This window comes from Myroides albus (genome assembly GCF_024722315.1).
Lineage (GTDB): Bacteria > Bacteroidota > Bacteroidia > Flavobacteriales > Flavobacteriaceae > Flavobacterium > Flavobacterium album_A.
In genome coordinates this window covers 1,208,939-1,324,281 of record NZ_CP102754.1, presented here as the reverse complement: position 1 = coordinate 1,324,281, position 115,343 = coordinate 1,208,939, and the positions used below count along the sequence as shown (strand labels likewise).

Below are 115,343 nucleotides of genomic sequence, written 5' to 3'. Positions count from 1 at the left end.
ATTTTGTTGTATTCCTGGGAAAACTTTCAAGATCATGACATCTCTCGACATTTTCTTATATACTGTAAAAGGCAAGTCTTGTGAGGTATAAGTCAAGAGAGATTTGTTTACTCTTAAATTGACCCCTGACTCTGCCAAGTGAGGTATATTTGGAGATGTGAAGGCGTTAAATAATTCAGCACTTACCTTTGATGTTCTATTTCCTCTATAGAGTTTGTACTCAAAGTATAAACAAACCTCCTGAATTACAGGTAAATTGTTATTCTGCAAAGCAGCTACTTGTATGGCTGTAATTAAGTTTTCTTTCGCATCAGTACGCAGATCGCCAATTGGTAATTGTGACCCTGTTAGGATAACGGGTTTGTGTAAGTTTTCCAACATAAAGCTCAGCGCAGATGCTGAATATGACATAGTATCAGAGCCATGTAAAATTACAAAACCATCGAATTTCTCATAGTATTCTTCAATAACAGAGGCCATTTGTACCCACATTTCAGGGCGCATATCCGATGAATCAATTGGAACGTCAAAAGAATAAGTTTCAATAGAACAATCCAAAAGGTGTAATTCTGGGATGCGCTCTACAAGCTGGTCAAAATTAAATGCCTTTAAAGCACCTGTTTTAAAGTCTTTGACCATGCCTATTGTCCCTCCTGTATAAATCAAAAGGATTGAAGGCTTATTCATTTTCTATTAGTTTTAATTTATTAACTACTGGGTTTGCATACATCGCTAAGAAATTATCAACAATAATTTGGTTTTCCTTATTGACGCGCAATTCCAATCTTCTTTCAAACAATTGTTTTTCTTGATCAGTATATTTGTCTTTAAACTTATTTGTTTTGTTTAAAATGTCGTATGCAATATAATTTGTAGGCCACAATCTATAGTTCTTGATGATGGAGTTATCAATCACAGAAGTGAGGGCTTGCATTTGTTTATTGGTTTTATCAAAGTTTGCTTTGATATTGTCTAATTCTGCATCAAGTACATCTCCTACGTGAATGTGAATTCCCCTTTTCTGACCTATGATACCGCTATAAAGGTTAATGAAGTCTTCGTTGCGATCTTTTACATAATCTTCATTATTCGCTTTAGCTAATATTTGAGGCATTTTCAAGGCATCCGTAGGGTCGTATTCATAAGAAATAGAAACGGGAACAATCTTTATCTTTTTAAAATAATCCATTAGGCATTCCTCATCAGATGCCATTCCCAGCATTTTTAGTACTCCTTGATGTGTGGCGTCATTTCCATCTTTGGTACGACCTTCTCTCTGAGCAATCCACACAGATCTATTCTCTTCGGTCAATAGATGTCTGATGTATTCAGACATTAACTTAGAGCTTTCCAATAGTTCACGCGGTGGTAATCCCCTTCTAACAAGGAAGTTTCTATTGACTTTTGCAAGTGCTAATAAAAATGACTTTTGTACTAAATTATCTCCAATTGCAGAAGCAGTCATAATCATTCCATGATCTTTTAGAGATACATTCAATAGTGATGTATCCATAATAATGTCACGGTGATTAGAGATATATAGATAAGAAGTGTTTTTATCAAGTTTTTCGAAACCTGATGAGCTTAGTCCATTCGAACTTTTCTCAAGGATTCTCTGTATTGAATGGTAAGCAAAATCATTTTGAAATTGCTGTATAGATTTTACTTCTCTTAAAGATTCCAACCATTGATCTTCCGTTTTATTAGGAAAAGTAAAACCCATTAAAGCTTTGATCATTGGGTGTTTTGAAATTTGTTTTAGAACTTCATTTACTTCATGATCATGGTAATGGCGTATTTCGTCAAATTTAGACATTATCGTGCTTTATTATTATAACTATAATTTAATATATGTTCCGTTTAAATACCAAAAACATCAACAGAATTAGCTGTTGTTTGTTTGGCAATTTCTTCAAGTGATAAATCGTATATCGCAGCTAATTTTTCAGCTACATTTACAATATATGCACTTTCGTTTCTCTTTCCTCTATAAGGGACAGGTGCAAGATACGGAGAATCAGTTTCTAATACGATGTGTTTTAAATCTATTTTATGAAGAAATTGATCAATTTTTCCGTTCTTGAATGTTGCTACACCACCTATTCCCAATTTTAAGTTATAAGAGATTGCTCTTCTCGCATCTTCCTCAGTACCAGAGAAACAGTGGAAAATCCCTCTTAATTCTTCCCCTTTTTCCCTTTCTAATACTTCGAAAACTTCTTCAAATGCATCTCGGCAATGAATGTTTATTGGCAATTTGTACTTTTTGGCTAATTGAATTTGGCGTTGAAATGCCTCTTGTTGTAAAGCTAAAGTAGACTTGTCCCAATATAAGTCAATGCCTATTTCTCCTACTGCATAAAACTGTCTTCTTTCTAATTCTCTCTCTACAAATGCTAATTCTTGTTGATAAGTTTCAGGTTTTACATCTGTAGGATGCAATCCCATCATGAGAAAGATGTTGTTAGGAAATTCCTTTTCTAATTCATACATTTTATCAGCATAACTTGAATCGATTGCTGGTATAAAAAAACGCGTAACACCCTTTAATATTGCTCGATTTATTGTTTCTTTGCGATCTTCTGCAAATGCATCAGAATATAAATGTGTATGTGTGTCTGTAAAAATCATTCCTATTGGTGTATTTTATTTGCTATTTTGCGAGTACAAAAGTACCTTATTAAAATGAATTAAAACTATATTTTGCTCATGGAAAACTTAAAAGAGATTTTAAAAAAAGAAAAGTACAAGCGTATTAAGTTTAAGATTTCGCGTACGCAGCATCTTTTCGTAAGAGCCAAAATTAATGGAGTATGGGGTGATTTTATCTTAGATACAGGTGCGTCAAACAGTTGTATTGACTTTTCGCATATCGATATGTTTAATATTGTAGCTTCTGAATCGACTACAAAAGCCACAGGAGCTGGAGCAAATGGATTATTTACACAAGTATCTTATAAGAACCATCTTCAGCTTGGAAGATGGCATCAAAAAGACTTCAATTTTGTATTATTAGATTTAACGCATGTCAATAATGCCTTGACAGAGTATAAAACGAAAAATGTTCACGGCATTATTGGTTCAGACGTATTGTTAATAGGCGAAGCGATTATAGATTACAAGGAGTGTACCTTATATATAAAGTAATTTTACTTGTTTTGTTTAGCCCATTCTGTGGCAACCTCTTCAAGTTCTTTGTACCAATCTTCTCCGTATTTTCTTATTAATGGGTCTTTTAAGAACTTGTAAACGGGTACTTCTAATTCTTGTCCTAAAGCACAAGCATCACTGCAAATGTGCCATTTGTGATAATTTACCGCAGCAAATGATGAAAATTCTTTTATTCGAATAGGATATAGATGACATGATATTGGTTTTTTCCAATCGATTAATCCTTCGCGATGTGCTTTCTCTATACCGCAAAGCGCCATATTATTCTCATAAATAACATACGCACATTCACCACCTTCAATTAATGGTGTTTCGATTTCCCCATCTTCTCCTTTTACCGTTTTTCCTTGTCTTTCAATTGCTTCAATTCCTTCAGGTCTAAGGAAAGGTTTTACTGTTTCGTAAATATCTTCCATTATAGCAACTTCTCCTTCTTCTACAGGAGCTCCTGCATCGCCATCAATGCAACATTGTCCTTTGCACGCTGATAGATTGCATACAAACTCTTTTTCTAATACATCTTCCGATACGATTGTTTTTCCGATTTGAAACATAATAATTTAGATAATATAAAAGGTTTGCAAAAATACGAATCTTATATCTATTTTAATCTCTTAGTGTTTTGACTTTGATACTTTATAATCAAACTAAATAGTTAATTAGACGTAAAGGGTTACTATTTGCGGTTTGTAAAGTTTATTGAAGATAGGCGTATTTTCTTTGAGTGTAGTTCTGTTGTATATAAGGTTTGGTAGGGAGGTCTATCTCTTTAGGACCTCTAATGGAGGGAGCTTAGATTAAGTAAGAAGTACGAAAGTCCTAAGTAGAAATAAAGAACTCTTTGCTATAAAGTACTTGAGGAATGTAGAGGAGAATCTCTCTTTTGCATGATATCTGTTTCTATTTGCAGTAAACTTGACTATTTGCTGCTTATTTTCAACTTGTTATTGCCTCTTTTTATATTGAATGTTTTTCGTTAGTTGAGGTAGATTTCACATCCCAATGTAATTTTTGTTTCAGTAATAATAGCCCTTACTTAAATTTACTTGTTAGTTATCATAAAGTTTTTGTGTTGATGTTAAATTGCAAGCGTGCTTTGTTAAAGCTTAATATGAATAAATAATATTTTTGTACTTTCGGACAATAATCTCAAATTCTTTATAACAGAAAATGAAAATATTTACTTACGTTATGTTCGTTGTAATTGCAGCATTGATTATTTTTAATGTTACAATGCTTGATTTTAATAATCTATTTCAGGGAGATAGTTTGATTGCGTTAATAAGTATTGTTGCTTTACTATGTGGAGTTTGCATTCTATTGATTTACCGCACTTCTAAAATTATTCAGAATAAAACAAAGTAGAATGGTAGCTATCTATGATGTTTTGATTTTAGGTGGTGGTGTATCAGGTGTTTCGTGTGCTCAAATTCTCGGTAGTGCTTTTAAGAAGGATTTCGCAAAAGATAAGAGAGTGGGAATTATCACACACCAAAAAGCTTCAATGCTTCAAGATGCTGTTTTTAATAACGCTTATGGAATTAAACCAGGAACACTTGGAAGTACTTTACTGAAGGAGTCATTAGATTATTTGTCGTTTTATCCTCAAATCAGTCAAATTGAGGGAGAGAAGGTATTGTCTGTAATCAAGAGAGATCATAGTTACGAGGTTTTAACGAATAAGAATACTTATCATGCTCATATTGTTGTAGTAGCTGTTAATTCGAGTCCTTCTTTTGACATTGAAGGACTAAAAGAATTTGTAGAGCCTCATCAAAAGTCTTTAGCTTCTAAAAATCGCATACAGTTAAGAAATCAAGATCACTTAGTGGCTGAGGGCATATATGTTGCAGGAACTTTGGCTGGACATAGAAGCCAATTGACTATTGCGGCTGGGAGTGGAGCAGCGGTGGCAACAGATATTTTAACGCTATGGAATGGAGGCGTTGAGACGCATAGTCACGATAGTTTAAGAAAGAAATAAGATCATAATCAACTAATATTGAAAAGCAATTAAAATTTTTTAATTGCTTTTTTTGTTTTTATAATTTAATAAATTGTAAATTTGCTGTTAAAGTTTTAAAAAAAATTAGACCTATGGAATGGTATTTAAAAGTAATTAAAGAGCATTATGCTGATTTTAATGGTAGAGCAAGAAGACAAGAGTATTGGATGTTTACATTGATAAACATATTAGTGTCACTTGTATTAGCTGTAGTAGATTATGTTTTAGGAACTGGATTTATTGGAAGTATTTATAGCTTAGCTGTACTTCTTCCTGGTTTAGCAGTTTCTGTTCGTCGTTTACACGATTTAGGAAAAAGCGGATGGCTTCTTCTTCTTGCATTGATTCCTTTAGTAGGAGCAATTATCTTACTTGTATGGTTTGCAACAGAAGGTAATGCAGGATCAAATGAGTATGGTAAAGATCCAAAGAACCCACACGAAGATATCAATGAAATTGGGCAAACAAATTTCTAAGATAAAAAAAAGCATTTAAGTAATTAAATGCTTTTTTTTGTATTCAAAATGTTGAGGTGCAATTTGCATTATCTTATTTCACGTCATAGACTAAACCTACGTTATCTATCCAAAGTCTACTATCTGTATTTCCTATATATGCTCCCCCATTACTTGAAGAAAATTGAACAATAATATGGGTAACTTCATCGTCTTTATCTCCCCATTCTTCTTCTAAAATAGGAACCATTTTACCTTTACTATTTCTCGTGTAGTAAGCCATTTCTCCACTTCGCAACGACATATAATCTCCATAGTAACTTTCTTTGGATATGTTGCCATAATTTACAAGGATGCGGTGTTTGTTCTGCCATTCCTTTACCGATTTGCTAAAGCGTTGCCACCCAGTTCCGATTCTTTTAGCATGTACATTTCCGTCTTTATCCTCCCATCGTTTTTGCAATAGTATCTGTATTTCAGCCATATCATTTCTGTTGGCATCTGTACCTTTTCCCATACCATTTACTTTTTTAGAAGGACCACCTGTTGTCACTTTGTAATCAAATTGAAGGGCTTTTGGCTTTTTTGTAAATGGAATACCCGTCACTAATTTACTTTGTGGGTTCTTAGTGTCTGTTATGGGTTCTACCATTTCTCCTAAAAATATTGTTCCGCTTGCAAGTACATTTATATTGATCACACCTAATACTTTTACACGTTCTATTCGCGTTTCTAATCTCGCTGCAAAACCGCTATTTCTCTTTTCAGGAAAAACGGTTACACTTCCTTTCGTAATGCCGCTAACAGTTGCAAGTACTGAGGAAGTAGCCCAAGGAGATTTGGTACTTTTATATGGTGTATTGTCTTTTAATGTGTCTTTTTGATCAGTGATAGAGTACAAGTATTGTGTGTTTCCACCAATGAGGAAAGACTCTTTAATTTCTCTTACCATCCACTTATCCATATTGCCATAAGGCAGCAATTCGACTTTTTCCTTTTGGGCAAAGCAAAGAGCTGGTATGCTAAGTAAGGTGGCTGCTAATATATGTTTCAGTGTTGTCATTTTTTTGTTGTTTAATTAGTGAATGTTGTTTTTTTCTAACATCTCAAAGTCTTCTTTTTTGAGATTCATCTTTCGATAAGGGACTGCAATATCATGGTCGTTTAGATATTCCCGTTCTTTTGTTACAAAAATGGGGTTGACTAAAGACAGGTCTTGTTCTAAATAATTTGTTTTTATACTTGCTATATCTAACATGGTATGAAAGATTGCATTTGTAGAAATAGGTTTGTTGACATTAGTTGAAATAGCCTCTATTTTATTTTGATTCTCAGCGCTATACTCATTTGAAAACCATACGAATAAAGGTATTCTTAATTGATAATAAGTTGGTGTGGGTGAAGCATGTAAGAACTTCCCTCTCTTATCATCAAATAAATCTTCTCCGTGGTCAGAGGTGTATAGTAATGCTGTAGAGGCATTTGTTTTCTTCAAGGCGTCTATTGTGCTTGATAAGAAGTAGTCAGTGTACAAAATTGTGTTGTCATAGGCATTTAGTAAATGCTCCCTCTCTGATTTTTTTACACCTGCGATTTCGTCAGACATAAATTGTTTAAACTCCTTTGGATAGCGCTCCATATAATTAAAGTGTGAACCATAGGTGTGTAAAAGTATAAACAGGTTGTCTTCAGTACTATTGATGATTTCTTCCATGATGGGAATTAATTCTGCATCATAGTGATTTTGGGTCATTCTTGTCTTTGAATCAGTTGTGCGAATCGTCTTGTAAATATCAGCTTCTTTCGTAAAGTATTCAATAAATGATGAATTTTCAGCTTGATTAGAAATACAAACTGTTTTGAAATTGGCTTCTTTGAATGCTTGAGCAATTCCTTTTCTATTGTATATGATATTGTAATTACTCGCTTCGGCATCTGATAAAATGATAGATACACTTTTGTGTGTTGTATTAGATTGCGTTAGTGCATCTTTGAAGACAAACAGATTATCTTGTTTGCTGAGTAGGGGCGTGGTAGGTCTGTCGTAACCATAAAGTTGCCAATTGTCAGCTCTACTTGTCTCACCCACAATCAGAACATATATTTCTCTTTGCTGTGATTTCTTTTCTTTTACAGCGTGAAATTTGAATCCTTCTGAAGTTATTGGATATCGCTTTACTTTATCCCATTTATTGACTGCAAACCCCAAGTTGTGAATGGCATTAATAGGATACACATGTTGATTAAAGGCGAATGTATTTGAATTGGTGTTTTCACTCCAAAAAGACAAAATTAAACTTGCTGCTAAAATAGCGAAAGAAGGAAGGAATACTTTTTTTCGGAAAGCCCAATCCAGATAAATCCTCTTTCTCCATTGCATAATGGCCAGAATAGTAGCAGGTAAATATAGAAAACAAACAAGGGCTATTGATGGTAGCAAACTACCTAATAATTCATTAATTTCACTTGTGTTTGTAGTTGCTACATTGAGAAACATATCTGCGGCGATCACATCTTCTCCAAACAGATAGAATAATACAATTTGAAAAGCATGCAAGAAGAGTAGAGGGAAGTAAATAATTTGCCACTTTCCTGTGTTCTTAAATGCGGATAAAATAAATATATAAAACCCTAAAGGGAATAATAGGGTAACAATCTTCCCAAAGAGATTTACAGGTGCATTGAAAAAGAAATAGATGGAAGGAACCATGTTTACAGTTATATAAAACCAAAACAAAGCTTTCGGATTGTTTATTATTTTTGAAACAATCCCTTTTTTTTCAGTCGTAGTCATTTGTCTTATTTCTTAGAACGATTCGTTAATATTAAAGTAAAAGCCACTTTGTCCTTTTCCTATGCCGTAATCTAATCGGATATTGACGCGGTTTTTAAATTCCCATCTGTAACCTATACCATAAGCTGGAAGGGTGTGTTTCCAATCGTAATTCTTGATGTTTTCAAATACATTACCGGCTCCACCCCAAATAGCTATTCCATGTCTGTTATAGATTTTCTGTCTTAATTCAACTTGTGTGTTTAGCTGCTTTCGATCCCTATACTGGCCCATAAAGTACCCTCTCATTTGTCGAGCACTTCCCAATAGGGAGAGCATATTCCATTGAACATCTCCATTGTTGAAGCTACCGTTCAAATCAAATGCCAAAAGCCCGCCTTTCCATACTTGTTGATACGTTCTGGCAGTAAAGTCAATTCGCCCAAAGTGGTGATTACTCCCAAGTGTTTTAGGGAAAAAGACTTGCTCGTATTTAATAAACCATCCTTTTGAGGGATTGGGAATAAAGTCTCGGGAATCATATTGAAGAATAAAACCTCCTCCGATTGCTGTACTTAGCATATCTCCTTCGGGAATCATTTCTTCTTTTTCGAAGTTTTTAGCTCTGAAATTTTGAGCAGAAAAAGTTACTCCAACATATGTATTTGGCAATACTTTTCTCAATACATCTAACTTTAAAGCCAGGCGATATTCATCGTATTTGGAATACTCATTTGCCGATCCAGCCTGATAACCAACTCCGTAAAATTTACTTGGCATGAAAGCAAAGTTCATGTCGTAGTTTAGGCGGTAATCATCATTGGGAAAAATAGTTGTGTTTTCTAAGCCAATTGAGAAGAAACCACTTGTCGTAAAATTGGTATATATAGATACAGCTGAAGGAGGTAACTCCATGTTTTCTTTGTCAAGTCTATATAAACCAGAGGCAACTATTCCAAGGCCAAGTTTAGTATCTACTGAATAACTTGGGCCACCAATAAAAGATAAGTCAAATTTTTTATCTGATTTATCTTTTTTCGCCTCTTCGAAATAACTTACAATCCGCTCAGTGAATTTTTTTTTAGTAGTAACACTGTCTGGGGTAATATTGCTATTATCAGGTTCTTGGGTTTCTTGAGCCATAGATATCATCGAAACAAAGAACATAATAATGAGCAATTGTATATGTATATAGTTTTGCTTCATATTATCAAAAATCTTAATCCACAAAGGTACGAAATATGTATTCGAGTAAAATCTCAAAGCTCTGAAATAAGGAGCGTAAAGTAAGTTTCTTAACTGTTTTTAGTAATAATTAGTTTAATGTTAAGAAATACATAAGCCATTCGTATAATGTTTATACTTTTTTCATTACTATTAGTATTTGACCAATAATAATAATGAAGGACACGGATAAAGTTGTGTAAATTGCTATTTTGTTAAATAATGTAACTTTTTTCTGATGAAATTGCATTGCTCGAACAAAAATAATGACGGGTACCACCAAAGCGAGAATCACCCCTGCTATCGCTGCGAAACCCAATGCCTTCATAAAACCTTCAGGGTAGAATAGGGCAAAACCCAGAGGAGGAAGGAAAGTAAGTGCACCTGATAAAGAAGGGATTACTTTGGAAGATTTGTTTTTTAATAAATCCTTGTAATAATCATAAAGACCAACGCTAACACCTAAAAACGATGTTCCTAATGCTGCAGCTGAAAACAGACTAAATAGCGTTTCTATATAGGTTGATTTTGCTACTTGTCGAATACTCATGATCAAGCCATCAAGAGGCTCTCTTTGTCTAAGTATAGACATAAATGTTGTTTGATCTAAACTGCCAAGTACTACGATTTGCCAGATTAAATATATCGCTAATGGAAGCAAACTCCCTAAAATGAATGCTCTATTGAGTAACTTCTTGTTTCCCCCAAGATAATTGACTATCGTTGGAATACTGCCATGAAAGCCAAATGAAGTGAAGATAGGTGGGATCGCAGCAATAATAAGCCCTTGCTTCAATGGCATTGAAAGTAAATTAATGCCTTGAATTAAAGGTATCATTAATATTACTAATACGATTAGAAAGATAACTTTAGCTGTAAATAGCCCTCTGGTAATAAGGTCGACTGATTTGGTACCGATGATGACTATCGTGCTAAAGAGGATAGAGAATAAAATGATTGCAAACTTTCTGTTGATATCTAAGTTAAATACCAGGTCGATATTTGTTTTTAAAATCGTTCCCCCTCCTGTCATATAGGCTGCTGTCAAAGAGTAGATTAAAAACATCAAACTTAACCCAGCAATGCGATTGACAAATAGATTAGTATATTTTCTAGTCAAGGTGTCAAATCCATCAGTGCACGAGTTAAACTCATAGATCTTTACCATTAGCAAAGCAGTATAGCAAGTGACAAACCATAGTAAGAATAGTAATAACGAAGATCCAATAAATCCAACTCCAGCCGAAGAAATTGGCATGGCTAACATTCCTGCTCCTATTGAGGATCCCGCAATAATTAAAATACTACCTAAAAGTTTACTATTCATTTTTTCTATGCGTTAAGCTACAAAGGTATGAAAAAGCTAAACCTTTATATACTATAAGCAGTTTTACAATGATCAAATATGTTTATTTAGTCGTTAGATTGAAAGATAGAGGTATCAATTATCTTGCTCAAGGTCTTTATAATTTTTGAGTTCCATATTTCCTGTGAGGATTTTATTTTCCTTATTCGCATCTTTTGTCATTCCTGTATCTAATCCAAGATAGTACTTAGTGTGTTCATACAGATTTGTAGTCGATATAGTATCGTTTATTTGTCCTGTAATCTTAAAATTTTGATCAACTGAATTACTGTGCCAGATAAAGTAAGGAACATCAATTCCCTTTTTACTCCATCCGTGTTTGTAATTGTGATTTTTGAATACTTGACCGTGATCAGATAAGTAAATAAGAATAGAATTAGTATTCTCTATTTTTTGGATGATTTGTTCCATGACAAAATCAGTATACAATACACTATTGTTGTATTCATTGATAGCTTTTTCAGTATTCGATTTGAATACATCAAATTCTTTTGGATAACGTTGATTAGCATCTAAGTGACTGCCGTTGATATGAATGATAATAAATCTCTTTTTATTATTGTCTGCTAAAGCTTGATCTAATAGTTTAAGGACAGATTCATCATGACTTTTATCTTTCCACTCTTTGTTTTGAGCCATTTCTGCAAGGAGTGATATCGTACTTACGTACTTTCCATACTTTTCTTGAGAAGACAACCAATAGGTGGACCAAATATTACTTTGGTTTGCAAGGTTAATTACATTGTCTTTGATAAAGTGAAGATCATATTTACTTGCGTTTGGTACGCCACTACTTAACATGTAAGGAACGGAAAGTATTGTAGAGCCTGACGGTGCTATAGCATTGTTGTAGATTAGTAAATTATCTTTTCTTTTATCAATATAGGGTGTTGTTTTTTCTAAATTACCATATAGAGATAAGGCATCTCTACGTTGAGATTCTCCTAAAAGGATAATAACATTTTGTAAGTTATTGTTTGTTGTTGTTAGGTTGCCATACGTGTGTACATCATCTGACATTTCTTTTGTATTGCGGATAATAGCAAAAGCTTCTTCGTATATACGAAGTGTAAATAATGGTACTTTATTTAGATAACGTTCATAGCGAATACCGTTAATATGCTCTAAATCTAAGTTTTTCTTTTTGTTTCTAAGACCATCTATAGTTATTCCAATAAATAGCAAAAGTGTTATAATGACAATTGCTTTCACTGTTTTAGTTTTCTTTAGCGAATTTAAGTTATAGGCGCAATACGTTACAATTATGAAGTAGAGTATAGAAATAAGTATATAAGGCATAAGTGAAATAAATATTTCTCTTACTTCTTTTGTTGTAGTCATTAAGGTACTCATTGCCATGTTTGTATCAAAACTACTGTTGTAGCTAAATCGTGCAACAATCACTTGGAAGAAATTGATGGTAATTAGTAGATTAATCAAATATGCGAATGATAGTCCTATTTTATTCTTTATTATTGTTGAAGATAGAATGAAAAAGCCAAAAGTTAAAAGCCAACAATATATATTGTTAGAAAACTTAAAGAAAGCTTCGTCACTATTAATAAAAATAGGTAAAAAAGATGCAATCAAAAGGATGGCAAAGGAAATTGATTTTTGTTTAGTAAGTTGACTTTTCAAAGTTTTTTTTGCGAATTTAATTAAATTTTATCATTTTTTCGTACATATAATGTATTTGTTTAACTTTTGAATTGTCATTTGTTGTCTGTTTGTCTGTTTTATTGAGTTTATTAACTTCATTATTATACCTTTAACGTTTTCTTGTTAGTTTAAATAGTTTAAAAAAAATGAGTCTATTGGGTTAGTATCTGAGATACTTATTTATATTTGCACTATGCAAAGAAGAATAAACATAGCGAGGGTTTTACTGATAGTAGCAGTTTTGTTTACTACAGTATTTCAGTTCATACATAGCTATGAACACGTTACTTCGTTTATATCTTATGCAAATGAACACAGTACACACGCTCACTTTAATGAAAAGCGTGAGGATAGTGGCAATAGGTTAGAATACAAGGTTAATCACAATGAACTTGAAAAATGTTTCGCATGTGATATTATTATTCCTGCTGATACTACACCTATTTTAGAACTAGCCTTTAGTTCTTTTGAACATCATGAGAAAGTACAACAAGAAGTTGTACAAACTTTCATTCCTTTATCTCATGTGTATTATTCTCTCAGGGCACCTCCTGTATTCGTTTAATTGTTTTTTTCCTTCTCATCTTATGTGAGTAAGGATAAGTATTTTATTAAACGAAAATATTATCAAAGTATGAGATTATCACTTTTGGTGTTATCTCTAATGTTTTCCATCTGCGTTTCTGCACAGAATTATAATGTTCGCGGAGAAGTATCAGATAGTTATGGACAGGCATTAGTGGGTAGTACTATACAATTAGGAGAATACGTTACACTAACAGATCTTAATGGACAGTTTTTATTTCAAAGTGTTCCTGCAGGTCAACATAGTTTTAGAATAAGCTTTATTGGTTATACTTCCATTGAGCAGGAGTTAAATGTAGGTTCAGATTTAAATTTACACTTTCATCTGAAAGATGATAACACACTTTTAGATCAAGTAGTTATTTCTTCAAAAGGAGTACAAACGGTTAGAAATACGGAAAAGATTTCTAACAAAGAACTTGTTGAGAAGTTTTCTGGATCATTAGCTAAGACCCTTGAGAATATACCTGGGGTTAATGCTATGGAGATTGGAGCGGGTGCTTCCAAACCTATTATTCGCGGACTTGGATTTAACCGTGTTGCGGTGGCTGAGAACGGAGCGAAGCAAGAAGGACAACAATGGGGAGCTGATCACGGATTAGAAATCGATGCCTTTAGTACAGAAGAAGTAGAAGTAGTAAAAGGGGTTGGAGCTATTGAATATGGAAGTGATGCTATTGGTGGAGTAATTAAAATCAACAATGAAAAGGTTCCAGAAGTACACTCTTTTTCTGGGAATGCAACGATATTTGGCAAGACTGTCAACGATTCTTATGGTGCTTCAATTCAATTGAAAGCACGTGAAGACAAGTTCTTTTATAAATTGAAGGCAACTGCACAAGATTATGGAGATTATAGGGTGCCCACAAAGGAAATATATTACTTGAATACGGATATCCCAATTTACGGTGGGCGAATGAAAAATACAGCAGGGAAGAACTTAGCCTTGTATGCTCAAGTTGGCTATGTAGATGGAAAGGTTAAAAATGTATTGAGTTTGAGTAATGTGTACGACAAAAGTGGTTTTTTCCCTGGATCACATGGACTACCTGATATATCAAGTGTTGTAGATGATGGTAATCACCGCAATATTGGGCTGCCAAATCAAAGTGTGAATCACTTTAAAGTAACGAACAATTTTAGCTATGACCTTACTGATAATAGTAAGTTTAGTGTTTTGCTTTCTTTTCAGAATAATAAACGACAAGAAAGTAGCCTTTTTCACTCGCACTTTGATAATCAACAAGCACCTACAAAAGACCCTAATTTAGAGTTAGAGTTCAATTTGAATACTTTTGATGCTGCAGTGAAGTATGAGTATTTGTCTCCTAATAATCACAAAAGTACTATTGGGGTACAGTACACTTATCAGAATAATACAATTGCAGGTTATGGCTTTTTATTGCCAAAGTTTAATCGATTTGGCATTGGTGCATTTGCTACGCATGAGCATTTTGTGAATGAACGATTAACTTGGGAGGCAGGAGTGCGTGCTGATTATGCCGAAATTCATATTAAACCATTTTACGACGAAGTATTGTACGATTATTTGAGAGGGAATGGGCATTCTCATAATTTTGCAGCAGACTATGCACAGCGCAGCCATAAAACAGATAAGGATTTTACAAGTTTTAATGCAATGGTTGGAGCGAAGTACGATTATACTGATAAAGTTAAGTTTGCTGCTACTTTTGGGACGAACTTTAGGTTTCCTACAGCAATTGAAATGGCTTCAAATGGAGTTCACCACGGAGCTTTTAGACATGAGAAAGGAAATAGTAATCTGAAGCCTGAGCAAGGGGTTGCTGTTGATTTTAGAGCAAGTTATGACAGTGATAACTTCAATACAACTCTTAGTCCTTATGCTTACTTTTTTTCTAACTATATTTTCCTGAAGCCATCAGGTAAGTTCTCTGTTTTACCAGATAGTGGCCAGATTTATGAATATTCTCAATCACAGGCATTTATATCAGGTTTTGAATGGAAAGTACAGCAGCGTTTCTTACAGCATTTTGTTTTTGATGGAGTATTTGAGTATATCTACAATCGTCAAATTTCAAATGGCAAGAAAGGGAATTATCCTTTGCCATTTTCTCCACCAATGAATTTCTTTGGTGAGTTAAAGTATGAGCTTAACGATTGGAAGGTGTTTAAAAATACAGAAGCATTTGTCAATGGCAAGTGGTATGCTAAACAAGAGCGAATCGCCCAAGGAGAATCAATTACACCGAGCTCTTTTAGTTTTGGAGCAGGTATAACTTCTTCTATAAGAGTTGGAAATTTTGAAGCAAAAACAAGTTTAGTAGCTACGAATATCTTCGATAGAAAGATCCTTAATCACATGAGTTTTTATCGTCCATTAGAAATACCAGAATTAGGTAGATCAATTCAATTAATGATTCAAATTCCCTTTTAATGAACAAAAAGAACATTCGTGTTCTGTGGTTGACATTGATGTTATCGGTATTTATTATACCACACATCAGCAATGTTTTACACTTTGTTGTTATAAAGCATGATTTTGGAAGAAGAACTAAGGTATTAGAATATGTCAATAGCAATAGTATTCACTATTGTGATCAATATTTGTTTAAGATTTCTCCTTTACTTGAGTTTGATTCAATTCAATGGGAGGTAATTGTCGAGTTAGCTTATCACTGCGTTGATGATTTCTATCTATTAAGCAAATACAGTTTTGATACTTTTTATTATTATTTAAGAGGACCTCCTGAGGTGTTGTTTCTTACACATATATAGACAACACAACAGAAGTAATATCTTTTAAATTTAAAAATTAATAAAAATGAAAACAATTAAATATATAGCCTTTTCTTTCGTTCTTAGTTCTGCCTTTTTAACGTCGTGTACTGCTGGTGACGATAACGTTGACACAGAACCACCTGTAGTTATTCTAAATGCTCCTGCAGAAGGGGCAAAGTTAGAAGCAGGCAAGGATATCCACTTTGATATGGATTTGTCGGATAACGAAGCACTTGGATCATACAATGTCGATATACACAATAATTTTGATGGACATAATCACGGAGGTGGAAATCATACGCATAGTTTGACTGTTCTACACGATGACCATGATCACGACCACGATGAGGAAAATGAAGGAAGAACTCCTTTTAGATTTAATCGCACTTGGGATGATATATATGGAAAAAAGAATGATCATATTCACCATCACGAAATTGTGATTGATAAAGATGCTAAAAGAGGAAAGTACCATTTTGTCGTAAAGGTTGTTGACAAAGCTGGAAATCAATCGATGGTGTTTCGCAACATCGAGATTGTAGATCCAGGAAATGGAAGTGGGCACGATCATGATCACGACCACCATCACAATCACTAATAATCTTTTCTCAAGCTTTATTTCTAACAGGTCAAGTGAAAACTTGATCTGTTTTTTTACTTTATACCGATTTAGCGGTATTCTAATGCTTAATTGGAAAGATAATGTCGATAATTATTTATATTTGTTTCTTAACTAATAATTACCCTAATATTCTATGAGAAAAACATTTATGACACTTATTGTGGCAACAGTTATTATTTCTTGTAAACAAGGAAATACTGACTCAAATAAAGAGATTAAATACCCTGAAACACACAAAGGAGATGTGGTAGATACTTACTTTGGTGTTGAAGTGGCCGACCCATATAGATGGTTGGAAGACGATAGATCTGAAGAGACAGCTGCTTGGGTTAAGGCAGAGAATGAAGTAACCTTTGATTACCTTGGTCAGATTCCATTTAGAGATGAGTTAAAGAAGCAAATGGAAGAGGCTTGGAATTATGAAAAGATAGGAGCTCCATTTAAAGAAGGCAAGTACACTTATTTCTTTAAGAATGACGGATTGCAGAATCAATCGATTTTGTATCGCAAGAATGAGGAGGGGAAAGAAGAAGTATTCTTAGACCCTAATAAGTTCTCAAAAGACGGTACTACTTCTTTTGGTAGTATTGACTTCTCTGAAGATGGTAGCAAAGTGGCCTATGCTATTTCTGAAGGAGGTAGTGACTGGAGAAAAGTGATTGTATTAGATACAGAAACTAAAGACGTAATCGGGGATACCTTAGTAGATGTGAAATTTAGTGGTGTTTCTTGGTATAAAAACGAAGGATTCTACTATTCAAGCTATGATAAGCCTGAAGGAAGTGAATTATCTGCTAAGACAGATCAACATAAATTGTATTATCACAAATTGGGATCTGCACAGAAAGACGATACGCTTATTTTTGGTCAAGATCAGAAAAGACGTTACGTAGGTGGTTACGTTACAGGGGATAATAACTTCTTAGTGATTACTGCAGCTAATTCAACTTATGGTAATGAACTTTACCTAAAAGATTTAACGAAAGCGAATAGCCCTATTGTTACTGTGGTGAATAACTTTGATAGCAGTAATAATGTGTTGGACAGCAAAGATGGTAAACTGTATATCGCTACGGATTACAAAGCGCCAAATACAAGAGTGGTTACAGTAGATGCTACCAATGCAGGTCAAGCGAACTGGGTTGACTTCATTGCTGAAACTGAAAATGTACTTAACCCTACAAAAGGTGGAGGATATATCTTTGCAAGTTATTTAAAAGACGCCGTATCATTTGTTAAACAATACGACTATACAGGAAAGGAAATTCGCGTGGTTGAACTACCAGGAATTGGTACAGCTGGTGGTTTTGGTGGTAAAAAAGAGGATACAACGTTGTATTATTCTTTTACGAACTACATTACACCAGGAACTATATATGCTTTTGATCCTAAAGAAGGAGTTTCTAAAATATACGAACAACCAAAAGTTAAGTTTGATTCTTCTCAGTATGAATCTAAACAAGTATTCTATACTTCTAAGGACGGAACAAAAGTACCAATGATTATCACCTATAAGAAAGGTACTGAACTGAATGGCAAAAACCCTACAATGCTTTATGCGTATGGAGGTTTTAATATTAGTTTGACACCGTCATTTAGCATTGCAAATGCTATTTGGTTAGAGAATGGCGGTATCTATGCGGTACCTAACCTAAGAGGTGGAGGAGAATATGGTAAAGAATGGCATGTTGCTGGAACAAAGATGCAAAAACAAAATGTATTTGATGACTTTATCGCTGCAGCTCAGTATTTAATCGACAACAAGTATACATCATCAGATTACCTTGCAATTAAAGGTGGTTCAAATGGAGGATTGTTAGTTGGTGCTACAATGACTCAACGTCCAGACCTTATGAAAGTTGCTTTACCTGCAGTAGGAGTATTGGATATGTTGCGTTACCATACATTTACAGCAGGAGCTGGATGGGCGTATGATTATGGTACATCTGAAGATAGTAAAGAGATGTTCGAGTATATTAAAGGATACTCTCCTCTACACAATGTGAAAGCTGTTGCTTATCCTGCTACAATGGTAACAACTGGTGATCACGATGATAGAGTAGTACCTGCACATAGCTTTAAATTCGCTGCTGAATTACAAGCTAAGAATACAGGTAATAACCCAATGTTAATCCGCATTGAAACAAATGCTGGACATGGTGCTGGAAAATCGATTGCTCAACAAGTACAAGAGCATGTAGATTTACAGGCATTTACACTTTACAGCATGGGAATCAAGAAATTGAAATAATTCATACTTCGTATGAAATAGAAACAAGAAGGCGAGTCAACTATTTGACTCGCCTTTTTATTTTGTTTTGATTTTTGGAAAGCCTCCATCTACACTTAGCTCTGTACCTACGATGAATGAAGCAGCTTCAGAAGCTAAAAACATAACTGCCTCTGCTACTTCAGATGCAAGACCGAAGCGCTGTATAGGCACTTGTGGTGCGAAGGAAGTAGTAAATGAGTCTACTTGTTCTTTTGACAAGTTTGATCGATCAAAGTAATTCGTTTGGATAGGGCCTGGCGATACAGCATTAACGCGTATTCCTCTACTGATTAATTCTGATGCAAAGGTCTTAGTGAATGATTGCACAGCTGATTTAGCTGCAGAATAGACACTTGAGTTTGGCATACCTACCTCCGTGACGATAGAGGTGTTTAGTACGATAGCACTATTGTTAGTCATTAGAGGTAAGACTTGTTGTACAGTAAATAAAGTTCCTCTCACAATCGTATTGAACATTTCTTCATAATGCACTTCGTCAATAAGCTCTAAAGGCGCATATTTACCAAAACCTGCATTGACAAACACAATGTCCAAATGGGAGGTGTATTGACGTAGTTCTTCGTTGAGGTGCATTAGGTCCTTCATGGATCCAGCATCCGTTACAATACCAATGGTATGATGACCTAATTCTTGAACTGTATGGTCAAGGGTAATTTTATCTCTACCGGTTATTATGACTTGTGCTCCTTCTTGAATGAATAATTGGGCTGTAGCTTTTCCTATGCCACTTGAACCACCTGTAATAAGCGCTATTTTTCCTTTGAGTTTCATATCGAATTGATTTAAAACTCAAAAGTATATAGGCTGTGATTCTCTGACAATCCGATTCTTGCTATTGTTTTTTTATTAGTACTGATAGTCTTTTACTCCTGCATAAATATCCGCTTTAATGAAATTTTTGTCTGGAGGTATAGGGCAAGAGTATTTTGGATTATAGGTGCAATAGGGATTATAAGCCATGTTAAAGTTGATTGTTATTTCATCTCCTTCAGGTATTTCTAAGTCTAAATATCGACCGCCTCCATAGGTTGTTTCTCCCGAACTCAAATCTGTAAAGGGTAGAAAGAGGTGATTCGTGTATTCTTCTTTACCCTTTAGGCTTAGATCTTGAAATACATCAACGGTATGTGTTTTGTCGGCCAAGGTAAATGTGATTTCTCCAAATTTGATATAGGTTGGCTTTCTACTTGTGGTTGTTGGCATTTCAAACGGTTTTTCGCCTGGAGTTCTCAATAGCTTCCCCGTAACAATAAAATCTTCTTGAATAGGAAAAAAATCTAAGGATTCAAATGTTTTTAAAGCATCCTTTGGCAAAGGACTGGTTTTACTATCTGCAAATTCTTTGTTTAGTTTTTTCTGAAATTTAGCAGCTTTTTCGGTTTCTGTTAAATGGTCTGAATTGCAGCTAATACCTATTAGTGCAAGGGCTATCATTGCAAGTAATTTCTTCATGTTTGTGGGTTTGGAGTAAATATATAAAAAAAGGTTTGCCTAAAAAAAGACAAACCTTGTTTCTATATTGTTTTGAGAATTATCCCAAGTGAGAACGCAACATCCAAGCTGTTTTTTCATGTTCTTCCATTAATCCAATAAGGAAGTCAGCAGTACTCTTATCATTTGATTCTTCTATTGCATCTATATTTTGTCTGATAAACGATACAATGATTTCATAATCGATTAACAATTCACTTATCCATGATTTACTGTCAGTCTTATCAGTTGATCTTTCTTCTGTCAAATGCGTTAGTTTTAAGTAATCTTTTAACGAAGAAGGTGCATAGTGTCCTAAAGTTTTGATACGCTCAGCTACAGCATCTACATTTACTGCTAACTCAGTGTACAACTCTTCGAAATAAACGTGTTTTGAATGAAAATCTACACCTGTTACATTATAGTGCGCATTTCTTGCTTTAGTATAAAGTACAAATTCATCCGCTAATAATTTAGCTAATACGTCTGCATTAAATTGACGTGCTTTGTCTGTAAGTCCAATATTTGCTTTCATAGTTTCTTAATTTTTATTACTATGTAAAGGTAGTAATATATTGTCGGATTGTGTTGATATCTAATTGTTTGTATTTATTTGACTATTGATAAATCTGATACCAAAATGTCTCAAAAACAAAAGGAGGAACTTTTAAAAGTTCCTCCTCTTTCATATTATTTAAATAAGTCTTTTTTTGCGTCTTGAAGCTTTTTGTCTGCTTCATTTTTCGCATCTTCAGTTTTAGATTTAGCGTCTTTAATTAATTCGTCTGCTTTATCTTTCGCTTCGTCTGCTTTTTCGTTGATTTTGTCTGTAGCTTCATTTGCTGCCTCTTTTAGTTGGTCTGCTTTTTCTTTTGCATCACCTTTTAAATCATTTGCTACATCGTTAGCTTCTTTTTTTAGGTTTTCTGAAGCCTCAACAGTTTTAGCTTTTAATGCATCCCACTCTTTTTGAGCTTCCTCTAATGCTTTGTTAGCTTTTTCTTTTGCTTCTTCATTTCCTTCTTTCACTGCAACTTCTACAGCTTTCTTAGCCTCTTCTAACTTAGTTGATGCATTGTCTAATGCTCCTTTTAAGTCTTCTTTAGCTTCTTGTCCTGCTTCGATTACATCTTGTTTCATTTCTTCTACCTCTTTTTTGGTATCCTTACAAGAAACAAACATTAATCCAAATGCTGCTAATAATAAAATTGATTTTTTCATAGTTTTTATTCTTTTATTTATTGTTTCCCTCAAAAATAAAGATTTTTATTTTAATAAGACAATAAAAACCATTATAATCTCAAATTTTACTTCTTTTTTGGTTTTTTCTTCTCAATATTACCATCAAAATCTAAGGGGCCGAAGTTGTTTACGTACTTTGTAATCAACGATCTTCTTTTATTGATATAAGGGCCAGAACCTGTAGCTTTGTATTTTCGTGGATTTGGAAGAATAACTGCTATGCTCGCAGCTTCTGAAGGGCTTAGATGCTTTGCTTGCTTATTAAACCAATAGTAAGATGCTGCTTCGGCGCCATATATGCCTTTGCCCATTTCTATACTATTGAGATAAACTTCTAATATTCTTTCTTTAGGCCAAATAAGTTCAATCAACACTGTAAAATAGGCCTCAAACCCCTTGCGAATATAACTTCTCCCTGGCCACAAAAAAACGTTCTTAGCCGTTTGTTGAGAAATAGTACTTCCTCCCTTTATACGTGCATTTTTCTTTTCGTTATTTTTCATCGCCTTTTCGATTGCCTTCATATCAAATCCATTGTGACTGATGAAATTTCCATCCTCTGATGCGATTACAGCTTTTTGCAAGTTTACATTTATTTCGTTAAGAGGTACCCAATTGTGTTTTAGTGTGATGGATTCTCCTGCTTTCATTTGTTCATACATTCTTATAAACATCAATGGTGTATAAGGAACTGGAACAAATCGAAATAGAATAACAGAAGCAATACTAAAAATAAAGAAGTAAATTATTGCTTTCAACAAAAAGCGAAATAGCTTGCGTATCATAGGGATAAATCAAGGTAAAAATCGTAGCAAATGTATATAAAAAAGTCTTTCTTTTCACAGGGATTACTTGAAATATCAAAAAAAAACCTTTGTATATTTTAAATACAAAGGTTTGATTATAAGTGTTTTATTTTTCCTATACTGGATTTGTTGTCCAAAGTGACGCTGACTTCAACATTGCTCTTCTTGGTAATTTAAGAGTAGCTACTATTAGTTCAGCAAAATCTTCTGGTTGAAGGATGTGATCTGGGTTACCATCTGTCAGACCTAATTCTATCGACATATCTGATGCAATAGTACTTGGCGTTAACGTACAAACTCTAATATTGTTTTTGCGTACTTCCTTCATCAGTGACTCAGACATTCCGATAACAGCAAATTTAGATGCTGAGTATGCAGACGTAGTTGCATTTCCATTTAACCCAGCAGTGGATGCTACATTGAATATATCTCCTTCATTTTGATCAATTAAATGAGGCAATACTTCTCTTGTTACATTGTAAACTCCCATTACGTTTGTAAGTAGAATTTCTTCCCAACGCTCAGCTGGCATATCTGTGAATTTACCAAATTCTGAAATACCTGCATTGTTTACCAAGATATCTACTCCACCAAGGGTATTGATAACCTTCGCTATTTCGCTTTTAACTTTCGCTTTATCTGTTACATCAAATGCTGCATAAGTTGCTTTAACGCCTAAAGCCTCTAATTCTTTAACTGTTTCTTGTAGCTTTCCTTCATTTCGACCTGTAATAGCAACATTAATTCCCTCTTTTGCAAAGGCAATAGCTGTCGCTTTACCAAGTCCTCGTCCTCCACCAGTTATTATTGCATTCTTTCCTTTCATGTTTTCTTATATTTTTATTGTTTTAGGTAAAAATACTGAATTATTAATCAAAAGTATGTTTAGTTGTTGTTAATAAACAGTTACTTATCTAATGTTTTTTTCTATTGCATTCCAAAGACCGTATCTCTTTTTCAGCGCCTCCTTTGACACAGCGATGACATCCTGCCATTTTTGTTGATCCTCTCCACATAATTCTGTTATCATTTGCATGGCCATCGGGCCGTGTTCATCACCATCTAATTCGATGTGACGTTCAAAATAGTAAACTAATTTGCTCAAATCTGTTTCAGGGAAGTTTTGTTGAAACCCTCTGAGTATTTCTGTGAACATATCTGGAATTAAATCTTCTCTACCGAAAGTAAAGGCAGCTGCAATCTCATGTGGTTTTCCCGCTTCGATAGTCTTGAATGTGAAGTTTAAAAAATCTTTTACTCCTTCATCCAAATTCATTGTTGCTATCGCCTCAAATATGGGTGTACCTCCTTTAAGCTTATCGATCAATGTAGATATAGTTGTAGTATTCGCCTCAGCAGTTGTCATGGCATCTAAGTACATTTCAAAATGACTTAATCGCTGACCATCTATAGCAAGGTCTGATTCTTCAGCTAACACGATTTCATTGATTAAATACCTTGTTTGAGCATAGGGAGACGCAAACCACGGAGTAGTGGTACAAGTGAGCTTTTGTTGTAATGCTTTTAATAAAGACATAAAATCCCATACAGCATACACATGTCCTTCCATAAAGGCACGTAGATTGTCAATGGTTTTTATCTTATTGTAAAGTGGATGCTGTAATAGTGCATTTCTTTCTGGCGAAATGAGTGTGTTTACTTCTTGAATTGTCATGGCAAAAAAATATTTGTGCAAAAATAAAAAAGCTTCCCTGCAAAGAGAAGCCTTTTCTATAAAGTTTAGTGATTTGAATATTGTTTATTTGAATGCAGAGAACCCCGTCACATCCATACCTGTAATTAGCAAGTGAATATCATGAGTTCCTTCATATGTGACAACAGATTCTAAGTTCATCATGTGACGCATAATAGAGTATTCTCCTGTGATACCCATTCCTCCTAACATTTGTCGTGCTTCACGAGCGATATCTAATGCCATAGCTACGTTGTTGCGCTTTGCCATGGAGATTTGAGCGGAAGTAGCACGTCCCTCATTTCTCAATACGCCAAGTCTCCAAGTTAACAACTGAGCTTTGGTAATTTCGGTAATCATTTCTGCCAACTTCTTTTGTTGTAACTGAGTCGCACCGATTGGTTTATCAAATTGTATGCGCTCTTTCGAATAGCGAAGTGCCGTATCGTAGCAGTCCATAGCTGCTCCGATTGCTCCCCATGCAATCCCATATCTCGCAGAGTCAAGGCAACCAAGAGGTGCTCCTAATCCTGATTTGTTTGGTAGTAAGTTTTCTTTTGGAACTTTGACATTATCAAAAATAAGCTCTCCTGTAGCAGAAGCTCTCAAAGACCACTTATTGTGTGTCTCAGGAGTAGAGAAACCTTCCATACCGCGTTCTACAATCAGTCCATGGATACGACCTTCCTCATTTTTAGCCCATACTACTGCAAGGTGTGCAAATGGTGCATTAGATATCCACATCTTAGCTCCATTTAATAGATAATGATCTCCCATATCTTTGAAATTGGTAATCATTCCCCCTGGATTTGATCCGTGATCAGGTTCTGTTAGTCCAAAGCATCCAATGTATTCTCCTGTTGCTAATTTAGGTAAATACTTCATTCGCTGTTCTTCTGTTCCGTATTTCCATATTGGATACATCACAAGAGAAGATTGTACAGATGAGGTAGAGCGAACTCCCGAATCTCCTCTCTCTATCTCTTGCATGATTAATCCGTACGAAATTTGGTCTAATCCTGCTCCTCCATATTCTGTTGGTATATATGGACCAAAACCACCTATTTCAGCTAATCCTGGTATTATTTGTTTAGGAAATTCAGCGCGTTGTGCAAAATCTTCAATGATGGGTGATACTTCTTTTTTAACCCATGCTCTTGCCGTATCTCGTATTAACTTGTGTTCATCAGTGAGCAAGTCGTCTAAGTGGTAATAATCAGGTGCTTGAAATAAATCTGGTCTCATATAATTAAAATGTTTTTTTGGTTGTATAACAAAAATAGTTAATATTTAGTCTTTTGCAATTTTTACGCAGTTTAATTCTGATTCTTCTCCTTTTTTTCGTAAGCCTCCTTTGTTATTATCTGCTTTCGTGCTTAATAATTTGTGTTGTTGCAGTGTGTTCTGTTCTGCTATTTGCTACATACTTTATCGATATGATAGTATAGTGATCGTAGGGTCATGGCATAGTGGTCGCATGTATTTAGCTATAAACTATGCGACCACTATGCGATCATATGCCGACCACAAGCCGACCACCCCTAAAAAAGGGTGTCTCGTCCTAATATAGCTGTACAGTTATTGTTGTCTCGTTCTAATGTAGCAGAGTTCCGCAAAGTCGGGAGACTTTGCGGAGCCTGTATTGTCTTTGTGGAGGGAGATTGTAGTAAAGACTTCTGTTATGTCTATGTATCACAATATGATGACATCTAATTATCTGTTGTTTGATTCTACAGGGGAGTTGATTAAAGAATTCGAAGGAGTACAAGGAGCGGATTTTGAAGAGCAGTCGAGAGCGTTGATGAAATAGGAGCGTAGTTATATTTATTTGAATGTTGATATTTAGTTATTCTTTAATTATTTAAATTGCTGTTACTTAGCTTTAATTGATTTGTGAACTATGAAATATAAGATATTCTATATGCTTTTAATGCTGTGCTCTATGGGAGTATTAGGACAGGAAAAATTACATATTATAGGGAAACTGGAAGGAATAAGCGATGAGGTAAAGATGAAGTTATCTAGTGGTGGAAAAGAACAAGAATTTCGTCTAAAGAATGGTGAGGTAGATGTGTCTATGGTACTAGAAGATGTTCCTAATTATGTGAGATTAGATGCTTATGTAGGAAAAGAGACAAAGAGTACCTTCTTTTTTTTAGGAAATGAGTCTGTAACTATTAATGGTTCTATAAATGATTTTTCAGGTAATCTTAGAGCGATGAATTCTGTGAATGACAGTCTGAGATATGAAAATATGTTAGTTAATAAGCACTTAGTAGAAGAACGAAGTGTTTATATCAAAGAGTATTATCGTCTTTTAGAAGAAGGGAAAGCTAAGGATAGTGTAGCGAAGGTGTATCTAAGTGATGAAGAACCTCTAGGTGAGATTAAGAAGTTGTCAAATCTTATTAACAAACAAGATAACGCTTTTATAAAAAAGAATATTAATACAGCTTATGCTCGATACCTACTGCAATATCAGGCTATAGATTATTCATCAGATTATTTAAACGAACTATATGCTCTTATAGATCCTAAGTATTATGATACTAAAGAAGTACAGATGCTTAAGATATATATAGATCATAAGCTTCTGGAAATAGGAGATAAGTATTATGATTTTTATGCTGAAGATCTACAAACTAAGCAAGTAAAGCTTAGTGATTACTTTAGGGGGAAATATGTATTGTTAGATTTTTCGACTTACCACTGTGGCTATTGTGAAAAAGCAGCTCCTAAGACAACTCAGATAGCTGATAACTTGAAGGATAAGCTTGTACATATTACGTATTATGCAGGACATGATCAGAAAGATAAGTTTAAATATTACTCTGAATTTAAAGGGAATAAGGGTATTTTATTAGGTAATAAAGAGGGAAGACTAAGTCCTGTTCTAGCAATGTATAGAAATAATAGTACACCAGATTATTGGTTGTTTGATCAAGATGGAAAACTAGTGAGGAGATTCGAAGGAATGCAAGGAGAGGATTTTGAAGAACAATTAAGAGCGTTGATGAAATAGGCGTAAGCGATTTTACATATATAAGTATAGGACAAAAGTCTTATGCCCTCAAGAAGATTCCGTATATTTTCGCTGTTGATTACAAAACAACAATAACAACGATGAGAACTAAAATAGATTTATCTCAATGGAATAGAAAAGAGCAGTATGCGTTCTTTTCACAATTTACAGAACCTTTCTTTGGATTAACCGTACAAGTGGATTGTACCACTGCTTACCAAAAAGCAAAAGAGAAAGGGCATTCTTTTTTCTTAACTTATTTATACGACGCACTAAAGGCTGCTAATGAAGTAGAGGCATTTCGATATAGAATAGTAGATAACGAGGTATATTTGTATGATGAGGTACACGCTTCGCCTACTATCAATAGACCGAATGGTACGTTTGGGTTTGCGTATATGGATTACTATAGTGATAAAGAAGTTTTTTTGATTAAGGCAAAAGAAGAGATTGATCGAGTACAGCAATCAACAGACTTCTTCCCAGCATCAAAAGGGGAGAATGTATTGCATATATCTACTGTGCCTTGGCTTGATTTTACTTCTATGTCGCACGCACGTCACTATGATTTTCCTGATAGCTGCCCTAAGATTTCGTTTGGTAAAGTGATGGAAGAGAATGGTCGTAAGCGTATGGCGGTATCTATACATGGACATCATGCACTGATGGATGGAGTACATGTAGGGGAGTTCGTAGATCGTTTTCAACAACTTTTAAACGAGAAGTAAGATGAGTAAAGTAATCATCCCTGAGGGCATAAAGAAGATAGCTACACTATGTGTGCTTAGAAATGGTAGTAACTTAATGCTGCTAAAGCGTTTAAAAGAACCGAATAAGGATATGTACACTCCTGTAGGAGGTAAGATAGAACCTTTCGAAACTCCTGAGGAGGGTGTGATCCGTGAGACGTTTGAAGAGACGGGTATAAAAGTAGAGAAGGTGAAGTTCTGCGGAATACTGACAGAGACTTCTCCTGTGAAGTATAATTGGCTAAACTATGTGTATGCAGCTGATATCGATGCTGTAACTCCTCCTGAGTGTAACGAGGGAACTTTAGAGTGGATAGCGTATGAGGACTTGCTAAATGTACCTACTCCGAAGACAGATTGGTTTATTTATAAATACATCTTAGAGAATAAGCCTTTTGTGTTTCACGCATTATACGATGGAGAGTTGAATTTGTTAGAGATGAAGGAGGAGATAACAGGTTTACAGTTGTCAGTTAACGGTTAACAGTTTTTGCCTATGGCATTAAGTATAGGTTTACTGTAGAAACGCAATATTTTGCGTGTCACATAAAGCAGGTAGATACATAATTAAAGAAATATAAAAGAGGGTGTCCCAAAAGGTCACCCTCTTTTGTATTATATAAAACGTTACTTTTCTCTTAGATTAAAAGTTCTTGCAATTAAAACGAGTTTTAGACTTATAATTTGTCATTTTTCGTTTATCAGTCTCTTTTTTAGGATGAAAATTGTTGTTTAAAGTCGATTTTTCTCTATTCTTAGTAAGTTTTCTTAAATTATGTGCAAGAGCCATCAGTCCAAATTCAATTTCGACCATTTCTAATCCTCTTAGAGTAAACCTAGTAAATTTGTTGTTGCTTTTTAGTTGTCCAAAAACAGCTTCTACTTCTACAGGTCTTTTACTTCTATGATATTTACCGCGTTCAGAGTTGAGTAATTCTCTAATATGTTGTTTTATTTGAACCAATCTATGATTCATAGAGACTGTTCTGTTTTCTGCTGCTTTATTACATAGCTCTTTTAACGAGCATTTCAAGCAGTTAGAAGCTTGATACAGATGTATTTTTGACGCAAAACCAGTGGTGGTGTATTTAGTACTACTTCCAATATTAGGTAGCTTTTCTCCATTTGGACATAAGATGTAATCAAACAATTTATTGTAGTAAAGATTGTGTTGTAGAAAAGGGTTGTTCTTCCAAGCTCTTTTCTGTTCCATATGAAAATAATTAAATTTCACATAGGGCGTTATTTCTCTTTCAAGTAAATACAGATAATTCTCTTCGCTACCATACCCAGCATCTGCTACAACTTCTTTACTTTGTTGTGCATAGGTTTGTTCAAAAGTCTCTAGATGATTGATTAAGGTAGTGGTGTCAGTTGATTTTTGTGCAATAGTATAATGTGTAATAAATTGATTTTCAGTACTTATTTGAGTATTGTAGGCAGGTTTAAGTTGCCCGTTTTTCATGTGATCTTCTTTCATTCGCATAAAAGTAGCATCTGGATCTGTTTTACTATAACTATTTCGAGTACCTAAAGTTTCTAGTTGTTGTTCGTATTTTTGCAAGCGAGGTAAATGCTCGTCTTCTAACTGTTTGAGCTGTTTAGCTGTAGGTTTGGGTAGGTCTGCCCTATGTTTATTTAACTGAGTCACTTTTTCTTTAAGCTCTAAACTATCAATATTTTTGGAACAGTGTTCTTTTGCGAGTTCACTTTGATCCTGTTTGATTTGACCCTCTATTTCTGTGAGAACATCTTGAATTTTTGTTTCTAATTTAGCCTTGTTTTTCTCCACTGAACCACGCCATACAAAGGTGTATCGGTTAGAGCTAGATTCAATTTTTGTTCCATCAATATATTGAACTTGTAAACTAACATATTGTAATTCTTGTAACAGACGAACCACATCTGCAAAAAGCTGATGGATTTGACCTTTCAATCGCTTAGCGCGAAAATAATTAATCGTGCGATGATCAGGCAAGCTATTACCAGATAACCACATAAAATAAATGTTCTCCGTCAAAGCCCGTTCAATCTTACGCGATGAATAAATATTATTGAAATAGGCGTAGAATAAGACTTTTATCATCATACGGGGATGATAACTGGTGGTCCCTCCTCCTTTGTATTGACTTAAAATAGAACTAATATCTAACTCATCAACAACAGCATTGATAAGACGAACAGGATGGTCTAGAGGAATTTTAGAAAAAATATCTTCAGGAAATAGACTCGGCGATTTTAAACTTTCAGATTTGAACATTATATTTGTCTTTCTTATTGTTTGGTTGCACCTTGAAGATAATTATTTTTGAGGACAAACAATGAAAAAACCCCGCCTTTTTTAGACGGGGTTTTGTTTTTTAGGCTTTTTAGACAGCCTCTTTGCTTTATTAATATTTAGGTTTTGGTTTCCAGTAGATCTTTTGGATGTCGAATTGCTTTGTGTCTGGGTTGAATCGGTATTGTATAGTGTTGCCTTTAAGGCAGTATTGATATTCATCTTTAGTATGATACCAAGAACTCTCAAACTCGATAATCTGTTTATCATCTAAGTTAACATCATAAATAGATAGTTCTGCACCTTGAATTTTATCTAAACAGTCTGAATTGATATTAGGAAGAGTTACAAGATTTTCGAAATTCCCGAAGACTTCTTCTTGTGTGTAAGAATTAACTATCTCATTTTCTTTTACTTCTAATATATGTATGCTATTACTATCTCCAACTACATCATCTGTCACAATGTATATAGATTGATCAGTTGCTCTATAGATTGTTATAGTCCAATATCCATCTATGATAGAGAAACCTGCTGTGTGTGGCTCGAAGTAACTTTGATTAAAGTACAAAGGATCATCATCTATATAGTAGTTATTTTTCTTGATTTCATTATACCATGATTGACGTTCTGCTATATCCCATCCCCAGGTAGTAAAAACGGTATCAGGTAATAACAGTATCATATCTAAGATGTCTTTATGTTTATCAAAGTCTATATCTATTTGTTTAGGATAATCAGGGTGTTGATTATCAGTTGTCTGGTCAATTTCTTCTATAGCAGGTATTTCTTGAACAACTTCTTCTGTGGTTGAATTTTGAAACTCTTGAAAAGGTTGTTGTTTCTTGCCACAGGAGAATATCAATAAAGTTAGTGTTATTAGATATAAATATTTCATATTGAATAGTATAGAAAGTAATGTAATTTACAATAAATTATGGAGTTGTTGTGTTATTTTAATTGTAGCTTAGTTAATTAGGAAAAACATTAGATAATGATATTGTTTAAAAGCTATAGTAGAAGATAATAATTATAAACACTAATTATCAGCATATTATATTTGATTGCTTTAAATTTGATATATTTGTAATCAGAAAAAGATAATTGAATAGGATGATAATCTGGACAGTAGAAATACAGGATTTGACTCTGGACAATTCAATATAAAAAGCCCTACTGTCATAGTAGGGCTTTTGCTTTATATTAATTTATTTTATTCTGTTTTCTGCGTTTTCTGATACGTCTAATGATCAAGATTAATCCAATTGAGATTAGGATAAATGGCCAGATATAGAATAACCCTATCACAAATGATAATAGATTACTCCATCCAGAACCAAAGGCAGATGATATTTCGTACCCAAAGCCAGTTGTTGATTCTCCTTTTTCATAGAAAGTTACCGTAAGGGTACTTAGCGATATTCTACTCTTTAGATACTTTAATCGGCCTTCAAAAGATTCTATATTCGCACGTAGAGCCCCCAGTTCTCTTTCTATTCTTAGAATATCATCTATTGAATTGGCGCGTTTAAGTAATTCTTTATAGCGCACTTCTATTTCTTTCTTCGTCTTGATTCTCGCTTCTACATCGATGAACTCTTCGGTTACATCTAAGGCATTGATGTTTTTGCTGTCTACTTTAGTGGCAGTCTGTGTAACTCCTTCTAACAAGGTTTCGAAGTTCTTCGCAGGTACTCGAATCACAATGGTATGTTCAGTGCGATTGCTGTAGACATTTGATGTGTCTTGTGATAGATATCCGTTGAGTTTTTTGCTACTTGCTACGATATTAGCTCGAGTTTCTTGTGCATTCGAAGTTTCAAAGCGTATTTTCCCTTCTTTGACTATCATGCGTTCAGGTACAGTGATATCTTGAGTAGCATCTGTGGATTGTGGTGCTTCAGTAGTGGTTTCGGCAGCAATATCAGCCAACGATGCTACTGTTTCTTCTCTTAGCTCTCCTGTTTTAGAACACGATATAAGAGCTGTGAATAACAAAAGCGTTAATACTTTAAGTGTCTTTTTCATAGTTATTGTTTTACATTAACAAATGTAATAGATAGTTTGTTGTAAAACTTAAGAAAAGTTAAAATTTTGTTTTAAATCACTGATTATGGGGAAAGTGGAAGTGTCGTTGTATAAACATATTTTCTCAAAGTCTGGAGACTTTAAGGAGCAGTCATGGTCATGATTCGTATAAAAAACAAAAACCTCTTGCCTATAAACAAGAGGTTTTTTACAACAAAAAAATTATAATAAAGAATTATGGATTCTGTTAGTCGGTTCCCAGTTCCCTGTTTCCTAAATAGCCACTGGACACTTTCTTAACACTCGGTCCTCCCAGTTCCCAGTTTCCCGTTCCCCGTTCCCCGTTCTCTAAACCGTTGCAAGCTTAATGATCTTCTTGATATTATCAGATTTACCCATAGAGTAGTAGTGTACGATAGGGATACCTGCGTCTATCAATTCTCTTGACTGCTGTGCACACCATTCAATACCGATCTCGCGGATGGCAGCATTGTCTTTTGCTTTGAGTACTTCAGCAACCAAATCATCTGGTAAGTCAACTTTAAAACGTTGAGGTAGCAGATTCAATTGGCTTAGGGTAGCTAATGGTTTTAGCCCTGGGATAATCGGCACATCAATACCGATAGCTCTACATTTCTCTACAAAGGCAAAGAACTTACTGTTGTCAAAAAACATCTGTGTAACGATATATTCTGCTCCGTTGTCTATTTTCTGCTTTAGGTATTTAAGGTCTGTATCAAAGTTAGGTGCTTCCATGTGTTTCTCAGGATAACCAGCCACTCCAATGCAGAAGTCAGTCTTACTGGTATTCTCAAGCTCTGGGTCTAAATAGATACCTTGGTTAAGTTCACTGATTTGAGTTACCAATTCAGAGGCATATTTGTTTCCTTTCGGTTCGGGTTTAAAGTAAGTCTCGTTCTTCACAGCATCCCCTCTAAGGGCTACAACATTATCTATCCCTAAGAAATCAAGGTCTATGAGGAAGTTTTCGGTGTCTTCTTTGGTGAAGCCTCCACACAAGATGTGTGGTATAGCATCCAACTTGAATCTATGTTGGATAGCTGAACAAATGCCGACAGTTCCTGGTCTTTTTCTGACAACTCTTTTTTCCCACAGTCCGTTGCCTGCTTCTTTGTACTCATATTCTTCTCGATGATACGTTACGTCTATGAAAGGAGGGTCAAACTCCATTAGCGGTTCGATAGAGTCAAATATTCCTTGAATATTTTGTCCTTTTAAGGGAGGTAGTATCTCAAAAGAGAATTGTGTTTTCCCGTTTGCCTTTTGGATGTGTTCTGTTACTTTCATGATTCGTTCGTCGTTAATTTATTATTTTGTGCTAAGTTGGGTGACAGCCAACGTTCAGCTTCTTCTATTGTTATGTTTCTTCTCTTAGCATAGTCTGCTAATTGATCTTGTTCTATTTTACCTAATCCAAAGTATCTACTCTGTGGGTGGGCAAAATAATAACCCGATACTGCGGCGGCAGGGAACATGGCATAGCTCTCTGTCAGACTTACGCCTATGCGCTCTTCGACTTGTAGGAGTTTCCATATCGTTCCTTTTTCTAAGTGATCAGGACAAGCTGGATAACCTGGTGCTGGTCGAATTCCTTGATATGCTTCTTTTATTAGTTCTTCATTGCTAAGGCGTTCTGCAGAAGCATATCCCCAAATTTCTTTACGCACTGCGTGGTGAAGGTATTCTGCAAAGGCTTCTACTAAACGGTCTGCTAATGCTTTGACCATAATAGCGTTATAGTCATCAAGGTCATCTTCATATTGTTTGGCTATTTCATCTACTCCAAAACCTGTTGAGACTGCGAATAAACCAATGTAGTCCTCTAATCCACTTTCTTTTGGAGCAACGAAGTCGGCTAAGGCAATATTCGGAGCCTTGATGTTCTTCAGCGATTGTTGACGTAGCGTTAATAACTTGTCTAATGTTTCTCCTTGTTCATTGTACACTTCGATGTCGTCATCATTAACTTGATTTGCAGGAAAAATGCCCAATACACCTCGTGCTTCGAACCAACGTTCAGTGATGATTTTGTCTAACATTACTAAAGCATCGTCATATACTTGTGTTGCTGTCTGTCCTACTATCTCATCTGTCAAGATCTCAGGAAACTTGCCGAACAACTGCCAAGAACGAAAGAACGGTGCCCAATCTATAAATGGCAATAACTCGTCCAGCTCTACTGTTACAGTCTTCGTACCGATGAAGTTGGGTTTGACAATGTCTTTAGCATCCCATTCTATCTTGACTTTGTTTGCTCTTGCTTGTTCGATTGTGATATAGCTTTTGTCTCTTGCTCTACCTAAGTAATCGCGTCTAAGCTGATCGTATTCTGCTTTGATGTTTTCTTTAAAGCTTGCTTCAACTTCTTTTTGTAACAACTGATTGGCTATGGTCACTGAACGTGAGGCATCGTGTACATGTACAACGCAATTCTTGTATTCTGGTGCAATCTTCACAGCTGTATGAACACGAGAAGTAGTTGCTCCACCAATCATGATTGGAATATTGCTATTGGCCTTGTCAAGCTCTTTAGCCAAGTGTACCATCTCATCTAAGGATGGAGTGATTAATCCACTTAGTCCGATAATATCCACTTGCTCTTTTATCGCTGTTTCAATAATCTTCTCAGGAGGGACCATTACCCCAAGGTCAATGATCTCATAGTTATTGCAAGCCAATACCACTGCTACGATATTCTTACCGATGTCATGTACATCTCCTCTCACAGTAGCCATAAGTATCTTACCTGCATTACCTACAGAGGCTTCTGCGTTCTGTTTTTTACTTTCTTCTATAAAAGGAAGTAGATAGGCGACCGCTTTCTTCATCACACGTGCAGACTTTACTACCTGTGGTAAGAACATTTTGCCTGCTCCGAAAAGGTCTCCGACTACATTCATTCCATTCATTAGATATTGTTCAATCACTTGAATCGGTTGAGGTACACTAAGGCGAGCTTCTTCTGTATCTTGTTCTATATATGTTTCGATTCCTTTGACTAAGGCATGTGTTAGTCGGTCTTGGATACTACCTGAACGCCATTCTTCTACTTTAACTTCGGTTGATTGAATAGCACTTTCATTTTTAATACTTTCGGCAAAGTCGAGTAGGCGTTCAGTCGCATCAGCTCGTCTATTTAGCAACACGTCTTCTACGTGTTCCATTAAATCCTTGTCTACCTCATCGTAAACTTCTAACATCTCAGGATTCACTATACCCATGTTCATACCGTGCTGTATCGCATGGTATAAGAAGGCAGCATGCATTGCTTCTCTTACCTTGTTGTTTCCTCTGAAAGAGAAAGAAACATTACTTACACCACCACTTACGTTGGCATAAGGAAGGTTCTCTCTGATCCATTTGGTAGCATTAAAGAAGTCCAAAGCATTGTTGTTGTGCTCTTCCATTCCTGTCGCTACAGGAAATATGTTAGGGTCAAAGATGATGTCCTGAGGTGCGAAGTTCACTTGGTTGACTAATATATCATAAGAACGTTGGCAGATCTCTATACGTCTTTCTAAGGAGTCTGCCTGTCCTTTTTCGTCGAATGCCATTACTACAGAGGCAGCTCCGTAGCGTTTAATTAATTTAGCGTGTTCGATAAATAACTCTTCTCCCTCTTTTAGACTGATCGAGTTCACAATCGCTTTACCTTGTACTACGCGTAGTCCTGCTTCGATAATCTCCCATTTAGAACTATCAATCATGATAGGAACTTTCGCAATATCTGGTTCAGAAGCGATGAGGTTAAGGAAGTTAGTCATGCAATGCACACCGTCTAACAATCCTTCATCCATATTGATGTCAATAATCTGAGCACCTCCCTCTACTTGTTCTCTTGCTACAGCTAAGGCTTCGTCAAATTTCTCTTCTTTGATCAAGCGAAGAAACTTACGTGATCCTGTAACATTGGTGCGTTCTCCTACGTTGATGAAGTTCGCTTCTGCAGTCACATATAAAGGTTCTAATCCCGATAGGGCAAGTACTGGTTTTAGGTTGTTTTCTTTTGGTTTTCTGTCCTTACTGTGTTCTGCTACCGCCTGAGCAATTAGCTTAATATGTTCTGGAGTTGTACCACAGCACCCTCCGATGATTTGCACTAAGTTTTGACTTAAGAAACTGTCGATTAGTTCCTTCATCTCTGTTGGTGTTTGATCATATTCTCCAAAGGCATTTGGCAAACCAGCATTCGGGTGAGCTGAGATATTCACAGCAGCATGTTGACTTAATTGCTTTACATACGGTTCTAATTGCTCCGCTCCTAAAGCACAGTTAAACCCTATACTCAACAAAGGAATATGTGCTATAGAAATTAGAAAAGCTTCAACAGTCTGTCCTGATAAAGTACGTCCTGAAGCATCAGTTATCGTACCCGAAATCATGATTGGAATATCAATACCTCGTTCTGCCTGTATCTCGTCTATAGCAAATAAAGCTGCTTTAGCATTTAGCGTGTCAAATATGGTTTCTACTAATAGTAAGTCACATCCTCCATCTAATAGGGCTTCAGCCTGTTGCTTATAAGCTACTCTCAGCTCTTCAAAAGTAATGGCACGATATCCTGGGTTATTAACATCAGGAGATAAACTCGCTGTTTTATTCGTCGGTCCGATAGCACCTGCTACATAGCGAGGTCTGTCAGGATCTAAAGCTTCTACTTCGTCTGCTACTTCTCGGGCTATCTTAGCCGATTGGTAGTTTAGTTCGTATACTATATCTTCCAGGTGGTAATCTGCCATCGCAATAGTAGTCCCTGAAAAAGTGTTTGTAGATAAGATATCAGCTCCTGCCAAAAGATATTGTCTGTGTACTTCTTTAACAGCTTCAGGTTGAGTAATAGACAACAAGTCATTATTTCCCTTCAGGGGGTGAGCAAAATCAGCAAAGCGCTCCCCTCTGAAATCTTCTTCTGAGAATCGGTAAGCCTGAAGCATTGTACCCATTGCTCCATCGAGTACTAAGGTGCGTTCTTTTAATAGGCTTCTGATATCAGTATGTATTCGTGTTGTTGACATAATTTTCTCTTTTAATCAATGTTTTTTTGAAGTGTCTTGAAAGGCATTATTTAATTGCAGTAGATAATGCTTGTTCTAAGTCACGGATAATATCTTTTGTATTCTCTAAGCCAACAGATAGACGTATCAGGTTGTCTGTAATACCTGTGGCTATTTTTTCTTCTGCAGGAACTTTACTATGTGTGGTAGAAGCAGGGTGGGTAACGATCGTTCTACTATCTCCAAGATTAGCAGAGCGGCTACATAATTGTAAAGCATTTAAGAATGCTTTACCAGCATCCAGTCCTCCTTTAATCCCAAAGGCGATGATGTTCCCTCCTTGTTTCATTTGTTTTTTTGCTATTTCATATTGTGGATGACTTGGTAAGAACGGATACTTGATAAACTCCACTGCTGGATGTCTTTCTAAATACTCTGCTATAGTCAAGGCATTCTCACAATGTCTATCTACTCGTACAGCTAATGTTTCTAAACTTTTAGACAAGACCCATGCATTAAATGGTGAAATGCTTGAGCCAATGGTACGAGCGAAGACATATATTTTCTGAATATACTCTTGATAGCCAACAGTCACACCTCCACAAGCTCTTCCTTGTCCGTCTATTAACTTAGTTGCCGAGTGTATGACTATATGTGCACCTAATGGAATCGGGTTCTGCAAGTAAGGAGTGGCAAAAGTGTTGTCTACAATAAAGATCAAGTTGTGTTTCTTTGCAATCTCTCCTAAAAAAGCTAAGTCTAATACATCCACTCCTGGGTTAGTAGGGCTTTCTGCAAAGAGAATCTTCGTGTTAGGTCGAATCAATTGCTCTACATCGTAAACTTGGTTTAGGTCGAAGTAACTCGTCTCAACTCCCCATTCTGGAAACATATTACTGAATAAACTTCTCGTAGAACCAAAGATGTTAGAACAAGAAACAATGTGATCACCTGTTTTTAATAATGGGAACAAGCTGCAGTACACAGCCGCCATACCTGTGGCAAAGGCATAACCTGCTTCTGCTTTCTCGAATAGCCTGATCTTTTCTACCAACTCAGTTTGATTAGGGTTAGTAAAACGTGAGTAAGAATATTGTTCAACTTCTTCTGCGAATACGGCACGCATATTTTCAGCATCGTCAAAGACAAAGCTTGAGGTTAGGTATAGTGGTGTAGAGTGCTCATTGTATTGGGAGCGCTCTGTCTGTGTTCTTATGGCTTGTGTCTCAAAACAACAGCCTTCTTCATTGTTAATTGTACTCATCTTTTTTTTTAGTTTACGGTTAACGGTTTACAGTTAACAGTGGTTAGTTTTTGGTATTCACTTGTAAATCAAAAGTAGTTGCTTAATCAAAGCCTCTTTAAATACTTGACTATTATGGTCTCATATGATTATTTTAGTATTAAATGGTAGCATAAAGTGGGACACTATGTTGATTTACAGCTTATGGTTAACGGTTTACAGTTAACAGTGTTTGACACAAGATTCTGTGTCACTTTTACAGTTACGTTGGTTAGTTCGTTAACTGTAAACTGTCCACTGTTAACCAATTTATTTATCAGCTAATCTTAAAATATCTCCAAATACTCCTCTGGCAGTTACAGATGCTCCAGCTCCAGCTCCTTGGATAATGATAGGGTTGTCGCCATAGCTCTCAGTGTATATCTCGAATATACTGTCTGAACCTTTTAATTGTCCTAAAGCAGAACTTGTTGGTACTTCGATTAACTTCGTTTCTAATACTCCTTTGTCTTTTTGTAGATCGCCTGATAGCTCTCCTACATAGCGAAGTACTGTATCTGGTGCTAAGCCTTGTTTTATCTTGTCGAAATAAGGGTTTAACTTCTCTAAACTGTTTAAGAACGTTGGAGTATCCACAGCTTGTAAGTCTGTTGGAATTAAGTTCTGAATGTTTATCTCTTCGAACTCGTTTTGTAAGTCTAACTCTCTCGCTAAGATTAACAGCTTACGTCCTACATCATTACCTGATAAGTCTTCACGTGGATCTGGTTCTGTATATCCTTTGTCGATTGCTTCTTTCAGCACTTCACTAAATGGTCTGTCTTGGATAGAGTAGTTGTTGAAGATGTAACTTAAACTTCCTGAGAATACTCCTTTTATCTTCGTGATATTCTCTCCTGATAAGTGAAGTAGCTTGATTGTATCAATCAATGGTAATCCTGCACCTACGTTTGTCTCGTATAGATACTCTTTGTGGTTTGCCTTTAATGTCTGGCGTAACTCTCTGTAGAAACTATACGATATAGTGTTGGCAATCTTGTTTGATGAGATTAAATCAAAGCCATTCTCTACTAATGGGATATAATTTTTGATAAATTCTCCTGATGCTGTATTATCTATTGCGATTAAGTTTTCTAAGTGGTTAGCATTCGCATAGTCGATGACCTCTTGGATATTATAGGCAACACTTTTATCTTTTAAATCTTCTCTCCAGTTGCAGTTAATCCCCCCATCGTTTAGCAATACTTTTTTAGAGTTACCGATGGCGAAGATGTTAAGGGCAATATTCTTTTTGTCTTCGATAGATTGAGCAGAGTGTAAGATTTGATCAATTAAAGTACCTCCAACTAAACCATGACCGAATACAGCGATATTGATTTTCTTAGCGATACCAAATATTTGTCCGTGGATCACATTTAGCGCTTTCTTCGCTTCTTCTTTGCGTACTACTAAACTCACGTTCTTTCCTGTCACTGTATTGTTGAATAGGATAGGAACGATCTTATTCTTTACTAATGCAGCATAAGGCTTGTCAAATGTGCTTAGGTCTTGTCCGATGATTGAGATAACTGCTATATCACGGATAATAGAAATGCTATTCACATCACGTGTATAGAAGTCATTAGAGAATTCGCGGTTTAAGGCATCCTTTGCTTTATCTGCGTCTTTTTCTTCCACGATAAATCCTAAACCACGCTCTGAAGAACCTTGTGAAATTACCCCAACGCTTATTCCTTCGTTAGCCAATGCTGTAAATACACGTGCGTCAACTCCAACGATCCCTAATAGTCCACGTCCTTCGAATTGGATTAAGGCTGTGTTAGACTGTACAGATAAAGACTTGATTCCCTTTACTGTTTGTCTATTAGAGATTAATGTTCCTTTGCTATTAGGGTTCAATGTATTTAAGATACGCAGTGGAATGTTATTCTCTACCAAAGGCAATATTGTTTTGGCGTGTAGAATAGATGCTCCGAAGTTTGCCAACTCATTTGCTTCATCGAAGTGAAGTTCTTCTATCTTCTGTGCATTCTTAACCCAATCAGGGTTAGCAGTATAAATACCATCTACATGAGTATAATTTTGCAATTCATCTGCTTGGATAAAATTAGCCAATAGTGCTGCAGAGTAGTTACTACCATTGCGTCCAAGAGTAGTCGTTTCTCCTTTTTCGGTAGCTCCTATGAATCCTGTAACGATAGCGATAGTGTCTTTGTCTAATTGATCAAAGAAAGCTTTAGTCTTTTCTTTTGATAGCTCATCTATAGCTTGTGCACTACCGAAGTTGTTATCTGTGATAAAGAATTGACGGCTATCTACAGAAGTAGCTCTTATCCCTTTTGCATTTAATTGAGCAGCTAATATCTTACTTGATATTAATTCTCCTTGTGCTAATACTTGGTCTTTAATCTTTAGCCCGTAGTCTTCGATTAGAGATACTCCTTCGTATAATTTGCTCAATACTCCTATTTCTGTATCTATATCTGCTTCTTGGTGGTAAGGTCTGTTCTTAAAAGCTTCAAAGGCAGTTGTATAATCTTGTTTAGTCTTTGCTAAGTCTAATATATGTTCAAGGGTATCTGTAGTGTCTCCTATGGCAGAAACCACAATAGCGATAGGTCCTTCGTTTACTTTTGTTTTGATAATGTTTATAACGTTGTCAAAAGCTTGTCCTGATGCAAGGGATTTCCCTCCAAACTTTAATACTTTCATAATGTGCTGATTTTAATATAATGGTTTTAATAAATTGTTTAATTGTTCGTATTCAATCAAAAAGGCATCGTGGCCGTGTATGGATTGAATCTCTTGGTATGTAATGTGTTTGCAACAGTCTTTTAGTAATTCTACTGTTTGCTCTTGCTCTTCTTTGGTGAACATATAATCTGTATCTACTGCTATACAGTGTATGTGTGCACTGGTTTGTTGAGCAAAAGTTTTTAAACTGTCTTGTGTTTGCTCTTGGCCTATAGTTTTCAGAAGGTGATTCATCAATTTATAGGCTTGGAGTTTAAAGCGACTTTCTAAAGCCTGTCCGTGATATTTAAGCCAGCTCTCTATCGCATATTGGTTTTCGCTTTCTTTATATCCGTTAGCGAACTTCTGCTGGAGCGATGCAGGAGTGCGGTAGAGTAACATAGCATGCATACGGGCGTCTTCTATCGGTTGAGAAGAGTTGTTCAGAATACTGTCTTGTACTAAAGCATTTCCTATTAACCAATCAGATGCTTTACAGCTTGTCGCTATGGGGATTAAGTGGTCTATCGCTTTTGGTCTTAAAAATGCTAATTCCCATGCAATACTTCCTCCTAAACTTCCTCCGATAACAGCGTATAGTCTATTGATCTGTAATCGGTCTAACGCTTTCCAAAATACTTCTGCAATTACTTTAGTCGTTAGTGCTTTATAATCTTGGATGAGGTGAGCCTCCTGTTGGTTAAAACCATTACCAGGTATGTCAAAGGCAAGGACTGTGTATCGGTTGAGGTCGATTACTTTGTCATAACCCACTAAGCTATTCCACCATCCGTCATCGCCTGCTACTTGACTATTTCCTGTCAAAGCGTGGTTGACCAATACAATTGGAGCACTGTGTAAAGGCTGTCCCACCACCTGATAGGTGAAGTGAAAAGTATGTGTACTTCCGTTTGGTAGTGTATGATTAGTGATTGTTATTTCTTGTAAGCGACTCATGGTATTCAGTTGTTATTTATTGTGCTAATGCCTGTTTGATATCTTCTATTAAATCCTCTGTTTCTTCTAATCCTATGGATAATCGTATTAGACTTTCTGTTATCCCTGCTTGTACTTTAGTCTCTTTAGGTACTGAGCCATGAGACATCTCAAAAGGATAGTTGCTCAAGCTCTTTATTCCTCCTAATCCCTCAGTCAGTGTAAAGAGTTTTAGACTTTGTATAATCTTAAGAGCTGCCTCTTTGCTGTTGTTCTTTAGATCAAAGCTGATGACTCCTCCGAAATACTTTTGTTGCTTCTTAGCAAGTTCATGTCCTTCATGACTTTTTAATCCTGGATAGTATATCTTGTTTATCTTCGGATGTGTGCTGAGGTACTCTGCTATCTTTAGGGCATTCTCTGAATATCCTTTGTATCTGAGCAAGAGTGTTTCAATGCCTCTGATGGTTAAAAAGCTATCGAAAGGACTTAGTATAGCTCCTGTAGAGTTTTGGTGAAACTTAATGATCTTGCCTAACTCTTCTGTCTTCGTGATGACCAATCCCGCTACTACATCTGAGTGTCCTGCTATGTACTTAGTCGCACTGTGAACAACTATATCAGCTCCTAAGTCTAAAGGTTTTTGAGCTATTGGGGTAGCGAAAGTGTTATCTACGCATAACCAAACCTTGTGTTTCTTAGCAATGTCTGCTATAGCTTGTATATCTGATATACGCAGTGTAGGGTTAGTAGGACTTTCTATCCATATCAACTTGGTTTTGTCATTGATTGCTTTCTCTACATTAGCTGCTACTGTTGTATCTACATAATGAGTTTTGATCCCAAACTTTGCATATACCTCATTCAACAGTCTGTATGTACCACCGTAGATATTGGCTACTGCTATTACTTCATCTCCTTGACTCAGTGTTTTAAATACAGCATCTATAGCTGCCAGTCCACTCCCAAAGGCAAACCCCTTTGCACCGTTTTCTAAAGAGGCAACTAATTCTTCAAGGGCTTGACGAGTAGGATTGTTGGTACGTGTGTAGTCAAATCCTTTGTTTACTCCTGGTGCTTCTTGAGCGAATGTCGTTGTCTGATAGATCGGTACTGCGATGGCTCCTGTGTGTGGGTCTATCGGAATGTGTTTTAGTATATCTGTTTGGGTACTCATCTTATAATGTTTTAAATACGTTAGCTAAATCAGCTTTTAAATCTTCAATGTTTTCTATTCCTACTGATAGTCTGATTAAGTCAGGTGCTACTCCTGTTGCTTTTTGTTCAGCCACACTTAACTGTTGGTGTGTAGTAGAAGCAGGGTGGATGATTAATGACTTGGTATCTCCGATGTTGGCAAGTAGTGAGAATAGTTTTGTCTCGTTCGCTACTGTCTTCGCTGCTTCAAATCCTTTTTTCAATCCGAATGTTACCACTCCACTTTGTCCTTTAGGTAAGTACTCTTTTGCTAAGTCGTGGTAAGGGCTTGATTTCAGACCTGGATAGTTTACCCATGCTACAGCATCTTGTTTCTCTAACCACTCTGCTAATGCAAGAGCATTCTCACTGTGCTTTTGGATACGGATAGGCAATGTCTCTAATCCTTGGATGATTTGGAAAGCATTGAATGGGCTAAGTGCTGCACCTAAATCTCTTAATCCTTCTACTCTTATCTTAGCGATGAAAGCCGCATTACCTAATGCTTGATGATATATTAGTCCGTGGTATCCTGGTGATGGTTCTGTGAACTCAGGGAATCTACCACTTGACCAATCAAATGTCCCTGCATCGATAATCGCTCCACCTAATGAAGTACCGTTCCCGGTTATATATTTAGTCAGTGAGTGTACTACGATATTAGCTCCATATTCGATCGGGTTAAGTAGAGCAGGAGAGGCAACAGTGTTATCTACGATGAAAGGTATCTTAAACTCTTGTGCGATCTTAGCAACTGCTTTTAGGTTAATGATGTCTAACTTAGGATTACCTAAACTCTCTACGAATATTGCTTTTGTGTTCTCTTGAATATTTGTTCTGAAGTTCTCTACATTAGATGGATCTACGAAAGTGGTGTTGATACCAAATCTTGGAAGAGTAACATTAAATAAGTTATAAGTCCCTCCGTATAAGCTATTAGAGGATACGATGTGGTCTCCTGCTTTTAATAATGTTAAGAACGTTGTAGAGATAGCAGATGCTCCTGATGCTGTTACCACTGCTCCGATACCTCCCTCAAGTGCAGCTAAGCGTTGTTCTAAGATATCGTTAGTAGGGTTGTTTAATCTTGTATAGATGTACGCTGGGATAGACAGGTTAAAAGCTCCTGCTGCATGATCAGCATTTTCGAATACATACGATGATGTCTGATAGATAGGCACAGCTCTTGTTCCTGCTGTAGATTGTACATTGTGTCCTGCGTGTAATGCTTGTGTTGAAAAATTTAGATTGCTCATGGTTATATTTTTTAATGTTTTAGTTACTTGTTTTTTATTTTCTCAGTACTTAACCCTACTGAGTAAAGGGCATAAAAAAAGTCCTTTCGGCATTGCCAAAAGGACTTCAAGTATTTTAATCTCTTTGTTTAGATTATAACTAACTCGTTGACTTTAGGCAATAGGGCGTCGTGAACATCATCATGTTCATCATCATCATTGCCATCATCATTGTGTTAGTATTGAAAATCATGGTATTTATATTTATCTAATTATATACTGTTTGGTTTAGTGTAAAAAAAAAGCCCTCGCTATCGCAAGGGCTTTATATATGTTATTTAGAATTTAAGTTTATGCAAATAACAAGCCCTGCGGATTTCTCCACATCATCATTGTCATCATCATTGTATAAACTGTATTCATTTTTTCTTCTTTGTTTTCGTTGGTACAAATATCATTAAATTATTTCGGAATAAACAAAATAATTTTAACTTTTTTTATAATTTTAGATAAAAATCTTTCACAAGTGCCTCAAATGCTGGGGTGTATTGATGTCTCTCTACTTCGATAGTTAGCTCATCTAAGGGGATTTTCTCTACTAATTGACGTGAAAAAGCTATTAAGCTACGTTTGATTTCAGCTTGTTCGTTCCCTCGAACGCGAGTTACCTTGAATGGATAGATACCAAACTCGGCTGCTAATCGCATCAGTGTCTCTTCTTCTTTGGCTGGAATAATTACACTAAACACCCCTTTCTCAGACAAGAAATATTCTACTGCCTCAATTAATAAATCAAAAGGCATCGCATCCTGAAAACGAGCAGTATCTCTCTGCTTATCATTCGTGTGATAATCTTCACTATAGAAAGGAGGATTAGAGATAATTAGATCATATTCTTCTTCCATCTCATTAGCGAAGGTCTCTAAGTCGGCATGATAGCAGAATAGTCTATCACCCCAAGGGCTGTTCTCAAAGTTCTCTACAGCTTGCTCATGTGCGTTTTCATCTATTTCTACTCCATCTATCTGCTCTGCACCTGTGCGCTGTGCCATCATTAAGGCTAACAGTCCTGTGCCTGATCCTATGTCTAACACCTTATAAGGATTATTGTCTATCGGTGTCCATGCTCCTAATAGTACTCCATCCGTACCTACCTTCATCGCACATTTATCCTGCTGTATCGTAAACTGTTTAAATTGAAACATCTTGCTTAGTCTTTTTGCAAAAGTACAAAAAGGAGGTTTAGTGACCTAATAAGGAAAGTATATCTCTTTAAGTATGGTAGGCTTATCATAAACGTATGAAGTACCACATTTGTTATTGCGTATTTAGTATTTTATGGTTTGTTTTATTGTTAATATTTATGAAATTATTGTAAAATATTTTTAATTTTGTATTAAAATTAATTTAAGTAATTATGAAATTAAGAATTTTATTAGTGTTTATTTTGTCTCTATTCATGTTCTCTTGCTCTAGTAGCGATGATGGAGGTAATAATATTACTGATGGAGGTGAAGTACCAAAGCCAGTTGTGGAAGAAATTACGTTTGATGTGCTTACACATACCATTTTACCTAATGAAGAGTATGATATATTAAAAAATTTACGGGTTAAGAATATTTCTTTTGAAGAAATAAATTTTACTTCTGATAATCCTGAAGTAGCAAGCTTTGTAGATGGTACTAACCTTGTTGGACATAAAACAGGGGAAACTATTATAAGAGCACAATCTAAGAAATCTAAGGTAAATGCTACCATGAAGATTGTTGTAGCTGAACAAAAGATTGTTTTTGCACAAGATGAGATTGTATTAGGGACTCTAGAAGAGTTAGATTTAATGCCAATTGTCTCATTGATTAATGTTGAATGGGATCAGATAGAGTTGAAAGCTGATAATTCTGAAAATGTTAGAATAGAAGGAACAAAGCTTATAGCATTAAAAGAAGGAGAGGTATTGATTAATGCTACAATTAAAAACACGAATAATACTTCTATTTTAAAAGTAAAAGTCATAGAAAGAAAGATTACGTTTAAAGAAGAATCTATTGATATGGCAGTAGATGCTTCTGTTGATTTGAACGACCTTGTTGAACTAAAGAATATCGATGTCGAAACTATTAAGTGGAAGTACAATGATACTTATGTAAGTATTAGCAAAATGAAGATGACTGCTTTAAAAGTAGGTTCACTTATTGTAATTGCTCAAACAGCTGATGGGAAGATAGAGGGTAATTTAAAGGTTAATGTTGTAAAAAATAAACTTGAATTTACAAAAGAAGTAATAGATATAACAGGGGATGAAACTTATGATTTAAATGAAGTGTTGATAACAGAGAATCTCGATGTAAATAAATTAGTTTGGAAAAGTTCACCAACTGGTTTATCTGTTGTAAAAGGTATTGTATCAAAATTAGATAATATTAAAGTAGATACATCCTTTATAGTAACAGTAACAACAAGTGAAGATGCTAAATTAACTGCTTCAATACAAGTGAATGTAAAAATGAGAGAAATATCGAAATTCTCTTTAAAGCAGAATCCTGTACAATTATATAAAAGTGCTATAGAAAGATTTACTTATGATATAGAACCTAAGGATGCGGATCCTTCATCTTTAGAGTTTGTTTCACAGAAAAAATTATCATTTGCTCAGTTTGCTAATTACAAAAAAACAGAGATTAGTATAGAACATATTAGTTATGAGAGTGATATAATTGATGTATATACAAAAATTAGTAATGGTAGTCGAAAAAAAGTGGGTGAGATAAAGGTTGATTCTCCAAGTGATATTTCTTTCAAAGTTGTATCACAGTATGCTGTATTAGGCTTGCCTACAGATGAAGTAGCTAATACATATGAGTTTTCTAATAAAACTATTGTGGCACCATTAGGACCTAAAGGTGATTTTATTTGGACTTCAGATAATCCAAATATTAGAATTACTTCAAATGGTGTTATAACAAGGCCTACTGAAAAAGGTACAGCAGTACTTACAATTAGACACCCTTATTATACTAATTTTGAACAAAAAATAAATGTACAATCGGCACCTTTTGCAGAATTATTTAGAGTAACACAATCAAGTACAAGTAAAGTTAATAATAACAATGGACAGGTGGAGCTCAAATTAGTAATGGAGAATAACTCTCCTGATATATATTTTGTAAATGGATATCAGTTTTATGATTCTAAAGGTGATTTAATAAAGGATATTCATTGGTCAGGTGGAGGAAATGGTAATGCTATTGTAAATGCATACTCTTCTAATGTGAAACATCCATTACTTACGACAGATGAAAAAGATTATATTGTATTATTGTATTATGCAGATGCTGAGAAAACTATACTTAAGTCACTACAAATAGATTTTGATTAAGTTAGAATTTCTTTATAAAAAACCTCAAATCAACTGATTTGAGGTTTTTTTATGGGTTATGACTTTATGTACGCATCCATTAGTTTGTTAGGTATGTTAATTATAGCTCTTTATTTTTGTAGACAGTAATCAACTTAAAACGACTAAACATTGATTGTAGTTTAATAGATGAATACTGAATATTAGAGTTAGATTTAGAGAACATATAATGTTTTTCTTTAGTTGAATTGATGATAAGGCCTCTGAAAAAGATATAATTTGGAGTAAATGCAAAGGGCGAGGGGATTAGGATAATCCCCACACTTTATACCACTTCATTAGTTCTTTAAAACTTCTGATATGAATGAAGGTAGCAGTGCTATTATTAATTAGTTCTACATACTTAGGGCTTTTTTTAGGAGCTTCGAATAAGATATACTTAACCATCTTCATACTGAATTGGCTCTCGGCACCGTCTAAGTTGCCAGGGCGAGTATCTCTATGCGTGATACTGCGTTTTATGTATCTATACAATGCTCCGATAGGAGAGAAGTCTAGCCAGATAATGCACGTAGCCTCTTTAAACCGCTCAGGCATTAAGAAGCTATAGTTGCCTTCTATCACCCAGTCTGTATGATCGCTTAAGAATGTCTGATGATCAGCTGTCATAAGTGCTTTGTCACGAGGTATCCAGTCTGTATTAGGGATATGTGCTATCTGATCTAAATGCAGGATATTTAGATTCAGTTTATTGCCTAAGGCTTGTGCTAGAGTAGACTTGCCAGAGGAGCTAAGCCCAATGATGCAGATGCGATTACCCAAGTGATGTAGTGCTACCATAATCGACAAATATAAAAACAAAAAACCTCGAAACAAGTGCTGTGGGGTATACATTATATTTCTATATCCCCTATTGCTCTAAGAAGTGTTAATATTTTAGTCTTACAGTCTTCTACAAAAGTAGTAGATTCTATAATGTTTGTTTGCCAATTTTCTAGAGTAAGATTTTCGTTATAAGCATAAAAAGGCCACCATTCACTAGTTTTACGGTTTGTTACATTAGACTCTTCTAATTTTTTATGTATTATAGCTCTGTTTTCTATTGACATTAAATGTGTTTTTGGGTTATTAGCAATTCCATAATAATATTTTTTACTTTCAAATGTAAAACCAATCCAAAATTTGCCTTTCCATTCTGTATTTGTAAAATAGAATCGTATATACTCTTCTTTGCTTTCTTCATAAACATACTCCAATCCATTTTCTTTAGCAAATTCTTCCATTAATGGGTTTACGTATTTTTCAGCCAAATAATCAAAAGTTGCGGCATAGTTTTGAGCTATAGCTTGCGCAGCTTTAAGATTCTCTATTTTTGATAATACTGCTACTATTTCTTCTTTATTTTTGGAATCCATATCTTGTCCTGTTAGTTGTTTTAAGTGATTTATGTATTGAATAATAGTCTCTCTTACTATTGGGAAACGAGATGCAATAGTTACACACTGTTCTAACCAATCTATGATTTCTTTACCATGAGCGATAGGAAGATAGGTTACTCCTGCACTACTTTGTTCAGAAGCATCTTCACCATAGAGACTAAGGTAAAGTATTTGGTAATTTTGTTTAGTGTCTTTTGCATAAGTGTCATACCTGATTAATTGTCTATCTTGATCTTCTGCATGTATCTTATTCTCTATTATTATTGCATTATTATTGTTATCTTCAATAAATATATCAATACGTCCTTGGGGTGTAGAGTATTCTCTATGTACTTTAGCTGTCTCAGAATTGAAATTAGGAATACTAAAGTAAGGATCTAATGATTTAATGAAGGTATCTAATAGTTTGTGTTTTAGTCCATGACTTCCTTTTGGATTCAAAAGTTCTGCTATAATTGCAGAGTGCGTATTTTCGTAGTGATTGACACCGCAAATGGCAAACATATTAAACAGCCCACCTGTAGTGGCTAAAGTCTCTGTATTTTTCCTATCAATAATACTTATTTGACTAAGTAGATTCTTTATTTGTACCATTGTATTTAGTTTAAATGGATAGTAAAGCTACGAAATTCTGGAAGTATTATAAAAAACAAAAAACCTCGAAACAAGTGTCTCGAGGCTGTATGATGTGATGTATTATCTACCTAAGTAAATATCTAATAACCCAACAGGTACATTAAGATATAACTTCTTATTCTCACGATCTACTTTATGGATAAGTTCGTCTATCATCGGAACTAATATTTCGGTTCCGTTAAAGTCTATCTCGAATAGAGGTTGATAATTACTATCGTTTACTCTTTTTAGTTGACCTATTTCACCTTCGTTAGTATCTATTACGTCAAAACCAGTGATCTCGTGGTAGTAGAACTTGTTTCCTTCAAGTTTAGGAAGCATCGTTAGTGGTAGGTATATCTCTGATCCGACTAATCGGTCAGCATCTTCTTCAGAGTTAGACTCCTCGAATTTAACTCTTAAAAAATCGCTTTTGTGTAATGAAGCTTGTTCCATAAAAAAAGGAACCAGTTGTCCGTCGAAGTCGACGAACACTGATTCCAAGTTTTCGTATAACTCAGGTTCATCGGTGTCTAAATAAATAAGCACCTCCCCTTTAAAGCTAAATTTCTTTGCGATTTTGCCTAAATAGAAACAATCCTTTTTACGCATATCGCTTGAGAATTATGCTTGAGTTTCTTCGTTGCTTTCTTCAGTTGCTTCAGCAGCTTCAGCAGGAGCAGCCTCAGCAGCAGCTTTAGCTTCTTGAGCAGCAGCAGCACGTTTAGTACTTACTTCTTTCTCAGCAGCTAATCTTGCAGCTTTATCAGCAGCTTTGTTTGATGATAAACCATCTTTCTTAGCGTTGATTTTAGCAGCTTTTTCTTCTAACCAAGCAGCGAATTTCGCGTCAGCTTGCTCTTGAGTTAAAGCTCCTTTGTTAACTCCACCTTGTAAGTGGTGTTTTAACATTACTCCTTTGTAAGAAAGTAAAGTTCTAGCAGTATCTGTTGGTTGAGCACCATTGAATAACCATTTAACAGCAAGATCAACATTAATCTCTACAGTTGCAGGGTTAGTTGTTGGATTGTAAGTACCGATTTTTTCTAAGTATTTACCATCTCTTTTTGAGCGTGCATCAGCAGCTACTACCCAGTAAAAAGGTTTTCCTTTTTTACCGTGTCTTTGTAATCTAATTTTTACAGACATAATTAATTTATTTGTTTGAGGTACCCGACCTCGGTTAAAAATTGAGTGCAAAGATATGCTTTTTTGACTTTAATACATTTATTTTATTGAAAAAAATATTTATTATAAGCTATTGATTGATAACGAGATGTCTTATTAACCTTAGATAAAGGATAGATTCGCACTTTTTTAGCAACTTTTATCTTTGAGAAAGTTTTTTTCTGCTATTAAATACTATATTTTTGTATTTGAAGTTATTATAGAAGATAATTATTTACTATGAAAAAGATATTAGGTCTACTATTGGTTATTGCTGCTTGTATTGCTTGTGAAAATGACACTAAGAACAGTGATCCTGGGTTACAAGCTTATACAAATAATGAGGAGTATAAAGAGGCAGTAAAATATGAGAAGTGGAAGCCAGAGCGCATGACTGCTTATATAGCTAATGAGAATGTACTGTATATTATGGGCGAAACTGATAGTACCTCTTATGTAATGAAAGTACCTTATAGTCCAAGTTTGTTTGGTAAAACAATCAAACTTGAGGAATATCGCAAAGTTGAAAATGGCGGTAAACAAGCTAATATTCAATTTGACAATAGAGAAAGTACGAAAGATGATGCATATGCTTATTATCGAGTTAAAAGTAAAAGTTCATTAGATGAAACGTTCGCTTTATATGTTACAAGAGGTATTGATAAGAATAAGAATGAAGTAGAGATGGGGGAAGTGTATTTTGCTCCTGAAGCTGATCAAATACCAGGGACAATTAGTGGAACTTTCTTCGCTAATCTTATCAAAGAAGATCTTGACGAAACACAACAAAAGAACTTCACAGAAAAACAGAAAGAGGAGCATGCTGCTCTGCAAAATACTAAAATATTTCAAGAAGGAGTATTCTTTAGAATACCTTTAGAATTACCTCGATAGGTAATGATTACAATTCTTTTGAGACTGTGTTTTTCCGAAACGCAGTCTTTTTTTATACCTTTGTTTTTCTTGAGAAATCTAAGTAAAATAAGGTAAACTTCTTATAATCAGCTATGTATTTAATTTTTGATACTGAAACAACAGGACTCCCAAAGAGTTGGTCTGCCCCTATTACAGATACAGACAACTGGCCACGTTGTGTACAGATTGCTTGGCAATTACACGATGAAATGGGAAATTTAATTGAACATCAGGATTACCTTGTTAGACCTGAAGGATTTAATATTCCTTACGATTCAGAGCGCATCCATGGTATTTCTACCGAATTAGCAGAGGAGCAGGGTATTTCTCTTGCCGAAGTGTTAGCTAAATTTAATATTGCATTATCAAAAACAAAATTTATTGTAGGACAGAACTTAGCCTTTGACCTTAATATAATGGGGTGTGAGTTCTATCGTATGGGGGTGACATCTATTATGAGTGAGTTGCCTGTGCTTGATACTTGTACCGAAGTTACAGCTGAGTTACTTAAGATACCCGGAGGTAGAGGGGGTCGTTATAAATTGCCTACTTTAACTGAGCTACATACTTATTTGTTTGGTGTTCCATTTGGAGAAGCACATAATGCAACTGCTGATGTTGAAGCAACTACTCGTTGTTTTCTTGAGTTATTAAAAAAAGGAGTATTCTCTAAGGAGGAACTGCAATGTGATGATACATATATTCAGCGCTATATACAAGCAAACCCAGAGCCATTTCAACCAGCTGGTTTAAAGCACATCAATCTTAAAAAGGCTTCTGATGAAGTTCGTCAGAGGTTGTCAAAGTTGCAAGGTGAACCTACTGAGGTTATTAGCGATGAAGCAAAGGAGAAGTTTAAAGTAGCGAAGTTTGCTCATCTCCATGTACATACACAATTTTCCGTCTTGCAATCTACGATTTCAATTCCCTCTCTTGTAAAAAAAGCAGGTGAAATGGAACTGACTGCGGTGGCTATGACGGATCACGGAAATATGATGGGAGCCTTTCATTTTGTAATGGAGGTTAACAATCACAATAAGAAAATAGAGGCACAGAATAAAGAGCGTGCGGAGAAAGGAGAAACATTAGTACCTCTTTTAACTCCGATTGTAGGATGTGAGTTTTTTATTTGTGAAGATCATACGGATAAGTCTAAAAAAGACAATGGTTTTCAAGTAGTACTGTTAGCAAAGAATAAAAGAGGATATCACAATTTGGCTAAGATGGCTTCTATTGCCTATACAGATGGTTTCTATTATGTGCCGCGTATAGATAAAGAGGTTGTTAGGAAATATAAGGAAGATGTGATTGTCCTAACAGGTAACCTCTATGGAGAAGTGCCAGGTAAGATTCTAAATATTGGTGAAAAGCAGGCTGAAGAGGCTTTACTTTGGTGGAAGGAAGAATTTGGTGAAGACCTCTATATTGAGTTAATGCGCCATGGGCAAGAAGATGAAAATAGAGTTAATCAAGTGCTTATTGACTTTTCAAGAAAACACGATATCAAATTAATAGCAACGAATAATTCTTATTACTTAGATAAGAAGGATGCGAATGCCCACGATATTTTATTGTGTGTTAAAGATGGTGAGAAACAATCTACACCTATAGGTAGAGGAAGAGGCTATCGCTATGGGTTGCCAAATCAAGAATACTATTTCAAGTCAAGTGACGAGATGAAGGAACTATTTAAAGATGTTCCGGATGCTATTTATAATATTCAAGAAGTTGTAGATAAAGTTGAGCCATTTGTTTTACATAGAGATGTACTTCTTCCAAAATTTGATATTCCGGAAGAATTTCAAGATGAAAGAGACTTGGAGGGTGATGGGAGTGGGAAAAGAGGTGAAAACAACTATTTGCGTTATCTTACTTATGAAGGTGCAAAACGAAGATATAAAGAAATTACAGATGAAATTCGCGAGCGTTTAGACTTTGAGTTAGCTACTATTGAAAGAACGGGCTATCCTGGTTACTTCTTAATTGTACAAGACTTTATTGCTGCGGCAAGAGATATGGGAGTTTCGGTTGGGCCAGGTCGTGGTTCTGCTGCAGGTTCTGCTGTAGCTTATTGTTTGGGAATTACGAATCTTGATCCTATCGAGTATGATTTGCTTTTTGAGCGTTTCCTTAACCCAGATCGTGTATCCATGCCCGATATCGATATTGATTTTGACGATGAAGGTCGTGGTCGAGTAATGGAATATGTAATCAATAAGTATGGAGCTAATCAAGTGGCGCAGATTATCACTTATGGTAAGATGGCGACTAAGTCTGCAATTAGAGATACAGCACGTGTATTAGACCTGCCATTGTTTGAGGCAGATAGAATTGCGAAGTTGATTCCCGGTATGATGCCTTCTAAGTGGAACCTAAATCGATTTTTAACAGAGGATGAGAGTGCAATAAAGGGAGTACTTCGATCAGAAGAATTTGATAAAGTAAAAGAGCTCATAACATTAGCACAAGAAGACTCATTAGCTGCAGAAACTATACAACAAGCTAAAATATTAGAGGGTTCTATGCGAAATACAGGAATCCACGCTTGTGGTGTAATTATTACACCAGATGATATTACAAAGTTTGTTCCTGTTACTTTAGCTAAAGATTCAGATTTATACGTTACTCAGTTTGATAACTCAGTTGCAGAGAGTGCAGGGTTATTAAAAATGGACTTTTTAGGGTTGAAAACATTGACTCTTATCAAGGACACCGTTAAGTTGGTAAAACATAGAACAGGTATAGATATTAATCCTGACGAAATCCCTATTGACGATGTAAAAACTTATGAGTTATTCCAGCGTGGGGAAACGGTAGGTGTATTCCAGTACGAATCTCCTGGAATGCAAAAGTATATGCGTGAACTGAAGCCTACTGTATTTGCCGATTTAATTGCGATGAATGCTTTATATCGACCAGGACCATTAGAGTATATCCCTTCGTTTATTAGTCGTAAGAATGGTGAGGAACCAATTGTCTACGATTTAGATGCTTGTGAAGAATACCTAAAAGAAACTTATGGTATTACCGTATATCAAGAGCAGGTAATGCTTCTGTCACAAAAGCTTGCTGGATTTACGAAAGGTGAGGCGGACGTACTTCGTAAAGCAATGGGTAAGAAGCAAAAGGATGTCTTGGATAAGATGAAACCGAAGTTTGTGGAACAAGCTTCAGCGAAAGGGCATGATGCAACAATATTAGAAAAGATTTGGAAAGACTGGGAGGCATTTGCTTCGTACGCGTTTAACAAATCTCACTCTACTTGTTATGCTTGGATTGCCTATCAGACTGCTTATTTAAAGGCTCATTATCCTGCTGAGTACATGGCTGCTGTACTGTCTAATAATATGAATGATATTAAATCGGTTACTTTCTTTATGGAAGAGTGTAAGCGTATGGGACTTCATGTATTAGGACCTGATGTGAATGAATCTTATTACAAGTTTACAGTAAATGATGAGTATGCAGTTCGCTTTGGGATGGGAGCGATAAAAGGAGTAGGACAAGGAGCTGTGAATACCATTGTTGAGAATCGCGAAAAAGGGAATTACAAGTCAATATTTGATTTAGCGAAGCGCATTGATTTGCGTGCAGCTAATAAGAAAGCTTTTGAAAATCTTGCCTTAGCTGGTGGTTTTGATTGCTTCGAAAATACACATCGCGCGCAATACTTCTATATGGATGCGATGGATAATATTCCATTCTTAGAGAAGGCAATTCGCTATGGGGCTAAATCTCAAGAGAATGATAATTCTTCACAATTCAGTTTATTTGGTGAAAGTGCTGAAGTAGAAATACCAGAACCTGTCTTACCTGTATGTGAGGAGTGGACAACAATGGAGAAACTTGCAAAGGAGAAGGAAGTAGTAGGTATTTATATATCTGGACATCCACTTGATGATTTTAAGTTTGAGATGAAGTATTTTTGCTCTAGCAGAGTGGAAGAAATGCGCGATCTTACAGAATTAGCTGGTCGGACAATAACCTTTGGTGGAATGATTAGTAATGTTGAATTTCGAACATCTGCTAAAGGAAAGGATTGGGCGATGTTTACGATTGAAGGATACGATGAGGGATGTGAGTTTAGACTTTTTAATGAAGACTTTTTAAAGTTTAGACATTTCTTATTACAGAATACCTTTGTTCATGTAAAAGCTCAAGTTAAAGAAGGTTGGATAAGAAAGGATACAGGTGAAAGAGGAGAGCCGAGATTGCAGTTTTTGGAAATGAAATTGCTTTATGAGGTTATTCCGACATCAGCAAAGAAGTTGATAATATTATTGAACGTAAAAGAGATTGACGAGAAGCTAATCAATAATATGAAAGAGGTGTTTAGTTTTAATGAAGGGGACAAACCTGTTTACTTTGACTTAGTGGAGTTAGAAAAGGTTTTCTTAGATCCTGTTGATCAAGTAAAACCAATTATGCCCATTACATTTGATGAAGATATGGAATTTGGAGATGAAGAAATGGCCATGGAAGAAGTTGTAGTAGATGAAAAGAGAGAAGAAATAAGAATTGTCAATAGAGTAGAGCTATCCAGTCGAAATATGCGTGTCAATATTACAGCTGAACTCTTAGAGGAATTGGAGAGAATGCAGGTTAATTTTAAATTAAATTAGTTTTTGTAATTGCTCTATAGTTAAAATTAATACTTTATAAATAGTATTATATAATTAATTTATTAGATTTGTTGATATAACATAAAAGGTAGAATAATGGCATTAGAAATTACAGATGCTACTTTCGAAGAAGTAGTATTAAAATCAGATAAGCCAGTAGTTGTTGACTTCTGGGCAGTATGGTGTGGTCCTTGTAAAATGTTAGGCCCAATCGTTGAAGAATTAAGTGTAGAATACGACGGAAAAGCTGTAGTAGGTAAAGTTGATGTAGATACAAACCAAGAGTTTGCTGCAAAATACGGTATCCGAAACATTCCTACAGTATTGGTATTTAAAAATGGTGAAGTTGTAGCGAAACAAGTTGGTGTAGCTCCAAAGAAAACTTACCAAGACTTTATCGAGAGCAACTTGTAATAGATAGTATTACTTGTCTAAAATATAAACAATCCCCTTTTGATTTTTAATCGAAAGGGGATTGTTTTATTGTATAATCTAATGAGATTATTTTTTTCATGATAAAGATATTAGTTTTTGTACTATATAGTTTGTCTGTATTGGCTTGTCAGCTATAGGTATTATAGCTGTGTATCTTGAGTTTTTAATAAAATAAGGGTATAGTAAGGCTGGTCAGTATTTTCTACTAAAAGAGTATTCCATTACGGAAAAATCTATTTTAAAGTGAGTTCGATAGAAGGTACGAAGACAGCTTATAGTCTTCAGGGTGTTTATTTATATGTATTTATCTGCTTTAAAAGATCAACTCAACCTTGTCTAATAAGGAAATCATCGGAAATGATGATTAAGTGGGTAAATTTTTAGAAGCAGAATAGTATGTATTATAAGAGGGCTTCGCTTGCACTTTCTCCGGGATTTCTTGGGGTTTTGTAGGGGTTTTCTTGCCTAGAGAGCACTTTTGTCGAAGAAAGGTGCAAGAAAACCTTAAGCTATGTGCCAGCAAATTGGTATAAATCGATATGTAGATTGTCAACAGATATGATGAAGTTGTATACTGCTGCCTTAACTCGAGTTAGTCTTATTATGGGATATAGCTGTTTATTAATACAATCTTTTTGGGGGAGATTTCAATTGAAATATGACACAATAAGATAAAAGAAGGTAGTGTTGTCGATTTTTTAGGAAGTTGAATTGAATGGATTGAAAGTTTTTTGATTCTAAAATTACAGTAGCTGTCGTTCAGCAAGTATTTTTAGTAGGTGTTTTTTTCCTTAAAGGTGAAAAAGCAGGTGTATTTCTATAGTAAAACAAAAATTTGAATCGTCAAAAGTTGAATTAAAAGTGAGTAGTAGCGCTTGTTGAGATAAAGTACATAAAAAAAGTTTAATTTTATTTATTTATTATCTAATTGGAAATCAGTTTACTCTGTAAGTCGCGCTAAAAAACTTTTATTTTTTTTATACGAGGATTTGGTAGTCTTGAAAATGGTCGTATATTTGCACCGCATTACAGCAATAACGACGAAGGTTTGGTAGTTCAGTTGGTTAGAATACATGCCTGTCACGCATGGGGTCGCGGGTTCGAGTCCCGTCCAGACCGCAAGAGAGAGATTAACATCTCTGAATAAAAGAGATGTTATTCGATCTGCTCAAAGCGGAGAAAATAAAGGTTTATACATAAATCTTTGATTTTTGAAAAAAAGAGTTATCTTTGTCGCGAGTAATGAATTTGGTTAATACTGGTTTGGTAGTTCAGTTGGTTAGAATACATGCCTGTCACGCATGGGGTCGCGGGTTCGAGTCCCGTCCAGACCGCCAGTAAAAAAGAGCCTCTCACGTGGTTGAGAGGCTTTTTTTGCCCTGTAATAATTTTTCATTATTAAGGGTTAAAATTTAGTTGTGTTGTTAAGTGCGAAAGCACTACGGTTTAGTAGTTAGACCAATGAAAAGCTTTCCTAGTGCGGGAGAGCTTTTTTGTTCTTTGATTGAGAAATATATCTTTAATAGATATTTAGGAGTAATACTGGTTTGGTAGTTCAGTTGGTTAGAATACATGCCTGTCACGCATGGGGTCGCGGGTTCGAGTCCCGTCCAGACCGCAAGAGGGATTGATTTCTCTACTTAGTTTATTTTTTTACTCTTAGAATCAATAGATATATTATTATATACTGGTTTGGTAGTTCAGTTGGTTAGAATACATGCCTGTCACGCATGGGGTCGCGGGTTCGAGTCCCGTCCAGACCGCCAGTAAAAAAGGATTTGTTTGAAAGAACGATTCTTTTGGGCTCTAATAATTCCCCAAATTATGAAGGCCTTAAAATTTAGTTGTGTTGTTAAGTGCGCAAGCACTATGGTTTAGTAGTTAGACCAATGAGAAGCTTTCCTTGTGCGGGAGAGCTTTTTTGTTTTATATGAATCAGGATATCTTGTTTTTAGTAATAAATTTAGATTGAGCAGATCTCAATACTTCGTTTTCATATTAAACTTCCTTTTGCTGAGATAGTAAAGGCAGTTGAAGTTCAACGATAAATATGTCATTATTGACATAAGGTATAGAATAAAAAAGCAAACCTTAAAAGACACTCTTGCCTTTTAAGGTTTATTTTTTTCTATTTATTTTAGATGACTTAAGTCTGTGTCTGGTACAACTTCTACAGCAGCTTTTCCTTGTTCAAAAATGCGAGCTGTCAAGTTTCCTCTAAGTGTGATAGTATCTCCTTGTACTTCTAACCAGCTACCTTCTCTAAGCCCAACTACAGGTTGCGAGTTAAGTGAATGAAACTCGTTAATTCTGGTCTCTCTTGTCTCTCCCATATGTGTAGAGCCTTCGATAGGATCTAAATAATGTGGATTGATATTGAAAGGAACAAAACCTAAAGTTTTGAAAGAAGGAGGATAGGTGATAGGCATGTCATTGGTCGTTTCCATTGTTAAACCACAGATGTTGCTGCCTGCACTGCAACCCAAGTATGGTGTACCATTATTGATTGCTTTTTGGATAGCTGTAATGACATTGTTATTGTAAAGTTGTTTTACCAAAAGGAATGTATTTCCTCCACCAGTAAATATTCCTTCTGCTTGTGCTATGGCTTGTGTAGGGTTTTCATATTCATGAATACCTTTTACTGTGATATCCAACTTAGAGAAGGCAGTAGCTACTTTTTGTGTATATTCATCATGTGTGATGCCACTTGGTCGTGCATAGGGAATGAACAAAAGTGTTTTTACGTTGTTAAAGTGATTCTTTAGAACAGGCAATAAATATTCTAAGTATTGACTATTGTGAATTGTAGAAGTACTCGCAATTATAATTTTTTTCATAAGAATATAATTTTTACAAAGGTAAGTCGTTTTTTTATATAAGAAGTTACATTCGTTTTTAGGAGCCTTTAGGAATCATTTAGTACTCGATTATAATAGGTAATTCATTTTTTATATTAGATTTGATGTTTGTAGTTAACTGTTTCTATTCAAAAAACAGGTGTTTTTAATTACTAACGATATTATTGATTAATGAGATTTTTTTTAGCATTTCTATTGTGTTTAGGTTGTTTATACAGCTTTGGACAAGAAAGAAAATTTTTAAATGGAAAGATAGTTTCGCGTTCAAAGAACTTAGAAGGTGTGTATATCTCTAATTTGAACTCAGGCGTAGAAGTATTTAGTGAAAAAGGAGGCTATTTTAATTTAGCAGCTAAGGAGAATGACACTATTATGTTCTCAAGTCCTATTTTTATGGGTTATCAACATATTGTTGACAAGATTGATTTAGAACGGGATATTATGCTAATTCCCTTAGATAAGAATGATTTTTACACGCAGCTTGATGAGATTGTGATTTATAAAATATCAGCAGAATCCTTAGGGTTAGTTCCTAAGGGAACAAAGATTTTAACTCCAGCTCAAAGTAAGTTGTATACAGCGACTAGTGGTGGTGGGTTGATACCTGTTTCTGCTATAGTTAACTGGATTTCAGGTCGAACAAAGATGCTGAAGAAAGCGTATGAGTATGAAAAGTTGGATAGTCGAAAGAATAGATTGATTAATTATTTTTCAGAGGAAGCTTTGATGAGAGATTATAGTATTCCTAAGGACTATGTTGAAGGTTTTGCTTTGTACGCTGCAAATGATGATCAAGTTGAGAGTTTGTTAACAGGAGGAGGATTCGAAAAAGAGAAGGTACAAGCCAGATTAGGCGAGCTTGCCTTAGACTTTTTGGAGTTAATAGGAAAAAAAGATGAAGATAAATTGCAGTGAGTAAAGTGATTTAACAAATGGTTTGTATTTTTGTATACAATGCAAGCAATTAAGTTTGTAGATTTGTAACCTTGTTTAATTAATAAACTGTAACAATATGTTTGGTATTGGTGGAGGTGAATTTTTCTTTATTATTCTTGTTATATTAATGCTATTTGGATCTGATAAAGTTCCTGAAATGGCAAGGACGTTTGCAAAATTTATGACACAAGTAAAGAATGCAACGAATGATATAAAACACGAGATTAATAGAAGTGCAGAAGATAGCGGAATTAAGAAGGAGATAGAAGAAGTAATGGATATGAATCCATTAAAAGATGTGCAACAAAAATTGGAGGAGACAATAGAGAATCCATTACAAGACGTACAGCAAGAAATAGAGAAGCAAAAAGAAGATATCGAGAATTTAACAGGACCAATAAAAAGACAGCTTTAATGTTAGAAAATTTAGTACAATGGGATAAGGAATTAATGATTTTTTTGAACAATTTTGGTTCTGAAACATTTGATTCTTTTTGGCTTTTTATTACAAAACAGCTTAATTGGCTGCCGTTTTTTTTACTACTTCTTTATTTGACATATAAGAAAGTTTCGGTAAAGAAATTAGTCTTGATATTGCTTTTTTTAGCTGTATTAATTGCGTTTACAGATCAAATGACTAATTTGGTAAAAAGGGTAGTTGCTCGTCCAAGACCTTGTAATACGGAAGATATAGTTGCGATGTTACGTGTTGTAAAGTGTAGCTCTACGCTAAGTTTCTTTTCAGGGCATGCATCTAATTCCACAGCTAATATGGTGTTCTTGTTCTTGATCTTGAGAAGATATTATAAACATGCTTATTTGGTATTTATCTTTCCGTTGATTTTTGCCTATAGTCGAATATATCTGTCTTTACATTTTCCAGGAGATATTTTGGTAGGAATGTGTGTAGGGGTATTTTTTGGAACTGCATTTTATAGCTTATATGTATGGGTAGAGAATAAGTATTCGGATAAACTAATATAAAATAAACAATAAGGGCTACTAAATTTAGTAGCCCTTATTGTTTATTTTACTCTTGATACCGTTAGTCCGTCGCGGATGGGTAATAAGATTGTTTCAACTCTTGGATCTTCTTTTAAGAGTTTATTGTATTTGTCTATTTCGATAGTCTGTTTATCGTTAGACTTTATTTCTTCAAGAACTTTGCCTGACCACAATACGTTATCAGAAAGGATAATGCCGCCTTGGTTCATTTTGTCTATGATTAAATGGAAGTACTTAGTATAATTCTTTTTATCTGCGTCAATGAAGACGAGGTCAAATTTCTTATCAATTGTTGGTATGATGTCTAAAGCGCTACCAATATGTTGTTTGATTTGGTCGCCATATGGAGACATATCAAAGTACTTTCTCTGAAAATCATATAACTCCTCATTGACATCTATGGTGTCGATTGTCCCATTTTCTTTTAATCCCTCTGCTAAGGATAGGGTAGCATATCCTGTAAATGTTCCAATCTCTAATATATTCGTAGGGTTTACTAATTTAGAAATCATACTTAAGAAACGCCCTTGAAAATGACCGCTTAGCATTCTTGGTTGTAATACTTTTTGGTGTGTTTCTTTGTCAAGTTTCGCCAGTAATTCAGGTTCGTTTTCTGTATGTTGGGCTGCGTAATCTTCTAACTGATGAGAAATAAAATGCATATACTAAATTATTTGATAATAAAAGCGCAAAGATAATCTTAGAAATTCCGTTTGCCAAATATGCTTTGATTTTAATGTCTTATTTATACTTATTAGACTTGTAATTAGTATGGGTGAGTTTAGTACTTCACATTAGTTGATTGTAGAATAAAGAAAATCTACGTGATGATAATTCACAGAGTTTTGTGTCGGCTTATTCTTTTATGTTATTATTTTGGTTCGCGTCGTTGGTGTACAATAAAATTCTTATTTTTAGGTAATTAACCTATACATAGACTTATGAAAATATTAAAATGGTTCTTGGGAAGTATTTTAGTACTCGTTGCTTTGGCCTATTTATTCAAAGTAGATTACTTGTTCACAGCAGTCCGTACAATTTATTTTAATGGATATACAACTGCTTTTTTAGATGATTATAAGTATTTCCCAACCCGAACTATTGCTAATGATAGCAATAATATACAGCCTTGGCCTGTAGCTGTTGATTACAATCAAATCAAAGCAACTGAGGAGTTGGAAAAGGCTCACGTCGAACTACAATCGATAGCGTATCTCATTATCAAAAATGACAGTTTGTGGTATGAAAGCTATTATGATGGTTATGATAAAGGGGCGTACTCAAATTCGTTTTCTATGGCTAAAAGTATTGTGTCTGCTGCTTTTGGTAAGGCTCTGCAATTAGGGGAAATCAAAGAGGAAAATGACAAGGTGATCAATTATATTCCCGAGTTGACAGGTAAGTATAAGGATGACTTAACTGTGGCAGATTTATCTAAAATGTCTTCTGGACTAAAGTGGGATGAGGGTTATTATAGTCCTTTTTCTGTTATGACAGAGGTGTATTTTGTTAAGGACTTGAGAAAAGTTATGCAAAAGATTTCTATCGATGATGAGCCAGGTAAAGAATTTATCTATAAAAGTGGAGATACGGAGATGTTGACAATGGTTTTAGAAAAGGCTACAGGTATGTATTTAAGTGATTATGTATCTAAGCATTTTTGGAAACCTATGGGGGCAGAGAATCCCGCTTTGTGGCAGTTGGATCATGAAGGAACAGGAGTAGAGAAGTCATTTTGTTGTTTTACCAGTAATGCAAGGGATTTTGCTCGCTTTGGGAAATTATATAAGGATTTTGGGAAATGGAATGGGCAGCAAATATTAGATAGTGTTTACGTGGCAAAATCGATAAAGCAGCAGTATGCAAATGGGCCTGAATATGGATACGGTTGGTGGTTAGTCAAATATCGAGATCAGGAGTTCTTTTATATGAGAGGACATTTAGGTCAATTCGTTATAGTTTCTCCTAAAGATAATGTTATAATTGTTCGTTTAGGACATAAGAAAGGGGTGCAAACAGAAGAAGATCCCCATAGTAACGATTTGTATCTATACATAGATGAAGCTTATAAAATGTTAGATCAAAGAAAATAATGTCATGATGCTACCTTTAGAAAATATTCAATTAGAGCATATTCTTTTTTTAGATATTGAAACTGTTCCTGTGGAAGAGAGCTATGATGCTTTAGATGCAGAATTACAGGTTCTGTTTGAAGCCAAAACGAGTTACCAACGAAAGGAGGAAATCTCGGTCGAAGATTTTTATGAGCGGGCGGGTATCTGGGCCGAATTTGGAAAGATAGTGTGTATCTCTGTGGGGTATTTTCATTTTAAGCATGGCGTGCGTCAATTTCGAACAACTTCTTTTTGGGGAGAAGAAAAGGAATTGTTGGTTAAGTTTAGTGAATTGGTTAACCAACACTTTAGTCGCCCTTTTAATATCTTATGTGGGCACAATGCCAAGGAATTTGATTTTCCATATATCGCCAGGCGTATGTTGATTAATGGGGTAAAAATCCCCATAAAGTTGAATTTGTTTGGAAAGAAACCATGGGAAGTTCCACATTTAGATACAATGGAGTTGTGGAAGTTCGGTGATTTTAAACATTATACTTCACTGCAGTTACTCACCAAAATCTTAGGTATTTCATCGCCAAAGGACGACATAAGTGGATCTGAGGTTGCAGAGGTGTATTATAAAGAAAAGAATATTGATAAGATAATTACCTATTGTGAGAAAGATGTATTAGCTGTGGCACAAGTATTGTTGCGCTTTAGGAGAGAGGATTTATTAGAATCAAATGAAATATTATCTGTATGAGTTAATTAAAAGTTAATAATATTTGATTTTTTAAAAATGTTAAAAATATTTTTTCTATTTTTGTGAGAACGATTGAGAAAAATATGCAAACAAATTATACAAATAAAATTTCCTTTAAGAAGTATTCAATGTGTGAAGGCACATTAGGAGGTAAATAATTGTATATTGTTTGAAAATGATATTATAAAAGCCTCTATTGTTATAGGGGCTTTTTTTGTATAAAATTAGAAGTAAAAGAAATTAAAAAAAGAAATATGAACCAGTTCTACAATATTTGTTCAGTATCGATTATTACTAAGGCGACGTATCTAATGCGTAAGTCGTGCTTCGTCGTACTGCCAAAATTGGTTTTGTAAAATAGTTCATATATTCTTAAAGAAGTATAGAATAAATTTCAAAGGTCCTTTTGGTAGTAAATATCAAAAGGACCTTTTTTTTAGCCTAAATATTAATTATAAATTTTAAAAGTGATGAAAAACAATGTAGTAAAAGTTTTGGGTTTTTCTGTTCGTTCTACACAGTTCGCAGTTAAAACAGCAAATTTCTCTTTTACCGTAAATGACGGAAGAGATTTAGTAAGGGTGAATCAAATAGATTCTGCCGAATTGTTACTTGCTCGTTTAGCAGGAAGTATACACTATATCGGAAACTTGATTGGGTCAACCCTAAATTTAGATTTAAAATCTATTCAAGTGGAGGTAAGAGGAGAGGTTAAGAATAATGAAGATGATGAGAAAAGCATAGATATTACTAATTTTAAAAAGATTGATGTCATCGTTAAGCCAACTACACCTGCGTCAATTGTGCTTTTAAAAGAATGGATGGATGCAGTAAAATCTGCTTGCCCTGTCTTTACTGATTTTAAAACTCTTACGCCAACTGTGGTAACTTTGGTGAAAGAATATGACCAAATTAATGTTGCTTAATATGATTATTCTCGCATCCTGTTTTAAGAAAGCCATATAATATAACGAGGCAATTTCATTCAAATTATATTATATGGTTTTTTTAATGTTATTTTTGTTTAGATAAAATCACAGTTATGCAAAGTAAAACACCATTATTGCAAGTATTAGATTTAGAGATAACTACAATTAAGAACACTCAAGACAGTAAATCTTTAGTGCAAAATTGTTCTTTTGAGTTATATCAAAATGAAATTCTTGGAATAGTTGGAGAGTCAGGGTCGGGTAAATCAATTACCTCTCTTGCGATAATGGGACTATTGCCAAAGGGAGCTTTAACTATTGCAAATGGAAGTATTGTTTTTAATAAAGTAGAGCTTACTCAATTAAAAGAAGAAGAAATACGTTCCTATAGAGGAAAGGAATTTGCGATGATATTCCAAGAGCCAATGACAGCTTTGAACCCTACTATGACTTGTGGTAGACAAGTTTTAGAAATCTTACAACAGCATAGGGTGCATAATAGTGATTCAGCAATGAAACAAGAAGTGATTTCTCTATTCAAGAAAGTTAAGTTACCCAACCCTCAAGAGGTGTATCATAAGTATCCACATCAGTTGTCAGGAGGACAGAAGCAGCGCATAATGATAGCGATGGCGATAAGTTGTAAACCTGCTGTGTTGATTGCTGATGAGCCTACTACAGCACTTGATGTTACAGTGCAAAAGGATATTGTGGAGCTACTGAAGTCATTACAGAAAGAAACGGGAATGAGCATTGTATTTATTACGCATGATTTAGGTTTGATTTCATCTATCGCTGACCGCGTTATCGTGATGTACAAGGGTAAAATTGTTGAACAGGGGAATTGCTTAGCTATTTTTAATAATCCTAAAGAATTATATACTCAAGCTTTAATCGCATCAAGACCAAGTATAGATGTCCGATTAAAGAGGTTGCCTACTATTTCAGATTTTTTAAATCAAGTTGTTGTTGATGAGATTGTAACTGCAGAGGATAGAGCGAAAGCACATCAAAATCTCTATAATCGCCAACCATTATTAGAAATACGAAATGTGGTAAAGGATTATATAGTTAAAACAGGATTATTTCGATCAGGAAGCTTTAGAGCACTTGATCATGTAAGCTTTAATGTCTATGAAGGAGAAACTTTGGGATTGGTTGGTGAAAGTGGTTGTGGAAAGTCTACTTTAGGAAATGCTATACTGCAGTTGGATAAAGCAACGGAAGGACAGATCTTCTATCGCGGAATAGATATCACAAGATTAAATAAAGCTGAGATACGCAAATTGCGTAAAGAAATACAAATCATTTTTCAAGATCCTTATTCATCCTTGAATCCAAGGATAACAGTTGGTGAAGCTATATTGGAACCAATGAAGGTACATAAGGTTGGCAGTGATTATCGAGAGCGAAAGAGTATGGTTATAGATATTCTTTCTCGTGTCGGTCTTGATAAAGAGGCTTTTGATAGGTATCCTCATGAGTTCTCTGGTGGTCAACGACAGAGAATAGGTATAGCGAGAACAATCGCATTGAATCCGAAGTTGATTATTTGTGATGAATCTGTATCAGCATTGGATATATCTGTACAAGCACAAGTTTTAAACCTTTTAAATGAATTAAAAGATAAATTTGGATTTACATATATCTTTATATCTCATGATTTAGCTGTTGTAAAATATGTATCTGATCAGATTGTCGTTATGAATAAAGGTAAGGTAGAAGAGATAAATGAAGCGGATGAATTATACGATAACCCTCAAAAGGATTACACGCGTAAATTGATTAGTGCTATACCAAAATAAAGCCTCTATTATAAGAGGCTTTATAAGTTGCTATATTGTTATTTCTTGTTCAGTGAAAGTTATTCCATTCTTTTCCAATTCTTCCAAAATTGGAGTATAGATTTCTTGTTTTATCGGCAATTGTACTCCTGGTGATGTAATAGTTCCATTGAGTATTTTTAAAGTTGTAATTGCAACAGGTAAACCTACCGTTTTGGCCATCGCAGTATAAGTTTGATCTTCGCCTATACATACCATAGTAGAGTCTATTTGCTTGTCTTGATTGCCTATTTTATATCCAATTCTGTGGTACATGACTATCATATCCTTGTCTTGTGGGTCTAATGTCCATTTGTCTGATAGTATTTTTTCAAGAATTTGTGCAGGAGTAGCGTTTTTTAAGCCAATTTGCTTAACATCATTAAAGAGGTCCAGCTCCATAAGTTTAAGCCAAACTTGATCGTCTGGAGCGATGTTTAAAGCAAGTTTTAGTTTTGTCTCTATAGAGTCAGTTGGATGATATGGTAAGTATAAATCGATGAAATCTCTATATGTTAGAGTTTCAGAATTTTCAATTGTATAAGAATCGTCTGTTATTCCCAGATCAACAAATAGACTCCATGCTTTAGAATACCCCAATCTTCTGATTGTTCCTCTAAGTATTGTCCTTAGGTTGTTTAAGTTGTATATGTTTTGATATTTTAAAGAGTCTCTATTAGCATAAACTTCGAAATTGCCATATCCCTCAACTTTTAATATTTCGGTTCGACGAAAAACTTGATTATATGGGATGTATTTATACTTTCCTTCATGTAGAAATTTGGCTGCACCTCCTTGTGCAGCTAATACAACATTTCGAGGATTCCAGGTGAATTTATAATTCCAGAGGTTGTTATCAGATTCAGGTGCAATTAAACCACCGCAGTACGATTCAAATGAGGTTATTTCTCCGCCCTTATTTTGTATTTCATGAATAATTCTCATTGCGCTCATATGATCTATACCCGGATCAAGTCCAACTTCATTCATAAATATCAAGTTGTTTTCTACAGCTTGTTCATTCAACTCTGCCATTTGAGGGCTTATATAAGAGGCAGTAACTAAGTGTTTTTTTAGTCGAATACAGTCTTTGGCTAATTCTATATGGAGAGCTGCAGGTAGCATCGAGATTACGATATCGGCTTTTGACACGTATTCTATCCTTTGATCTGTATTAAAAAGATCAAAAGCAATTGGAGTTGCATTCGGATGGTTCATTGCTTTTTGTCTTGCAAGTTCTATAGATAAGTCACCAATTGTCAGGTGGATGTTTTCTTCATTTGATTTTTGAAGTAGATATCTGATCATAGAAGAAGAAGATCTTCCTGCTCCGACGATTAAAATTTGTTTTTTCATGTTATAGTTGTTGATTATAGTTATACGAAAATAAACAAATAGAGTAGCTTATAAAACTAACTACTTAAATATTACAAGTATAATATGTGAATTAATTGTATATTTGACTTAAAAACGAGATGACACGTAAAGTTTTAGGTATTGCTGCTCTTATTGGAGCATTAGGTGTAATCTTGGGTGCATTTGGTGCTCATGGATTAAAGAAGATTGTTACTGAAGCTCAAGTGATAACATTTGAGGTAGGTGTACGTTATCAAATGTATCATGCGTTTTTTCTATTATTTGTAGGAATCTGTACATTTTTTTCAGACAAGACTAAAAAAATATTACTTTTTTTGACTTTGTTCGGAATATTGTTTTTTTCAGGATCGATATATCTTTTGACATTTAAAGATTTGATTTCTATGAATTTAAGTGTTATCGGACCTGTTACTCCAGTAGGAGGGCTGCTATTTATAATAGCGTGGCTTTATGCTGGTATACAGGTTTTTAATTCGAAAAAGAGTGTTAAATAGGCAATTGACTATTTATATTTTAAATTTATTTCTAAGTTTGCAAACAAATTAATACACAACATAATAATGAAAATGGATATTTCAGAATCAATTTCACTTGATAAATATGGTATTAAAGATGTTGTAGAGATTATCTATAATCCTTCTTACGACGTTTTATATAAGGAAGAAACTAATCCTGCACTTACGGGATTTGACAAAGGTGTAGTAACAGAGCTTGGAGCTGTAAACGTGATGACTGGTGAATTCACTGGACGTTCTCCAAAAGACAAGTATATCGTTAAAGATGCTGTTACTGAAAACACTGTTTGGTGGAACACTCCAGAATCTCCAAATGATAATAAACCTATTGATGGTAAAACTTGGAATGCTTTAAAAGCAAATACAGTTGAGCAATTATCAGGAAAAAAACTTTATGTCGTTGATGCATTTTGTGGCGCTAACGAGAATACTCGTTTAAAAGTTAGATTTATTATGGAAGTGGCTTGGCAAGCTCATTTTGTAACGAATATGTTTATTCGTCCTACAGCAGAGGAGTTAGCTAATTTCGGAGAACCAGATTTCGTTGTGATGAATGGTTCTAAGACTACCTTCAAAGATTATAAATCATATGGTCTTAACTCTGAGGTTTATATTGCATTTAACTTAACAGAGAAGATTCAAGTTATCGGTGGTACTTGGTACGGTGGTGAGATGAAAAAAGGTATGTTCGCAATGATGAACTACTATTTGCCATTACAAGGTATGGCTGCAATGCACTGTTCAGCGAATAAAGGTAAAGATGGTGATGTAGCTGTATTCTTCGGATTGTCAGGTACTGGTAAAACGACATTGTCAACTGATCCAAAACGCGAGCTTATTGGTGATGATGAGCACGGGTGGGATGATGAAGGAGTATTTAACTTCGAAGGAGGTTGTTATGCTAAAACTATCAACTTGTGTCAAGAGAATGAACCAGATATTTATGGTGCTATTCGCCGTGATGCTTTGTTAGAGAACGTTACAGTTGATGCTAATGGTAAGATCGATTTTAACGATGGATCTGTTACTCAGAACACGCGTGTATCTTATCCAATTAACCATATTGATAATATTGTAAAACCAGTTTCAAAAGCAGGACCTGCTACTAAAGTAATCTTTTTAACTGCTGATGCTTTTGGAGTTATGCCTCCAGTGTCTAAGTTAACACCAGAACAAACGAAATACTATTTCTTGTCTGGATTTACTGCAAAATTAGCTGGAACTGAACGTGGAGTTACAAAACCTGAACCTACTTTCTCTGCATGTTTTGGAAAAGCATTCTTATCTTTACACCCAACGCAATATGCTGAGGAGTTAGTAAAGAAAATGGAAGCAAATAACGCAACTGCATATATGGTAAATACAGGATGGAATGGTACAGGAAAGCGTATTTCTATAAAGGATACACGTGCTATCATTGATCGTATTTTAGATGGATCTATTGAGAAAGCTGATACTATTGTAGTTCCTGTATATAACTTTGAGGTTCCTACTGCTTTAGAAGGAGTAGATACAGGAATCTTAGATCCAAGAAACACTTATGAGGACGCTCAAATATGGGATGATAAAGCAAGAGAATTAGCTGCTTTATTTATTGAGAATTTTAAATTATACTCTACAAATGAAGAAGGAAAAGCATTAATAAGTGCTGGACCACAACTGTAAGGTTATAATTTTTCACATAGAAAAAAGGGTAAGTGATCATTCACTTACCCTTTTTTGTGTTATATAAAGCCATAAAAAAAGCTTCTTATTAAGAAGCTTTTGGATATTATTTATTTACCTTTTGAATATATTTCTCAAGTGCCATAGTCATTGAAGGCGTTTCGGGAGCAGGAGCCATAATATCAACTCTTAAGTTGTTGTCTAATGCTTCTTTTTGAGTAGATGTTCCAAATACAGCTATTCTTGTATTGTCTTGTGAAAAATCCGGGAAATTCTTAAACAGAGACTTTATACCAGTAGGGCTAAAGAATGCAAGAACATCGTATTTTACGTCTGCTAAATCCGATAAATCACTCATCACAGTTTTATAAAATGTTCCAGGTACCCAATTGACTTTTAGTTGATCTAAAGTTGTTGGGATATCGTTATTTAACTGATCAGATGAAGGTAATAAGAACTTTTCGTCTTTGTATTTTTTAATAAGCGGAGCTAAGTCAGCAAAATCTTTTTGGCCAACATAGATCTTTCTTTTTCTGTAAACTACATATTTCTGCAAGTAGTAAGCTACAGCTTCCGATTGGCAAAAATATTTAAGTGTTTCAGGTACTTTGAAACGCATTTCTTCAGCAACCCGAAAGAAGTGATCCACAGAGTTTTTACTGGTTAGAATGATAGCAGTAAAGTTATGTAAATCAATTTTTTGGTGTCTTACCTCTTTGGCTTCTACGCCCTCTACATGAATAAAGGGTCTAAAGTCAATTTTTACTTTGTACTTTTGTTCTAACTCAAAGTAAGGTGAATTCTCCACTTTAGGCGCTGGTTGAGAAACCAAAATTGTTTTCACTTTCATAGTTATGTTTCTTAATTATGCTCAGATATTTTTAAACCAAAAATAGAGTAGAAAATAAGGAGCTATTTCAAGGGTGCAAAGATACAAAATAAAATAGAACAACTTATTTAATATTGATTTTTGATTGTTTTTTATAAAAATGATATATAATAATACATTTATTGCGATTAATGTAAAAATAAGGATAAGTGTTAGGCTTCTGCTGTTTATTTCATTGTAATAAAGCAGTACATCTACGAATAATAGCATCATCCCCATGTAGTTTCTATAAGTCGCTTTTTGTAAGTTTAGGGCATCCGCAAATTCTTCTATATTAAAAGCGACTGCAATAATCTTGTCAATTAAGTACTTTGCAATTACAAAAAACGCAATAAAATTGATGATTTGGATAAAAGAATTTAAGGTGATTTGCTCGATGTATCCAAATGTTTTTAAGCTAATCTGGATAAAGAAAGTAATCGATATCAATTGAATAGCTAAAAAGGATAGTGTGAAACTATTACGTAGGTTTGTGTTGTCTTTATAAATTTTCAAATATTTATTGGATGCAGCAAGTTTTGTAAACTCTGCAAACCTCACACTAAATATTGTTCGATTAATAGCCAGTACAGAGAATGCGATAAAGAATAGAGCTGTAGCCCAATCTTTATTCAATACGATTCTATCTATTAAAACTATATTCTCCATACAAGGTGCAAAATTAAGAATTTTTTTGCCTGTTTTCATGGTTTGTAGATTATTTAAGTTTTAACTTTCTATAAAAAGGTTACTTTTGTATTCAAACAATCTATAATGAGCTTAGGACTTGTCATTATACCAACCTATAATGAAATTGAAAATATTAGTTTAATTATAACTGCTGTTCTTGAATTAGAAGAACAGTTTCACGTTTTGATTGTTGATGATAACTCCCCTGACGGTACTAGTAATGCCGTGATAGAACTTCAGTCACAATTTCAAGGTCGACTGTTTCTTGAAACAAGATTAAACAAAGATGGACTGGGGACAGCTTATGTACATGGTTTCAAGTGGGCTTTAGAACGAGAATATGACTATATTTTCGAAATGGACGCCGATTTCTCTCATAATCCAAAAGATTTATCGAAGTTGTTAGCCGCTTCTCAGCGCTCTAAAGGGTTAGCTATTGGTTCGCGCTATGTTACTGGTGTAAATGTGGTAAATTGGCCTCTTAACCGCGTGTTATTATCTTATGGAGCTTCTATTTATGTTCGATTGATTACAGGAATGAAAATTAAGGACACAACTGCTGGTTTTGTTTGTTTTTCAAGAGAAGCTCTTCAACAGATTGATCTAGATAAAATACGCTTTGTAGGATATGCTTTCCAAATTGAGATGAAGTATCGTACCTATGTTAAGGGATTACCTATTGAGGAGGTTCCAATCATATTCACAGATAGAACAAGAGGGGAATCCAAGATGTCAGGAGGTATTATTAAAGAAGCAATATTTGGAGTCATTGCTTTGCGAATTAGAAAACTACTAAACACACTATAATGACAAATTATTTAATTAAAAATGGAACTATTGTCACTGAAGGAAAGTCCTTTGTTGGAGATCTTTTAATCGAGAATGGTTATATAAAGAAGATAGGTCATAATCTTCAAGTTGATAGTACCATTCAAACTATTGATGCAAGTGGAAAGTTAGTGCTACCTGGAATGATTGATGATCAAGTGCACTTTCGCGAACCTGGTTTAACCCATAAAGGCGATATTCAATCTGAATCTCGTGCTGCTGTAGCTGGGGGAATTACTTCTTTTATTGAGCAACCGAATACTGTGCCTAATGCTGTGACTCAGGATATTTTGGAAGAGAAGTATAAGAGAGCTGCAGAAGTATCATTTGCCAATTATTCTTTTATGATGGGAGGAACAAATGATAACTTAGAAGAAGTGCTTAAAACAAATCCAAGAAATGTAGCTGGTATTAAGTTATTTTTGGGGTCTTCTACTGGAAATATGTTAGTGGATAATCAAGAAGTTCTGGAAAAGATTTTCTCAAGTACCTCTTTGTTGATCGCTGTACATGCGGAGGATGAAGGAACAATTCGCAAGAACTTAGCTGAACACAAGGAAAAGTATGGAGAGGATATCCCTGTACAATGTCATCCTGTTATTCGCAGTGAAGAAGCATGTTATCTATCTTCGTCAAAGGCGATTGAATTAGCAAAGAAAACAGGCGCAAGATTACATGTCTTTCACCTATCTACAGCCAAGGAAACGGAATTGTTTAGAAATGATATTCACTTGAAAGACAAAAAAATCACTGCAGAAGTTTGTGTACATCATTTGTGGTTTACAGATAAAGACTATGCTGTTAAGGGGAATTTCATCAAGTGGAATCCTGCAGTAAAGTCTGAAGTAGACCGAGAAGGACTTTGGAAAGCTTTATTAGATGATAGAATTGATGTTATCGCAACTGATCATGCTCCACATACATTAGAAGAAAAAAGTAAGTCTTATTTGAATGCACCTTCTGGTGGTCCCCTTGTTCAACATGCTTTAGTAGCATTATTGGAAAGTGTTAAGCAAGGAAGAATTACAATTGAGAAACTTGTAGAGAAATTCGCTCATAATCCTGCAATACTATTTCAAGTAGAGAAAAGAGGTTTTTTAAAAGAAGGCTATCATGCAGATGTTGTTATTGTTGATAGTGAAAGTGAGTGGACTGTAGATAAATCTAATATTTTGTATAAATGTGGTTGGTCTCCTTTCGAAGGAACTGCATTTAGTTCAAAAATAACTCATACTTTTGTAAATGGATTTTTAGCCTATGCCGATGGAGTTGTTAATACGGAACACAAAGGACAAAGGTTATTATTCGAGCGTTAATATTTTTAGTTGAATGAAAAAACTGATTGTTTTATTCTTTATCGCCTTCTTAGTTGTTTCTTGTAATGATAAGAAGCCTACTCCTTTCATTGAAAAAAGTAAAATGGAAGAGATTTTATATGATATAGCAATGCTATACGCAATTAATAACTCTTATGTTTATACGGTTGATAATGATACGATACCAAGAATCACTATTAATTCTATTTTCAATAAACATCAGGTAGACAGTCTTTCTTTTACAGAAAACAATGCGTATTATATCAATTTGAATAAAGGTGTATATTATGAAATGCAAGATCGAATTTACGCTCGTATTGTGATAAATCAAACAAAATTTGAGGTAGACGATTTTGTCAATAAGGTTTTGGATACGAAAAGAATTGATGTTAAAATGATGAGAAATGCCGTCAAGAATCACCTTGATGAGCTATCTGAAAAAAGCGATTCAGCAGGAGAACTAAAAGTTGACGGAGATAGTATAAAACAGTTAAGTAATCAGGATAAGACTCAAGTTGATTCACTTAAACAAAAGAGTAAGCGCAGAATAGCGCGAATAGTCAAAAACGATACGCTAAGTATTGACACGATAAAACGCGTAAAATAAGATATGTCTAAAGCCTATCCATTGGATAGGCTTTATTTTTTTGTATAGTGATATTGAATAATTTCAGGAATAAACTCTTGATAAGACTTTAAAGTAAATGGTAAGACTTGCAATAGCTTTTGATTGTCATAGGTGTATTTTGAATGTGACGACAGTGCAATAGCTTTTGTAAAACTTCTTTTTTTGCCTGATATCAAGGAAATAAAAGCATCTAATCTCCAAGCAATTCTGCATAACCATTTAGTAGCAAATATAAAAGGAGGTTTCTTATTCATTAATTCGGCAATGTAATTCAGTAGTTCTTGATACGTGATATTATTAGCTACAACGATGTATTTTTCGTTAAATAGATCACTGTCCATAAGGTGAATCATTGCATTGACAACATCTTCTGCAGAGACGATAGCTGCTGTTCCGTTTGTGTAAAAAGGGAAGTCTTTTTTTATCTTTTGAAAGAACTCATTACTTCCTTCGTAATTAAATCCTTGGCCGAAAATAATACCAGGATTGACGATGATAACTTTTAATCCTTCTTGAGTCCCTCGCCAAACTTCCATTTCAGCACCATATTTAGTTATGGCGTAATCGCTGTGATAAAGCTCTGGATTCCAGTTTGTTTTTTCATTGATGATCTTGTTCTTTGCTAAAGTTTCTCCCAATGCAGCAATAGAACTTACATGGCAAAACTTTTCAACTTCAAAGGCTATCGCTAAGTTGACAAGATTGGCAGTTCCCTCAATATTCGTTTGTCTTAATACCTTCTCATCACGAGGATCGAAAGACACTAAAGCAGCGCAGTGATATACCTCCGTAATGTTTTGGAAGGCTATTTCTAAGGCAGGTACATCTAATAGGTCAGCTTTTACCCATTCAATTTTTAAGAATAGGTCTTCACTCTTTTTCAATTTAAAAAAAGATTGAGTTTTCTTGATGCTATTTTCGTGTCTGTATATAGCGCGGACTACAGGCTCATTTCTGAGTAGTTGTAGGATTAGATGCGCTCCGACCATACCGGTTGCTCCTGTTACTAATTTCATACTTTATACAAAAATAAGTTTTATGTTTTACATACTGAAAAATTATGAAATAAAGTTGAAAACTAACGCCCCTATTGTCAGTTTCTAATTGATAAATGTATAAAACGACTAAAAGTGCAGTGAATATTGGAATTTTATTCCATAAGCTAAGGTTTTGAGCTATCTTTGTGTAAAATTTATTTAAATGAAGAATTTTATTGAAGAAGTGACTTGGAGAGGAATGCTCCACGACGTAATGCCAGGCACTGAAGAACATTTGTTGGAGCAAATGCGTGCTGCGTATGTGGGGATTGACCCAACAGCCGATTCATTGCATATTGGACATTTAGTAAGCGTGATGTTATTGAAGCACTTTCAATTAGCAGGACATAAGCCTTACGCTCTTGTAGGGGGAGCTACTGGGATGGTTGGAGACCCTTCTGGTAAGTCTAATGAGAGAAATTTATTAGACGAAGAAGCTTTACGCCATAATCAGAACGCAATTAAAAACCAATTAAGCCGTTTTTTAGATTTTAATTCAGGTGCTGAGAATGCTGCTGTGTTAGTAAATAACTATGACTGGATGAAGGACTTCTCTTTCTTAGAGTTTATTCGTACAGTAGGTAAGCATATCACAGTGAACTATATGATGGCGAAAGATTCTGTAAAGAAACGCCTGAACGGAGAGTTTGCAGATGGAATGTCTTTTACAGAGTTTTGTTATCAACTAATGCAAGGATATGACTTTTTGCATTTATACAAAGAGAATAATATTACATTACAAATGGGAGGATCTGACCAATGGGGAAATATCACTACTGGTACAGAGTTAATCCGCAGAACAATTAGCGAGAAAGCCTATGCGCTTACTTGTCCATTGATTACTAAAGCTGATGGTACTAAATTCGGTAAGTCAGAAGGAGGTAATATTTGGTTATCTGCAGAGTACACTTCTCCATATAAATTCTACCAATATTGGTTAAACGTGGCTGATGCTGACGCAGAGCGTTATATCAAGATCTTTACTTTTATATCAAGAGAAGATATTGAAGCATTAGTGAAAGAGCATACAGAAGCTCCACATTTACGTGTGTTACAACGCCGTTTAGCAGAAGAAGTAACTATTATGGTACATGGTCAAGAACAGTTAGACAATGCTATCAAAGCATCTAATATCTTATTCGGTAACTCTTCTACAGAAGATTTAAAACAATTAGATGAAAAAACGTTCTTAGAAGTTTTTGATGGAGTTGGACAATCAGAAGTGGCAAAGGCTGATATCGAGGCAGGATTAAATATTGTAGATGCATTAGCTGCTAATTCTGACTTAGCGTCTTCTAATGGTGATGCTCGTCGTTCGCTACAAGCAAACTCTATTTCTGTTAATAAAGAAAAGGTTACAGAAGATTATGTGATAACAGCAAATGATTTAATTAACGATCAATTTGTTTTATTGCAAAAAGGGAAAAAGAACTACTTTATTTTACATGTAAAGTAATTGAATACTATATGCTTAAAGCCTCTACATTGTAGGGGCTTTTTTTTTGACACTTATCGAGAATTTTAATTATTTTATAAATCTACCATATACATGGTATTTCGCAACTTACTGCATTGAGGTAAATTTGTATCAGATAATAAAAGAAAGAACATTGCCTTTATTGTTTTGAAGGTGGTGAGATTTTCTAACATTGATATCTACACCAAAGTGAATTTATATTAAAACCCAAATAAGATGCAATTAGTTGACAAAAGACGAGCACTTGAAACTCGTGACTTAAATCACATCAATACAATCTTTTCTATGCACACATCCATGTGTATGTGTCCATGCTGTTTTCTATAGAAGCATACCGCTTAAGAGCATTTCTGTGATGCTCTATAAAAATTCATTTTTCACAAAGTATTTCAATTAAATTTTAATCAAAGGATAGATTATAGGTCTATTACTAAAAGTAGTTTTATGCAAAAAATTTACGTAATTCTGTTTGTGTTTGTTGGTATTCTAACATCCCAAGCTCAAGACACTTTAGTATCAGGAACGGTGTCTGATTCTAGTGGTACACTGCCAGGAGTTAGTGTATTAATAGAGAATAGTTCACAGGGAACTATGACTGATTTAGATGGTAATTATTCTATAAATATAAAGGATGGACAAGTATTGGTATTTTCATTTGTAGGATATCAAACGCAGAAAATTGCTTATAAAGGACAAGCAAATGTCAATATTTTGCTAAGCGAGGAATCTGCAAACTTAGACGAAGTTATTATTACAGTGCCTTATGGTACAGCAAATAAGAAAACTTACACAGGATCTGTAGGATTAGTGCAAGCTAAGAATATTGAGAAAGCGCAGGTTAGTAATGTTTCTAAAGTATTAGAAGGTACTATTGCCGGAGTGCAATCGTTTTCGTCAAGTGGACAGCCTGGATCTGAAGCAACTATACGTATCCGTGGTATTGGTTCTATTAATGCCAATAGCAAGCCTCTTTATGTTGTTGATGGGGTGCCATACGAAGGAGAGTTGAATGCTATCGCAGCTACAGATATTGAATCTATGACTGTGCTAAAAGATGCTACTGCTGCAACATTGTATGGTTCGCGTGCAGCAAATGGTGTAATTATGATTACAACAAAACAAGGGACAAGAGAAACAGCTCCTCAAATTGAGATTAGTGCAAAACACGGTATTTCAAGCCGTGCACGTAATGACTATCGCGTATTGGGGACCAATGATTATATGGAGTTGCAATGGGAAGCTATTCGCAACGGACAAATGGATGCTGGAGGAAAATCACCTGAAGCAGCAGCTGAATATGCAAGTCAAAACTTGATTAGTCAGATAGGTATTAATCCTTACGGAACGAATAACCCAATGCCCGTAGGTACTGATGGTAAGCTTTTACCAGGATTAAAACCGTTGTGGAGTGACAACTGGGATGATGCTTTACAACAAAATGCTCGATTTACAGACGTGAATGTTAGAGTAAGTGGTGGTGGAAAGAACACGAGATATTTTGTTTCGGGAGGTTTTTTAAATGACCAAGGTTATGTTATCGAATCAGGATTCAAGCGTTATAACCTTAGATCTAATATCGTAGTAGATGCTAAAGATTGGTTAGAAGTAGGTCTGAATGTTGCTGCTTCGAGTTCGATACAAAATTTCCCAAAACAAGATGATAGTGAACAGTCAAACGTTATCTTATTTGCCAGAGTAATGCCTTCTTTTTATCCGATTTACCAAAGAGATTTGGCAACAGGAGCTTATTTGGTAGATCCAAATACAGGAGGACGTATGTTTGATTATGGAAACTACAGAGCTTCTTCATATGCTAAGTACAACTTGATTGCAAGTATGCCACACGACTTGAGCGAGATCAAGAAAGATATTGCAAGTGTTCGTACTTATGGACAAATTAAGTTTTTAGATAACTTAAAATTTAAATCTTCATTAAGTGTTGACTATAATAGTACTAATAATCACAATGTAACAAACCCTCTTTACGGTCCATCAGTTGAGTATGGAGGAAGTGTGGACCGCAAGAACACACGTACTGTTAGCATGACTTTTAATAACGTATTGAATTACAACTTAGATATAGACGATAAAAATGCAATATCTGCAATGGTGGGGCAGGAGTTCTATTCGTATGATTCAAATTATTTTGGAGGTCAACGTGAGCAGTTAATCATGAATGGTTATTTTGAACCAGATGCGGCGTCTAAGGTAATTGACTTTTTTGGAAAAGCAGATGAGTATAAAATGTTGAGTTTCTTCGGAAATGCTCAGTATTCATATGACAAGAAATATTATTTGTCAGCTTCTTTTAGAAGAGATGGTTCTTCTCGCTTTTCACCTGATAGTAGATGGGGTAACTTCTGGTCATTTGGTGCATCGTGGAGAATTATTGATGAGGAGTTTATGAATCAATATAGAGATACTTGGTTGAGTAATTTGCTTTTTAGAGCAAGTTATGGAGCACAAGGAAATGACAATGTTGGATATTATGCTTATCAAGCTTTGTACGCAATACAAAATAATTTAGGAGATCCAGGATTAGTAACATCGAGATTGGGAACAGAGGATTTGTCTTGGGAAACTAACTTAAATATGAATATTGGACTTGACTTTGGATTTTTCAATGAGCGATTGTCTGGTACAATAGAGTATTTCGAAAGACGTTCAAAGGATTTATTATTTGATAGAGATTTAGCTTCTTCTACAGGTTTTACTTCTATTCAAGAGAATATTGGAGCAATGAAAAATTACGGTTGGGAGTTTACGTTAAATGGTACGCCAATCATGACCGAAGATTGGAGATGGAGTGTAGGATTGAACTTGACTACGTATAAGAATAAGATTACTTCTCTGCCATCTGAGGCGATTTGGAGTGGAAATAAGAAATGGGTAAAAGGTGGTTCTTTGTACGATTTTTATTTACCAGAGTGGGCAGGTGTTAACCCAACAAATGGAAATGCACAATGGTATCTTCAGAATGGAGATGGATCAAAAACTATAACAGATGATTATTCACAAGTTGACAAAGTTGAACATAAAGTAAAACAAGGAAATTCTCTGCCTGATGTATCAGGAGGTTTCTCAACAGAATTAACTTATCAGAATTGGTCATTATCTGCAAACTTTGCCTATAACATTGGTGGAAAGATTTACAATGGTGACAAGATGAGTTTATACAGATCTTCAGGAGGAGGAACTAACTGGAGTACGGATATGTTGAATAGATGGACGCCAGATAATCCTAATACAGATGTAGCTAAAGTTTCTACGCATCCAAAGAGTGCATGGAATCAGTCTTCGGATAGATTTTTAGTTGATCGTTCTTACTTAAAACTTAAAAACCTAACGGTATCTTATAATGTGCCACAAGAATGGCTGAAGAAAGTAAGATTGTCTTCTGCAAGTGTATACTTCCAAGCTGAGAATCTTTTTACTTGGACGAAAGAACAAGGTCTAGACCCTGAGCAAACTTTTGATGGTAGTACGTATTTCCGTTACCCTGCCATGAAAACGATTTCTCTTGGGATTAATGTTAAATTATAAAAAATCGAATTATGAAAAATAGCGTAATTAAATATATAATAGGAGCTTTTATACTTTCAACAAGTTTGATTTCTTGTTCTTTGGATACTGATCCAACAGATGCTATTGAAAGTGAGAAAGTGTTTAGTACTGTAGAGGGGAATGAAAAGGTATTGAATGGTGCATGGAGTTATTTAATGGAAAGTTTTTCTACTTATGCTAATCCTGGTTTTGGATCATTTTTGCGTACAAATGATGCTATGGGTAGTGATGTAGTATTGAATGGAAGGTATGGTTTTCGCGCGCACTACTTATTTAATGCATTGTATTCAAAGGCGAGAACGAATACGCACAGTTGGAATTTAGCCTATAAAACTATTGACAATGCTAATAATGTGATTGCAAAAGTTTTTGAATCGGAAGGTTCAGTTGTTGACAAACAACGAGTTCGCGGTCAAGCTTTAGCATTGAGAGGTTTTATGTATCTACATTTAGCATCGAGTTATGCTTATGCAATTGATTTAGATCCGAATGCTATTACAGCTCCGATTTACTTGGAGCCAACGAGCAGTGCAACTAAACCAAGACCTGCTGCTACAGTTACAGAGGTTTATTTGCAATCTATTAAAGATTTAGAAGAAGCACTTACATTGATTCCTGAGACATATAAGAGAGGAAACACAATGAAGCATAAATTTGATCGTGAAGTAGTTTTGGGACTGCTTTCTCGTGCACATTTATACGCAAGAAACTGGAAAGAAGCTAAAGAGTACTCTGATCAATTATTGGCTTTGAATAGTTACTTAATGAATGAAAGTGAATACAAAAGTGGATTCAGTGATTCGAGTAATGGAGAGTGGATTTGGGGACATGCTCAAAATGAATCTCAAAAGAATGCATCTTATCAATTTAATTATTTAGATGTTACTTCAAGTCAGAGTTACTACTATAGCTTTAATGCGGATCCTTATTTTAGAGATTTGTTTGACGAAAGTGATTATAGAAAGAGCATGATTTATTGGGCACCAGACCCTTCTAATACAGAGCCAAAAGATGGTAATACTGCTTATATGCGCTATGCTAAATTTAAGTTTAGAGGTTCTCAGATAGCAGATATTGTATTGATGCGTACTTCAGAGATTTACTTGATTAATGCAGAAGCAAAAGCGCGATTAGGAGAGGCAGATGCAATTGATGTTCTGAATACTTTAAAGACAGCAAGAGGAGCTAAAGAAGTGAGCGGTCTAATGGGACAAGATTTGTTAGACGAAATCTGGATTGAGAGAAGAAAAGAACTTTTTGGCGAAGGGTTTGCTTTAATCGATATTATTCGCAATCAACAAAAAGTGGTTCGAAAAGCGTATCCTCAAGATAAGTTAGTTGATTTTACATACGAAGAAATGGATAGTACTGGAAAAATCTCTCAAGTAGTTGTAAAACTTTTACCAATGGGGCATGATGCTGTTAAGTTCCCTGACGGTTCAGATTTTATAGAAAATAGCAAGTATTATCTCTACCGAATACCAGAAGTAGAAGAAAGAGAGAATCCAAATCTATATTTGAATCGATAAAATTATAGTACGGATTATCATTTATAGTTGATTAGTTAGTGAGAAGTGAGATAACTTGAAAGATAGTTATCTCACTTTTTATTTTGTGGTTTTATGTGCCTGTTGAATCTGTTGTTCTTTCTGAGCAAAATTTCCATTGAATGAAGTTGTATATATCGTTGTATTGAATATTGTAAAGTTCGGCTTCAATACGGTCTACCGAGTTAAAGTGTAGAGTAGTTTTCCTCAATTTCGATTTAGAAGTTTGTATGGCACTAGAGGGTGAAGTGCCTTTTTGTTTTATCTTTGTTATTAATTAAAAGAAATGATTATGTTGTGCGTTGCTATTATAGATCAACAAGAGTTAACCAAATTTGCCATCAAGACTATTTTAGAGGAAAGGAGTAAGGATACTCTTTGTTATCAAGAGGTTGTTAATGCACATGATTTGAGAGAGTTTCTGAATAAGTGTGGCAAAACATATGTTTTTTTTAACCCACAGTCTTACAATTTTGAGCAACAGATCAATCAAATTTTTATGTTTCAAGAGCAGTATGTCAATTGTCATTGGGTCATGCTTTTTGATGAGTTAAATGAATCTTGGTTGAAGCGTATGTTGCAAATCAAGAAGGTCGATTTTAGTGTTATTTTTAAGACAGACACACTTGATAGCATAACCAAAGGTATAGATGAAGTACTATCTGGAAAAGTGTATTTGAATGATGCTGTTCAAAAGATTTTGGAGGAACACCAAAAGTCTATTCACAAGGTAGAACAGGTACTGACAGTTGTAGAACGCGAAATTCTAAAAGAGATAGCCTTTGGCAAAATGACAAAGGAAATTGCTGCTGAGCGAAATATTAGTGTGCACACCGTGATTACACATCGCAAGAATATCTTTAAAAAATTGGAGGTGAATAATGTTCACGATGCTACGCGTTATGCTATTCGCGCTGGTATCATAAAAGTCAATGACTATTATATATAGTCTGGATTGATTACTGGATAGTATTTTACGTTAGTTTCTTATTATAAGCAATTTTTTTTTATGGGTAGAGCTAAGGATAAGGTTAGTTTATTAGAGCAGAGTGAAAGTAGTTTCAACACTTTATTTGTACTTGTAGAACAGTTATCTACAGAACTGCAGCAAAAGACTTTTAATTTTGAAGGTAGAGATAGAAACATCAGAGATGTATTTGTCCACCTTTATGAATGGCATCAGCTATTGTTAACTTGGATTTCAAATAATCAACAAGGGAATCAGACGTCTTTTTTACCTAAGCCTTATAATTGGAAAACGTATACGGCTATGAATGTAGAGTTTTGGAAAAAGCACCAAGCTACGTCTTTGGACGATGCTAAGATATTACTACAACAGAGTCATCGAGATACAATTCAAATAGTGAAAGCTTTTACAGAAGATGAATTATTCGTTAAAAAGTATTTCAATTGGACAGGTTCTACAAGTCTTGGGAGCTACTGTGTATCGTCTATGTCAAGTCATTATGAATGGGCTATTAAAATAGTAAAGTCACACGTGAAATCAGGTAGTGAAAGCGAATGATTGATGGCTCTAACCTCATTATAGGATAAGGCGTGATTTAGAGTGTTTTCTGAAAAGGTAAATAGGTGAAAATCAGCCCTATATTTCTACATTGATTTAATTAAGTTAATTGATATTTGGCTACCAGTAGCTTTATGTCAATATTTTTTTTTAGTAGTATCACATTTTTATTGTTGAGAGATTGCTTGCACTTTCTTCGGGTTTTCTAGGGGGATGCTTCGGGTTTTATTGGGAAAAGGCGTCTTTTTGCGAAGAAAACCCGAAGGATACTCGAAGAATGCTCCAAGAAAGTCGCATGAAAGTGTGGTTATTCTTCGCGCTGATCTATTATTATATTTACTTTAAATTATGTAAATATTTATTTTAATTGAGACAAATATTTGATTTTTAATATGTTAGTTTGTCTGTTTTTCATAATTTTGTTGTGGTAATCTTAACGGAATATATTATGAAAAAGTATTTGTTGTTTTTCGCTACTATTTTATGTTGTGTTTTTTTAGGGGGGTGTAGTTCGGATGAAAATTCGAAGAAGAAGGATGATGGTAATGAATCGAATAACTCAGGTACCGAGATTTCGGTTGCTCATTATTCGAAAGCCATTAAAAAAGATTGGTTAGCTTCTAAGTTTGTGTACTTAGATAGAAATAATAAAGTGATTCTTGAAGAAGATTTAAGCTTTTATAGAGTTTGTGATTTGGATTTATATAGCTTCAAAGAGGATAAAGTTTTTATGGAAAATCACAGTTTTGATTGTAGTGAACTTTACAAAAGCGTTGCAGATTATAAAATCGAGGGAGAGAACTTGTTACTTTTTGCCAAGGAGATGAATGATAACTTAGAACCTTTAGAAATTATTTCTTTGACAACGAAACAATTAGTTTTGAAAGTTGATGATAAATATGATTTCTTTTATGGTAAGCAAATTAATCTGCCTGAAGGTGCTACAGCGAAACAGGTCATTTTGGTTGCTAAATAGTAAATGTATATAAAAGAAAAAACTGCTGTACAGCAGTTTTTTCTTTTATATAGGACTTTGGTTTTTAAACATTTCTTTATTGATTTCGTCAATGTACTCAAGAACTTCATCTCTACCTATTTTGTCTTCAGAGGAAGTTACAAAATAAGGAGGCATTTCTTCCCAATTGTCTGCTAACATTTTCTTTCTATAATCAGCGACTAAACTATTTACCTTTTGTTTTCCTACTTTATCTGCTTTAGTAAATATAATAGAAAAAGGTACTTCAGATTGCCCCAAGTATTGCATGAACTCTAAGTCAATTTTTTGAGCTTCGTGTCTGATGTCTACTAAAACAAATGCGCTAACAAGCTGTTGTCTTTTTTCGAAATAATCTGTAATGAATTTTTGAAATGTAGATTTTGTCTTCTTACTTACTTTTGCATATCCATATCCAGGTAAATCAACTAAATACCAATTTGAGTTAATCTTAAAGTGATTTATTAATTGTGTCTTTCCCGGTCTTGAAGATGTTTTTGCAAGATTCTTTTGGTTTGTAAGCATATTAATCAAAGAAGATTTGCCGACATTAGACCTTCCGATGAAAGCGTATTCAGGGATAGGTTCATTAGGGCACTTCTTCGCGTCAGAGTTACTTACGACAAATTCTGCAGTATTAATTTTCATATTTTAGTAATTGCGCTTTTTAAACCAAGCGTATAGTAATTTATTAAATTCGTCTGGATGTTCCATCATCGCTGCGTGTCCACATTCATCAATCCAATATAGATCTGAATCAGGTAGTAGTTCGTTAAACTCTACTGCAACTTCGGGAGGAGTTACCTTGTCGTTTTTCCCCCAGATTAGACAGGTTGGTACATTTATTTTTGGTAAATCTTTAGACATATTGTGGCGTATTGCACTTTTGGCAATAGTAATAGTCTTGATAACCTTCATACGGTCATTTACAGTAGCAAAAACTTCATCTACTATTTCTTTCGTAGCTATTTCAGGATGATAAAACACGTCCTCTGCTTTTTTCTTGATATACTCATAGTCACCACGCTTTGGATAACTATCTCCCATAGCACTTTCATATAAGCCAGAGCTACCTGTAAGTACCATAGCTTGTAAGTACTCAGGATACATCTTAGAAAAATACAAAGCAATATGTCCTCCTAAGGAATTTCCTAATAGGATTACTTTTTTGTGTCCAAGGTGGTCGATAAAGTCTTTAACAAACTTAGCAAATGCCTTTACGTTTGTCTTTAAAATGCTATTTGTGTATAAAGGTAGTTCAGGGAGAACTACTTTGTAGCCTTCTTTCGGGAAGAATTCTGTAACACCATCAAAATTGCTCAGTCCGCCCATTAAACCGTGTAAGATGATAATTGGAGTTCCATCACCAATCTCAACATAACGGAATTTACCATCTACTTTTAAAGTTCGCTCCATGTAGTTTCTAAATGCGATTTTTAAATTCCCACAAATATAAGGTTTTATTAGGGACAATGTTTCTAATAAAACTATAAAAAAACATTTAACTGCAAATTAGATGAAATATAGTGGCAGAAAACGATACTTTTTTAGGTCTGAAAAAAGCGCTTTTTTGTCGTTTTAGACTCATTCAAATTGTAGATTTTGCTAAAATATAAGTGTTTAAAATCAAGTGTTTAGTATGCTAAACCTTGAAATAGTGTAGTATTGCGAAAACTTATTAACAAAGTGGGAAAAAGTGGGAAAAAGTGGGAAAAAAAGTAGTACATTTGCTAAAATAACATTAATAGGTGTGGTTTGTCTTTTATAGTCGGAACATATGAGTGTAAAATTGATGCCAAAGGTCGTGTGTCAGTACCTGCTTCTTTGAAGAAGCAGTTGCCTGCTATGGCTGAAGGTTTCGTGTTGAAACGCTCTGTGTTTGAACCATGTTTAGAGTTATGGCCTATGGCTGAATGGAACAAGATGATGGAGAAAATCAAAAAATTAAACCCTTTTGATAAGAAAAATGATATGTTCATTCGTCGCTTTATGGCTGGTGTTAAAGAAGTGAGTATTGACGATGCAGGTCGTTTGTTAGTGGCAAAAGACTTGATCGAGTATGCCAAAATCTCGAAGGAACTTGTGTTTACTTCTAAGGTGAATATAATTGAAATTTGGGATAAAGGATTGTATGAGAATATTTTGAGTGAGGATGAAAATATTGATTTTGCAGACTTGGCTCAAGATGTAATGAGTAATATTAGTTTTGATGAATAAAGAAGATTACGGTTATCATAAGCCTGTTTTGTTACAGGAAAGTGTAGATGGATTAAATATTAAGCCTGATGGAGTGTATGTTGATGTTACGTTTGGAGGAGGAGGACACTCTCGTGAAATATTAAGTCGTTTAGGTGAGAATGGTAAACTGTATGGATTTGATCAAGATGCAGATGCCTTGGATAATGCTATTGACGATCCGAGATTTGTGTTGATCAATCAAAATTTTAGATACTTAAAACGCTATTTGCGTTTTTATGGAGAAAAGGAAGTAGATGGGATTTTAGGTGATTTAGGAGTTTCTTCACATCAGTTCGATGTTGCTGAGCGCGGTTTTTCAACGCGTTTTGATGGAGAACTGGATATGAGAATGAACCAAAAGAGTGAAATATCAGCTTATCATGTGGTGAATGATTATGAGGAGAAGGATTTGCGAAATATGTTCTATCTCTATGGAGAGTTAAAAAATGCTGGAGCGATTGCCAATACGATTGTCAAGAGTAGAGCAGAAGAGCCGATTAAGAATACTGATGATTTGAAGCGTGTGCTTGCGAGGTTTTTGCCTGCACATAAAAGCGCAAAGATTTTAGCTCAAATTTATCAAGCTATTCGAATTGAAGTGAATCAAGAAATGGATGTTCTGAGAGAGATGCTTGAGCAAAGTGCAGAAGTTTTAAAACCTGGAGGTCGCTTGAGTGTTATTTCTTATCATTCTTTAGAAGATAGATTAGTAAAGCGCTTTATGAAAAATGGAATGTTTGAGGGTGAGCCAGAGCGCGATATGTTCGGAAGATTTGAAGTTCCTTTAAAACAATTGGGGAAATTGATAATACCGACAGACGAGGAAATAAGTGTAAATAATAGAGCAAGATCAGCAAAACTAAGAGTAGCAGAAAAGAAATGAGAAAGAATCTCGTAAGTCCAATGGATGTCATCAAGGCGAAAATTCTCGTTCATGAGGATTCAGCCAAGAACTGGGCGATTATCATTTATGTGATTTGCCTTTGCTTGATATTGATTTGGAATACACAAGCTTATGAGACTAAGGTTTTTAAGGTTACTGCTCTTACGCATGAAGTGAAAATGCTCAGAGCTGAGTTTGTTGACACGAGATCAGAATTGATGGAGTTGAAGATGGAGTCAACAATCACTAAAAAGTTGGAGGATGAGGGGATATACCCATCAGAAACTCCGCCAACTAAAATTAAAGTGAATTTAGAAAGTAAGAAAGAAAGTTTTTGGAGTAGGTTATGGCATTAGAGAGGAGAGGGGTTTACTTAAGGCTTTATCTTATGTCTGCTGCAGTGATTATTGTTGCATTGTGTATCATTTATCGCTTGGTCAAGATTCAGGGGGTTGAAGGAAAGGAGCTAAGAGCTAAAGCGCAAGATAAAACTCGTGTAAAAGAAGAAGTAATTCCCGCAAATAGGGGAAATATATATTCAGCAGATGGAAGTCTTTTGGCAACATCTGTTCCGGTCTTTGAAATTCGATTTGATGGTGTAGCACCAAGTAAGGAAGATTTTGAGAAAAATCTTAAACCTCTATCTGACTCTTTAGCTGTGATGTTTGGTAAGAGTTCATCTCATTATCAAAATCTAATGAGAAAGGGTAGGGCAAATAATAGTAGGTACATCTTAATTGCTCGTGGGTTGAGTTATACTCAATTTGTAAGAGTGCGAAATTTTCCACTTTTTAATCGTGGTCCATATAAAGGAGGTTTTATTTCTTTACAAAAAACGATTAGACAACACCCTATCGGCAGGATTGCTCAACGTACTATTGGATATGAAAGGCAAAATGACGATAAGACTTTTGGTAGAGTAGGAATAGAAGGAGCATTTAGCAATTACCTTAGCGGTGTAGATGGAAGAAGAAAAATGCAGAGTATTGGAAAAGATCAATGGAAGCCAATCAACGACGAGATTGAATTAGATCCTGTTGATGGAAAAGACATTGTCTCTACAATCGATGTTTATATACAAGATATTGCACATCATGGTTTGTTGAAAGCACTTCAAGACTTTAATGCTGATCACGGTACTGTGATTGTTATGGAAGTGAAGACAGGTGCGATTCGCGCCATCTCTAATTTGGGGAGAGCGGAATCAGGAAACTATTATGAGACTATAAATTATGCTCTTGCGGAAGTTCATGAACCGGGGTCAACGTTTAAGTTAGCTTCTCTTTTGGCTTTATTGGAGAAAGGGAAAAGTGATACGGCTCGTATTTACGATACACAAGACGGTATTGTAAAGTTTTATAATGCAAGAGTGCGCGATTCGAAATGGGGTGGATATGGAAAGATATCCTTAGCAAGAGGAATAGAAGTTTCTTCCAATACGGTGATTACTCAAGCTGTGAATGAGGGGTTTCAGAATAACCCATCAGAGTTTACAGATTACCTGAGTTCATTGGGAATGGATAAACCCATAGGGGTGCCTATTCTGGGAGAAGGCTCTCCATATATACCAAAACCTGGTGCGAAAGGTTGGAGTGGGATTGCACTGCCGTGGATGGCGTTCGGATATGGACTATCTGTGACACCGATGCATACTTTGATGTTGTACAATGCTGTGGCAAATAATGGAGAAATGGTTAAACCGCAGTTTGTGTCAGAGGTTAAAGAGTTTAATCGCACGATAGTGAAGTTTGAAAAGGAAGTCGTAAATCCTCAAATAGCTTCTCCAGAGGTGATTAAGCAAGTACAAGCTGTTTTAGCAAATGTTGTTAAGAAAGGGACAGGAAGAAAATTGGATTCCAAAAACTTTTCGATGGCAGGTAAAACGGGAACAGCTCAAGTGAATTACGGAAAAGGAAAAGGGAAAGAGATGTATTATTCATCTTCATTTGCAGGATATTTTCCTGCTGATAATCCTAAGTACTCTTGTATAGTTGTAATTCATAGACCTGATCGCAGTAAGAGTTATTATGGAGCTGATGTATCCGGGCCAGTGTTTAAGAAGATTGCTCAAAAGATTTATACAGATGTTCCTATTACAACTGAACTCGAAGAAGTGAATCACGTTTCTTCAGAAATTCAGAATAGTTATGCAGACTATTTTACTAAAGTGAATGATGAGAATCAGGTAATGCCGAATGTAAAAGGGATGTATGTGATGGATGCTTTACCATTATTAGAGAATTTGGGATTGAATGTAGCAGTACATGGTATAGGAAAGATTAAAAATCAATCTATTCCAGCTGGAACAAAAATAGAAAGAGATAAGAAAGTAGTATTAGAATTATAGTGAGAAAGCTAAAAGACATATTATATAGAGTAGAAATAAAATCTGTAGTAGGTTCAACCGATCTTGCTATAGATTTCATTGCTTTTGATTCACGTAAAGTGAAAGCAGATACATTATTTGTAGCTCAAAGAGGATCTGTAGTAGATGGACATGAGTACATCAGTCAAGCTATAGCACAGGGTGCCACAGTGATTGTGTGTGAAGAGTTGCCTTCTGATATAGTTGATAATGTAACTTATGTATGTGTAGAAGACTCTGATTTGGCTTTAGCTCATATGGCCAATAATTTTTATAATGAGCCTTCATCTAAGTTACATTTAGTTGGTGTTACTGGAACAAATGGTAAAACAACTATAGCGACATTGTTGTATAATTTGTTTACCAATATTGGGTATAAGGTAGGATTGTTATCTACTGTAAAAATTATCGTTGGTAAGAAGGTTTACGAAACGACGCACACAACGCCAGATTCACTGACTATAAATTATTATATGAATGAAATGGTCGCTGAAGGTTGTGAGTATTGTTTTATGGAAGTGAGTTCTCATGGAATTGTTCAGAAACGCACAGATGCTTTGAACTTTAGAGGTGGGATTTTTACCAATTTAACACATGACCATTTAGATTATCACAAAACATTTGCAGAATATAGAAATGCTAAGAAAATCTTTTTTGATCAACTTAGTAGTAAGGCTTTTGCAGTGACCAATGTGGACGATAAAAACGGAATGTTTATGGTTCAGAATACAAAGGCAAAGTTAATTACTTACGGTCTGAAAAATGTATCAGATTACAAAGGACAGATTCTTGAGAGTCAGTTTTCTGGTATGTTAATGAAAGTAAATCAACAAGATGTATGGGTACAGTTGATAGGTGCATTTAATGCAAGTAATTTGTTAGCTGTGTTTTCTGTTGCTGTAGAATTGGGTGTTGATTTTCAAGAGGCTTTGTTGCAATTGAGTAAACTGACAAGTGTAGCAGGGCGTTTTCAATATATTGTAGGAAGAGATAATATAACGGCAATTGTCGATTATGCTCATACGCCTGACGCGCTTAAGAATGTAATAGAGACGATAAACTCTATCCGAACTTTTAATGAGAAGTTGATAACGGTAGTTGGTTGCGGAGGAAATAGAGATAAAACGAAAAGGCCAGAGATGGGACAGATAGCTTCTGAATTGAGTAGTAAAGTAATTTTCACTTCCGATAACCCAAGATTCGAAGAACCATCTGAGATTTTGGAGCAGATAGAAGCTGGTGTTGAGCCTCAGAATGCGATGAAAACAATTGTAGTAGAAGATCGCAAACAGGCTATTAAGCTTGCTTGTCAACAAGCTGTAGCTGGGGATATTATTTTAATAGCAGGTAAGGGACATGAAACTTACCAAGATGTTAAAGGAGTAAAAAGTCATTTTAATGACTTAGAGATTGTAACTGAGTTTTTGAAACAATAAGAGGAGAATAGAATTATGTTGTATTATTTATTTCAGTATTTAGATAGTATTTTGAAAATACCAGGAGCGGGAGTGTTTCAGTACATTACTTTTCGCTCAGGAATGGCAGTGATTTTTTCATTGTTGTTTTCTATCATTTACGGAAAGAGAATTATTAGATTTTTATACAGAATGCAAGTAGGAGAGACCGTTAGGGATCTTGGTCTTGAAGGACAAAAAGAGAAAGCTGGTACGCCTACTATGGGAGGAGTAATTATTATTTTAGCAACTCTTATTCCTGTATTGCTTTTTGCAAAATTAGATAATGTCTATGTCTTATTGTTGATATTAACTACCCTTTGGATGGGAGCTATTGGTTTCTTAGATGACTATATTAAAGTATTTAAGAAAGATAAAGATGGGTTAAAGGGAAGATTCAAAGTTGTAGGACAAGTAGGGTTGGGGCTAATTGTAGGTTCAGTTTTATACTTTAGTCCAAGTGTCACTGTTAGAGATACACCTGCTAATCAGGTTATCGTTGAGAGTACTGTAAGTAAGTACGATGTTAAATCGACAGCAACAACGATTCCTTTTTTCAAAGATAATGAGTTTGATTATAATATGCTGATTAGCTGGATGGGGGAAGGAGCAGAAAAGTATGCTTGGCTTGTATTCATTCCTATAGTCATTTTTATTATTACAGCAGTATCGAATGGTGCTAATCTCACCGATGGTATAGATGGCTTAGCCGCTGGTACCTCCGCAATATCCACTTTTGTGCTGGGTATTTTTGCGTTTGTATCAGGTAACGTAATATTTTCTAATTATTTGAATATTATGTATATCCCAAATTCGGGTGAAATGACTGTTTTTATATCCGCCTTTATGGGAGCTCTGATAGGATTCCTATGGTATAATACCTATCCAGCTCAAGTGTTTATGGGTGATACAGGAAGTTTGACAATAGGGGGGATTATTGCAGTTATGGCTATCGCTGTTCGTAAAGAGTTATTGATTCCAGTATTGTGTGGTATATTCTTGATTGAGAATTTATCTGTAGTGATGCAAGTATCTTATTTTAAGTATACGAAAAAGAAATATGGTGAAGGAAGAAGGATTTTCTTAATGTCTCCTTTACACCACCATTTTCAAAAGAAAGGATATCACGAAAGTAAGATTGTTACTCGTTTCTGGATTATAGCCATATTATTGGGCGTATTTTGTTTAGTATCACTAAAACTGAGATAAGATGAAGAAGATTGCAATTTTAGGAGCAGGAGAAAGTGGTGTAGGTACGGCTATTTTAGCATTGCAAAAGGGATATAGTGTTTTTGTTTCCGATTTTGGGACAATAAAAGATAATTATAAAGAAGCATTGACAAATGCTGGTATTTGTTGGGAAGAGAATGGGCATACAGAAGCGGAGATTTTAGATGCTGATGTAGTTGTAAAAAGTCCAGGTATTCCTGATAAAGCACCAATCATTAAGAAATTAGTTGATAAGGGTGTAAAGATCATTTCTGAAATTGAATTTGCATATCATTTCAATTCAGAATTATCAATAGCTATCACAGGAAGTAATGGAAAGACAACAACGACAATGTTGACTTACAAATTGCTTAAGGATGGGGGGTTAGATATCGGTATAGCTGGTAACATTGGTGACAGTTATGCTGGTCAAGTTGCAAGTAATCCTGAGAAATGCTATGTGCTTGAGTTAAGTAGTTTTCAGTTAGACGGAATAGTAGAATTTAGACCAAATATTGCTGTACTAACTAATCTAAGTCCAGATCACCTGGATCGATATGATTATAAGTACTCGAATTACATTGATTCTAAGTTTAGAATCACTATGAATCAAACGGCTGAAGATTATTTTATTTATGATTATGACGATGAGGAAATTCAACAGTGGTTGAAAACTCATACAATAAAAGCTAAGGCATTGCCTTTCTCATTGTATAAAAAATTAGATGAGGGGGCTTATGTTGAGGATAAAAATATTGTTGTGACTATGAATAAAGAAACAATTGTATTGCCAATTGAAGATTTAGGAATTGAGGGATTGCATAATGTGAAAAATGCAATGGCAGCAACTACTATTGCTCAATTAAAGAGAATTCGAAAGGATAAGATTAGAGAAAGTCTTTCTGATTTCCAAGGGGTAGAGCATAGACTTGAAAAAGTCTTGAAAGTAGATAATGTTCAATATATTAATGATTCAAAAGCGACTAATATCAATGCTACTTTCTTTGCTTTGGAAAGTATGAAGACACCAACAGTGTGGATAGTAGGTGGTGTTGATAAAGGGAATGACTATCACGAGTTAATGCCTTTGGTTCGCGAAAAGGTGAAAAGTATTGTTTGTTTAGGGCTTGATAATACCAAAATACGCGATGCTTATCAGAATGTAGTAGAATCATTTGTAGAGGTTCAAACGATGAATGACGCTGTGAAAGTGGCACAAAGTTTAGCAGAAAGTGGCGATGCAGTATTGTTGTCACCTGCTTGTGCAAGTTTTGATTTGTTTGAGAACTACGAGGATAGAGGAAGACAGTTTAAAGATGAAGTACATAATTTATAAAGTAAGTATATAAACAATGAAGTGGTTGTACGCACATTTATACGGAGATAAAACGATTTGGGCATTAGTTATTCTATTGGCCTGTTTCTCTATTATGCCTGTATATAGTGCGAGTACAAATTTAGTTTATACTGTAGGAACTGGTGAAAAGACGATTTATTATTTGATCAAGCACTTTGTACACATCAGTGTAGGTCTAATTTTTATGTGGTTGGTTCACCGTGTAGATTATCGCTATTTTAAGCTTGTAGGTTTTGTAGGAATACCTGTCGTGGTACTATTGTTAATCTACACGTTGACAAAGGGAACAATGATAGGCGGAGCAAATGCCAGTAGATGGGTTAGTGTGCTGGGTGTTCAGTTTCAACCTTCTTCTATAGCAGCAATTGTATTGACCGTTTATGTCGCTCAATATTTAGTAAAGATAAAGGACAAGACAGTTGATTTTGTTTCTTCTTTATGGGAGTTGTGGTTGCCAGTGGGATTAATCGTATTGCTAATTTTACCAGCAAACTTTTCTACGGCTGCAATTATTTCGCTTGTAGTTTTTACAGTTGCACTTATAGGCAAGTATCCGTTAAAGTACTTAGCTATTATCTGTTCTGCGGCAGTATTGTTTATTGGGATCTTTATGATTACGGCAAAGGCTTTTCCAGGTTTATTTCCCAATCGAGTGGATACTTGGATTAGTAGAATTGACAGATTCGCCAATTCAGACGATTCTACCAAAGACTTGTACCAAGTACAAAATGCAAAAATAGCAATTGCCTCAGGTGGATTGTTTGGCTTAGGGCCAGGTAAAAGTGTTCAGAAGAACTTTTTGCCACAATCTTCATCAGATTTCATTTACGCTATTATAGTTGAGGAATATGGTGTCGTTTTTGGAGTGTTTTTGCTCTTTGTATATATGTCGTTGTTCTTTCGTTTTTTGATTGCGATACACAGGGCTCCCACAGTATTTGGTCAACTCCTGGTGGTCGGATTAGGATTTTTTCTAATCTATCAGACGTTGATTAATATTGGAGTTGCAGTTTCGTTTTTACCGACAACGGGTCAACCCTTACCTCTTATTAGTAGTGGAGGGACATCTATATGGATGACATGTGTAGCTTTAGGTATTATCCTTAGTGTTACAAAAAGTGAAAGAGAAATTCAGGAACGCGAAATGGAGAAGAGTGATGCAGAGAAGCGTGAAGAAGAAGAATTGAATAGAATTCAATTAGAAAAAGAACAAATTTTAGAACAAGAGTTAAAAGAAAATTAGATTATAATATGAGTCATGCACCTCGGTTTATATTGAGTGGAGGAGGAACGGGAGGACATATATACCCAGCCTTAGCAATTGCAAATGAATTGAAGAGTCGATTTGCTAATGCTGAGATATTGTTTGTGGGTGCAGAAGGTCGTATGGAGATGCAGAAAATACCACAGGCTGGGTATGCTATCGAAGGATTGTGGATCTCTGGCTTGAAAAGGGAGTTATCGTTAGATAACTTATCATTTCCTTTTAAAGTAATTAGCAGTCTGCTTAAATCGAGAAAGATCATAAAAAGGTTTAAGCCAGATGTTGTGATTGGGACAGGGGGATACGCAAGTGGAGCTGTTGTAAAGGTAGCTGCAGATATGGGAATCCCAACTGTTGTACAAGAGCAGAATTCTTTTCCTGGTATTACTAACAAGTTATTAGGAAAGAAAGCAAAGGCTATTTGTGTGGCATATGATAACCTTGAAGCGTTTTTTCCAAAAGATAAGCTGGTCAAGACAGGTAATCCCGTTAGACAGGATTTACTGGTATTAAGCGATAAGGCTGAAGCTAAAGCCTCTTTCAAATTGGATGTAAGTAAGAAAACACTTTTAGTGTTAGGAGGAAGCTTAGGGGCGAGAAGGATAAATCAATTAGTTGAAAGTAATCTTGGCTTATTCGAAGAAATGGAGCTTGAGGTTATTTGGCAATGTGGTAAGTTATATTACGAAGAATACAAGAAATACAACAGTAGTAGGGTAAAAGTATTAGCGTTTGTAGATAGAATGGATTATGCTTTTGCATCAGCTGATATTGTAGTTTCGCGAGCTGGAGCTTCTTCAGTTTCTGAATTAGCAATAGTAGGAAAACCAGTCATATTTGTGCCTTCTCCTAATGTGGCAGAAGATCACCAAACTAAGAATGCTTTAAGTATTGTAGAACGCGGTGGTGCGCTAATGGTTAAAGAAAGTGAGTTGGATACTTTTCCGGATTTGTTTAAATCCGTGTTAAGTGACGATAGTCGTATGCAAGAATTGGGAGATAACTTTAAAAAGTTAGCCTTGCCAAATGCAACAAAAGATATTGTAGATCAAATAGTAGCTTTAATTAAAAAGTAATGAAAGTAATTGATAAAATAAAGAGTGTATATTTTATAGGGATTGGTGGTATTGGAATGAGTGCCCTTGCTCGTTATTTTAAATTCTTAGGTAAGAATGTCGCTGGATACGATAAAACGCCAACACAACTTACTAGAGAGTTAGAGGAAGTTGGTATTGAAATACATTATGAAGACAATATTGCTTTTATTGGAGAGGAGTATAAAGATATTGATAGTACAGTTGTTGTTATTACCCCTGCGGTACCTACATCTCATACAGAATGGATGTATTTTCAACAAGCTGGATTTGAAATTTTAAAGAGATCTGAGGTACTTGGTATCATCACAAAAGATACTTACTGTTTCGCTGTTGCTGGTACGCATGGTAAAACAACAACAACAAGTATTCTTGGACATTTACTTTATCAAGCTGGAGTAGATGTTACTGCTTTTGTAGGAGGAGTTGTTGAAAACTACCAGACTAATTTGATTGGTTCGGGTAAAACGGTTACAGTAGTGGAAGCAGATGAGTTTGATCGTTCATTTTTAAGATTGAGTCCCAATATCGCTTGTATCAATTCTACCGAAGCTGATCACTTAGATATTTTTGGAACAGCTGATGAGATGTTGATTTCTTTTATGGAATTTGCTGCAAAAGTTGAGGATAAGAATTTGCTGTTTGTTCATGAAGATGTTGATTTAGATGGAGTGAAAGTTGGTTTTGGGGCAGATAGTAGCTTTCAGGTAAAGAATATTAGAATCGATAATGGTTGGTATATATTCGATATAGTGACGCCAAAAGAGACTGTGTCAGATGTTAGATTTGGATTACCAGGACATCACAATTTGACAAATGCATTAACAGCTTTTGCTATGGCATATGTGTATGGTGTAAATGTTAGTGATTTAGTGAATGCTTTGGAGACATTTAAGGGAGTGAGAAGAAGATTTTCTTATAAGATTCGCAATGAGAAGTTGATATTTATTGACGATTACGCTCATCATCCAACGGAGATTAAAGCAGTTAGTCAAGCAGTTCATGAGATGTATGGGGATAAGAAAATATTAGCAATCTTTCAACCTCATTTGTATAGTCGAACAAGAGATTTTATGGAAGAGTTCGGCGAGGCATTGTCAACTTTTGAGAATGTAGTTTTGTTGGATATTTACCCAGCACGTGAATTGCCTATAGAGGGAGTAACATCTGATAAACTATTAGAACTAATTAAGTCGAATAGTAAATGTTTGGTTGAAAAAAGCAGATTGATCAGCTATATAAAAGATTTTAACCCAGAGGTGGTACTGACTATTGGTGCTGGAGATATAGGTGAAATGATTAATGATATAAAATTGGAATTAGAATAAAATATAATAAGTGTGAAAAAGTTATTTAAGAGAATAAAGTGGGTTGATGTTCGCATATTGTTAGTGTGCGCTATTGCCTTTGTTGTTTATTCTTTTAGTAATAAAAAGAGCGAAGATAAAGAGATTAGTGGTATAGAAGTTTTTTTCAAAGGTGAGGATTATCATTTTGTAACAGGAGCAGATATTCGCAGTATGGTTGAAAAAAGTTTACCAAACACTTCCAGAGTTAATAGATCTATAGTAGATTTGAAGAAAGTGGAAGATGAAGTCTTAAGTAATGAGCTAATTAAGAATGCAGAAGTGTATCTATCTATAGATGGAAAGTTATATGTAGATGTGTGGCAGAAGGAAGCAGTTGGACGTTATTTTGAGAATGGTAAGAGTTACTATATCGATAATACTGGAAGGAGTATGCCTATCTCTCACAATTTTTCACAACGAGTACCTATGATTGATGGTCGTATTACGGAAAACAATCGCGGGGATTTATTAAAAATGTTGAAGTTGATTAATGAAAGTGAGTTTTTAAAGCAGGATTTAACTGGAATTATTATACGGGGAGATGAAACCTTAATGTTAAAGAGTAGAACTAATGATTATAGTATTTCTTTTGGAACATTTGATGAAATGGAAAAGAAATTGAATAATTATACGGCCTTTGTGAAGTATTGTACAGAAGGCAAGTTAGACACAAAACAGTATAAGAGTATAAATCTTAGATTTACTCAACAAGTAGTATGTAGTAAATAGAAAATGACTATGAAAAATGAAAATATAGCTGTAGGATTAGACATTGGAACAACTAAGATTGTTGCAATGGTTGGAAAGAAAAACGAATATGGCAAGCTTGAAATTCTTGGATTAGGGAAGGCAAAAAGCTTAGGTGTGAAAAGGGGTGTAGTTAATAATATTACACAGACGATACAATCTATTCAGCATGCAGTTAAAGAAGCAGAGGCAGAAGCAGAATGTAGAATTAAGAAAGTTGTAGTTGGTATTGCAGGACAACATATTCGCAGTATCCAGCACAGCGATTACATAAGCCGTGAAAATCCTGATGAAGTAATAGGGGATAAAGACATTGAAAAGTTAATTGGACAGGTTCAGAAATTGAATATGTTACCTGGAGAAGAAATTATTCATGTATTACCTCAAGAATTTAAGATTGACGGAGAACCTGGAATTAAAGAACCAATAGGTATGTATGGAAGTAGATTGGAAGCTACTTTTCACGTGGTTGTTGGGCAGGCTGCTCTCATAAAGAACGCAGGAAGATGTATTAAAGATGCAGGATTAGAATTGTCAGGCATTACTTTAGAACCTTTGGCATCAGCTGAAGCTGTTTTGAGTCAAGAAGAGAAGGAGGCTGGTGTTGCTATTATTGATATAGGTGGTGGTACAACAGACTTGGCGATCTTTAAAGATGGAATAATTCGCCATACAGCTGTAGTTCCTTTCGGAGGGAACGTGATTACGGAAGATATCAAGGAAGGATGTTCTATCATTGAAAGACAAGCCGAGACATTGAAGGTTCGTTTTGGATCTGCTTGGCCGGGTGAAAATAAAGACAACGAGATTGTTTCTATTCCTGGTTTGAGAGGTAAAGAGCCAAAAGAGATTTCACTGAAGAATTTGTCTAAGATTATTCACGCTCGAGTGGATGAGATTATTCAATTGGTGTTTTCTGAAATTAAGACCTATGGATACGAAAACCCACAGAAGAAGTTAATTGCAGGAATTGTATTAACAGGTGGTGGTTCTGAATTGAAACATATAAAACAGTTAGTAGAATATATTACTGGAATAGATACTCGTATTGGTTATCCAAATGAGCATTTAGCGGGTGATTCAAGTCCTGAAATCTCAAGTCCATTATATGCAACAGCAGTGGGATTAGTGATGGAAAGTGATAAGAATCAAATAAAAGGAGCTGTTCCTTTTGAAGAGATTATAGCTTACGAAAAATTGCAAGAAGAAGAAAAGAAAATTATTGAACAGAAAGTTGTAGAGAATAACCCTATTTCACCATCAGTATCTGAAGAAGTGAAAAGTGAAAAAAGCGAACGCGTTCACATCAATTTAGAAAAAGATGAGGAAGTAGAAACTGAAAAAGAAGTTACAACAACTGTAGATAAATTTGAGAAAAGCTTTTTAGGTAGTTTTGTAAGAAAGATTAGAGATTATATTGAAAAGCAAGAATAAAAACGATACGTATATGGAGAATACAGATTTCGGAGGAATAAAATTCGATTTACCAAAAAATCAATCGAATGTAATTAAGGTGATTGGTGTCGGAGGAGGTGGAAGTAACGCGATTAACCACATGTTTAAGCAAGGTATTAAAGGTGTTGATTTTATCGTGTGTAATACTGATTCGCAAGCATTAGAGAATAGTCCCGTACCTAATAAAATTCAGTTAGGAGTTAATTTGACTGAAGGTCTTGGAGCGGGGGCAAATCCTGAAGTAGGGCAACAATCGGCTATAGAAAGTATTGAAGATATTGAGAAAATGCTTGATACCAACACAAAGATGGTATTTATAACGGCAGGTATGGGTGGAGGTACTGGTACTGGTGCTGCTCCTGTAATCGCTCAATTATCGAAAGAAAGAGATATTTTGACTGTTGGGATTGTTACTATTCCGTTTCAATTTGAAGGGAAAGTACGTCAAGAGCAGGCATTAAAAGGAGTTGAAAGGCTGCGTAAGCAAGTGGACTCTCTTGTGGTTATTAACAATAATAAGTTACGTGAAGTTTATGGTAACTTAGGATTTAAAGCTGGCTTCTCCAAAGCAGATGAAGTATTATCTACTGCAGCACGTGGTATTGCAGAGGTAATTACACATCACTATACTCAGAATATCGATTTAAAAGATGCTAAGACTGTTTTATCAGATAGTGGAACTGCTATTATGGGTTCTGCGACAGCTTCTGGTGATAGTAGAGCTAAGAACGCAATCGTCGATGCATTAGATTCTCCTTTGTTAAATGACAATAAAATTACAGGGGCTAAGAATGTTTTGCTTTTAATAGTTTCTGGATCAAACGAAATTACTTTAGATGAAATAGGTGAAATTAACGATCATATCCAAACAGAGGCTGGTCATAATGCTAATATCATTATGGGAGTAGGTGAGGATGAAAGTCTTGGTGAAGCTATTTCTGTAACTATTATCGCGACTGGTTTCAATGTTGAACAACAAAAAACGATTGTTGCTTCTGGTGAGCCAAAAGTGATTGTTCATACTTTAGGAGATGAACAAACTTTAGTTCGTAATCTTTCAAGTAATTCAGTAACAGGTAATTTAGGTTTTTCTACTCCAGATCAACCATTGACTAAAACTTCTGATAGTGCTGTGTCTCCAGCAGATGCTCCAGAAGAACGAAAAGTATTTACATTGGAAGCAGAGGATGAGTTTGAAAACGACTTTCTTTCTAATTCAACAGATATATCTGATGAACCAATAGTAGATCCAACTATTAGTGATGATGGAGGGCAGTTTGCTGTGAATTTTGAAAGCGTTGAGCCTAAAGCGCCAATTCAAACTGAGACTTCTCCTGCTGCTAAAAACTTAGATGTTTTCTTTGAAATAGTTACTCCTCAAAAAGAGGTAACTCCAGAGGTAGTAAATAGCACACAAGAAACTAAGACTTTAAATAAAGCTAAAGACTTACGCGATATTAAAGTTGTGGATCCTGAATTTGTTATCGTAACTAAAAAAATTGATGATACTGTTCAAGTACCTACAGCTAAGGTTGCTCAAACAGTTGTTTACAATCTTGATGATAACACTAATGAGTTCAATAGCGAAACTACATTAGATATTCAAGATCAGATTGATCATTCGACAACTGAAGACACTAAAGAGGAGTTTATTTATTTCTCACTTGAAGACTACACAGATAAAGAAGAGGAGTTAAAAACTGCGAAACCAAATGCATCTAAGCACGCTGAAGATATTGCAGAAGGGTTCAAAGTTTCTATGAAGGAAAATGAAGATGAGGGGGTAGCTAATGTTGAATCTCCTGTAACAGCTGAGAATGATGAGATTAACCCAATGGAAATGAGTATTGAAGAGTTTACGCTAAGAAGTCGTTCTGCTGAACGCAGAAAGAAAATGCGTGACTTTAACTACAAATTTAATAGTGGAACAGCAACTAATAGTCAGATCAATGACTTGGAATCAGAACCAGCTTACAAGAGAACTGGTGTAAATCTAAATGAGGTAGATGATTCTTCACAAAAGTCAAGAACATCAATTAGTTTAGATAGTAATAACGATAGTAAACTGCGTTCTAACAATTCTTTCTTACACGACAATGTAGATTAGCAATTGTATAGCGTACTTATAGGTTATAGATAAAAGCCAGAAAAGATATATTTTTTCTGGCTTTTTCTTATATTTGCAACAATCAAAAACAGATATGATATGAGTTTACAGTCAAATGTAATGGACGCAATGAAGAGTGCAATGAAGTCTAAAGATACTTTAGCCTTGGAGGCACTTAGAGCGATTAAGTCTGAGTTATTATTAGCCCAAACTCAATCAGGTAGTAAAGAAGAACTAACAGAGGAAGAAGAAATCAAAATACTTCAAAAGTTAGTGAAACAAAGAAAAGACAGTGCTAATATTTACCAAGAGCAAGGTCGTGAAGATTTGGTTCAACCAGAGTTAGATCAAGCAAAAGTAATCGAGGCATTCTTACCTGAACAGTTGTCAGAGGAGGAAGTGAGAAGTGCTATTGAAAAAATAGTTTCAGAAGGTTCTTTTTCTGGAATGGGTTCAATGGGACAGGTTATGGGGTTAGCATCAAAAGCTTTAGCTGGTAAAGCTGACGGTAAAACGATCTCAAGTATTGTAAAAGCTATTTTATCTAAATAAAATTATAATAGGTATGTCCGTGTAGTTCAACTGGATAGAATATCAGATTTCGGCTCTGAGGGTTGGGGGTTCGAACCCCTCCGCGGACGCTATGTATTGGCAAAAGTATTTGTCAAGTACTAAATAACACAACCTATTGTGTACTTAACTTCTGTTCAAATGCACGAGGAATGAAATAGATTGAATTAAGGTGGCTACCAGTTTTGGTAGCTACCTTTTTTTTGGTCTTTCGATATGATGTTACTAAAGTTTAATGTGTTAATAGATAGTTAAATAAAAATAAAGCGTAGCTTTGAGGAATATAAAGTTAGTAGTGCTTTATTAACTAATTTAATTAAAAAATAATATGAAAAAAGTAATGATTCTTGTTATGTCAGTTTCTTTTCTATTTACTGCTTGTAGTAGCGATGATAAAGGAAGTGATAGTGAAACTAATGGTGGAACAGAAGGAGGAGTAAATGTGAAATCTTATGGGACTTTCACGGTTCATACAAAAGTTGACGATGTAGATAAAAAGTTAGTGTATTGGAATTATCTTCCAGTTACTGGCTATGATAAAGTGAATGGTACTATTAAAGGTGTTCATATGGAAATGTGGGATGTGAATTATGGTGATACTAAAGAAAATTACGATAAAATTGACGAAGAACGCACTAAAGTATACGGTGAGTTGAAAGGAGGAAGTCTTTTAATTGCATTGAATAATGTAGAAGAAGGGCTTTATACTATTACAAATCGCTTTGGTCATTTTCCTAAGGATGTAAAAGACGGAGGAAGAAGATTAGCTATAATATCAGTTAATTTGGGTATAGAAAATGAAAAAAGACAGTCTAGTGATTATAATGATGCTGTGTATGAACACGTGGACGAAGGCTTCTATGTGGATGCAGTTAAAGTAGTAAAAGATAAAGAAGGTGCATTTCACTTTGATTTGTTGAAACCAATTCCTTTAGTGTTTAAAGAAGGTAAGCATGGAAGAGGAAATCCTAATGCTCCAAGGAGCATATCTGTGACAATAGAAGATGGTCACTCGCATGTTATTGAAGATTGGAATTAGTATTCATTTAATTTCAAAAGTTTATTGTAAAAAAGACCGAACTCAAGTATTTTACTTGAGTTCGGTCTTTTTTATGACACTGTACTGAGTTGTTTATTGTTTTGGGATTTACTTTTATTACAGTTTAGGTGTAGTCATTTTATGGCTAAATTCTCAGCAGGTTTGTTGAAGAACTATTCATATCTTTCAAATTTTAAAGTTAATGCTAAATGCGAATGAAAGATTATTATCGGTGGTTTTAACTCTTAAATTATACTCTATACTTGTGAAATTGTTTTTTTTTACTTTAGAATTAGGACATTTTGAATACGAAGTATAGTTCTTATGTACCTTGAATATAGTGGATTTAGAGTGTTTTAAGTGAAGATTTTGCCTTAATGGATAAAGTAAAAAATCCCATTTACTGATAAAAATCATGTTTTATGCTTTTTAGTCAACTTATCTTTGTAGTAGAAAGTTAATTAGATAGTGGTATGAGACAAAGAGTTCCAGTTTCGTCAATTATGACTTCAACTATTGTTAGCTTGAATTTGACGGATTCATTAACAGATGCTGAGAAGTTATTTAAAATGCACAAGATTCGTCACTTACCTGTAGTTTCAGGTCATAAGTTGGTAGGGATATTAAGTTATACAGATTTATTGAAAATCAGTTTAGCTGATACGGATGAAGATGATAATATCGTGGATACAACCGTTTATAATATGTTTACATTAGAACAGGTTATGGTAAAGAATGTTACTACGATACAGGCAGATGACAATATAAAGGATGCTGCTGAAATATTAGTTAAAAAAGATTTTCGAGCATTACCTGTTTTAGATGGGCAGGTGCTTGTAGGAATGTTAACTACAACGGATTTGATAAAGTATCTTTTGAATCAATACGATTAGAAAGAATTGCTATAAAAAGAAAATTGATTTTGTGGTTTGTGAGTTTGGCTACAAAATTACATATTGTTGTTTGAGGAAAGCACTAGTGTTCAGCATTAGTGCTTTTTTATTTTGCATATAGATAGCGCTTTGGGAATAGCATCTTTGTTGGATCAATCTCAAAAGTTGTGTGTGAATTAAAAACTACAGATCTTTGTAATAATAAATAATAACCGTGGAAAACTATATTGAGTTTGTAAAAATGATTTTACCTGAGTTTTTAGTAGAACATTTTGATTTAGTAAAAACGATAAAACAAGGTGAAACAATGCACCTATATTTTGAAGAATTTAATAGAGTCCCGGATGAAGCAAAAGACCGTATTCTTATAGGTCATGGATTTCATAATGAAACCACAATACAAGATTTTCCTTTACGAGGAAATAGTGTTTATCTTCATGTCAAGCGTCGTCGTTGGTTAGATAAAACTACTCGCGAATTAGTACAGAGAGATTGGAATCTAGTAGCAAAAGGCACTCGTTTAACTGATGAGTTTGCCTCTTTTTTAAAAGAAATTAATAGATACTAAGGCAAGTGATTGCCATACAATAGGAGGTTTCTTTAATATTGATGGTAAAAAACTACAACGCCAATACAAAGATTCACTAAGTGATTTTCAAGCTTGGGAACATAAAGAACACGCTAAAGACTATCTTCTTTTTCCTGAAAACATAGGTCCTAAACTATCAATAGACGAAACAGCTTTGTCAAAAGGTGAGCTCTATACAATTATTACAAACAAATATAGTAGAGGAAAGCAAGGGAGTATAGTAGCAATTTTTTCTGGCACTAAAGTAGAGCCTATTATAGAGAAGCTTCTTACAATCTCCTCTAAGACAAGATCTAAAGTTAAGGAGATAACACTTGATATGGCAAATTCTATGAAAAAAATTGTTACGAAGTGCTTTGTTAATGCGACACAAGTAACAGATCGTTTTCATGTACAGAAACTAGTAAATGAAGCATTACAAGATATTAGAATACAAGAACGTTGGAATGCTTCAGATATTGAAAACAACTTAATCCTACAAGCTAAAAAAGAAGGTAAACAATTTATTCCAATAGAATTTGATAATGGAGATACAGCTAAGCAACTACTTATAAGAAGTAGATATCTACTAACTATGGATCCAAGTAAATGGACTACTAATCAAATGCAAAGAGCAGATATATTATTTAATCAATATCCTTTGATTAAACAAGCTTATAATGTAGCGCAAAACTTAAGAATAATATATAACACAACCACAGTAAAAGAAGTAGCTTATACTAAACTGGCTCATTGGTACAATGATGTTATGAAGATTAATTTAAAACAATTCGGCACTGTTATCAATACAATGCAAATCAATTATAAAACAATTCTTAACTATTTTGATAATAGAAGTACCAATGCCTCTGCTGAATCTTTTAATGCAAAAATTAAAGCATTCAGAGCTCAGTTTAGAGGTGTAAGAGATATTGATTTCTTTTTATACAGATTGACTAAGCTTTATGCCTAAACACAACTTTTGAGATTGATCCTCTTTGTTGAGTAGAATAGTGGTCTTGCTGTATAGATGTCTATATAAGTGAAGTATTTTTATAAATCTATAGCAGAAGTGTTTTTTATCCAAAAGATTCAAATAGTTTGTAAGGACGAGGATTAAAACCTCATGCATCACTGAAAGGGATAAGAATGTTTTTGTTTTTACATTAAGAGTCCGATTTGGAGCTATATCGCAACTATATGTGTGGTAATAAATATATAGCACTTGAATATATGAGTATCGTATAAAGCGAAATAACAATGTGTAAATGGTGCTTTAGGAATGTAATTAATATGAGTGAGTAAGTAATGCTATCACTATTTCTCTGTTTTTTTGTAAATAATCTTAATGTCTGAGATTATTAATCTTTACATACACTTGCTTAGCATTTGTAGATCATTTCAATAAAAGTGCTTACTCCTTCTTGTCGATTTTAAGACTTTAGAAATGGTTAAGCGCTTGCAAAACACTTAGATTCGTTGGACTTTCTTGCTGTTTTCTTCGTGTATCCTTGGGGTTTTATCTGCAAAAAGGCGTGTTTCTCGAAGAAAACCCTTAGCAAACTGCCAGAAATCCCAAAGGAAGTACGATCAAGATTGTACTGATTTTAACTTCATGCACAAAATAAATGTAGTTATTTTTGATCTCTAAGTTTTTCATGTCGCATCCATAGAGGCTCTATTAAAGGATGTGATTTTGTTGTTTTAAGAGATGATTAAATAGGATATTACCTTATCTAATTTTGCTTTATTTTAAAACGACATTAATACTTTTTGCCTTCTCTCAAGTTTTGAAGCCGATGTGGTTTTTTGAAGTACTTGTTTTAACTTATGGTAGATATTTGAGATTTTAACAAGAATGTAATGCTAATTGTACTTATAATTTAAAATGAAAAGAATGACAGGTATACAATGGTGTACAATGAGTTATATTTCGTAATTTAGTGTCTTTGTATTAAAATTGCGTATATGACTAGTGATTATGTCGCCTTATTAAATAGGTCAAAAGTAATATTAGAAAGGAAAGATATTACGAGAAATCAAATACTTCAAGAAATATGTGAATTGTTATATGATTCTATTTCTTATTACGATTGGGTAGGTTATTATTTTGCTGATCATTCAACTGATTTATTACACTTAGGACCGTTTATTGGAGAGCCAACAGAGCATACTGTAATTCCATTTGGAAAGGGGATTTGTGGTCAAGTTGCCCTAAGTAATGAAACTTTTGTCGTTGATGATGTTACAGCTCAATCTAATTATATTGCATGTAGTTTGACGGTAAAGTCTGAAATCGTTGTTCCTATATTTGTGCAGGGTATTAATATAGGTCAGATAGATATTGATTCTCATACCTTGAACGCATTTACGAATGAAGATAAAAGCTTTTTAGAAGCTTTAAACAAAGAAGTAGCCAAATTGTATTAGAGCTCTTTTTTATAATGTTGTTGTTTTGTTCTTTGAAATAAAAAATATGATTTTTAATGGTGTTTTCTCGAAAATAAAATTACCTTTGCACCAAATTATAGATAGACTATAATTGCCGCATAAAAATCATTTAAAAAATATTGGCATGTATTTAACAAAAGAGAAAAAAGCTGAGATCTTCGCTAAACACGGAGGAAAAGCTGTAAACACTGGATCTGCTGAAGGACAAATTGCTTTGTTCACTTACAGAATCTCTCACTTAACTGAGCACTTAAAAAGAAATCGTAAAGATTACAACACTGAGCGTTCATTAGTTCTTTTAGTAGGTAAAAGAAGAAGACTTCTTGACTATTTAAAGAATACTGAGATCAACAGATACCGTGAGATCATTAAGGAATTGAATATTAGAAAATAATCAATTGAGAAGAGGTGCCCTTGTGCGCCTCTTTTTCTTTTTTAGCCTTTTAGCAGAAAAAGTCTGGTTTTTCATTGGGTTTCATACAACTACACAACACAACAACACAACACACACAGAATTATTAATGTCTCTCTTCGGAGAGACAGAAACCCTAAAGTATTTATTATTATATGATTCCTAAGGTAACCAAAGAAATTATCGATTTAGGTGATGGTAGAAGCATCTCAATCGAAACAGGGAAATTAGCAAAACAAGCAGATGGATCTGTTGTAGTAAGAATGGGAGACTGTATGCTTTTGGCAACAGCAGTTTCTGCTCGTACTGCAAATCCAGGTGTTGATTTCTTACCATTAACTGTAGATTACAGAGAAAAATTTTCTGCTGCTGGACGTTTTCCAGGAGGCTTTTTTAAACGTGAGGCTCGTCCAAGTGATCAAGAGATTTTGACAATGCGTCTTGTAGACCGTTGTTTACGTCCTTTATTCCCGGATGATTATCACGCAGAGACACAGGTGATGATTTCACTTATGTCTTTCGATGAGAATGTTATGCCTGATGCATTAGCTGGTTTGGCTGCTTCTGCAGCATTAGCTGTATCGGATATTCCATTTTACAATTACATTTCTGAAGTAAGAGTTGCTCGTGTAGACGGACAATTAATCATTAATCCTTCTAAAGAGCAATTAGAAGCATCAGACATCGATATGATGATTGGAGCATCTAAAGATTCTGTTTGTATGGTGGAAGGGGAGATGAAAGAAATCTCTGAGGCAGAAATGATTGAAGCAATTAAGTTTGCACACGAAGCAATTAAAGCTCAGATTGAGGCTCAAGAAAAGATGCGTGCTGCATTAGGACTTACTTACCGTGAGTACGAACCAGAAGCATCAGATGCTGAAGTAGAGAAAATTGTTTATGATGCATCTTATGCTAAACTTTATGATATCGCTTCTCATGCAAGTGCTAAAGCAGAGCGTGGAGAGAAATTTGCTGAAGTATACGAAGAAGTTAAAGCTTTGTTTTCTGAGGAAGACTTAGAAGAAAAAGGTGAACTTATTAGCACTTACTTCAAGAAAACGCAAAAAGAGGCTGTTCGTAATTTAATTTTAGATCAAGGAATTCGTTTAGATGGTCGTAAGACTACTGAGATTCGTCCTATCTGGTGTGAAGTTGATTATTTACCATCTACGCATGGTTCATCTATTTTTACACGTGGGGAAACTCAAGCTTTAGCAACAGTAACACTGGGAACTTCTCGCGAAGCTAATGTTATTGATTTGCCAAGTGAACAAGGTGAAGAGAAATTCTATTTACATTATAATTTCCCTCCATTCTCAACAGGTGAAGCTAAGCCTTTAAGAGGAACTTCTCGTAGAGAAGTTGGACACGGAAACCTTGCACAACGTGCACTTAAGAATATGATTCCTGCTGATTGTCCGTATACTATTCGTTTAGTATCTGACGTATTAGAGTCTAATGGATCTTCTTCTATGGCTACAGTTTGTGCTGGTACATTAGCATTAATGGATGCTGGTATTCAGATTGAAAAACCTGTATCAGGTATTGCAATGGGACTTATTTCTGATGCGAAAACTGGTCGTTGGGCTGTGTTGTCTGATATCTTAGGAGATGAAGATCACTTAGGAGATATGGACTTCAAAGTTACAGGTACTAAAGACGGTATTACAGCATGTCAGATGGATATTAAGATTGAAGGGTTAGCTTACGAGATTATGGAGCAAGCTTTAAAACAAGCTCACGACGGTCGTATGCACATTCTTGGATTATTAGTTGACACTATTGCTACTCCAAATGCTACTGTTAAACCTAAAGCTCCGAAGATTATTACAGTTAGTATTCCGAAAGACTTTATTGGTGCTATCATTGGACCTGGAGGTAAAAACATTCAAGCTTTACAAGCTGAAACGGGAACTACAATTGTTATCAACGAAGAAGGTGACTTTGGTATTATTGAAGTGTTGGGAACTGATCAAGCTGGAATGGACAAAGCATTAGCTTCGATTAGCAATACTACTTTCTCTCCTGTTGAAGGTGAAACTTATCACGTAAAAGTAGTTAAGATGCTTGACTTCGGTGCAGTTGTTGAATTTGTACCTGGTAAAGAGACTTTACTACACGTATCTGAGTTGGATTGGAAACGCATAGAGAATGTCGGAGATGTACTTAAGCTTGGAGATGAGTTAGATGTTAAGTATATGGGTATTGATCCTAAAACTAAAAAAGCTAAAGTATCTCGTAAAGCTTTAATGCCTCGTCCTCCTAAAGTGGAGAAGAAAGACGATGCTCCTAAAAAGAATAATCAAGAGAAATAATTGAGTTATTTGATATTATAAAGACACCTTATTAAGGTGTCTTTTTTTATGTTTAAAAGTGTGTTTTTTACTTTTATGATATTTTGTGAACTTCTGTGTACTCTGGATGGGTATTTGTAATATAAGGGTTGCCCTCTTGTAGTAAAGCCATGTTTTTTATGATAATTAGTGGTAATAATTTACTTGTAAAACTCTTTCTAAAGTTAGTGTATTTTAGTATAAGCCTAATTTTTAGTATCTTAGCTTGGTTACTAAAATAAGGTGATAAATTTTAGACAGAAGTTCTACTAAAATCGCCTTTCTCAAATTGAATATTTTATTCAATCCTAATTTGTAGATTCTGTAATCTACCCTTATAAAAAAGCATCGCGATATCAGATGCGTCTATTAGAACATTTAATAGTTCTATCTCGGCTGAGTATTCAGTAACAATCATTTTATTAATTTCTTCATCATTTATTTGATGGGGGTAAAAAACTTATGTTTATATGTCAAATTTTAAAGTAGGTATTATTGGTGCTGGTCCGAGTGGATTAGCAATGTTAAGAGCTTTTGAGTCTGAACAACGTAAAGGGAATCCTATTCCTGAAATTAAATGCTATGAAAAACAAGATAATTGGGGAGGAATGTGGAATTATACTTGGCGCACAGGTGTAGGTAAATACGGAGAGCCTTTGCACGGTAGTATGTATAAGTATCTATGGTCAAACGGTCCAAAGGAATGTTTAGAATTTGCCGATTATACTTTTATGGATCACTTTAAACAACCTATATCTTCCTATCCTCCAAGAGAAGTCTTATTTGATTATATCCAAGGGCGTATTAAACAAAGTAACGCAAGAGAGTTTATCAAGTTTAATACTGTAGCAAGATGGGTTGATTACATAGAGAGTAAGAAACAGTTTCGAGTGGTATTTGACGATTTAGTTAAGAACGAAACTTTTGAAGAATACTTTGATTACCTCGTTGTAGGAACAGGGCATTTCTCAACCCCCAATATGCCTTATTTTAAAGGTATTGATAGTTTTCCTGGAACAGTGATGCATGCACACGACTTTAGAGGTGCGGATCAGTTTAAAGATCAAAAATTGTTGTTGATAGGAAGTAGTTATTCTGCTGAGGATATCGGTGTTCAATGTTTTAAACATGGCAGTAAATCAGTTACTATCTCTTATCGTACCAATCCTATTGCCGCTAAATGGCCTAAGGGTATAGATGAAAAACCATTGGTAACCCATTTTGAAGATAATGTAGCATACTTTAAAGACGGATCTTCTGAGGAGTTTGACGCTGTTATTTTGTGTACTGGTTATCAACATAAGTTTCCATTTTTACCAGACAACTTGCGTTTAAAGACAAAGAATAATCTCTACCCGGATAACCTTTATAAAGGTGTTGTATTCAATGATAATGAAAGACTGTTGTTTTTGGGGATGCAAGACCAGTACTATACATTCAATATGTTTGATACCCAGGCTTGGTTTGCGAGAGATTATATGCTCGGACGAATTGCATTGCCTACAAAAGAGGAACGAAGTATAGATATTGATAAATGGGTAAAGGCAGAAAGAGCTACAGTTACAGGTGAAGAACATGTAGATTTTCAAACGGATTATATTAAAGAATTAATTTCTCTGACTGATTATCCTACATTTGATTTAGATAAAGTAGCTGAAATGTTTAAGAGTTGGCTACGTGATAAAGAAACGAATATATTAAATTACAGAGATAAGGTGTATACTTCTGTTATGACGGGGGTCACTGCAGAGGAGCACCATACACCGTGGATGAAAGAGTTAGATGATAGTCTTGAGCGCTATTTGGATGAAGTTGAAGCCGACGAGTGTGAATTAAGTAGAGAAAACTATTATTAATTGGCATAATAAGTGTTTAAAGCACCTAAAGGGTTTGTTGTACCTTTTAGGTGCTTTTTTGTAAAGTATTGTTAAAAGTGAGTCGAAGAAGTATGTTGTTGTAACTTTTTGATGATTACTTACGTATAATGAATGTTACATTAAATAGAAATAAAGGATAGAAATAATATGAGACAACTTAAAATTACCAAGCAGGTAACCAACAGAGAGACGGCATCGTTGGATAAATACTTGCAAGAAATTGGTAAAGTAGACCTAATTACGGCTGATGAAGAGGTGGAATTGGCTCAGCGAATTAAAGCTGGTGATCAACGCGCACTTGAGAAATTGACTAAAGCAAATTTACGTTTCGTTGTATCTGTTGCTAAGCAATATCAGAATCAAGGTTTAACACTTCCCGATTTAATTAATGAAGGAAACCTTGGATTGATAAAAGCTGCTCAACGTTTTGATGAGACTCGTGGGTTTAAGTTTATTTCTTATGCTGTATGGTGGATTCGTCAATCAATTCTTTCTGCTTTAGCAGAACAATCGAGAATTGTAAGACTACCATTGAACAAGATTGGGTCAATCAATAAAATCAACAAGATGTACGCTTTACTTGAGCAATCAAATGAAAGACCACCATCTGCTGAGGAAATTGCTATTGAGCTTGATATGACTGTTAATGACGTGAAAGAGAGTATGAAGAACTCTGGACGTCATCTTTCAATGGATGCTCCATTAGTTGAAGGTGAAGATTCAAACTTATATGATGTATTGCGTTCTGGTGAATCACCAAACCCTGATAGAGAGTTAATTCACGAATCTCTAAGAACTGAAATTGAGAGAGCGCTTGAAACTTTAACTCCAAGAGAAGCTGATGTAGTACGTCTGTATTTTGGTTTAGGAGATCAACACCCTATGACTCTTGAGGAGATTGGAGAAACTTTTGATTTGACAAGAGAGCGTGTCAGACAAATTAAAGAAAAAGCAATTCGCAGATTAAAACATACTTCAAGAAGTAAGATTTTAAAAACGTATTTGGGATAAGACTTATACTTATATATTCAAAAAGCGCTACACTTTAAGTGTAGCGCTTTTTTTATTTTTGTTATCCAGCGATTGTAGTGTATATTTGTGTGGTATGAAGAATTTTTTATTAATCATAATAACAGTTGTCTTATTTCGACCTGTAGTTCCTCTTTTGGACTATGCAATCGACTATGAGTATATCTCGACAGTATTGTGTATTAATAAAGAAAAACCTGAATTAGAATGTAATGGTAAGTGTTATTTGATGCAGGAAATGGCCAAGGTTGCCGAGGATCAAAATAACGATATGGCAAAAAAACTCAGTAACTTATCTTTTTCATTTATCTATTATCTTTCTGATGTGGTAGAGATTGAGTTTCACAATTTTGCATCTACATTGAAAGATAAAATAGAAAGTTATACTGTTTTTAGTTTAAAGACTTTTGTTGACTTTTTTTTCAGACCCCCTCTCATTAATTAGTGAATTTAGGCTCATTTAGAGCTGATAAAATTATTAATTAATACTTCAAATCTTATGTTAAATCAAAGCATAAGATCTTGTTCCATCTCTTATTTTACACATGGTAATTCGTCACTATTTATGGGTGATACGGATAGTATTGTGTATGATTTTCCTTTATTGAGCCAGTGTTTTGTTGGGCAGTTCTATATGATTATCATTGTGACCAAGGGAAAGTACGCAGTTACTGTAAATGAGTATAATTTGACGGATCAAGATCAAACTGTTATTATTATCAAACCTGGTGATTACGCTCAGCTACATTTCGAAGATTGTTCAGGCTATGTTATTGCCTTTGAAGAGTCTTTTTTTAGTCAGCGTTATCACGAGAATAATCTGCGATTATTTAATTTTTTTCAACCTGAGGTGCTTCCTTATGCTAAATTGCCATATGACCAATTGAGTAAACTGCTTTTGATGGTTCAGTTAATGGTAGGTGAGTATCAATCAGTCAATCAAAATAGGGAAGTTGTTTTGCGTTCTTATTTAAATATTTTATTGTTTGACTTTCAAAATTTGACAGAGCACCCTGTTCCTATGAGTGAGTCTTTAGTTAAGCCACTGAATGATAAAGTAGGTGAGTTTGTAGCCCTTGTCGATCAATTTTATAAGGAGGCGAAAACTCCTTCTTTTTACGCTGATAAATTAT

General features: G+C 34.9%; 100 protein-coding genes and 5 tRNA genes (2 of these 105 running past the window's edge). 65 read left to right on the top strand and 40 right to left on the bottom strand.

Annotated features, from left to right (window positions below):
• The 3 genes in view from NWE55_RS06185 to NWE55_RS06175 are tightly spaced (at most 44 nt apart) and all read right to left on the bottom strand, a layout consistent with a single transcriptional unit that may run on beyond the window.
• A protein-coding gene (locus NWE55_RS06185) for an asparaginase (RefSeq protein WP_155090805.1) crosses the window boundary here: on the bottom strand, nt 1-687 show its 5' portion. Its footprint begins 339 nt before the window's first position; 687 of the gene's 1,026 nt are visible here — the first part of the coding sequence; the start codon lies at nt 685-687; its stop codon lies off the left edge, out of view.
• Nucleotides 680-1,816: a 1-acyl-sn-glycerol-3-phosphate acyltransferase gene (locus NWE55_RS06180; RefSeq protein WP_155090806.1), complete on the bottom strand. Its 1,137-nt coding sequence runs from the start codon at nt 1,814-1,816 to the stop codon at nt 680-682. The genes NWE55_RS06185 and NWE55_RS06180 overlap by 8 nt, the downstream gene beginning before the upstream one ends.
• Nucleotides 1,817-1,860: 44 nt before the next feature.
• Nucleotides 1,861-2,631, bottom strand: a complete 771-nt coding sequence (locus NWE55_RS06175; RefSeq protein ID WP_155090807.1) for a TatD family hydrolase — start codon at nt 2,629-2,631, stop codon at nt 1,861-1,863.
• A 78-nt stretch (nt 2,632-2,709) separates the two neighbouring features.
• On the opposite strand from NWE55_RS06175, the gene NWE55_RS06170 reads away from it, so the two are divergent.
• Nucleotides 2,710-3,147, top strand: coding sequence for a retropepsin-like aspartic protease (locus NWE55_RS06170; RefSeq protein WP_155090808.1), 438 nt, complete (start codon nt 2,710-2,712; stop codon nt 3,145-3,147).
• Nucleotides 3,148-3,149: 2 nt separating this feature from the next.
• On the opposite strand, the gene NWE55_RS06165 is transcribed toward NWE55_RS06170, so the two are convergent.
• Nucleotides 3,150-3,725: a DUF3109 family protein gene (locus NWE55_RS06165; protein ID WP_155090809.1), complete on the bottom strand. Its 576-nt coding sequence runs from the start codon at nt 3,723-3,725 to the stop codon at nt 3,150-3,152.
• A gap of 616 nt (nt 3,726-4,341) precedes the next feature.
• Here NWE55_RS06165 and NWE55_RS06160 point away from each other — a divergent pair.
• The 3 genes from NWE55_RS06160 (at nt 4,342) to NWE55_RS06150 (ending at nt 5,652) form a co-directional block, all read left to right on the top strand.
• Nucleotides 4,342-4,536: a hypothetical protein gene (locus NWE55_RS06160; RefSeq protein ID WP_155090810.1), complete on the top strand. Its 195-nt coding sequence runs from the start codon at nt 4,342-4,344 to the stop codon at nt 4,534-4,536.
• A 1-nt stretch (nt 4,537) separates the two neighbouring features.
• Nucleotides 4,538-5,155: an FAD-dependent oxidoreductase gene (locus NWE55_RS06155; RefSeq protein WP_258204664.1), complete on the top strand. Its 618-nt coding sequence runs from the start codon at nt 4,538-4,540 to the stop codon at nt 5,153-5,155.
• Between the two features lie 113 nt (nt 5,156-5,268).
• Nucleotides 5,269-5,652, top strand: a complete 384-nt coding sequence (locus tag NWE55_RS06150; RefSeq protein WP_155090812.1) for a DUF805 domain-containing protein — start codon at nt 5,269-5,271, stop codon at nt 5,650-5,652.
• 73 nt (nt 5,653-5,725) lie between these two features.
• Here NWE55_RS06150 and NWE55_RS06145 read toward each other — a convergent pair whose 3' ends face one another.
• The 5 genes from NWE55_RS06145 to NWE55_RS06125 form a co-directional block, all read right to left on the bottom strand.
• A complete protein-coding gene (locus NWE55_RS06145; RefSeq protein ID WP_155090813.1) occupies nt 5,726-6,694 on the bottom strand; it encodes a PCMD domain-containing protein in 969 nt (322 codons plus the stop codon).
• A gap of 15 nt (nt 6,695-6,709) precedes the next feature.
• Nucleotides 6,710-8,425 (bottom strand): phosphoethanolamine transferase family protein, encoded by a 1,716-nt coding sequence (locus NWE55_RS06140; RefSeq protein WP_155090814.1) that lies wholly within the window; start codon nt 8,423-8,425, stop codon nt 6,710-6,712.
• A gap of 12 nt (nt 8,426-8,437) precedes the next feature.
• Nucleotides 8,438-9,610: a BamA/TamA family outer membrane protein gene (locus tag NWE55_RS06135; RefSeq protein ID WP_155090815.1), complete on the bottom strand. Its 1,173-nt coding sequence runs from the start codon at nt 9,608-9,610 to the stop codon at nt 8,438-8,440.
• A gap of 151 nt (nt 9,611-9,761) precedes the next feature.
• Complete coding sequence (locus NWE55_RS06130) at nt 9,762-10,955, bottom strand: aromatic amino acid transport family protein (RefSeq protein ID WP_155090816.1); 1,194 nt, start codon at nt 10,953-10,955, stop codon at nt 9,762-9,764.
• 114 nt (nt 10,956-11,069) lie between these two features.
• Entirely contained in the window at nt 11,070-12,632 is a 1,563-nt protein-coding gene (locus NWE55_RS06125; RefSeq protein ID WP_155090817.1) for a phosphoethanolamine transferase, read from the bottom strand.
• 214 nt (nt 12,633-12,846) lie between these two features.
• On the opposite strand from NWE55_RS06125, the gene NWE55_RS06120 reads away from it, so the two are divergent.
• The 5 genes from NWE55_RS06120 to NWE55_RS06100 all read left to right on the top strand — a co-directional run bounded on the left by NWE55_RS06120 (nt 12,847) and on the right by NWE55_RS06100 (nt 18,871).
• Complete coding sequence (locus NWE55_RS06120; protein ID WP_155090818.1) at nt 12,847-13,218, top strand: hypothetical protein; 372 nt, start codon at nt 12,847-12,849, stop codon at nt 13,216-13,218.
• Nucleotides 13,219-13,287: 69 nt separating this feature from the next.
• Nucleotides 13,288-15,654: a TonB-dependent receptor gene (locus NWE55_RS06115; protein ID WP_155090819.1), complete on the top strand. Its 2,367-nt coding sequence runs from the start codon at nt 13,288-13,290 to the stop codon at nt 15,652-15,654.
• Complete coding sequence (locus NWE55_RS06110; protein WP_155090820.1) at nt 15,654-15,995, top strand: hypothetical protein; 342 nt, start codon at nt 15,654-15,656, stop codon at nt 15,993-15,995. Before NWE55_RS06115 ends, NWE55_RS06110 begins: the two co-directional genes overlap by 1 nt.
• Nucleotides 15,996-16,041: 46 nt before the next feature.
• A complete protein-coding gene (locus NWE55_RS06105; protein ID WP_258204663.1) occupies nt 16,042-16,596 on the top strand; it encodes a DUF4625 domain-containing protein in 555 nt (184 codons plus the stop codon).
• 157 nt (nt 16,597-16,753) lie between these two features.
• Complete coding sequence (locus tag NWE55_RS06100) at nt 16,754-18,871, top strand: prolyl oligopeptidase family serine peptidase (RefSeq protein ID WP_373425574.1); 2,118 nt, start codon at nt 16,754-16,756, stop codon at nt 18,869-18,871.
• A 57-nt stretch (nt 18,872-18,928) separates the two neighbouring features.
• On the opposite strand, the gene NWE55_RS06095 is transcribed toward NWE55_RS06100, so the two are convergent.
• The 8 genes from NWE55_RS06095 to NWE55_RS06060 form a co-directional block, all read right to left on the bottom strand.
• Entirely contained in the window at nt 18,929-19,684 is a 756-nt protein-coding gene (locus NWE55_RS06095; protein WP_155090823.1) for an SDR family oxidoreductase, read from the bottom strand.
• A 75-nt stretch (nt 19,685-19,759) separates the two neighbouring features.
• Entirely contained in the window at nt 19,760-20,365 is a 606-nt protein-coding gene (locus NWE55_RS06090) for a DUF1684 domain-containing protein (protein WP_155090824.1), read from the bottom strand.
• Between the two features lie 79 nt (nt 20,366-20,444).
• Nucleotides 20,445-20,918, bottom strand: a complete 474-nt coding sequence (locus NWE55_RS06085; RefSeq protein ID WP_155090825.1) for a Dps family protein — start codon at nt 20,916-20,918, stop codon at nt 20,445-20,447.
• 155 nt (nt 20,919-21,073) lie between these two features.
• Nucleotides 21,074-21,604: a hypothetical protein gene (locus tag NWE55_RS06080; protein ID WP_155090826.1), complete on the bottom strand. Its 531-nt coding sequence runs from the start codon at nt 21,602-21,604 to the stop codon at nt 21,074-21,076.
• A gap of 86 nt (nt 21,605-21,690) precedes the next feature.
• Nucleotides 21,691-22,410 (bottom strand): monofunctional biosynthetic peptidoglycan transglycosylase, encoded by a 720-nt coding sequence (gene mtgA / locus NWE55_RS06075; protein ID WP_155090827.1) that lies wholly within the window; start codon nt 22,408-22,410, stop codon nt 21,691-21,693.
• Nucleotides 22,411-22,546: 136 nt separating this feature from the next.
• Nucleotides 22,547-23,257: a 3-ketoacyl-ACP reductase gene (locus NWE55_RS06070; protein WP_155090828.1), complete on the bottom strand. Its 711-nt coding sequence runs from the start codon at nt 23,255-23,257 to the stop codon at nt 22,547-22,549.
• A gap of 84 nt (nt 23,258-23,341) precedes the next feature.
• Nucleotides 23,342-24,106, bottom strand: coding sequence for a DUF3050 domain-containing protein (locus tag NWE55_RS06065; protein WP_155090829.1), 765 nt, complete (start codon nt 24,104-24,106; stop codon nt 23,342-23,344).
• Nucleotides 24,107-24,190: 84 nt separating this feature from the next.
• Entirely contained in the window at nt 24,191-25,369 is a 1,179-nt protein-coding gene (locus NWE55_RS06060) for an acyl-CoA dehydrogenase family protein (RefSeq protein WP_155090830.1), read from the bottom strand.
• 436 nt (nt 25,370-25,805) lie between these two features.
• Between NWE55_RS06060 and NWE55_RS06055 the strand changes: the two genes are divergently transcribed.
• The 4 genes from NWE55_RS06055 to NWE55_RS06040 all read left to right on the top strand — a co-directional run bounded on the left by NWE55_RS06055 (nt 25,806) and on the right by NWE55_RS06040 (nt 28,379).
• Nucleotides 25,806-25,934: a hypothetical protein gene (locus NWE55_RS06055; RefSeq protein ID WP_258204662.1), complete on the top strand. Its 129-nt coding sequence runs from the start codon at nt 25,806-25,808 to the stop codon at nt 25,932-25,934.
• 90 nt (nt 25,935-26,024) lie between these two features.
• On the top strand, nt 26,025-27,146 hold the full coding sequence (locus tag NWE55_RS06050; RefSeq protein ID WP_155090831.1) for a TlpA family protein disulfide reductase: 1,122 nt from the start codon (nt 26,025-26,027) through the stop codon (nt 27,144-27,146).
• A 101-nt stretch (nt 27,147-27,247) separates the two neighbouring features.
• Nucleotides 27,248-27,874, top strand: a complete 627-nt coding sequence (locus tag NWE55_RS06045) for a chloramphenicol acetyltransferase (protein ID WP_155090832.1) — start codon at nt 27,248-27,250, stop codon at nt 27,872-27,874.
• Nucleotide 27,875: 1 nt separating this feature from the next.
• Complete coding sequence (locus NWE55_RS06040) at nt 27,876-28,379, top strand: NUDIX hydrolase (protein ID WP_155090833.1); 504 nt, start codon at nt 27,876-27,878, stop codon at nt 28,377-28,379.
• A gap of 159 nt (nt 28,380-28,538) precedes the next feature.
• On the opposite strand, the gene NWE55_RS06035 is transcribed toward NWE55_RS06040, so the two are convergent.
• The 11 genes from NWE55_RS06035 to NWE55_RS05985 all read right to left on the bottom strand — a co-directional run bounded on the left by NWE55_RS06035 (nt 28,539) and on the right by NWE55_RS05985 (nt 45,765).
• Nucleotides 28,539-30,155 carry an IS1182 family transposase gene (locus NWE55_RS06035; RefSeq protein ID WP_258204053.1) on the bottom strand — a complete coding sequence of 539 codons (1,617 nt, stop codon included), beginning with the start codon at nt 30,153-30,155 and terminating at the stop codon, nt 28,539-28,541.
• Between the two features lie 130 nt (nt 30,156-30,285).
• On the bottom strand, nt 30,286-31,071 hold the full coding sequence (locus tag NWE55_RS06030; protein ID WP_155090834.1) for a hypothetical protein: 786 nt from the start codon (nt 31,069-31,071) through the stop codon (nt 30,286-30,288).
• A 305-nt stretch (nt 31,072-31,376) separates the two neighbouring features.
• The gene (locus tag NWE55_RS06025; RefSeq protein WP_155090835.1) at nt 31,377-32,201 is read right to left on the bottom strand and encodes a DUF4349 domain-containing protein; all 825 of its coding nucleotides are present in this window, start codon (nt 32,199-32,201) and stop codon (nt 31,377-31,379) included.
• A 348-nt stretch (nt 32,202-32,549) separates the two neighbouring features.
• The gene (gene metF / locus NWE55_RS06020; protein WP_155090836.1) at nt 32,550-33,509 is read right to left on the bottom strand and encodes a methylenetetrahydrofolate reductase [NAD(P)H]; all 960 of its coding nucleotides are present in this window, start codon (nt 33,507-33,509) and stop codon (nt 32,550-32,552) included.
• On the bottom strand, nt 33,506-37,237 hold the full coding sequence (gene metH, locus NWE55_RS06015) for a methionine synthase (RefSeq protein WP_160339606.1): 3,732 nt from the start codon (nt 37,235-37,237) through the stop codon (nt 33,506-33,508). Before metH ends, metF begins: the two co-directional genes overlap by 4 nt.
• 46 nt (nt 37,238-37,283) lie before the next feature.
• Nucleotides 37,284-38,480 (bottom strand): trans-sulfuration enzyme family protein, encoded by a 1,197-nt coding sequence (locus NWE55_RS06010; RefSeq protein ID WP_155090838.1) that lies wholly within the window; start codon nt 38,478-38,480, stop codon nt 37,284-37,286.
• Nucleotides 38,481-38,768: 288 nt separating this feature from the next.
• Nucleotides 38,769-41,171, bottom strand: coding sequence for a bifunctional aspartate kinase/homoserine dehydrogenase I (thrA, locus tag NWE55_RS06005; protein ID WP_160339605.1), 2,403 nt, complete (start codon nt 41,169-41,171; stop codon nt 38,769-38,771).
• Nucleotides 41,172-41,183: 12 nt separating this feature from the next.
• Nucleotides 41,184-42,149 carry an alpha/beta fold hydrolase gene (locus tag NWE55_RS06000; protein WP_160339604.1) on the bottom strand — a complete coding sequence of 322 codons (966 nt, stop codon included), beginning with the start codon at nt 42,147-42,149 and terminating at the stop codon, nt 41,184-41,186.
• A gap of 16 nt (nt 42,150-42,165) precedes the next feature.
• Nucleotides 42,166-43,305: a trans-sulfuration enzyme family protein gene (locus NWE55_RS05995; RefSeq protein ID WP_155090839.1), complete on the bottom strand. Its 1,140-nt coding sequence runs from the start codon at nt 43,303-43,305 to the stop codon at nt 42,166-42,168.
• A 1-nt stretch (nt 43,306) separates the two neighbouring features.
• Nucleotides 43,307-44,581 (bottom strand): O-acetylhomoserine aminocarboxypropyltransferase/cysteine synthase family protein, encoded by a 1,275-nt coding sequence (locus NWE55_RS05990; protein WP_155090840.1) that lies wholly within the window; start codon nt 44,579-44,581, stop codon nt 43,307-43,309.
• A gap of 476 nt (nt 44,582-45,057) precedes the next feature.
• Nucleotides 45,058-45,765, bottom strand: a complete 708-nt coding sequence (locus NWE55_RS05985; RefSeq protein WP_155090841.1) for a tRNA1(Val) (adenine(37)-N6)-methyltransferase — start codon at nt 45,763-45,765, stop codon at nt 45,058-45,060.
• 212 nt (nt 45,766-45,977) lie between these two features.
• Between NWE55_RS05985 and NWE55_RS05980 the strand changes: the two genes are divergently transcribed.
• Entirely contained in the window at nt 45,978-47,936 is a 1,959-nt protein-coding gene (locus NWE55_RS05980; protein ID WP_160339603.1) for a hypothetical protein, read from the top strand.
• A 285-nt stretch (nt 47,937-48,221) separates the two neighbouring features.
• Here the strand turns inward: NWE55_RS05980 and NWE55_RS05975 are convergent, their stop codons facing one another.
• The 4 genes from NWE55_RS05975 to NWE55_RS05960 form a co-directional block, all read right to left on the bottom strand.
• Nucleotides 48,222-48,755: a P-loop NTPase family protein gene (locus NWE55_RS05975; protein WP_166520738.1), complete on the bottom strand. Its 534-nt coding sequence runs from the start codon at nt 48,753-48,755 to the stop codon at nt 48,222-48,224.
• A gap of 53 nt (nt 48,756-48,808) precedes the next feature.
• Entirely contained in the window at nt 48,809-49,948 is a 1,140-nt protein-coding gene (locus NWE55_RS05970) for a PDDEXK-like family protein (protein WP_155092068.1), read from the bottom strand.
• A gap of 102 nt (nt 49,949-50,050) precedes the next feature.
• Entirely contained in the window at nt 50,051-50,581 is a 531-nt protein-coding gene (gene rimM, locus NWE55_RS05965; protein WP_006257597.1) for a ribosome maturation factor RimM, read from the bottom strand.
• A 12-nt stretch (nt 50,582-50,593) separates the two neighbouring features.
• Entirely contained in the window at nt 50,594-51,118 is a 525-nt protein-coding gene (locus NWE55_RS05960; RefSeq protein ID WP_155092069.1) for a 30S ribosomal protein S16, read from the bottom strand.
• Between the two features lie 258 nt (nt 51,119-51,376).
• On the opposite strand from NWE55_RS05960, the gene NWE55_RS05955 reads away from it, so the two are divergent.
• The 7 genes from NWE55_RS05955 to NWE55_RS05925 all read left to right on the top strand — a co-directional run bounded on the left by NWE55_RS05955 (nt 51,377) and on the right by NWE55_RS05925 (nt 58,874).
• A complete protein-coding gene (locus NWE55_RS05955; protein ID WP_155092070.1) occupies nt 51,377-52,030 on the top strand; it encodes a hypothetical protein in 654 nt (217 codons plus the stop codon).
• Between the two features lie 113 nt (nt 52,031-52,143).
• Entirely contained in the window at nt 52,144-56,673 is a 4,530-nt protein-coding gene (dnaE, locus tag NWE55_RS05950; protein WP_155092071.1) for a DNA polymerase III subunit alpha, read from the top strand.
• 96 nt (nt 56,674-56,769) lie between these two features.
• Complete coding sequence (trxA, locus tag NWE55_RS05945; RefSeq protein WP_155092072.1) at nt 56,770-57,087, top strand: thioredoxin; 318 nt, start codon at nt 56,770-56,772, stop codon at nt 57,085-57,087.
• Between the two features lie 1,066 nt (nt 57,088-58,153).
• Nucleotides 58,154-58,227 (top strand) — tRNA-Asp (locus NWE55_RS05940).
• A 141-nt stretch (nt 58,228-58,368) separates the two neighbouring features.
• A tRNA-Asp gene (locus NWE55_RS05935) sits at nt 58,369-58,445 on the top strand.
• A 207-nt stretch (nt 58,446-58,652) separates the two neighbouring features.
• Nucleotides 58,653-58,726, top strand: a tRNA-Asp gene (locus tag NWE55_RS05930).
• Nucleotides 58,727-58,797: 71 nt separating this feature from the next.
• Nucleotides 58,798-58,874, top strand: a tRNA-Asp gene (locus NWE55_RS05925).
• Between the two features lie 366 nt (nt 58,875-59,240).
• On the opposite strand, the gene pepE is transcribed toward NWE55_RS05925, so the two are convergent.
• Nucleotides 59,241-59,948 carry a dipeptidase PepE gene (gene pepE, locus NWE55_RS05920; RefSeq protein ID WP_155092073.1) on the bottom strand — a complete coding sequence of 236 codons (708 nt, stop codon included), beginning with the start codon at nt 59,946-59,948 and terminating at the stop codon, nt 59,241-59,243.
• A gap of 192 nt (nt 59,949-60,140) precedes the next feature.
• On the opposite strand from pepE, the gene NWE55_RS05915 reads away from it, so the two are divergent.
• From NWE55_RS05915 to NWE55_RS05905, 3 genes are all read left to right on the top strand, one after another.
• A complete protein-coding gene (locus NWE55_RS05915; RefSeq protein ID WP_155092074.1) occupies nt 60,141-60,884 on the top strand; it encodes a hypothetical protein in 744 nt (247 codons plus the stop codon).
• 97 nt (nt 60,885-60,981) lie between these two features.
• Nucleotides 60,982-61,320: a Sec-independent protein translocase subunit TatA/TatB gene (locus NWE55_RS05910; protein WP_155092075.1), complete on the top strand. Its 339-nt coding sequence runs from the start codon at nt 60,982-60,984 to the stop codon at nt 61,318-61,320.
• The gene (locus tag NWE55_RS05905; RefSeq protein WP_155092076.1) at nt 61,320-61,889 is read left to right on the top strand and encodes a phosphatase PAP2 family protein; all 570 of its coding nucleotides are present in this window, start codon (nt 61,320-61,322) and stop codon (nt 61,887-61,889) included. The genes NWE55_RS05910 and NWE55_RS05905 overlap by 1 nt, the downstream gene beginning before the upstream one ends.
• A 41-nt stretch (nt 61,890-61,930) precedes the next feature.
• Here the strand turns inward: NWE55_RS05905 and NWE55_RS05900 are convergent, their stop codons facing one another.
• Entirely contained in the window at nt 61,931-62,572 is a 642-nt protein-coding gene (locus NWE55_RS05900; protein ID WP_155092077.1) for an O-methyltransferase, read from the bottom strand.
• A gap of 279 nt (nt 62,573-62,851) precedes the next feature.
• Between NWE55_RS05900 and NWE55_RS05895 the strand changes: the two genes are divergently transcribed.
• The 4 genes from NWE55_RS05895 (at nt 62,852) to NWE55_RS05880 (ending at nt 67,464) form a co-directional block, all read left to right on the top strand.
• On the top strand, nt 62,852-64,003 hold the full coding sequence (locus NWE55_RS05895; RefSeq protein ID WP_155092078.1) for a serine hydrolase domain-containing protein: 1,152 nt from the start codon (nt 62,852-62,854) through the stop codon (nt 64,001-64,003).
• A 4-nt stretch (nt 64,004-64,007) separates the two neighbouring features.
• Nucleotides 64,008-64,730: a 3'-5' exonuclease gene (locus tag NWE55_RS05890; RefSeq protein ID WP_230381513.1), complete on the top strand. Its 723-nt coding sequence runs from the start codon at nt 64,008-64,010 to the stop codon at nt 64,728-64,730.
• Between the two features lie 470 nt (nt 64,731-65,200).
• Nucleotides 65,201-65,656 (top strand): OsmC family protein, encoded by a 456-nt coding sequence (locus NWE55_RS05885; protein WP_155092079.1) that lies wholly within the window; start codon nt 65,201-65,203, stop codon nt 65,654-65,656.
• A 116-nt stretch (nt 65,657-65,772) separates the two neighbouring features.
• Nucleotides 65,773-67,464 (top strand): ABC transporter ATP-binding protein, encoded by a 1,692-nt coding sequence (locus NWE55_RS05880; protein WP_155092080.1) that lies wholly within the window; start codon nt 65,773-65,775, stop codon nt 67,462-67,464.
• 30 nt (nt 67,465-67,494) lie between these two features.
• Here NWE55_RS05880 and NWE55_RS05875 read toward each other — a convergent pair whose 3' ends face one another.
• Nucleotides 67,495-68,838 carry a saccharopine dehydrogenase family protein gene (locus tag NWE55_RS05875; RefSeq protein WP_160339661.1) on the bottom strand — a complete coding sequence of 448 codons (1,344 nt, stop codon included), beginning with the start codon at nt 68,836-68,838 and terminating at the stop codon, nt 67,495-67,497.
• 119 nt (nt 68,839-68,957) lie between these two features.
• Between NWE55_RS05875 and NWE55_RS05870 the strand changes: the two genes are divergently transcribed.
• On the top strand, nt 68,958-69,353 hold the full coding sequence (locus tag NWE55_RS05870; RefSeq protein ID WP_155092082.1) for a DUF423 domain-containing protein: 396 nt from the start codon (nt 68,958-68,960) through the stop codon (nt 69,351-69,353).
• 72 nt (nt 69,354-69,425) lie between these two features.
• Nucleotides 69,426-71,039, top strand: coding sequence for a phosphoenolpyruvate carboxykinase (ATP) (gene pckA, locus NWE55_RS05865; protein ID WP_155092141.1), 1,614 nt, complete (start codon nt 69,426-69,428; stop codon nt 71,037-71,039).
• A gap of 106 nt (nt 71,040-71,145) precedes the next feature.
• Here pckA and NWE55_RS05860 read toward each other — a convergent pair whose 3' ends face one another.
• Nucleotides 71,146-71,889, bottom strand: coding sequence for a uroporphyrinogen-III synthase (locus NWE55_RS05860; protein WP_155092083.1), 744 nt, complete (start codon nt 71,887-71,889; stop codon nt 71,146-71,148).
• Nucleotides 71,890-71,910: 21 nt separating this feature from the next.
• The gene (locus tag NWE55_RS05855) at nt 71,911-72,615 is read right to left on the bottom strand and encodes a DUF4271 domain-containing protein (RefSeq protein WP_258204661.1); all 705 of its coding nucleotides are present in this window, start codon (nt 72,613-72,615) and stop codon (nt 71,911-71,913) included.
• A 66-nt stretch (nt 72,616-72,681) separates the two neighbouring features.
• On the opposite strand from NWE55_RS05855, the gene NWE55_RS05850 reads away from it, so the two are divergent.
• The 3 genes from NWE55_RS05850 to NWE55_RS05840 are packed head-to-tail and all read left to right on the top strand — an operon-like array spanning nt 72,682 to nt 75,348.
• Entirely contained in the window at nt 72,682-73,404 is a 723-nt protein-coding gene (locus tag NWE55_RS05850) for a polyprenol monophosphomannose synthase (RefSeq protein WP_155092085.1), read from the top strand.
• Nucleotides 73,404-74,741 (top strand): dihydroorotase, encoded by a 1,338-nt coding sequence (locus NWE55_RS05845; RefSeq protein ID WP_258204660.1) that lies wholly within the window; start codon nt 73,404-73,406, stop codon nt 74,739-74,741. The genes NWE55_RS05850 and NWE55_RS05845 overlap by 1 nt, the downstream gene beginning before the upstream one ends.
• A 13-nt stretch (nt 74,742-74,754) precedes the next feature.
• The gene (locus NWE55_RS05840) at nt 74,755-75,348 is read left to right on the top strand and encodes a DUF4296 domain-containing protein (protein ID WP_155092087.1); all 594 of its coding nucleotides are present in this window, start codon (nt 74,755-74,757) and stop codon (nt 75,346-75,348) included.
• 32 nt (nt 75,349-75,380) lie between these two features.
• On the opposite strand, the gene NWE55_RS05835 is transcribed toward NWE55_RS05840, so the two are convergent.
• A complete protein-coding gene (locus tag NWE55_RS05835) occupies nt 75,381-76,385 on the bottom strand; it encodes an NAD-dependent epimerase/dehydratase family protein (protein WP_155092088.1) in 1,005 nt (334 codons plus the stop codon).
• A 184-nt stretch (nt 76,386-76,569) separates the two neighbouring features.
• Here NWE55_RS05835 and tyrS point away from each other — a divergent pair, with 184 nt between their 5' ends.
• The 6 genes from tyrS (at nt 76,570) to NWE55_RS05805 (ending at nt 85,495) form a co-directional block, all read left to right on the top strand.
• Nucleotides 76,570-77,862 carry a tyrosine--tRNA ligase gene (gene tyrS, locus NWE55_RS05830; protein WP_155092089.1) on the top strand — a complete coding sequence of 431 codons (1,293 nt, stop codon included), beginning with the start codon at nt 76,570-76,572 and terminating at the stop codon, nt 77,860-77,862.
• A 465-nt stretch (nt 77,863-78,327) separates the two neighbouring features.
• The gene (locus NWE55_RS05825) at nt 78,328-81,426 is read left to right on the top strand and encodes a SusC/RagA family TonB-linked outer membrane protein (protein ID WP_155092090.1); all 3,099 of its coding nucleotides are present in this window, start codon (nt 78,328-78,330) and stop codon (nt 81,424-81,426) included.
• Nucleotides 81,427-81,437: 11 nt separating this feature from the next.
• Nucleotides 81,438-82,976 carry a RagB/SusD family nutrient uptake outer membrane protein gene (locus tag NWE55_RS05820; RefSeq protein WP_155092091.1) on the top strand — a complete coding sequence of 513 codons (1,539 nt, stop codon included), beginning with the start codon at nt 81,438-81,440 and terminating at the stop codon, nt 82,974-82,976.
• Between the two features lie 304 nt (nt 82,977-83,280).
• Nucleotides 83,281-83,943, top strand: coding sequence for a response regulator transcription factor (locus NWE55_RS05815; RefSeq protein WP_230381514.1), 663 nt, complete (start codon nt 83,281-83,283; stop codon nt 83,941-83,943).
• Between the two features lie 60 nt (nt 83,944-84,003).
• Nucleotides 84,004-84,519, top strand: coding sequence for a ClbS/DfsB family four-helix bundle protein (locus tag NWE55_RS05810; RefSeq protein WP_155092093.1), 516 nt, complete (start codon nt 84,004-84,006; stop codon nt 84,517-84,519).
• Nucleotides 84,520-84,967: 448 nt separating this feature from the next.
• Nucleotides 84,968-85,495, top strand: a complete 528-nt coding sequence (locus tag NWE55_RS05805; protein ID WP_155092094.1) for a hypothetical protein — start codon at nt 84,968-84,970, stop codon at nt 85,493-85,495.
• Between the two features lie 45 nt (nt 85,496-85,540).
• Here the strand turns inward: NWE55_RS05805 and yihA are convergent, their stop codons facing one another.
• Together yihA and NWE55_RS05795 are read right to left on the bottom strand one after the other, a co-directional pair.
• Nucleotides 85,541-86,161, bottom strand: coding sequence for a ribosome biogenesis GTP-binding protein YihA/YsxC (yihA, locus tag NWE55_RS05800; RefSeq protein WP_155092095.1), 621 nt, complete (start codon nt 86,159-86,161; stop codon nt 85,541-85,543).
• A 3-nt stretch (nt 86,162-86,164) separates the two neighbouring features.
• A complete protein-coding gene (locus tag NWE55_RS05795) occupies nt 86,165-86,929 on the bottom strand; it encodes an alpha/beta fold hydrolase (protein WP_155092096.1) in 765 nt (254 codons plus the stop codon).
• Between the two features lie 339 nt (nt 86,930-87,268).
• Between NWE55_RS05795 and mraZ the strand changes: the two genes are divergently transcribed.
• The 26 genes from mraZ to NWE55_RS05665 form a co-directional block, all read left to right on the top strand.
• Nucleotides 87,269-87,730: a division/cell wall cluster transcriptional repressor MraZ gene (gene mraZ, locus NWE55_RS05790; protein ID WP_155092097.1), complete on the top strand. Its 462-nt coding sequence runs from the start codon at nt 87,269-87,271 to the stop codon at nt 87,728-87,730.
• Complete coding sequence (gene rsmH, locus NWE55_RS05785) at nt 87,723-88,634, top strand: 16S rRNA (cytosine(1402)-N(4))-methyltransferase RsmH (protein ID WP_155092098.1); 912 nt, start codon at nt 87,723-87,725, stop codon at nt 88,632-88,634. Before mraZ ends, rsmH begins: the two co-directional genes overlap by 8 nt.
• Entirely contained in the window at nt 88,631-88,990 is a 360-nt protein-coding gene (locus NWE55_RS05780) for an FtsL-like putative cell division protein (RefSeq protein ID WP_155092099.1), read from the top strand. The genes rsmH and NWE55_RS05780 overlap by 4 nt, the downstream gene beginning before the upstream one ends.
• On the top strand, nt 88,981-90,981 hold the full coding sequence (locus NWE55_RS05775) for a PASTA domain-containing penicillin-binding protein (RefSeq protein WP_155092100.1): 2,001 nt from the start codon (nt 88,981-88,983) through the stop codon (nt 90,979-90,981). The genes NWE55_RS05780 and NWE55_RS05775 overlap by 10 nt, the downstream gene beginning before the upstream one ends.
• Nucleotides 90,981-92,435 (top strand): UDP-N-acetylmuramoyl-L-alanyl-D-glutamate--2,6-diaminopimelate ligase, encoded by a 1,455-nt coding sequence (locus NWE55_RS05770; protein WP_160339659.1) that lies wholly within the window; start codon nt 90,981-90,983, stop codon nt 92,433-92,435. Before NWE55_RS05775 ends, NWE55_RS05770 begins: the two co-directional genes overlap by 1 nt.
• A 15-nt stretch (nt 92,436-92,450) precedes the next feature.
• Complete coding sequence (gene mraY / locus NWE55_RS05765) at nt 92,451-93,662, top strand: phospho-N-acetylmuramoyl-pentapeptide-transferase (RefSeq protein WP_155092101.1); 1,212 nt, start codon at nt 92,451-92,453, stop codon at nt 93,660-93,662.
• Nucleotide 93,663: 1 nt separating this feature from the next.
• A complete protein-coding gene (murD, locus tag NWE55_RS05760; protein WP_155092102.1) occupies nt 93,664-94,998 on the top strand; it encodes a UDP-N-acetylmuramoyl-L-alanine--D-glutamate ligase in 1,335 nt (444 codons plus the stop codon).
• A 16-nt stretch (nt 94,999-95,014) separates the two neighbouring features.
• On the top strand, nt 95,015-96,262 hold the full coding sequence (locus NWE55_RS05755) for an FtsW/RodA/SpoVE family cell cycle protein (protein WP_155092103.1): 1,248 nt from the start codon (nt 95,015-95,017) through the stop codon (nt 96,260-96,262).
• 8 nt (nt 96,263-96,270) lie between these two features.
• A complete protein-coding gene (murG, locus tag NWE55_RS05750) occupies nt 96,271-97,359 on the top strand; it encodes an undecaprenyldiphospho-muramoylpentapeptide beta-N-acetylglucosaminyltransferase (RefSeq protein ID WP_155092104.1) in 1,089 nt (362 codons plus the stop codon).
• A complete protein-coding gene (gene murC, locus NWE55_RS05745; protein WP_258204659.1) occupies nt 97,359-98,705 on the top strand; it encodes a UDP-N-acetylmuramate--L-alanine ligase in 1,347 nt (448 codons plus the stop codon). The genes murG and murC overlap by 1 nt, the downstream gene beginning before the upstream one ends.
• A gap of 12 nt (nt 98,706-98,717) precedes the next feature.
• Nucleotides 98,718-99,455 (top strand): cell division protein FtsQ/DivIB, encoded by a 738-nt coding sequence (locus NWE55_RS05740; protein WP_160339658.1) that lies wholly within the window; start codon nt 98,718-98,720, stop codon nt 99,453-99,455.
• Nucleotides 99,456-99,464: 9 nt separating this feature from the next.
• Nucleotides 99,465-100,907, top strand: a complete 1,443-nt coding sequence (gene ftsA, locus NWE55_RS05735) for a cell division protein FtsA (protein ID WP_155092106.1) — start codon at nt 99,465-99,467, stop codon at nt 100,905-100,907.
• 13 nt (nt 100,908-100,920) lie between these two features.
• Nucleotides 100,921-103,035 (top strand): cell division protein FtsZ, encoded by a 2,115-nt coding sequence (ftsZ, locus tag NWE55_RS05730; RefSeq protein ID WP_155092107.1) that lies wholly within the window; start codon nt 100,921-100,923, stop codon nt 103,033-103,035.
• A 99-nt stretch (nt 103,036-103,134) separates the two neighbouring features.
• On the top strand, nt 103,135-103,587 hold the full coding sequence (locus NWE55_RS05725) for a GatB/YqeY domain-containing protein (RefSeq protein ID WP_155092108.1): 453 nt from the start codon (nt 103,135-103,137) through the stop codon (nt 103,585-103,587).
• Nucleotides 103,588-103,602: 15 nt separating this feature from the next.
• A tRNA-Arg gene (locus NWE55_RS05720) sits at nt 103,603-103,676 on the top strand.
• Between the two features lie 257 nt (nt 103,677-103,933).
• Nucleotides 103,934-104,644, top strand: a complete 711-nt coding sequence (locus NWE55_RS05715; RefSeq protein WP_155092109.1) for a hypothetical protein — start codon at nt 103,934-103,936, stop codon at nt 104,642-104,644.
• A gap of 473 nt (nt 104,645-105,117) precedes the next feature.
• A complete protein-coding gene (locus tag NWE55_RS05710) occupies nt 105,118-105,537 on the top strand; it encodes a CBS domain-containing protein (protein ID WP_155092110.1) in 420 nt (139 codons plus the stop codon).
• 214 nt (nt 105,538-105,751) lie between these two features.
• Nucleotides 105,752-106,105 carry an ISAon1 family transposase N-terminal region protein gene (locus NWE55_RS05705; protein WP_160339156.1) on the top strand — a complete coding sequence of 118 codons (354 nt, stop codon included), beginning with the start codon at nt 105,752-105,754 and terminating at the stop codon, nt 106,103-106,105.
• Nucleotides 106,095-107,078, top strand: coding sequence for an ISAon1 family transposase (locus tag NWE55_RS05700; RefSeq protein ID WP_444850889.1), 984 nt, complete (start codon nt 106,095-106,097; stop codon nt 107,076-107,078). Before NWE55_RS05705 ends, NWE55_RS05700 begins: the two co-directional genes overlap by 11 nt.
• Nucleotides 107,079-108,073: 995 nt before the next feature.
• On the top strand, nt 108,074-108,535 hold the full coding sequence (locus NWE55_RS05695; RefSeq protein WP_155092111.1) for an XrtF-associated fRMsr-like GAF protein: 462 nt from the start codon (nt 108,074-108,076) through the stop codon (nt 108,533-108,535).
• Nucleotides 108,536-108,680: 145 nt separating this feature from the next.
• Nucleotides 108,681-108,950 carry a 30S ribosomal protein S15 gene (rpsO, locus tag NWE55_RS05690; protein WP_155092112.1) on the top strand — a complete coding sequence of 90 codons (270 nt, stop codon included), beginning with the start codon at nt 108,681-108,683 and terminating at the stop codon, nt 108,948-108,950.
• 173 nt (nt 108,951-109,123) lie between these two features.
• Complete coding sequence (locus tag NWE55_RS05685) at nt 109,124-111,286, top strand: polyribonucleotide nucleotidyltransferase (protein ID WP_258204658.1); 2,163 nt, start codon at nt 109,124-109,126, stop codon at nt 111,284-111,286.
• Nucleotides 111,287-111,774: 488 nt separating this feature from the next.
• The gene (locus tag NWE55_RS05680) at nt 111,775-113,160 is read left to right on the top strand and encodes a trimethylamine monooxygenase (protein WP_258204657.1); all 1,386 of its coding nucleotides are present in this window, start codon (nt 111,775-111,777) and stop codon (nt 113,158-113,160) included.
• Nucleotides 113,161-113,328: 168 nt separating this feature from the next.
• Complete coding sequence (locus NWE55_RS05675; protein WP_155092115.1) at nt 113,329-114,192, top strand: sigma-70 family RNA polymerase sigma factor; 864 nt, start codon at nt 113,329-113,331, stop codon at nt 114,190-114,192.
• A gap of 94 nt (nt 114,193-114,286) precedes the next feature.
• Complete coding sequence (locus NWE55_RS05670; protein WP_155092116.1) at nt 114,287-114,655, top strand: hypothetical protein; 369 nt, start codon at nt 114,287-114,289, stop codon at nt 114,653-114,655.
• 54 nt (nt 114,656-114,709) lie between these two features.
• A protein-coding gene (locus tag NWE55_RS05665) for an AraC family transcriptional regulator (protein ID WP_258204656.1) crosses the window boundary here: on the top strand, nt 114,710-115,343 show its 5' portion. Its footprint extends 233 nt past the window's final position; only the first 634 of its 867 coding nucleotides appear in the window; the start codon lies at nt 114,710-114,712; its stop codon lies beyond the right edge, outside the window.

What these genes read in the sequence shown, in the direction of transcription:
- NWE55_RS06180 (WP_155090806.1), bottom strand. Translation starts at nt 1,816, where the DNA reads ATGTCTAAATTTGACGAAATACGCCATTACCATGATCATGAAGTAAAT.
- NWE55_RS06175 (WP_155090807.1), bottom strand. Translation starts at nt 2,631, where the DNA reads ATGATTTTTACAGACACACATACACATTTATATTCTGATGCATTTGCA.
- NWE55_RS06170 (WP_155090808.1), top strand. Translation starts at nt 2,710, where the DNA reads ATGGAAAACTTAAAAGAGATTTTAAAAAAAGAAAAGTACAAGCGTATT.
- NWE55_RS06165 (WP_155090809.1), bottom strand. Translation starts at nt 3,725, where the DNA reads ATGTTTCAAATCGGAAAAACAATCGTATCGGAAGATGTATTAGAAAAA.
- NWE55_RS06160 (WP_155090810.1), top strand. Translation starts at nt 4,342, where the DNA reads ATGAAAATATTTACTTACGTTATGTTCGTTGTAATTGCAGCATTGATT.
- NWE55_RS06155 (WP_258204664.1), top strand. Translation starts at nt 4,538, where the DNA reads ATGGTAGCTATCTATGATGTTTTGATTTTAGGTGGTGGTGTATCAGGT.
- NWE55_RS06150 (WP_155090812.1), top strand. Translation starts at nt 5,269, where the DNA reads ATGGAATGGTATTTAAAAGTAATTAAAGAGCATTATGCTGATTTTAAT.
- NWE55_RS06145 (WP_155090813.1), bottom strand. Translation starts at nt 6,694, where the DNA reads ATGACAACACTGAAACATATATTAGCAGCCACCTTACTTAGCATACCA.
- NWE55_RS06140 (WP_155090814.1), bottom strand. Translation starts at nt 8,425, where the DNA reads ATGACTACGACTGAAAAAAAAGGGATTGTTTCAAAAATAATAAACAAT.
- NWE55_RS06135 (WP_155090815.1), bottom strand. Translation starts at nt 9,610, where the DNA reads ATGAAGCAAAACTATATACATATACAATTGCTCATTATTATGTTCTTT.
- NWE55_RS06130 (WP_155090816.1), bottom strand. Translation starts at nt 10,955, where the DNA reads ATGAATAGTAAACTTTTAGGTAGTATTTTAATTATTGCGGGATCCTCA.
- NWE55_RS06120 (WP_155090818.1), top strand. Translation starts at nt 12,847, where the DNA reads ATGCAAAGAAGAATAAACATAGCGAGGGTTTTACTGATAGTAGCAGTT.
- NWE55_RS06115 (WP_155090819.1), top strand. Translation starts at nt 13,288, where the DNA reads ATGAGATTATCACTTTTGGTGTTATCTCTAATGTTTTCCATCTGCGTT.
- NWE55_RS06110 (WP_155090820.1), top strand. Translation starts at nt 15,654, where the DNA reads ATGAACAAAAAGAACATTCGTGTTCTGTGGTTGACATTGATGTTATCG.
- NWE55_RS06105 (WP_258204663.1), top strand. Translation starts at nt 16,042, where the DNA reads ATGAAAACAATTAAATATATAGCCTTTTCTTTCGTTCTTAGTTCTGCC.
- NWE55_RS06100 (WP_373425574.1), top strand. Translation starts at nt 16,754, where the DNA reads ATGAGAAAAACATTTATGACACTTATTGTGGCAACAGTTATTATTTCT.
- NWE55_RS06095 (WP_155090823.1), bottom strand. Translation starts at nt 19,684, where the DNA reads ATGAAACTCAAAGGAAAAATAGCGCTTATTACAGGTGGTTCAAGTGGC.
- NWE55_RS06090 (WP_155090824.1), bottom strand. Translation starts at nt 20,365, where the DNA reads ATGAAGAAATTACTTGCAATGATAGCCCTTGCACTAATAGGTATTAGC.
- NWE55_RS06085 (WP_155090825.1), bottom strand. Translation starts at nt 20,918, where the DNA reads ATGAAAGCAAATATTGGACTTACAGACAAAGCACGTCAATTTAATGCA.
- NWE55_RS06080 (WP_155090826.1), bottom strand. Translation starts at nt 21,604, where the DNA reads ATGAAAAAATCAATTTTATTATTAGCAGCATTTGGATTAATGTTTGTT.
- mtgA (WP_155090827.1), bottom strand. Translation starts at nt 22,410, where the DNA reads ATGATACGCAAGCTATTTCGCTTTTTGTTGAAAGCAATAATTTACTTC.
- NWE55_RS06070 (WP_155090828.1), bottom strand. Translation starts at nt 23,257, where the DNA reads ATGAAAGGAAAGAATGCAATAATAACTGGTGGAGGACGAGGACTTGGT.
- NWE55_RS06065 (WP_155090829.1), bottom strand. Translation starts at nt 24,106, where the DNA reads ATGACAATTCAAGAAGTAAACACACTCATTTCGCCAGAAAGAAATGCA.
- NWE55_RS06060 (WP_155090830.1), bottom strand. Translation starts at nt 25,369, where the DNA reads ATGAGACCAGATTTATTTCAAGCACCTGATTATTACCACTTAGACGAC.
- NWE55_RS06055 (WP_258204662.1), top strand. Translation starts at nt 25,806, where the DNA reads ATGTCTATGTATCACAATATGATGACATCTAATTATCTGTTGTTTGAT.
- NWE55_RS06050 (WP_155090831.1), top strand. Translation starts at nt 26,025, where the DNA reads ATGAAATATAAGATATTCTATATGCTTTTAATGCTGTGCTCTATGGGA.
- NWE55_RS06045 (WP_155090832.1), top strand. Translation starts at nt 27,248, where the DNA reads ATGAGAACTAAAATAGATTTATCTCAATGGAATAGAAAAGAGCAGTAT.
- NWE55_RS06040 (WP_155090833.1), top strand. Translation starts at nt 27,876, where the DNA reads ATGAGTAAAGTAATCATCCCTGAGGGCATAAAGAAGATAGCTACACTA.
- NWE55_RS06035 (WP_258204053.1), bottom strand. Translation starts at nt 30,155, where the DNA reads ATGTTCAAATCTGAAAGTTTAAAATCGCCGAGTCTATTTCCTGAAGAT.
- NWE55_RS06030 (WP_155090834.1), bottom strand. Translation starts at nt 31,071, where the DNA reads ATGAAATATTTATATCTAATAACACTAACTTTATTGATATTCTCCTGT.
- NWE55_RS06025 (WP_155090835.1), bottom strand. Translation starts at nt 32,201, where the DNA reads ATGAAAAAGACACTTAAAGTATTAACGCTTTTGTTATTCACAGCTCTT.
- metF (WP_155090836.1), bottom strand. Translation starts at nt 33,509, where the DNA reads ATGAAAGTAACAGAACACATCCAAAAGGCAAACGGGAAAACACAATTC.
- metH (WP_160339606.1), bottom strand. Translation starts at nt 37,237, where the DNA reads ATGTCAACAACACGAATACATACTGATATCAGAAGCCTATTAAAAGAA.
- NWE55_RS06010 (WP_155090838.1), bottom strand. Translation starts at nt 38,480, where the DNA reads ATGAGTACAATTAACAATGAAGAAGGCTGTTGTTTTGAGACACAAGCC.
- thrA (WP_160339605.1), bottom strand. Translation starts at nt 41,171, where the DNA reads ATGAAAGTATTAAAGTTTGGAGGGAAATCCCTTGCATCAGGACAAGCT.
- NWE55_RS06000 (WP_160339604.1), bottom strand. Translation starts at nt 42,149, where the DNA reads ATGAGTCGCTTACAAGAAATAACAATCACTAATCATACACTACCAAAC.
- NWE55_RS05995 (WP_155090839.1), bottom strand. Translation starts at nt 43,305, where the DNA reads ATGAGTACCCAAACAGATATACTAAAACACATTCCGATAGACCCACAC.
- NWE55_RS05990 (WP_155090840.1), bottom strand. Translation starts at nt 44,581, where the DNA reads ATGAGCAATCTAAATTTTTCAACACAAGCATTACACGCAGGACACAAT.
- NWE55_RS05985 (WP_155090841.1), bottom strand. Translation starts at nt 45,765, where the DNA reads ATGTTTCAATTTAAACAGTTTACGATACAGCAGGATAAATGTGCGATG.
- NWE55_RS05980 (WP_160339603.1), top strand. Translation starts at nt 45,978, where the DNA reads ATGAAATTAAGAATTTTATTAGTGTTTATTTTGTCTCTATTCATGTTC.
- NWE55_RS05975 (WP_166520738.1), bottom strand. Translation starts at nt 48,755, where the DNA reads ATGGTAGCACTACATCACTTGGGTAATCGCATCTGCATCATTGGGCTT.
- NWE55_RS05970 (WP_155092068.1), bottom strand. Translation starts at nt 49,948, where the DNA reads ATGGTACAAATAAAGAATCTACTTAGTCAAATAAGTATTATTGATAGG.
- rimM (WP_006257597.1), bottom strand. Translation starts at nt 50,581, where the DNA reads ATGCGTAAAAAGGATTGTTTCTATTTAGGCAAAATCGCAAAGAAATTT.
- NWE55_RS05960 (WP_155092069.1), bottom strand. Translation starts at nt 51,118, where the DNA reads ATGTCTGTAAAAATTAGATTACAAAGACACGGTAAAAAAGGAAAACCT.
- NWE55_RS05955 (WP_155092070.1), top strand. Translation starts at nt 51,377, where the DNA reads ATGAAAAAGATATTAGGTCTACTATTGGTTATTGCTGCTTGTATTGCT.
- dnaE (WP_155092071.1), top strand. Translation starts at nt 52,144, where the DNA reads ATGTATTTAATTTTTGATACTGAAACAACAGGACTCCCAAAGAGTTGG.
- trxA (WP_155092072.1), top strand. Translation starts at nt 56,770, where the DNA reads ATGGCATTAGAAATTACAGATGCTACTTTCGAAGAAGTAGTATTAAAA.
- pepE (WP_155092073.1), bottom strand. Translation starts at nt 59,948, where the DNA reads ATGAAAAAAATTATAATTGCGAGTACTTCTACAATTCACAATAGTCAA.
- NWE55_RS05915 (WP_155092074.1), top strand. Translation starts at nt 60,141, where the DNA reads ATGAGATTTTTTTTAGCATTTCTATTGTGTTTAGGTTGTTTATACAGC.
- NWE55_RS05910 (WP_155092075.1), top strand. Translation starts at nt 60,982, where the DNA reads ATGTTTGGTATTGGTGGAGGTGAATTTTTCTTTATTATTCTTGTTATA.
- NWE55_RS05905 (WP_155092076.1), top strand. Translation starts at nt 61,320, where the DNA reads ATGTTAGAAAATTTAGTACAATGGGATAAGGAATTAATGATTTTTTTG.
- NWE55_RS05900 (WP_155092077.1), bottom strand. Translation starts at nt 62,572, where the DNA reads ATGCATTTTATTTCTCATCAGTTAGAAGATTACGCAGCCCAACATACA.
- NWE55_RS05895 (WP_155092078.1), top strand. Translation starts at nt 62,852, where the DNA reads ATGAAAATATTAAAATGGTTCTTGGGAAGTATTTTAGTACTCGTTGCT.
- NWE55_RS05890 (WP_230381513.1), top strand. Translation starts at nt 64,008, where the DNA reads ATGATGCTACCTTTAGAAAATATTCAATTAGAGCATATTCTTTTTTTA.
- NWE55_RS05885 (WP_155092079.1), top strand. Translation starts at nt 65,201, where the DNA reads ATGAAAAACAATGTAGTAAAAGTTTTGGGTTTTTCTGTTCGTTCTACA.
- NWE55_RS05880 (WP_155092080.1), top strand. Translation starts at nt 65,773, where the DNA reads ATGCAAAGTAAAACACCATTATTGCAAGTATTAGATTTAGAGATAACT.
- NWE55_RS05875 (WP_160339661.1), bottom strand. Translation starts at nt 68,838, where the DNA reads ATGAAAAAACAAATTTTAATCGTCGGAGCAGGAAGATCTTCTTCTTCT.
- NWE55_RS05870 (WP_155092082.1), top strand. Translation starts at nt 68,958, where the DNA reads ATGACACGTAAAGTTTTAGGTATTGCTGCTCTTATTGGAGCATTAGGT.
- pckA (WP_155092141.1), top strand. Translation starts at nt 69,426, where the DNA reads ATGGATATTTCAGAATCAATTTCACTTGATAAATATGGTATTAAAGAT.
- NWE55_RS05860 (WP_155092083.1), bottom strand. Translation starts at nt 71,889, where the DNA reads ATGAAAGTGAAAACAATTTTGGTTTCTCAACCAGCGCCTAAAGTGGAG.
- NWE55_RS05855 (WP_258204661.1), bottom strand. Translation starts at nt 72,615, where the DNA reads ATGAAAACAGGCAAAAAAATTCTTAATTTTGCACCTTGTATGGAGAAT.
- NWE55_RS05850 (WP_155092085.1), top strand. Translation starts at nt 72,682, where the DNA reads ATGAGCTTAGGACTTGTCATTATACCAACCTATAATGAAATTGAAAAT.
- NWE55_RS05845 (WP_258204660.1), top strand. Translation starts at nt 73,404, where the DNA reads ATGACAAATTATTTAATTAAAAATGGAACTATTGTCACTGAAGGAAAG.
- NWE55_RS05840 (WP_155092087.1), top strand. Translation starts at nt 74,755, where the DNA reads ATGAAAAAACTGATTGTTTTATTCTTTATCGCCTTCTTAGTTGTTTCT.
- NWE55_RS05835 (WP_155092088.1), bottom strand. Translation starts at nt 76,385, where the DNA reads ATGAAATTAGTAACAGGAGCAACCGGTATGGTCGGAGCGCATCTAATC.
- tyrS (WP_155092089.1), top strand. Translation starts at nt 76,570, where the DNA reads ATGAAGAATTTTATTGAAGAAGTGACTTGGAGAGGAATGCTCCACGAC.
- NWE55_RS05825 (WP_155092090.1), top strand. Translation starts at nt 78,328, where the DNA reads ATGCAAAAAATTTACGTAATTCTGTTTGTGTTTGTTGGTATTCTAACA.
- NWE55_RS05820 (WP_155092091.1), top strand. Translation starts at nt 81,438, where the DNA reads ATGAAAAATAGCGTAATTAAATATATAATAGGAGCTTTTATACTTTCA.
- NWE55_RS05815 (WP_230381514.1), top strand. Translation starts at nt 83,281, where the DNA reads ATGATTATGTTGTGCGTTGCTATTATAGATCAACAAGAGTTAACCAAA.
- NWE55_RS05810 (WP_155092093.1), top strand. Translation starts at nt 84,004, where the DNA reads ATGGGTAGAGCTAAGGATAAGGTTAGTTTATTAGAGCAGAGTGAAAGT.
- NWE55_RS05805 (WP_155092094.1), top strand. Translation starts at nt 84,968, where the DNA reads ATGAAAAAGTATTTGTTGTTTTTCGCTACTATTTTATGTTGTGTTTTT.
- yihA (WP_155092095.1), bottom strand. Translation starts at nt 86,161, where the DNA reads ATGAAAATTAATACTGCAGAATTTGTCGTAAGTAACTCTGACGCGAAG.
- NWE55_RS05795 (WP_155092096.1), bottom strand. Translation starts at nt 86,929, where the DNA reads ATGGAGCGAACTTTAAAAGTAGATGGTAAATTCCGTTATGTTGAGATT.
- rsmH (WP_155092098.1), top strand. Translation starts at nt 87,723, where the DNA reads ATGAATAAAGAAGATTACGGTTATCATAAGCCTGTTTTGTTACAGGAA.
- NWE55_RS05780 (WP_155092099.1), top strand. Translation starts at nt 88,631, where the DNA reads ATGAGAAAGAATCTCGTAAGTCCAATGGATGTCATCAAGGCGAAAATT.
- NWE55_RS05775 (WP_155092100.1), top strand. Translation starts at nt 88,981, where the DNA reads ATGGCATTAGAGAGGAGAGGGGTTTACTTAAGGCTTTATCTTATGTCT.
- mraY (WP_155092101.1), top strand. Translation starts at nt 92,451, where the DNA reads ATGTTGTATTATTTATTTCAGTATTTAGATAGTATTTTGAAAATACCA.
- murD (WP_155092102.1), top strand. Translation starts at nt 93,664, where the DNA reads ATGAAGAAGATTGCAATTTTAGGAGCAGGAGAAAGTGGTGTAGGTACG.
- NWE55_RS05755 (WP_155092103.1), top strand. Translation starts at nt 95,015, where the DNA reads ATGAAGTGGTTGTACGCACATTTATACGGAGATAAAACGATTTGGGCA.
- murG (WP_155092104.1), top strand. Translation starts at nt 96,271, where the DNA reads ATGAGTCATGCACCTCGGTTTATATTGAGTGGAGGAGGAACGGGAGGA.
- murC (WP_258204659.1), top strand. Translation starts at nt 97,359, where the DNA reads ATGAAAGTAATTGATAAAATAAAGAGTGTATATTTTATAGGGATTGGT.
- ftsA (WP_155092106.1), top strand. Translation starts at nt 99,465, where the DNA reads ATGAAAAATGAAAATATAGCTGTAGGATTAGACATTGGAACAACTAAG.
- ftsZ (WP_155092107.1), top strand. Translation starts at nt 100,921, where the DNA reads ATGGAGAATACAGATTTCGGAGGAATAAAATTCGATTTACCAAAAAAT.
- NWE55_RS05725 (WP_155092108.1), top strand. Translation starts at nt 103,135, where the DNA reads ATGAGTTTACAGTCAAATGTAATGGACGCAATGAAGAGTGCAATGAAG.
- NWE55_RS05715 (WP_155092109.1), top strand. Translation starts at nt 103,934, where the DNA reads ATGAAAAAAGTAATGATTCTTGTTATGTCAGTTTCTTTTCTATTTACT.
- NWE55_RS05710 (WP_155092110.1), top strand. Translation starts at nt 105,118, where the DNA reads ATGAGACAAAGAGTTCCAGTTTCGTCAATTATGACTTCAACTATTGTT.
- NWE55_RS05695 (WP_155092111.1), top strand. Translation starts at nt 108,074, where the DNA reads ATGACTAGTGATTATGTCGCCTTATTAAATAGGTCAAAAGTAATATTA.
- rpsO (WP_155092112.1), top strand. Translation starts at nt 108,681, where the DNA reads ATGTATTTAACAAAAGAGAAAAAAGCTGAGATCTTCGCTAAACACGGA.
- NWE55_RS05685 (WP_258204658.1), top strand. Translation starts at nt 109,124, where the DNA reads ATGATTCCTAAGGTAACCAAAGAAATTATCGATTTAGGTGATGGTAGA.
- NWE55_RS05680 (WP_258204657.1), top strand. Translation starts at nt 111,775, where the DNA reads ATGTCAAATTTTAAAGTAGGTATTATTGGTGCTGGTCCGAGTGGATTA.
- NWE55_RS05675 (WP_155092115.1), top strand. Translation starts at nt 113,329, where the DNA reads ATGAGACAACTTAAAATTACCAAGCAGGTAACCAACAGAGAGACGGCA.
- NWE55_RS05670 (WP_155092116.1), top strand. Translation starts at nt 114,287, where the DNA reads ATGAAGAATTTTTTATTAATCATAATAACAGTTGTCTTATTTCGACCT.